Origin of the sequence: Paenibacillus taiwanensis DSM 18679 (genome assembly GCF_000425125.1) — a bacterium.
In the GTDB taxonomy this organism is placed as follows: Bacteria; Bacillota; Bacilli; order Paenibacillales; family Paenibacillaceae; genus Paenibacillus_B; species Paenibacillus_B taiwanensis.
On sequence record NZ_AULE01000028.1, the window covers coordinates 115,344 to 230,686 of the forward strand.

At 44.9% G+C, this 115,343-nt stretch carries 107 protein-coding genes and 1 tRNA gene (1 of these 108 only partly in view); 82 read left to right on the forward strand and 26 right to left on the reverse strand.

The genetic code is table 11. The annotated features are described in order from the left end of the window. The 3 genes in view from H509_RS0106935 to H509_RS0106945 are tightly spaced (at most 22 nt apart) and all read left to right on the forward strand, a layout consistent with a single transcriptional unit that may run on beyond the window. Positions 1–685, forward strand: the 3' portion of a protein-coding gene (locus H509_RS0106935) for a Gfo/Idh/MocA family protein (protein ID WP_028544449.1). 317 nt of this gene lie to the left of the window's left edge; only the last 685 of its 1,002 coding nucleotides appear in the window; its start codon lies off the left edge, out of view; its stop codon occupies positions 683–685. A gap of 22 nt (positions 686–707) precedes the next feature. Continuing rightward, the gene (locus H509_RS0106940) at positions 708–1,670 is read left to right on the forward strand and encodes an AraC family transcriptional regulator (protein WP_028544450.1); all 963 of its coding nucleotides are present in this window, start codon (positions 708–710) and stop codon (positions 1,668–1,670) included. Then, the gene (locus tag H509_RS0106945) at positions 1,663–2,751 is read left to right on the forward strand and encodes a Gfo/Idh/MocA family protein (protein ID WP_028544451.1); all 1,089 of its coding nucleotides are present in this window, start codon (positions 1,663–1,665) and stop codon (positions 2,749–2,751) included. Before H509_RS0106940 ends, H509_RS0106945 begins: the two co-directional genes overlap by 8 nt. A gap of 80 nt (positions 2,752–2,831) precedes the next feature. On the opposite strand, the gene H509_RS0106950 is transcribed toward H509_RS0106945, so the two are convergent. Further along, positions 2,832–4,886, reverse strand: a complete 2,055-nt coding sequence (locus tag H509_RS0106950; protein ID WP_028544452.1) for a methyl-accepting chemotaxis protein — start codon at positions 4,884–4,886, stop codon at positions 2,832–2,834. A 297-nt stretch (positions 4,887–5,183) separates the two neighbouring features. Here H509_RS0106950 and H509_RS0106955 point away from each other — a divergent pair, with 297 nt between their 5' ends. The 8 genes from H509_RS0106955 to H509_RS24515 all read left to right on the forward strand — a co-directional run bounded on the left by H509_RS0106955 (position 5,184) and on the right by H509_RS24515 (position 14,457). Then, positions 5,184–5,879, forward strand: coding sequence for a Crp/Fnr family transcriptional regulator (locus H509_RS0106955; RefSeq protein WP_028544453.1), 696 nt, complete (start codon positions 5,184–5,186; stop codon positions 5,877–5,879). Positions 5,880–6,066: 187 nt separating this feature from the next. Next, a complete protein-coding gene (gene pnuC, locus H509_RS0106960; RefSeq protein WP_028544454.1) occupies positions 6,067–6,729 on the forward strand; it encodes a nicotinamide riboside transporter PnuC in 663 nt (220 codons plus the stop codon). 89 nt (positions 6,730–6,818) lie between these two features. After that, positions 6,819–7,526, forward strand: a complete 708-nt coding sequence (deoD, locus tag H509_RS0106965; RefSeq protein ID WP_028544455.1) for a purine-nucleoside phosphorylase — start codon at positions 6,819–6,821, stop codon at positions 7,524–7,526. Positions 7,527–7,736: 210 nt separating this feature from the next. Continuing rightward, the gene (locus tag H509_RS0106970; protein ID WP_028544456.1) at positions 7,737–9,617 is read left to right on the forward strand and encodes a stalk domain-containing protein; all 1,881 of its coding nucleotides are present in this window, start codon (positions 7,737–7,739) and stop codon (positions 9,615–9,617) included. Between the two features lie 136 nt (positions 9,618–9,753). Continuing rightward, positions 9,754–10,455, forward strand: coding sequence for a response regulator transcription factor (locus tag H509_RS0106975; protein ID WP_028544457.1), 702 nt, complete (start codon positions 9,754–9,756; stop codon positions 10,453–10,455). 12 nt (positions 10,456–10,467) lie between these two features. After that, positions 10,468–11,733 (forward strand): sensor histidine kinase, encoded by a 1,266-nt coding sequence (locus tag H509_RS24510; protein ID WP_051286862.1) that lies wholly within the window; start codon positions 10,468–10,470, stop codon positions 11,731–11,733. 89 nt (positions 11,734–11,822) lie between these two features. Beyond that, a complete protein-coding gene (locus tag H509_RS0106985; RefSeq protein WP_028544458.1) occupies positions 11,823–12,980 on the forward strand; it encodes an acyltransferase in 1,158 nt (385 codons plus the stop codon). A gap of 193 nt (positions 12,981–13,173) precedes the next feature. Continuing rightward, complete coding sequence (locus H509_RS24515) at positions 13,174–14,457, forward strand: polysaccharide deacetylase family protein (RefSeq protein WP_084159101.1); 1,284 nt, start codon at positions 13,174–13,176, stop codon at positions 14,455–14,457. A gap of 171 nt (positions 14,458–14,628) precedes the next feature. Here the strand turns inward: H509_RS24515 and H509_RS0106995 are convergent, their stop codons facing one another. Next, the gene (locus tag H509_RS0106995; protein ID WP_028544459.1) at positions 14,629–15,519 is read right to left on the reverse strand and encodes a DMT family transporter; all 891 of its coding nucleotides are present in this window, start codon (positions 15,517–15,519) and stop codon (positions 14,629–14,631) included. Positions 15,520–15,616: 97 nt separating this feature from the next. Between H509_RS0106995 and H509_RS24520 the strand changes: the two genes are divergently transcribed. Then, positions 15,617–16,519 (forward strand): LysR family transcriptional regulator, encoded by a 903-nt coding sequence (locus tag H509_RS24520; protein WP_036696547.1) that lies wholly within the window; start codon positions 15,617–15,619, stop codon positions 16,517–16,519. 42 nt (positions 16,520–16,561) lie between these two features. Here H509_RS24520 and H509_RS0107005 read toward each other — a convergent pair whose 3' ends face one another. The 3 genes from H509_RS0107005 to H509_RS0107015 all read right to left on the reverse strand — a co-directional run bounded on the left by H509_RS0107005 (position 16,562) and on the right by H509_RS0107015 (position 19,096). After that, positions 16,562–16,984 (reverse strand): bactofilin family protein, encoded by a 423-nt coding sequence (locus tag H509_RS0107005; protein WP_028544460.1) that lies wholly within the window; start codon positions 16,982–16,984, stop codon positions 16,562–16,564. A gap of 14 nt (positions 16,985–16,998) precedes the next feature. After that, positions 16,999–18,066, reverse strand: coding sequence for a M23 family metallopeptidase (locus H509_RS26690; RefSeq protein ID WP_028544461.1), 1,068 nt, complete (start codon positions 18,064–18,066; stop codon positions 16,999–17,001). 307 nt (positions 18,067–18,373) lie between these two features. Beyond that, complete coding sequence (locus H509_RS0107015; protein ID WP_028544462.1) at positions 18,374–19,096, reverse strand: hypothetical protein; 723 nt, start codon at positions 19,094–19,096, stop codon at positions 18,374–18,376. Positions 19,097–19,299: 203 nt separating this feature from the next. Between H509_RS0107015 and H509_RS0107020 the strand changes: the two genes are divergently transcribed. The 5 genes from H509_RS0107020 to H509_RS24530 all read left to right on the forward strand — a co-directional run bounded on the left by H509_RS0107020 (position 19,300) and on the right by H509_RS24530 (position 22,275). After that, positions 19,300–19,929 (forward strand): hypothetical protein, encoded by a 630-nt coding sequence (locus H509_RS0107020; protein ID WP_028544463.1) that lies wholly within the window; start codon positions 19,300–19,302, stop codon positions 19,927–19,929. Positions 19,930–19,989: 60 nt separating this feature from the next. Then, complete coding sequence (locus tag H509_RS0107025) at positions 19,990–20,619, forward strand: HAD family hydrolase (protein ID WP_028544464.1); 630 nt, start codon at positions 19,990–19,992, stop codon at positions 20,617–20,619. A 411-nt stretch (positions 20,620–21,030) separates the two neighbouring features. Next, the gene (locus tag H509_RS0107035) at positions 21,031–21,432 is read left to right on the forward strand and encodes a RidA family protein (protein ID WP_028544465.1); all 402 of its coding nucleotides are present in this window, start codon (positions 21,031–21,033) and stop codon (positions 21,430–21,432) included. Positions 21,433–21,569: 137 nt separating this feature from the next. After that, positions 21,570–21,707, forward strand: coding sequence for a hypothetical protein (locus tag H509_RS28320; RefSeq protein WP_245595996.1), 138 nt, complete (start codon positions 21,570–21,572; stop codon positions 21,705–21,707). 253 nt (positions 21,708–21,960) lie between these two features. Then, complete coding sequence (locus H509_RS24530; RefSeq protein WP_281169719.1) at positions 21,961–22,275, forward strand: DUF5071 domain-containing protein; 315 nt, start codon at positions 21,961–21,963, stop codon at positions 22,273–22,275. A gap of 156 nt (positions 22,276–22,431) precedes the next feature. Here H509_RS24530 and H509_RS26695 read toward each other — a convergent pair whose 3' ends face one another. Then, positions 22,432–22,815 carry a helix-turn-helix domain-containing protein gene (locus tag H509_RS26695; protein ID WP_245595997.1) on the reverse strand — a complete coding sequence of 128 codons (384 nt, stop codon included), beginning with the start codon at positions 22,813–22,815 and terminating at the stop codon, positions 22,432–22,434. A gap of 201 nt (positions 22,816–23,016) precedes the next feature. On the opposite strand from H509_RS26695, the gene H509_RS24540 reads away from it, so the two are divergent. The 3 genes from H509_RS24540 to H509_RS0107065 all read left to right on the forward strand — a co-directional run bounded on the left by H509_RS24540 (position 23,017) and on the right by H509_RS0107065 (position 24,256). Beyond that, the gene (locus tag H509_RS24540; protein WP_051286864.1) at positions 23,017–23,259 is read left to right on the forward strand and encodes a helix-turn-helix transcriptional regulator; all 243 of its coding nucleotides are present in this window, start codon (positions 23,017–23,019) and stop codon (positions 23,257–23,259) included. Continuing rightward, positions 23,240–23,512 carry a hypothetical protein gene (locus H509_RS0107060; RefSeq protein WP_028544466.1) on the forward strand — a complete coding sequence of 91 codons (273 nt, stop codon included), beginning with the start codon at positions 23,240–23,242 and terminating at the stop codon, positions 23,510–23,512. Before H509_RS24540 ends, H509_RS0107060 begins: the two co-directional genes overlap by 20 nt. Positions 23,513–23,728: 216 nt before the next feature. After that, the gene (locus H509_RS0107065; RefSeq protein WP_028544467.1) at positions 23,729–24,256 is read left to right on the forward strand and encodes an NAD(P)H-dependent oxidoreductase; all 528 of its coding nucleotides are present in this window, start codon (positions 23,729–23,731) and stop codon (positions 24,254–24,256) included. Positions 24,257–24,522: 266 nt separating this feature from the next. Here the strand turns inward: H509_RS0107065 and H509_RS0107070 are convergent, their stop codons facing one another. Continuing rightward, positions 24,523–26,133, reverse strand: a complete 1,611-nt coding sequence (locus H509_RS0107070; RefSeq protein WP_028544468.1) for a discoidin domain-containing protein — start codon at positions 26,131–26,133, stop codon at positions 24,523–24,525. A gap of 581 nt (positions 26,134–26,714) precedes the next feature. On the opposite strand from H509_RS0107070, the gene H509_RS0107075 reads away from it, so the two are divergent. Next, positions 26,715–27,536, forward strand: a complete 822-nt coding sequence (locus tag H509_RS0107075; RefSeq protein WP_028544469.1) for an arylamine N-acetyltransferase family protein — start codon at positions 26,715–26,717, stop codon at positions 27,534–27,536. Positions 27,537–27,747: 211 nt separating this feature from the next. On the opposite strand, the gene H509_RS0107080 is transcribed toward H509_RS0107075, so the two are convergent. After that, positions 27,748–27,824 (reverse strand) — tRNA-Asp (locus H509_RS0107080). Positions 27,825–27,917: 93 nt separating this feature from the next. Next, positions 27,918–29,204: a glycosyl hydrolase family 18 protein gene (locus H509_RS0107085; protein ID WP_028544470.1), complete on the reverse strand. Its 1,287-nt coding sequence runs from the start codon at positions 29,202–29,204 to the stop codon at positions 27,918–27,920. 413 nt (positions 29,205–29,617) lie between these two features. On the opposite strand from H509_RS0107085, the gene H509_RS0107090 reads away from it, so the two are divergent. Together H509_RS0107090 and H509_RS0107095 are read left to right on the forward strand one after the other, a co-directional pair. After that, positions 29,618–30,505 carry an endonuclease/exonuclease/phosphatase family protein gene (locus H509_RS0107090; protein WP_028544471.1) on the forward strand — a complete coding sequence of 296 codons (888 nt, stop codon included), beginning with the start codon at positions 29,618–29,620 and terminating at the stop codon, positions 30,503–30,505. 117 nt (positions 30,506–30,622) lie between these two features. Further along, the gene (locus H509_RS0107095; RefSeq protein WP_028544472.1) at positions 30,623–31,369 is read left to right on the forward strand and encodes an acyl-[acyl-carrier-protein] thioesterase; all 747 of its coding nucleotides are present in this window, start codon (positions 30,623–30,625) and stop codon (positions 31,367–31,369) included. 190 nt (positions 31,370–31,559) lie between these two features. Here the strand turns inward: H509_RS0107095 and H509_RS0107100 are convergent, their stop codons facing one another. From H509_RS0107100 to H509_RS24545, 3 genes are all read right to left on the reverse strand, one after another. Then, complete coding sequence (locus tag H509_RS0107100) at positions 31,560–32,402, reverse strand: 1,4-dihydroxy-6-naphtoate synthase (RefSeq protein WP_028544473.1); 843 nt, start codon at positions 32,400–32,402, stop codon at positions 31,560–31,562. Next, a complete protein-coding gene (locus tag H509_RS0107105; protein ID WP_028544474.1) occupies positions 32,399–33,046 on the reverse strand; it encodes a futalosine hydrolase in 648 nt (215 codons plus the stop codon). The genes H509_RS0107100 and H509_RS0107105 overlap by 4 nt, the downstream gene beginning before the upstream one ends. 289 nt (positions 33,047–33,335) lie before the next feature. After that, the gene (locus tag H509_RS24545) at positions 33,336–33,548 is read right to left on the reverse strand and encodes a hypothetical protein (protein WP_036696553.1); all 213 of its coding nucleotides are present in this window, start codon (positions 33,546–33,548) and stop codon (positions 33,336–33,338) included. Between the two features lie 176 nt (positions 33,549–33,724). Between H509_RS24545 and H509_RS0107115 the strand changes: the two genes are divergently transcribed. The 17 genes from H509_RS0107115 to H509_RS0107195 all read left to right on the forward strand — a co-directional run bounded on the left by H509_RS0107115 (position 33,725) and on the right by H509_RS0107195 (position 50,257). Further along, positions 33,725–34,495, forward strand: coding sequence for an NUDIX domain-containing protein (locus H509_RS0107115; RefSeq protein WP_028544475.1), 771 nt, complete (start codon positions 33,725–33,727; stop codon positions 34,493–34,495). Between the two features lie 55 nt (positions 34,496–34,550). Continuing rightward, positions 34,551–35,222 (forward strand): nicotinamide riboside transporter PnuC, encoded by a 672-nt coding sequence (gene pnuC, locus H509_RS0107120; RefSeq protein WP_028544476.1) that lies wholly within the window; start codon positions 34,551–34,553, stop codon positions 35,220–35,222. A gap of 69 nt (positions 35,223–35,291) precedes the next feature. After that, positions 35,292–36,410 carry an AAA family ATPase gene (locus tag H509_RS0107125; RefSeq protein WP_084159109.1) on the forward strand — a complete coding sequence of 373 codons (1,119 nt, stop codon included), beginning with the start codon at positions 35,292–35,294 and terminating at the stop codon, positions 36,408–36,410. A 180-nt stretch (positions 36,411–36,590) separates the two neighbouring features. Then, on the forward strand, positions 36,591–37,505 hold the full coding sequence (locus H509_RS0107130) for a TIGR01777 family oxidoreductase (RefSeq protein ID WP_028544478.1): 915 nt from the start codon (positions 36,591–36,593) through the stop codon (positions 37,503–37,505). A gap of 432 nt (positions 37,506–37,937) precedes the next feature. Then, entirely contained in the window at positions 37,938–38,543 is a 606-nt protein-coding gene (locus H509_RS0107135; RefSeq protein ID WP_157277510.1) for a TerD family protein, read from the forward strand. 23 nt (positions 38,544–38,566) lie between these two features. Continuing rightward, on the forward strand, positions 38,567–39,148 hold the full coding sequence (locus H509_RS0107140; protein WP_028544480.1) for a TerD family protein: 582 nt from the start codon (positions 38,567–38,569) through the stop codon (positions 39,146–39,148). Positions 39,149–39,235: 87 nt separating this feature from the next. Further along, positions 39,236–39,814, forward strand: a complete 579-nt coding sequence (locus H509_RS0107145) for a TerD family protein (protein WP_028544481.1) — start codon at positions 39,236–39,238, stop codon at positions 39,812–39,814. A gap of 33 nt (positions 39,815–39,847) precedes the next feature. Beyond that, positions 39,848–40,429, forward strand: coding sequence for a TerD family protein (locus H509_RS0107150; RefSeq protein ID WP_028544482.1), 582 nt, complete (start codon positions 39,848–39,850; stop codon positions 40,427–40,429). Between the two features lie 35 nt (positions 40,430–40,464). Then, a complete protein-coding gene (locus H509_RS0107155) occupies positions 40,465–41,760 on the forward strand; it encodes a TerD family protein (RefSeq protein ID WP_028544483.1) in 1,296 nt (431 codons plus the stop codon). 38 nt (positions 41,761–41,798) lie between these two features. Continuing rightward, positions 41,799–42,593 (forward strand): TerC family protein, encoded by a 795-nt coding sequence (locus H509_RS0107160; protein WP_028544484.1) that lies wholly within the window; start codon positions 41,799–41,801, stop codon positions 42,591–42,593. 102 nt (positions 42,594–42,695) lie between these two features. Then, positions 42,696–43,904, forward strand: a complete 1,209-nt coding sequence (locus tag H509_RS0107165) for an HpcH/HpaI aldolase/citrate lyase family protein (protein ID WP_028544485.1) — start codon at positions 42,696–42,698, stop codon at positions 43,902–43,904. Continuing rightward, positions 43,840–45,231, forward strand: coding sequence for a phosphoribosyltransferase family protein (locus H509_RS0107170; RefSeq protein WP_028544486.1), 1,392 nt, complete (start codon positions 43,840–43,842; stop codon positions 45,229–45,231). Before H509_RS0107165 ends, H509_RS0107170 begins: the two co-directional genes overlap by 65 nt. Before the next feature lie 20 nt (positions 45,232–45,251). Beyond that, positions 45,252–46,391 (forward strand): cysteine protease StiP family protein, encoded by a 1,140-nt coding sequence (locus tag H509_RS0107175; protein WP_028544487.1) that lies wholly within the window; start codon positions 45,252–45,254, stop codon positions 46,389–46,391. A 3-nt stretch (positions 46,392–46,394) separates the two neighbouring features. After that, positions 46,395–47,243 carry an HAD family hydrolase gene (locus H509_RS24550; protein ID WP_051286867.1) on the forward strand — a complete coding sequence of 283 codons (849 nt, stop codon included), beginning with the start codon at positions 46,395–46,397 and terminating at the stop codon, positions 47,241–47,243. A gap of 12 nt (positions 47,244–47,255) precedes the next feature. Next, the gene (locus H509_RS0107185) at positions 47,256–48,284 is read left to right on the forward strand and encodes an ATP-grasp domain-containing protein (RefSeq protein ID WP_028544488.1); all 1,029 of its coding nucleotides are present in this window, start codon (positions 47,256–47,258) and stop codon (positions 48,282–48,284) included. A 119-nt stretch (positions 48,285–48,403) separates the two neighbouring features. Beyond that, positions 48,404–49,129: a hypothetical protein gene (locus tag H509_RS0107190; RefSeq protein WP_028544489.1), complete on the forward strand. Its 726-nt coding sequence runs from the start codon at positions 48,404–48,406 to the stop codon at positions 49,127–49,129. A gap of 21 nt (positions 49,130–49,150) precedes the next feature. After that, a complete protein-coding gene (locus H509_RS0107195) occupies positions 49,151–50,257 on the forward strand; it encodes a toxic anion resistance protein (RefSeq protein ID WP_028544490.1) in 1,107 nt (368 codons plus the stop codon). A gap of 429 nt (positions 50,258–50,686) precedes the next feature. Here H509_RS0107195 and H509_RS0107200 read toward each other — a convergent pair whose 3' ends face one another. Beyond that, the gene (locus tag H509_RS0107200) at positions 50,687–51,550 is read right to left on the reverse strand and encodes a helix-turn-helix transcriptional regulator (RefSeq protein ID WP_028544491.1); all 864 of its coding nucleotides are present in this window, start codon (positions 51,548–51,550) and stop codon (positions 50,687–50,689) included. A 213-nt stretch (positions 51,551–51,763) separates the two neighbouring features. Here H509_RS0107200 and fabF point away from each other — a divergent pair, with 213 nt between their 5' ends. After that, on the forward strand, positions 51,764–53,002 hold the full coding sequence (gene fabF, locus H509_RS0107205) for a beta-ketoacyl-ACP synthase II (RefSeq protein WP_028544492.1): 1,239 nt from the start codon (positions 51,764–51,766) through the stop codon (positions 53,000–53,002). A gap of 83 nt (positions 53,003–53,085) precedes the next feature. On the opposite strand, the gene rluF is transcribed toward fabF, so the two are convergent. Next, complete coding sequence (gene rluF / locus H509_RS24555; protein WP_051286868.1) at positions 53,086–53,808, reverse strand: 23S rRNA pseudouridine(2604) synthase RluF; 723 nt, start codon at positions 53,806–53,808, stop codon at positions 53,086–53,088. Positions 53,809–54,098: 290 nt separating this feature from the next. Between rluF and H509_RS0107220 the strand changes: the two genes are divergently transcribed. The 3 genes from H509_RS0107220 (at position 54,099) to H509_RS24565 (ending at position 59,529) form a co-directional block, all read left to right on the forward strand. After that, positions 54,099–55,301 (forward strand): hypothetical protein, encoded by a 1,203-nt coding sequence (locus H509_RS0107220; RefSeq protein WP_028544493.1) that lies wholly within the window; start codon positions 54,099–54,101, stop codon positions 55,299–55,301. Positions 55,302–55,498: 197 nt separating this feature from the next. Then, positions 55,499–57,436 (forward strand): sensor histidine kinase, encoded by a 1,938-nt coding sequence (locus tag H509_RS24560; RefSeq protein ID WP_051286869.1) that lies wholly within the window; start codon positions 55,499–55,501, stop codon positions 57,434–57,436. 188 nt (positions 57,437–57,624) lie between these two features. Further along, complete coding sequence (locus tag H509_RS24565) at positions 57,625–59,529, forward strand: sensor histidine kinase (RefSeq protein WP_036696560.1); 1,905 nt, start codon at positions 57,625–57,627, stop codon at positions 59,527–59,529. A 57-nt stretch (positions 59,530–59,586) separates the two neighbouring features. Here the strand turns inward: H509_RS24565 and H509_RS0107235 are convergent, their stop codons facing one another. From H509_RS0107235 to H509_RS0107260, 6 genes are all read right to left on the reverse strand, one after another. Next, positions 59,587–59,841 carry an NHLP leader peptide family RiPP precursor gene (locus H509_RS0107235; RefSeq protein ID WP_028544494.1) on the reverse strand — a complete coding sequence of 85 codons (255 nt, stop codon included), beginning with the start codon at positions 59,839–59,841 and terminating at the stop codon, positions 59,587–59,589. 150 nt (positions 59,842–59,991) lie between these two features. Further along, complete coding sequence (locus H509_RS0107240; RefSeq protein ID WP_028544495.1) at positions 59,992–60,234, reverse strand: NHLP leader peptide family RiPP precursor; 243 nt, start codon at positions 60,232–60,234, stop codon at positions 59,992–59,994. A gap of 233 nt (positions 60,235–60,467) precedes the next feature. Beyond that, positions 60,468–61,397 (reverse strand): hypothetical protein, encoded by a 930-nt coding sequence (locus tag H509_RS0107245; RefSeq protein ID WP_028544496.1) that lies wholly within the window; start codon positions 61,395–61,397, stop codon positions 60,468–60,470. A gap of 28 nt (positions 61,398–61,425) precedes the next feature. Next, complete coding sequence (locus tag H509_RS0107250) at positions 61,426–62,172, reverse strand: class I SAM-dependent methyltransferase (RefSeq protein ID WP_211234312.1); 747 nt, start codon at positions 62,170–62,172, stop codon at positions 61,426–61,428. 218 nt (positions 62,173–62,390) lie between these two features. Beyond that, on the reverse strand, positions 62,391–62,963 hold the full coding sequence (locus H509_RS0107255; RefSeq protein ID WP_028544498.1) for a TetR/AcrR family transcriptional regulator: 573 nt from the start codon (positions 62,961–62,963) through the stop codon (positions 62,391–62,393). Continuing rightward, the gene (locus H509_RS0107260; protein WP_028544499.1) at positions 62,947–63,681 is read right to left on the reverse strand and encodes an MBL fold metallo-hydrolase; all 735 of its coding nucleotides are present in this window, start codon (positions 63,679–63,681) and stop codon (positions 62,947–62,949) included. The genes H509_RS0107255 and H509_RS0107260 overlap by 17 nt, the downstream gene beginning before the upstream one ends. Positions 63,682–63,955: 274 nt before the next feature. Between H509_RS0107260 and H509_RS0107265 the strand changes: the two genes are divergently transcribed. The 6 genes from H509_RS0107265 (at position 63,956) to H509_RS27565 (ending at position 71,798) form a co-directional block, all read left to right on the forward strand. After that, positions 63,956–65,041: a DNA alkylation repair protein gene (locus tag H509_RS0107265; protein WP_028544500.1), complete on the forward strand. Its 1,086-nt coding sequence runs from the start codon at positions 63,956–63,958 to the stop codon at positions 65,039–65,041. 235 nt (positions 65,042–65,276) lie between these two features. After that, positions 65,277–67,307, forward strand: coding sequence for an S-layer homology domain-containing protein (locus tag H509_RS26700; RefSeq protein WP_028544501.1), 2,031 nt, complete (start codon positions 65,277–65,279; stop codon positions 67,305–67,307). Between the two features lie 289 nt (positions 67,308–67,596). Continuing rightward, positions 67,597–68,145: an RNA polymerase sigma factor gene (locus H509_RS0107275; RefSeq protein ID WP_028544502.1), complete on the forward strand. Its 549-nt coding sequence runs from the start codon at positions 67,597–67,599 to the stop codon at positions 68,143–68,145. Next, complete coding sequence (locus tag H509_RS0107280; protein ID WP_028544503.1) at positions 68,135–69,778, forward strand: DUF4179 domain-containing protein; 1,644 nt, start codon at positions 68,135–68,137, stop codon at positions 69,776–69,778. The genes H509_RS0107275 and H509_RS0107280 overlap by 11 nt, the downstream gene beginning before the upstream one ends. 796 nt (positions 69,779–70,574) lie before the next feature. Continuing rightward, positions 70,575–71,609 (forward strand): lantibiotic dehydratase C-terminal domain-containing protein, encoded by a 1,035-nt coding sequence (locus tag H509_RS0107285; RefSeq protein ID WP_028544504.1) that lies wholly within the window; start codon positions 70,575–70,577, stop codon positions 71,607–71,609. Between the two features lie 21 nt (positions 71,610–71,630). Further along, entirely contained in the window at positions 71,631–71,798 is a 168-nt protein-coding gene (locus H509_RS27565) for a hypothetical protein (RefSeq protein WP_157277513.1), read from the forward strand. Between the two features lie 401 nt (positions 71,799–72,199). Here the strand turns inward: H509_RS27565 and H509_RS0107295 are convergent, their stop codons facing one another. Further along, on the reverse strand, positions 72,200–72,769 hold the full coding sequence (locus H509_RS0107295) for a hypothetical protein (RefSeq protein WP_028544505.1): 570 nt from the start codon (positions 72,767–72,769) through the stop codon (positions 72,200–72,202). A 476-nt stretch (positions 72,770–73,245) separates the two neighbouring features. Here H509_RS0107295 and H509_RS27570 point away from each other — a divergent pair, with 476 nt between their 5' ends. The 7 genes from H509_RS27570 (at position 73,246) to H509_RS28155 (ending at position 79,194) form a co-directional block, all read left to right on the forward strand. Further along, positions 73,246–73,413, forward strand: a complete 168-nt coding sequence (locus tag H509_RS27570; RefSeq protein ID WP_157277516.1) for a hypothetical protein — start codon at positions 73,246–73,248, stop codon at positions 73,411–73,413. A gap of 674 nt (positions 73,414–74,087) precedes the next feature. Further along, on the forward strand, positions 74,088–75,014 hold the full coding sequence (locus H509_RS0107305) for a polyprenyl synthetase family protein (RefSeq protein WP_028544506.1): 927 nt from the start codon (positions 74,088–74,090) through the stop codon (positions 75,012–75,014). A 49-nt stretch (positions 75,015–75,063) separates the two neighbouring features. Next, a complete protein-coding gene (locus H509_RS27575) occupies positions 75,064–75,237 on the forward strand; it encodes a competence pheromone ComX (RefSeq protein ID WP_157277519.1) in 174 nt (57 codons plus the stop codon). 118 nt (positions 75,238–75,355) lie between these two features. Then, complete coding sequence (locus tag H509_RS0107315; protein ID WP_211234313.1) at positions 75,356–77,593, forward strand: ATP-binding protein; 2,238 nt, start codon at positions 75,356–75,358, stop codon at positions 77,591–77,593. Positions 77,594–77,615: 22 nt separating this feature from the next. Beyond that, complete coding sequence (locus H509_RS0107320) at positions 77,616–78,266, forward strand: response regulator transcription factor (protein ID WP_028544508.1); 651 nt, start codon at positions 77,616–77,618, stop codon at positions 78,264–78,266. Positions 78,267–78,426: 160 nt separating this feature from the next. Continuing rightward, a complete protein-coding gene (locus tag H509_RS0107325; protein WP_028544509.1) occupies positions 78,427–78,828 on the forward strand; it encodes a hypothetical protein in 402 nt (133 codons plus the stop codon). A 222-nt stretch (positions 78,829–79,050) separates the two neighbouring features. Further along, on the forward strand, positions 79,051–79,194 hold the full coding sequence (locus H509_RS28155; protein ID WP_211234314.1) for a hypothetical protein: 144 nt from the start codon (positions 79,051–79,053) through the stop codon (positions 79,192–79,194). Here H509_RS28155 and H509_RS0107330 read toward each other — a convergent pair. Beyond that, complete coding sequence (locus H509_RS0107330) at positions 79,187–79,507, reverse strand: MazG nucleotide pyrophosphohydrolase domain-containing protein (RefSeq protein WP_028544510.1); 321 nt, start codon at positions 79,505–79,507, stop codon at positions 79,187–79,189. The genes H509_RS28155 and H509_RS0107330 overlap by 8 nt on opposite strands. Before the next feature lie 120 nt (positions 79,508–79,627). Between H509_RS0107330 and H509_RS0107335 the strand changes: the two genes are divergently transcribed. From H509_RS0107335 to H509_RS0107410, 16 genes are all read left to right on the forward strand, one after another. Continuing rightward, a complete protein-coding gene (locus H509_RS0107335; RefSeq protein ID WP_028544511.1) occupies positions 79,628–80,212 on the forward strand; it encodes an LOG family protein in 585 nt (194 codons plus the stop codon). Between the two features lie 355 nt (positions 80,213–80,567). Next, positions 80,568–81,617, forward strand: a complete 1,050-nt coding sequence (locus tag H509_RS24575; RefSeq protein ID WP_051286870.1) for a glycosyltransferase family 2 protein — start codon at positions 80,568–80,570, stop codon at positions 81,615–81,617. Next, positions 81,614–82,075 (forward strand): GtrA family protein, encoded by a 462-nt coding sequence (locus H509_RS24580; protein ID WP_051286871.1) that lies wholly within the window; start codon positions 81,614–81,616, stop codon positions 82,073–82,075. The genes H509_RS24575 and H509_RS24580 overlap by 4 nt, the downstream gene beginning before the upstream one ends. A gap of 27 nt (positions 82,076–82,102) precedes the next feature. Beyond that, positions 82,103–83,515, forward strand: a complete 1,413-nt coding sequence (gene wsfD, locus H509_RS0107350) for a glycan biosynthesis hexose transferase WsfD (RefSeq protein WP_245595998.1) — start codon at positions 82,103–82,105, stop codon at positions 83,513–83,515. 141 nt (positions 83,516–83,656) lie between these two features. After that, positions 83,657–84,883, forward strand: a complete 1,227-nt coding sequence (locus H509_RS0107355) for an anaerobic sulfatase maturase (protein ID WP_245595999.1) — start codon at positions 83,657–83,659, stop codon at positions 84,881–84,883. A 57-nt stretch (positions 84,884–84,940) separates the two neighbouring features. Further along, positions 84,941–85,552, forward strand: coding sequence for an RNA 2',3'-cyclic phosphodiesterase (gene thpR, locus H509_RS24585; protein WP_051286872.1), 612 nt, complete (start codon positions 84,941–84,943; stop codon positions 85,550–85,552). A 430-nt stretch (positions 85,553–85,982) separates the two neighbouring features. After that, the gene (locus H509_RS0107365; protein WP_028544514.1) at positions 85,983–86,555 is read left to right on the forward strand and encodes a hypothetical protein; all 573 of its coding nucleotides are present in this window, start codon (positions 85,983–85,985) and stop codon (positions 86,553–86,555) included. A 34-nt stretch (positions 86,556–86,589) separates the two neighbouring features. Continuing rightward, positions 86,590–87,042: a MarR family winged helix-turn-helix transcriptional regulator gene (locus tag H509_RS0107370; protein WP_028544515.1), complete on the forward strand. Its 453-nt coding sequence runs from the start codon at positions 86,590–86,592 to the stop codon at positions 87,040–87,042. A gap of 376 nt (positions 87,043–87,418) precedes the next feature. Beyond that, positions 87,419–89,140 (forward strand): amylo-alpha-1,6-glucosidase, encoded by a 1,722-nt coding sequence (locus H509_RS0107375; protein ID WP_028544516.1) that lies wholly within the window; start codon positions 87,419–87,421, stop codon positions 89,138–89,140. Between the two features lie 151 nt (positions 89,141–89,291). After that, entirely contained in the window at positions 89,292–91,013 is a 1,722-nt protein-coding gene (locus tag H509_RS0107380) for a sensor histidine kinase (RefSeq protein ID WP_051286873.1), read from the forward strand. Then, complete coding sequence (locus H509_RS0107385) at positions 91,010–92,248, forward strand: response regulator transcription factor (RefSeq protein WP_028544518.1); 1,239 nt, start codon at positions 91,010–91,012, stop codon at positions 92,246–92,248. The genes H509_RS0107380 and H509_RS0107385 overlap by 4 nt, the downstream gene beginning before the upstream one ends. 153 nt (positions 92,249–92,401) lie before the next feature. Continuing rightward, positions 92,402–93,682 (forward strand): ABC transporter substrate-binding protein, encoded by a 1,281-nt coding sequence (locus tag H509_RS0107390; RefSeq protein WP_028544519.1) that lies wholly within the window; start codon positions 92,402–92,404, stop codon positions 93,680–93,682. Positions 93,683–94,054: 372 nt separating this feature from the next. Continuing rightward, positions 94,055–94,978 (forward strand): carbohydrate ABC transporter permease, encoded by a 924-nt coding sequence (locus H509_RS0107395; RefSeq protein ID WP_028544520.1) that lies wholly within the window; start codon positions 94,055–94,057, stop codon positions 94,976–94,978. Between the two features lie 60 nt (positions 94,979–95,038). Then, complete coding sequence (locus H509_RS0107400; RefSeq protein WP_028544521.1) at positions 95,039–95,851, forward strand: carbohydrate ABC transporter permease; 813 nt, start codon at positions 95,039–95,041, stop codon at positions 95,849–95,851. A 29-nt stretch (positions 95,852–95,880) separates the two neighbouring features. After that, positions 95,881–99,246 (forward strand): glycoside hydrolase family 2 TIM barrel-domain containing protein, encoded by a 3,366-nt coding sequence (locus H509_RS24590; protein WP_245596000.1) that lies wholly within the window; start codon positions 95,881–95,883, stop codon positions 99,244–99,246. Positions 99,247–99,264: 18 nt separating this feature from the next. After that, positions 99,265–100,176: a DMT family transporter gene (locus tag H509_RS0107410; RefSeq protein ID WP_028544522.1), complete on the forward strand. Its 912-nt coding sequence runs from the start codon at positions 99,265–99,267 to the stop codon at positions 100,174–100,176. 133 nt (positions 100,177–100,309) lie between these two features. Here H509_RS0107410 and H509_RS27140 read toward each other — a convergent pair whose 3' ends face one another. Further along, positions 100,310–100,471: a DUF1328 domain-containing protein gene (locus H509_RS27140; RefSeq protein ID WP_028544523.1), complete on the reverse strand. Its 162-nt coding sequence runs from the start codon at positions 100,469–100,471 to the stop codon at positions 100,310–100,312. A gap of 383 nt (positions 100,472–100,854) precedes the next feature. Between H509_RS27140 and H509_RS0107420 the strand changes: the two genes are divergently transcribed. From H509_RS0107420 to H509_RS0107460, 9 genes are all read left to right on the forward strand, one after another. Then, positions 100,855–101,529 carry a DUF948 domain-containing protein gene (locus H509_RS0107420; protein ID WP_028544524.1) on the forward strand — a complete coding sequence of 225 codons (675 nt, stop codon included), beginning with the start codon at positions 100,855–100,857 and terminating at the stop codon, positions 101,527–101,529. 190 nt (positions 101,530–101,719) lie between these two features. Continuing rightward, positions 101,720–102,886: a SpoIIE family protein phosphatase gene (locus tag H509_RS0107425; protein ID WP_028544525.1), complete on the forward strand. Its 1,167-nt coding sequence runs from the start codon at positions 101,720–101,722 to the stop codon at positions 102,884–102,886. After that, entirely contained in the window at positions 102,883–106,260 is a 3,378-nt protein-coding gene (locus H509_RS0107430; protein WP_028544526.1) for a response regulator, read from the forward strand. The genes H509_RS0107425 and H509_RS0107430 overlap by 4 nt, the downstream gene beginning before the upstream one ends. Positions 106,261–106,350: 90 nt before the next feature. Beyond that, a complete protein-coding gene (locus tag H509_RS0107435; RefSeq protein WP_157277534.1) occupies positions 106,351–107,187 on the forward strand; it encodes a CheR family methyltransferase in 837 nt (278 codons plus the stop codon). A gap of 17 nt (positions 107,188–107,204) precedes the next feature. After that, positions 107,205–108,407, forward strand: a complete 1,203-nt coding sequence (locus H509_RS0107440; RefSeq protein ID WP_028544528.1) for a response regulator — start codon at positions 107,205–107,207, stop codon at positions 108,405–108,407. 166 nt (positions 108,408–108,573) lie between these two features. After that, complete coding sequence (locus H509_RS0107445; RefSeq protein ID WP_028544529.1) at positions 108,574–108,894, forward strand: STAS domain-containing protein; 321 nt, start codon at positions 108,574–108,576, stop codon at positions 108,892–108,894. Positions 108,895–108,928: 34 nt separating this feature from the next. Further along, on the forward strand, positions 108,929–109,390 hold the full coding sequence (gene rsbW, locus H509_RS0107450) for an anti-sigma B factor RsbW (RefSeq protein WP_028544530.1): 462 nt from the start codon (positions 108,929–108,931) through the stop codon (positions 109,388–109,390). Continuing rightward, complete coding sequence (locus tag H509_RS0107455) at positions 109,387–110,145, forward strand: sigma-70 family RNA polymerase sigma factor (RefSeq protein ID WP_028544531.1); 759 nt, start codon at positions 109,387–109,389, stop codon at positions 110,143–110,145. The genes rsbW and H509_RS0107455 overlap by 4 nt, the downstream gene beginning before the upstream one ends. A gap of 293 nt (positions 110,146–110,438) precedes the next feature. Continuing rightward, entirely contained in the window at positions 110,439–111,854 is a 1,416-nt protein-coding gene (locus H509_RS0107460; RefSeq protein WP_028544532.1) for an amino acid permease, read from the forward strand. A gap of 800 nt (positions 111,855–112,654) precedes the next feature. Here H509_RS0107460 and ald read toward each other — a convergent pair. The 3 genes from ald to H509_RS24595 all read right to left on the reverse strand — a co-directional run bounded on the left by ald (position 112,655) and on the right by H509_RS24595 (position 115,263). Then, a complete protein-coding gene (gene ald / locus H509_RS0107465; RefSeq protein WP_028544533.1) occupies positions 112,655–113,785 on the reverse strand; it encodes an alanine dehydrogenase in 1,131 nt (376 codons plus the stop codon). Positions 113,786–114,085: 300 nt separating this feature from the next. Then, positions 114,086–114,478 (reverse strand): YtxH domain-containing protein, encoded by a 393-nt coding sequence (locus H509_RS0107470; RefSeq protein ID WP_036696568.1) that lies wholly within the window; start codon positions 114,476–114,478, stop codon positions 114,086–114,088. A gap of 113 nt (positions 114,479–114,591) precedes the next feature. After that, positions 114,592–115,263 (reverse strand): phosphatase PAP2 family protein, encoded by a 672-nt coding sequence (locus tag H509_RS24595; RefSeq protein ID WP_245596001.1) that lies wholly within the window; start codon positions 115,261–115,263, stop codon positions 114,592–114,594. Positions 115,264–115,343: the final 80 nt, after the last annotated feature.

Consider the following 115,343-nt stretch of genomic DNA (forward strand, 5'->3'; position numbering starts at 1 on the left):
TGTGAAGGCGGTGGAGGAGTATGGCGTTAAGCTGACTGTATCCTTGCCGCGATTAAATGATGGTTATACGTTGACGATTCAGCGTGTACTGAATCAAGGGCTGCTCGGTAAGGTCACGCAAGTTCGCGTGCGCTTATCTCATAATGGTGCGCTTGCAGGTTGGCTGCCGGAGCATTTTTACAGCTTGGAGGATTGCTTGGGCGGTGCGCTGATCGATCTTGGCTGCCACCCGATGTATCTGACACGTCTGTTTCTCGGAGAGGAACCGACAGATGTAACCGCACAGTATGGCTATGTGACGGGTAAAGCGGTGGAGGACAACGCTGTATCTATATTGTCAACTTGGTCTGGTGCAGTCGGCATCGTCGAAGCGGGATTTGTTAATGCATGTTCTCCATTTACGATCGAAGTTCATGGAACTGAAGGATCGTTATTGTACGGCACCCCAGAAGCAAAGCTGCTGCTGTGCACGACACGGCAGGAAGAGGGCCAGGCTTGGGAGGAACTTCCGCTGCTGCCGGACCGTGAAAGTGCGTTTGAGCAATGGGTAAGCCATATTCAGCATAATACAACGGCTGACGAAAATATAGGGATCGCTCTCGAGCTGACCAAACTGATGGAGGCATCTAACCGTTCCGTCACAGAGCAGCGTTTAATTCGGTTAGATGAACTAGCACGTGAGTAGAGGATAAGAGGAGGCTGACCGCTTGCATCCATTTCCATTTGATGTCATGCGTGAACGGAAAGAGGCGCTGGAACGGCTTGATTTGCACATCCGTTGGGGGCATTACGAGATCAGAGTGCTGCGATTTCATTTGACGACATTTGGTCCAGGCAAGACGGTTGGCTTCCATCAGCATTCAGAATTTGAATTTCATTTCATCCCGCGTGGGCGGGGCAAGGTCGCGATGGGGGGAAGGGAGTACGATTTGAGTGCAGGGATGTTCTACCTGACGGGGCCTGGTGTTATGCACTATCAGGAGGCTCATCCCGAAGAGGCGATGGATGAGCTGTGTCTGCACATCGATATTGTGGACAGAACGACAGGAATGAAGCCAGAAGATAGTCTTGCTGTTGACCGCTGGGAGGCTGCGGATTCCAGCTTATGTGTAGAGAAGCTGCACAAGCTGCCGCTTGTGCCAACGATGGATACTTATGGCGCTATGTCTTGTTTTCTGGAGGCGTATCATGCTTGCATAGCCAACACAGTCGGCTCCTACACGACAATCAAGCAGAACGTCTTGCAAATTGTACTGCGAGCCGTCCGCGCTTTTGAGATGGACGACGAACCAGTAATGCTGCCCTCGCATGACTTGCAAGCTATTCGCTATCGGTTGGCGCTACAGTATATTCGTGCCAATTATGCGGGTGTGATCACGCTGGAGGATTTGTCAGACAAGCTAAACATTAGCTCGCGGCAGCTTCAACGTATTCTAAAAACGTATCATGACAAAGGTTCATTTTCGAGTATTGTGGAAGACGTTCGGTTGGAAGCTGTATGCCGACAGCTCAAGGAGACCGCGAATTCAATCGAGAAGATCGCAGTCAGCGAAGGGTTTTCGAATGGGAATTACTTACACGCTGTTTTCCGCAAACGCTTTGGCATGACACCATCTGAATACCGCAAACAGGAGCGGCTCGACAATGGGGAGGATACAACACATGAGTAAACGGCTACGGATCGGCATTATTGGAAGCGGGGGTATCGCTGGTTCCCACACCCGCTGCTATCAAGCAATTGAGGGTGTTGAGATTGTGGCAGTCGCAGATATAGCACCAGGACGGGCACAGCAGTTCATTGAGCAATGGGGACTTACGCAAGCTCAAGCATATGAGAATCACCGTCAATTGCTGGAGCAGGAACTGGATGGTGTAAGTATATGCACACCTAATGCTTCACATTATGCAACAACAATAGACAGCTTGCAGGCTGGAGCACACGTCATGCTGGAAAAGCCAATGTCGGTGACGCTGGATGAAGCCGTGGAGATGGTGCAGATTGCGAAGCAAACAGGGCGAATGCTGAATGTAGGATTTCAGCCTCGGTATGATCCGAACATGGCTACGATCCGTCAGTTGGTGCAGTCCGGCCAGCTTGGCAACGTATATTACGTTGAGACTGGTGGTGGCCGCCGCAGGGGGATGCCAGGCGGTACCTTTGTAACGAAGTCGCTTGCCGGAGCGGGTGCGATCGCGGATATTGGCTGCTATTCACTGGACATGGCGTTAAGTGCGCTCGGTAATCCGAAGCCGATTACGGTGTCAGCCTTTGCGTCTAATCACTTTGGGACAAATCCGAAATATCATCCACAGGCGCATGCATTTGAAGTAGAGGACTTTGGCTCGGCGCTCATTCGGTTCGAGAACGATCTGACGTTACACTTTAAAATCGCATGGGCAATGCATATGGATTCTTTGGGGGCTACGATGTTTCTTGGCACAGATGCAGGATTAAAGGTGACCCCAGCAAGTAAGGGCCCTTGGGGCGGAGTATTTGACGGCAGCGTAGGCTCGATTACGATGTATCACGACATTCAAGGACACCATACAGAGAGTCCGATTCCAATCATTGCACACAATAAAGACTTGTTTATGGAGAAGGTGCGCGACTTCGTTGAGGCCATACAGGAAGGCAGGCAGGCGCCGATACCAGGCGAGGAAATTTTGTACAATCAGGCGATTGTGGATGGATTCCTCCGCTCAGCTGCATTAAAGCGGGAAGTTGAAATCAAAGTACCAGTTATATTGTGATCGATATCATAAATAAAAAGAAGGTGGAGCGCCTCATCTAGCAGCTCCACCTTCTTTAGTTAATACAAAACAGGATTTGATTATACTTTGTATCTTTCAATCAACTGGGTCAGCTCTTGTGACATCTGATGAAGCTCTTCAGCGGCATCCGTTAACGAGCCCATTCCAGCTTGTTGCTCACGCGCTGCGGCAGCAATCTGTTTGGCATGACCAGTCGATAATTTCGCAATTTTAGCGATATCCTCAACGGAAGCAGCGACTTCCTCAGAACCGGCAGACATTTCTTCCGAGACTGCGGAAGCTTCTTGAATCTCGTTGGTGATACTGCCAATCTGGCGCAGGATTTGCATAAATGCCTCACCAGATTCCTTTACTTTATCCGCACCGGAATGCACATTATAGCTTACAGCAGCCATCGCTTCGATTGCTTGTTCCGTCTCTGTGCGTACGTGTTCAATGACACGTGCTATTTCGTTAGCTGACTCAGCAGATTGCTCCGCCAGCTTACGGACCTCGCCTGCTACAACCGCAAAGCCTCTGCCATGTTCGCCTGCTCTTGCTGCTTCTATGCTCGCATTAAGCGCTAATAAATTAGTTTGCGCAGCAATGTTTTTAATAATTCCAGCAAATTGCTGCACTTCTTGTGAGCGCTCACCCAACTGGTTTACGATAGAGGCGGACTGATGAACAGAGCTTTCGATGTCTGTCATCTGCGTCACCGCCTGCTGTACGAGCTGATTGCCCTGCTCCGCTTGCAAAGTTGTATCTATAGACGATTCCGCAATCATCGAAGTGGTCTCGGCAATGCGTTGGATGCCAATCGCCATTTCTTCCATTGCACGTGAGCTCTCTTCTGTAGCCCGCAGTTGATTCTCTGCTCCTGCTGAAGCATCCTCAGAACGAGAAGAGATAGAATTCACCGTCTTAGACGTATCCTCGACGTGGGTGGTTAATTGCTCTGACGAAGTGCTCAACTTCGCTGCTGCACTTTTAATTTCTAAAATTACAGTATGAACGGACGATTGCATCATTTGCAACGAACGGCCCAACACACCAATTTCATCTTTTTGTGTTAATAATCGTTCCGGCACTTCCTCGGTAAAGTCGCCTTCGCTAATGCGTTTTAAGCTGCCTACAACTAAGTTGAGCGGCTTTGTAATGCGAAGTGACAACATTACACTAACTGCTACCGCTAACACCGCGAATATGGTACTAGTCAGGAAAATAATAAAGCCGATCTTTTCAGCGCCTTCATCTAGCTCTTGCTGCTCCACCACAGCGATATATTTCCAACCAGTTGTTTTGGAAGTGAACAGATTGGCGACATAGTCGGTATGATCCAACTGCACGTTAAACTTTCCGGCCTCCATATTTTTGACGGCAGCAAACTCCAACGTGTCCAGATCTGCTACATTTTTGGAAATATTGTCTTTATGTTTCGGGTCCGCCAAAATGGTACCATCTTTAAATAAAAGCATGACGTAACCGGTTGTTCCTATTTTAATATCACTTAGTTCTTTCGTTAATTCTTCCAAACTCGTATCTACACCTGCTACTCCAATCGGGGCTCCTTGCTTATCCTTTACGGCAGTTACGGTGCTGATCGCAAAAGTATCAGTTCCAGATAAGACGTAAGGATCCGTCGTCATAACCTCTTTAGGGTGCTCAAGTGCTTGCTTGTACCACGGACGAAGGCGCGGGTCATAATTAGCGACCATATCCTTGTCTGGTAAGACTACAAAGCCTCCATCCTCTGTACCCATAAATGCGGAAGAAGTCTTTGGATGTGCTTGTATGTATCGCTTAAAATCTGCTGCGATAGCGGCTTCTACAGGGCCAGCCGTTAACGAATGGCTTTTGGATTTATTTGCATTGTTAACGTAAGTGGTAATGCTGCCCTTGGCTTGGCTCATGACGGGATCATTAGCCAAAAGAAGTACATTTTCTTTTAGGGTTGTAAAGTAAAGGGCGATGCGGCTATCTACTTGTGTGAGCTCGCGATTCGTCGTCTCGACAAAGTCGTCCGACAGCTGGGACTGCGTCGTGACATATACGATTGTGCCGATCGTTGAAATGGGGATCAAAATGGTGAGAAGAAAGGCTGCGATTAATTTGGTTCGTATGCTGTGCAGCATGGTGTATTCCCCCTGACGAATGGTAAAATATCATCAATATATGATGAAATATAATTCATCATACGACATTATTTGATTTATTTCGACACATTTTTTATAAACCATAATCATATTGATGTTGACGATAATGAGGGGACAGAGTAATAGCTGTCCAGAGTTACAGCGTCTAGGAGCAAAGGACAGTTGTCCCAAACAAACACCGAAAAGTGAATCATTTACGTTAACTTTTAGTTGTGTAGCGGACGCGGGTCCTGTACGGTAATGAGGCTTGAACTATATACTTGAGGTGAGTCCAAAATGGGGATGCAGCAAATGATTAAATATATGGAGCAAAGTGACCACATTTATGCGATGTTAAAGCAGTGCCCCTACGAAATATTGCGAGAATGGAAACTTACTACGCATGCTGCGGGCACTGTATTGTTTTCACAGGGGGACGTACAAGACAGTTTCTATATCCTTGTTGATGGGATAGCTGACATCAGTGTGGTGGGGGAGAATGGCAAGAAATACGTCCAATCTACTTATGCTGCTGGAAATATGATCGGTGAATTAGAAATTGTAGACCGCCTTCCTTTTATGAGTAATGTGGAAGCGGTTACGAATGTGGTATTGATGGGGCTGAAGCGCGACTATTTTCTGAAATGGCTGCAATTGGACCGTAACTTTAACGAGTATTTTATTCGCAGCATTTTAAAGCTGCAATATGACATTTTAAAGAAGGAGGGCGACAATAATCTGTATCCGCTGCATCAGCGGGTATGTAGTTATCTGCTTAGTTGCGTACCGGAGGGGAAGAAAAATACGGACGGGACAATCATCATTCAAATCGATAAGCAGCAGCTTAGCAGACAGTTTGCTGTAACCCCTCGAAGCATCAACCGTATTTTATCGAAATTAAAGGAACATCATATCATTAGCTTACACAAGCATGAGATCAGTATTCAGAATATGGATCAATTGCGGTTAGAGGAACAAATGAGCCGTTCTTAAATCAAACGAGAACAGGCTGTGGCTACAAGAAGTAGATAGTTCCTCGTTAGAAACAACATGTCGTTTCTAACTTGATAGTACAGTTCGTTTGGCGTAATGTGAAAGCCTTGTCATTTCATGGCCAATGGGCAGATATAAAGAAATGGTAAGCAAACAGCAGGTTAAACTCATGCAGGAGGTAAAGCACATGGTAAAGCATCCTTTGTTCGTCATAATCGCATGCGCGATCAGTATAGGGGCGGGCATTTATTTAAATTCTTCCTATATCGAAATATTTGCTTCCGTAGTAGGTGTCGTAAATGTATGGTTGCTGGCAAGACAAAAAGTAATTAATTTCCTATTCGGTGCAATTGCAGTCGTGAGCTTTATGTATATTTACTTTGACAATGGCTTATATGCGATGGTTGTTTTAGCGGCTTTGCAGCTTATATTTAACCTATACGGCTGGTATTACTGGGTAAAGAACAAAGGGGAAGAGGACGTCGCACCGACGATTCGCTTGTCGATACAGGGGTACGTCATCTGGACGTCGATTATTTTAATTTCGTGGGGACTATGGTCGTACATTCAAGTTAAATTTACGGATGCAAGCAATCCGTATCTGGATGCATTAATCGCCGTTATTGGCTTAGTTGCGCAGTATTTGCTCAGTAAAAAGATATTGGAAAATTGGCACTTGTGGATTTTGATGAACGCCATTTCTATTGTGGTGTACTTCTCAACAGGACTATACGTCATGATTTTGCTAGCGGTTATCAATCTGTTCTTGTGTATTGATGGTTTGCTGGAATGGCGACAAAATTATGAAGTCAATCGTCACCGTAAAGGGGCGACAGGTACCGGTTTTTAAGGTCTATGTTCTATTAGCGACTCGTTGTTCTATAAGACATGATTGACCAGCTCAGAGTGACAACATAGGCTAAAGAGGAGGAATAGAGGATGAGCTTTCATATTGAAGCAAGCGTCGGCGATATTGCCGAGACGATATTACTGCCAGGAGACCCGATGCGTGCGAAGTATATTGCGGAAAACTATTTGGAGGGTGCGGTTTGCTACAATCGTATTCGTGGCATTTTAGGGTATACGGGTACGTACAAAGGCAAGCGTATATCGGTTCAAGGAACAGGGATGGGCATGCCGTCAATGTCCATTTATGCAACTGAACTGGCACATGACTACGGTGTCCGCAATTTGATTCGTATCGGCTCAAGTGGTTCTTATCATGCGGATATTAAGCATATGGATTTGGTGCTAGGCACAGGAGCATGCACCAGCTCAGCGATGTTTAAGCATGAGTTTGAAAATTTTAATTATGCGCCGACAGCACATTTTGACTTGTTAAGAGCCGCATATGACACCGGAATCAAGCTGAACCTGCCCGTTCGAGCGGGGCTCGTTATGACGGAGGATCATTTCTATGATGGCAATGCGCATATGTATGAGAAGCTGGCCGCCTATCAGGTGCTGGCAAGCGACAACGAGACGGCTGCTTTGTACATGGTTGCGGCCAAGTACAATGCGCGTGCGTTATCGATTTTGACGGTGACGGATCATATGCTGACCAACCAGACTGTAACGGCTCAACAACGTGAGACAGCACTTCATGATATGATCTGTCTAGGTTTGGAGACCGCTATTACGTTGTAACTGGTGAGCACTCATTAATATAGCGATGTGTAAAGGCAATTCTTTCGTCGGTGGACAGAAGAATTGCCTTTCTTTTTATTATAAATCTTATTAATTTCTTAACATCTTATCATTCTCTTAAGTCCAGAAACCTTTTCCATTAAGAGACGTCATATCCTATATTCACCGTCCATAGGAATGGACTTAGACGAGAAGGAGTGGACGTAATCAATGAACAATTATGTGTCGAATGGATTCAAGGGAGTATTAGCCTGCTCCTTGGTAGCCTTGCAGCTAGCGACTTTCAGCACTGCGGTGTATGCAGAAGAAGGAGAGGTGGTAGAAATTCCGGCTGTCACTAGCGTAAACGGTGATCAAAGCCTCCTTACAGGCGATCAGGATCAGCCGGTTGAGGGGAGTCAGCGTGTTCAGGCAAGCATCATGGACAACAGTGAGATTAGCCGTAATGTACTTGTAATGACTGACAAAAGCAGTCAAATGGTACATAATGGGGAGAGGGTGCAGGCAGCACAAGCGATCACAATCCGAGGGGGAGTCGCTTATGCTCCGCTGAAAAGCTTGGCAGCTCAGTATAACTATACGCTTACTTATGACGCAGTGGCTAAACAATCAACTGCAAAGAGCGGCAGTCAAACCTTTCAATTCAAACCGAACTCGAAAAGCATCGTTGTAAATGGCAAGTCTGTTACGGCTGCGGGAACTATTTTTAACTATAAAGGCAGTTTGATGGTTCCGCTGAAGAACTGGGCCCAATTGACTAACAGTACACTTAAGGGGGTAGGCAAAAGTTATACGCTTGAGTGGGCAGTGAGCGAAGTGGTCAAGTATAAGGCGCCTGTAGCGCAGTTTCAAACTGACAAGGAAGAGTATCGCAAGGGAGAGCATATTCGATACGAGGATATGAGCTACGATGAGCAAAGTGAGATTGTGAAGCGAACGTGGAAAGGGAAGCAGCCCGCGTTTTTTGAGGCAGGCATACATGAAGTTTCGCTAGAAGTGCAGAACAAGCATGGGCTTAAGCATACGGTAACCAAGTTTGTACGTATTACAGATGATTTGCTGTACAATCAGGCCGATTATGCGATGTTGTACGCTCCACAAGGCGGCAAAATTCCCGTCGCTGGCGGTGAGGTGTTGAACTATACGCCAGTCCCCTATCATGTCGTGACTAGCCCCATGACATTTGTACGCAGCAACAGTCCAGAGCACCTGCTAGGGGATGAGGGTATTGCCTATCGCGATGTCCTGTCAGGGAAATTCCGCATTAATATTCATAACCAGAATCGCTCTCAGCAGGACTTGACGGTGTATTTGTTGGCGACAAATCGCAATCAGACGGATGCCAACTTAACTTTGGACGCCTTTGGTATGGGGGGGCCAACACAGTATGTCTCAACTAGCGGCAAGGTAGCGGTATCTCGTTACTTAGGGTCTTACGCGAAAGGCGAGCAGGTGAACGCGATGAAGGTGCCCGCAGGAAAAACGGTCGTGGTGCTGCCGGACATCAGCAAAGCGCCAATTAAACCAGGGCTGACGATGACCTCTTACTCGGACATTAGTACCGATGCGGAGCTGGAATTTTCGGTTGTCATTTTGGACCCGACCAAGGATCCTTTAAAAGCGCTGCCACAGCTAAGTATGATGGATCGTGACGGCAAGCACGTCCGCGGAACATTCAGTGAGGGGAACCGGACGGTTGAAGTACAAGGACTGCACGGCGAGAAGCCGGAACGGCTAATAATCGGTGATAACGCCAGTGATATTTTTGTAGATGGCGTGGATCGGGTTACAGGGATAGACGAGATTAATATTGGTAACACAGGTGTACTCTATAATATGGAGGTGGAGGTGGCCCCGCGTACGATCGTAGCGTTAAATGCCCGTGGCGGCCACTATGCAGGAGCTTTTCTAGTGAATGGACAGGTCATTAATATGACCGAGGACAGCATTTTGCTGAATCCTGACGAGGCTGGTGTATTATATCGGACCGGTAACCAGTCAGAGAAAGTGAAGTTTACTTTTGTGTTAGCTTCCGGCAGCAACCTGCCGCTTCACATGCTGTTCCTGCCTATGCCAGAAATGAAGCAATAGTCTGAAGAACAGCTGAATACTGATGTGATCAAGGCGCTTCTTTTTTACAAGGGGCGTCTTGATGGTGTGTTAGCAGCATCTGCTCGGAATTATCTCTTCAGATAAGGAATGAACATGCGAAAAAGGGGATAAACAGATGGCTAGAGAAACGATTTTATTGGTCGATGATGAAAAAGAAATTATAGAGCTGATTCAAATCTATTTGAAAAATGAAGGTTATCATTTGCTGCAAGCTTCTAACGGTGAAGAGGCGCTTAGTCTGCTGCAAAACAACCGTGTGGACTTAATTATATTGGATGTCATGATGCCTAAAATGGACGGCATTCAAGCCTGTATGAAGATTAGAGAAGAGAACAATACTCCCATTATTATGTTGTCCGCGAAGAGCCAGGATATGGACAAGATTACAGGTTTAAGCATCGGTGCGGATGATTATGTGACGAAACCGTTTAATCCACTCGTCCTGCTTGCAAGAGTGAAGTCCCATTTACGCAGATACAAGCAGTTTAATCAGGCGACGCGGAATCAAGACGATAACGAAATTCAAATCGACGATTTGATCATTAACATAGCGACACACTCCGTTACTGTGGATGATACCCCTGTGAAGCTGACACCGCGTGAATTTGCTATTCTAAAAATGCTTGCCATGAATCGAGGGATCGTGTTGAGCATGGAAAAGATTTATCAGGAAGTGTGGAACGAGCCTTTTATGGAGTCTAAAAATACAGTAATGGTTCATATTCGCAAAATTCGCGAAAAAATTGAAAAGGACAGTCAAAATCCACAGTACATTAAAACGGTGTGGGGAATTGGTTATAAAATGGAATCATCGTAGGAGGACGAAAGCATGTCAACTAACAAGCTGGTGCACACCGTACGTTGGAGGTTCCTATTAGTCTTAATCGCGAGCGCCGCTGTTACGGGATTGTTTATTCTGCTCGGTAATTTGCTGGCCACTTACTTACTGCCGATCAAGCCGTATAATATTCCGTTAATTTATACGATTAACAACATCGGTTCGAAGCCTACGGCGGTTGTACTGGGTGTCCTTATTTTTATGTTCAGTTATTATCAGTTCAGTCGCGGTGTAATTGCTTACTTGGAGGAGATCCGTACGGCTGCGCAACATATTGCTAAAGGCCAATACGATACGAAGCTGCCAATCAAGGGCTCAGATGAGCTTGGTGGTATTGCATTTGAAATTAATCAGGTAGCATCTGAACTAAACCTTTATTTACAGGAAATAACATATGGGTTAGGGGAAATTGCAAAGGGACAGTTCCAGCATACGATACCAGTAAAGCCGGAGCATGAATTGGGGCGAGTTGCCGAGAGTATTAACGAGATGAGCTCGCAATTGAGTCAATCTATTCAGGAAGAACGGAATGCGGAGAAGACGAAAAATGATCTGATTACAGGGGTATCACACGACCTGCGTACACCGCTTACATCTATTCTGGGCTTTTTGGAGCTGATCGATAAGGATCGTTATCAAGATGAGATAGAACTGCGTTATTATGTGAACATTGCCTATGAGAAGGCAAACAGTCTTAAAAAGCTGATCGATGACCTGTTTGAATATACGAGAATTAACAATGGATTGCCGCTTGAACTAAAGGAACTGCACATCGTGGGCTTCATCCGTCAGTTAGCTGAAGAATTTGTACCGAGCCTAGAGCAAGCGGGGATGACGTACCGTATCCATACGGAGCATGAAACTCTTAAAGTGTTGGCCGATGGTGATCGACTTGTTCGCGCATATGAGAATTTGATGTCAAACGCGATACAATATGGCCGTAAAGGTCAGTATGTGGATATTGATATTGGTGTTTCGCGTGAGGGAGCTGTTGTAAGTATTACGAATTATGGCGATCCGATCTCGGAACGCGATTTGCCGTTTATTTTTGACCGTTTCTATCGTGTGGAGCAGTCCCGTTCTAAGGCCACCGGTGGAACGGGACTTGGGTTAGCCATCACCAAAAGTATCATTGAAGTGCATGGGGGACGCATATCGGTAATGAGTGATCGACGCCAAACTACATTTGAAACCAGATTGCCGCTTGTAAATGAACATGTTAAATCTGAAAATGCTAAACCTTTATTAATAAATTGATAAGTAATCGATAAGATCTGCCGTACATAATCATTAAGAACCCTCCTTTATACTCCGTTTTAGGAGATTCATGAAGGAGGGACACGATTATGTCAACTAGAGAGAAGTTGCCCGAAGTGCAGCTCGTCAGGGCAATGGCGATTATCGGAGTATTGTCTGTACACTCTACTTCTTTTGCCACACTTGCCATGAAGGATTCAAACTATTATTTGCTGTATAACTTTTTTAATGTATTTATGAAAATAGGCACGCCTACGTTTTTGTTTCTCAGCAGTTTTGTGCTGTTTTATAGCTATAGTCAGCGTACGTTGGACAAAAAGCTGATCAAAAGCTTTTATGCGAGGCGGTTAAAATACATTATCGTGCCGTATGCCTTGTTTTCTGTATTTTACTTTGTGCTGATGCACGTGTTGCATTACCGTGACCGCTCGTTGGAAGAGACGTTTAGTAAGTTTATCGTCAGTCTTGCTACTGGAAAAGCTTATACACATCTTTATTTTATTTTTATAAGCATTCAGTTTTATGTGCTTTTTCCGATATTTTTAGGTTTGTTTAAACGCAAGCCGGTTGTGGCAAAATGGGCCATACCTATCGGGCTTGCTTTACAATGGGGCTTTATTCTCTTGAATAAGTACGCGCTTCAAGTGCCGAATAAAGGGAGCTGGTCCTTGTCCTACATGTCTTACTTTATGCTGGGCGCTTGTCTTGGCATCTATTATCCGCAATTAAAGGCGTGGATTGTAATTAGCCGTGAACAGGCAACTGCGACAAAAATAGCAGTTTGGGGCCTGTTATGGTTAACCGGCATCGGGGCAGGAGCATATCATATGCTGTTGTGGTACAATACTCGACTTTATGGTGTCGCATATAATACACTTGCATATGAACTTGCATGGAACGTACATACGTATGCGGCTGCTTTGATGGCATTCCAACTGGCGCATCTACTATGCAGGCATGCCAAGCCGTGGCTGGTCCACTCCATGCATCGCTTGGGTGAATTGTCCTTTGGCATTTATTTGATCCATCCTTTCTTTCTACTGTTATATCGCTCGTTCCCGCCAGAGCATGCGTCTAGCAGACTGCTTCATTTCTGGTACGCGGGTGGATTCTTGTTTGCGTTAATTTGCTCATGGGCAACGGTCTCACTCGTGGTTCGCTTGCTGCCGCATGCTTGGGTGGTGTTCGGACAAGTGCCTGCTGTACCAAGGAGTCGACAAACAGTACGAGTAGCCAGCAGTAATTAGGCATAGGTTTTAGCTCGCAGCGATGCGAGCTTTTTTGATTAGGTGGTGTGTTCTTGGTGGTTATTAACGATTTCTTAACGGGTCTATGGCAGATTAGGAAAATGATAAGGATTCGTTAAGGATTGCCATATGCATTCATTAAGTTCTTCCTTCTACACTTGCAATATACAGAACGCAAGGGGAGGAAATCATAATGAAAGCAAACCACTTTATACACATAAATAGTAGAATTCGGAGATCGGAAAGGAAACGTATTCACCTTCGAACAAAGATTGTGCTAACAGCTATGCTTGTCCTGTCTATGTTGGCAGGATGCGCGTCAAGCACAGAGGCCAAGTCGATAACAGCCACCGTAAACGGACAGAATGTACAAGTCCAGTCTGGAATTCAGCTCATTGGTGGGCAGCTTATGGTGTCTCCGGCTTTTATTAAGTCGGTGTTCGGGATGCAGGTGGATGTGAGCAAGCAGCGCGCGGAAGCCGTAAACGCTGCTTCTCCAGCATCTAAAGTCTATTACTCGAATCAAGTTGCTGTGCTAATGTATCACGATATTGAAGACAAGCCGAAAGTACCTCACATTTTGCCGGTTTCACAATTCGAGCGTCATATGGAGCTGTTAAAGACGTATGGTTTTCATGTGATCAGTATGGATGAATATATGGACTTTATGCTATTAGGTAAAAAGGTGCCGAACAACGCGGTGCTGCTAACTTTTGATGATGGATATGAGAGCTTTTATACGAAGGTGTATCCTATCTTGCGTCAATACAATTACACCGCTACAAACTTTGTCATCGTATCTGCGATTGATAACCAAACAGGACGCAAGAAGCTGACATGGGATCAAATGCGTGAGATGAAGCAAGCAGGAATGAGCTTCTATAGCCATACATATGACTCTCATAAATACGGAGCCATTAATGCTGCGGGAAAAGAGAAGCCGATATTAACACGCCAGTTGTACTTAAAGGATAAGAAGCGGATTGAAAGCGAACAGGAGTATATCGCACGGATCACAAAGGACCTGTCCACAGCGGAGCAGCGACTTAAGCAAGAACTCGGCAACAAACGCAGCGTGATTGCCTTTCCTTACGGTGCTCATAACAAGGACGTGCTGAAGGTGCTGAATAAACTGGGTACGCAGCTTTCCTTTACGGTGAAGAAAGGGATGACATCAAAGGCCGACCACAATGCGTTTCGGTTTGATGCGGGGAATAGCAAGCAGTCGCCAGAGACGTTGATTAACCTGATAGCGGGAACAGCGCATGTCAAAGCTATAGACGTTCCGATTACCGTTACGATAGATGGTAAAACCGTTTCGTTCAGTAAGAAGCTCTACCAGCGAGAGGGAAGCGACGTGATGCTGCCGCTGCGTGAATTTTGTGCGATCCACGACATTCAGGTGGAGTGGGATCATAAGCAGAAGCGGGTACATCTGAAGGCGGAGACATTACCTCAGCATAAGGAACGGGCTTAAATGCTAGATAGCGGATAAGGGGGGAAGGAAACCAACGTAAGCCGTTAGCGTGAATAAACGTAATACCTGATTAGTACCTGACTAGTAGACACATATAAAGGCGCTTATAACTGGTCTAGTAGACGCATACAGAAGCTGGAAGACCCGCCCTAAAGGCGGGTTTTCTACTGGCTAGGATTGTAATCGGTAACGCTTCGGCTTTACATTTACAAATAAAATACTGAATGCAATCAGCACGAGCCCGGTCAGCAAGCTAACGGTCACCTTTTCATGAAAAAATATGACGCTGATTAAAATGGATACAACCGGTATCAGGAACGTAAAGGAACCTACTTTACTGGCTTCACCCGTTCCAATGAGCGTAAAATAAACGAGCCATCCGAGTGCAATAACAAATACCGATATAAATAAGGTTACTCCAACAAAAGAACCGCTCCATATAATATCAGCCCAGTTCTCCACAAAGGAACCCGATACAAGCATGACGATACCGCCAATCAACATCTGCATCGTCGTCATCCAGACGGAATCCACCTGTGCGGCCTGCTTTTTCATATACATGGAGCCCGTTGCCCATGAGATCGCACTGGCAATCGCCAGCACAATTCCCCAACCTGATATATTTCCGGTGAATCCACCGATACTCATGACAGACACGCCGGCAAAACCGAGCAGTAAGCCGACCATCTTGAGCCCATACATCAGTTCACCAAACCATAACCAAGAGAAAATACCGAGCAGTACGGGCTGGAAAAAGACGATTGCAGAGAACAGGCCCGCAGGCATGTACTGTAGGCCGACTGTTTGAAAGCCATAGTACAGCACGATGTTTAATATAGAAGCCAGCACATATATAGGCCAAGTTTCCTTAAAACGGAGCTGTTTGAACCTGGTCAGGGCGAAGGCAAGCAAAATAATGCCTGCAATAAAAGTTCGCAAACCTGCAAATAAAATAGGGGGAGCATAGGCTAGCGCAAATTTGGACAGCGGCCAGTTAATGCCCCAGATCAAAATTAAAAATGTGAGGTAAGCGGCTACCTTCACACGTGAGAGTTGAGGCATGTGGGATCACTCCTTGTTTGTTGTCTGTTCCCATGATACAATGCAATCTTACATTAATAAAATGAATGTTTATTATAGGAGGCATAACGATTTTGTTATGACAAATCAACAACTACAGCTATTTGTTAAAATAGCGGATACAGGGAGTTTTACGAGGGCGGGGCAGGAACTCAATCTGACGCAGCCTGCCGTGAGCCGTGCCATATCCAGTCTGGAAACCGAAATGGGCGTCAAATTGCTCATTCGAGATCGGCGCAACGGCATTTCGGTAACGGATGTAGGGAAACGAATATTAGTGTTGTTTCGAGATATATTACAGTCATTTGAAAAAGTGGATCAAGAAATTGCCTGTGAAAAAGGATTAGAAGTAGGAACAATACGGGTAGGTGCCTTTCCCGTCGCCTCTTCTTATTTCCTGCCTAAGATTATGAGTGTAATTACCGAGAAATATCCGCAGTTGGAGTTTGAGCTTCACGAAGGCACGATAGACGAAATTAAAGATTGGCTGGACAAACGAATAGTGGATGTGGGACTTATTATTCCGCCGGATGGCGATCTGGATACGATTCCGTTGTTCAGGGAGAAGATGTATGCTGTCATAAGAGAGGGCCATCCCCTGCAAGATTACCCTGTCATTTCAGTAAAAGATTTGGATCACGACTCTATGATCATGTGCAGGTCCGGTTACGAATCCCCGATCGTTGATTTATTTCGCAGAGCAGATACAAAGCTTCGGGCTAGATTTGTCGTGCGGAACGTTAATACTGCCTTAAATATGGTTCAAGAAGGTCTGGGGACTGCTATATTGTCACAGTTGTCACTATGGGCGCTGCCGCCGAATGTACTTGTTCGTGAATTGGAACCGGAGGCATTCAGGGACATTGTTTTAGCGGTTCCTTCGCGATCAGATACCTCCATTGCTGTTAATCTGTTTATGGAGACGGCGCTGAAGCTGTTTGGTGGTGACCATGAGGCAGTCCTAAATAAGCCAACGAACTGATACCAGAAAGAGCAAGAACCCGCTTGGGCACAATTCGTCAGCTTAATTCTCTTGTTCAGATGCAGCGGCTGCTTGGCGCTTGTTGTTGTCCACTTGAAGCGAGATGACAGGGCTGTCCTCGTCCTTGGACATAATACTTGCGCCTACAAATGTGGCTCCTTCATGAATAATAAGATTGCCGCTCGTAATATTACCATAGAGTCGACCTGTTGGCGTAATCGTCAGCTTGCCGCTAACACGCATGTCGCCGTGCACTTGACCGGCGATTACAATGTCTGCTGCTTGGATAGACGAATGGGCGATCCCGCTTTCACCGATAACAACATCGCGGGAGCATTCGATTTCTCCCCGGAAGTTGCCCTCAATGCGTAGGCTTGTCTCACATATAAGTTTGCCTTCTACCTGAGTGCCATAGCCGATCAGTGTGTTGGTTGGCTGCACAGAGGCTTTATTGCTCTTAAACATCCTCGAACTCCCCTTTATTCATGATTATTTTGCAGCGAGGTCGGTATCGTCACTTCAGCAAATTGCTGCAAATACGGCAGTGGATCAACAGGAATATCATTTTCGACTACTTCAAAATGGAGATGTGTCCCCGTACTGCGGCCGGTGCTGCCCATGCCGCCAATAGGGTCTCCCTTGGCTACTTTGGCTCCGCTTTCTACTTTGACGCTGGAGAGATGATAGTATCGGGTCGTAAGACCCGACTCGGGGTGTCTAATAATAATATAGTTGCCCCGTGATTCGCTCAGCCCTGTATCTATTACTCTGCCTTCTGCGGCGGCATAGACGGTGTCTCCGTGGCTGCCGCCAATATCAAGCCCTGAATGAAGCGCCGCCTTGGAATTAAAAGGATCTTCCCGATACCCGAACAAGGAAGTAATACGAGTGGATTCGGTCGGCCAGAGGGTCGGGGTTCCGTGTAAAATATGCTCCGTCGCTTTGACTTCCTGCAACGTTCCATTTACGTTGGACAGCAGCGACGTAAAGGTGTCGGGCATCTTTTTTAGCTTATCGCCCGTTGCCTTGGCTAGCGCAATCATCTCCTCGCTAGACGCTTCACGATACTCCCCGCCCATCGGATGAATAGCTTGAAGGGAGCGAGTAGGTGAAGAGACAGGCTGAACGAGCGCAGCTGTCTTCCTGCTGGATGTTTTCGTCTTGGTTAATTCCTTCGGGTTGCTGTATGTGCTCACGAACTGCTGAAGCTGCGTTTCCATCTTCGTAATTTGCTGTATGCGACCTTCAACATCGCTGGCAAGAGCTGTAAGCTGGAGAACCTGATCTTTTAACTGATCAATCTCTTTTTCTTTTTGCTGCATATGACTCGTATATTGTGAAGATTCAGCCGTCAACGTCGTGACGGTAAAGGATTGGTAATAGAGATAAGCGGCCATCCCCAGCAGCAGCGCTGAGAGGGCTATTGGTAACATCGTAAGCATCAACTTGGGCAGTTGGATCTGCTTCACGGATTGATGAGCATCACGCATGATGACGATGGTGAGCTTGGAAGAAATCCATTCTTTCTTCATTATTTGTTTCTTCATGAAGGGTCAACCTTTCATTAAACGTGTCGTTATATGGCGAATTATATACATTAATAGGGATCATTGTCGTAAAGCACATTGCTATAAACATATCATGAACATTGCGTTTTTTCTATTAAAAATGTCAGTATGTTCATATGAATGATTCCAATGTCCTATGTATGCTGTAATCGATTAGAAGGAGTGGGACTTCACGCCTCTTTATGGTACAACAGATAGGCTTAGAAACAGCAGTACCGTTCGTTATATTCGGATGGCAGAAGCAAAAGACGACTGATCGCAAACAGTCGTCTTGATTTAATCCTATTCACTTGCGCTCTATTTGCTCTTGTTTCTGTGCGGCGGACAGGACGAGTTGCCTTAGTTCTTCGTAGTTGGCTTGGTTTGCAGCAAGCCATTCCATCGAAAATGTTGAGGGGTCCGTTTCCAGCTTGCTTGAGGATATCAGCTGTTGGATCGCAGGTAAGACCTCCTTATGGCCTAGCTTCAGTTGATCGAGTATAAATGGAACGGTGGGTAAGCCTAACTGAATGAGCTGTGTGGTTTGCTGCTCTTGGTGTGCTTTCGAGTTTACTACAGCAGCGACATGCTGGGGGATATGCTGCAGATGCTGCCGCCATTCCTTCAGAAATTGTTTTCCAGTGTCCCAGTTGGCTGATGAAGTCGGCTTTAATTTAACCTGAGCGATATTCTCGATCGCAATCGCAATAATGTACTGTTTCAGTCCGTTCTCTTCGCTGGCAGACAATTTGTCTTGCAGGATAGGAAGTGCAGCATGGCCGAGTTTAAGTATATGTGAAAAGGGGGCGCTGTTTTGGGTGTAGTCATATGGATTGGAATAGAAGGCAGTAGGGGGTGCGTTAGTGCTTCCGTTGTTGTCATGACTAGTGTCCATGATCTGCTCTAGTTTCTGGTCAATGAGTCGTTCGATAGAGGCATCTGCTTGCCGATAAAGAACAAAAAAAGCCGTTAATAGTAGGCTAGCTGCACAAGCGACGCTCATTATAATGAGCCGATAGCGTTTCTTCACAATGAAACTCCCCCTCTAATCATGGTTGTTTGTTTGGTTATCAAAAAATTCCATATTTACGTTTATACGATAGTTCGAAACAAATGTTGCGGATATAATCATCACTTGAGTCAGTGGCATGAAATCATTTATTTTGCTGCAAGGGAGGTTCAAGGTGAAGATGTAGATGTTTTGTTGTAAAATATGTAAATAGGAGGTGTGTTGTGCGATTAATCATGTGCGTGTTGATATTTGTGCTAACTTTAACAGGATGCGCAGTAGAATCAGGAAAGCCAGTCTCTGATAGCAAGGATGATCCTACCAGAATAACACTGACACCCGTTGACCTGTTCGAAGGTGACCGTGTAAAGTTTCGACCTTTCCTAGGTGTCATGTCAGGAGCATTTAAATTACGCTATGAAGGAAAGAAACCAAATGCAATTCTGGATATAGATATATGGAAAAGTGGAAAAAAGATAGCTTCATCCGGCTCTATGGGCGATTTGTTCTTCAATGTGGACGAACAAGCAAGTCATGAAATCGAAATTATAATTTCTGTTGATATCGCTTCCTTTCATGAGGAAAAGGACGATAATATCAAGATTAAAGTCAATACCGTGCAGGATTCTGGACATAGTCTTGTTACCTTTACTACGCCTTGGAACAAAAAGCTGACTGCCCAAGGTTTGATGGAGCACGATGAAGCACGTACCTTTCCTGCAACTGAACCTGTTTATTTATGGGGGATGCATGCTACGAGCAGCAATGAGATTCGTACGGCTGATTTCTCCAAGGAGTCTTTAAGTAGACTTGAGCAGGCTATCTTATTGACGTTACGGTTTGAGGAGTCCTAGTAGGCTTAAATATATTTAATCATTTACGACGTTTTAATAGGCAAAAAAGGAGCGGCATTCATGTACGATACAATTATTTATGATGTAGATGGAACCTTGATTGATACGGAGCAGGCCGTACTTGGCTCTCTGCAGAAGATGCTGCTAACGGATTATAGTCAATCGTATGAGCGAGAAGATCTCTTATTTGTACTGGGTATTCCAGGGGCTTCCGCTTTACCGCAATTAGGAATTAAAGATATCGATAAGGCAAATAACCGATGGAATGATCATATGAAGGATTTTTATTCTTCAATTAAAGTATTTGATGGCATGTTGGATGTACTAGCAAAGCTGCACAATCGACGTATCCCCCAAGGGATTGTTACCTCTAAGACAAAGCAGGAATTGCAAGATGATTTTGTACCATTTGGCCTGATGGAATACTTATCCTACGCAGTATGCGCAGATGATACGAGTAAACATAAGCCCCATCCAGAGCCATTGTTAAAGTTCATTCAAGTATCTGGGGCTGACCCGAAACGTGCCCTATATATCGGAGATACGATTTATGATTATGAATGCGCACGCGATGCGGGCATTGATTTTGGGCTTGCATTATGGGGATGCAAAAATCAGGGGGGCATTGACGCAGCTCATAGATTAGAGCATCCTCAAAATATTTTGGATCTGCTGCATAAGACCCGCTAGTTATGAATCATCAGATGAGCTGCCTTTTCAGAAATGGAGTTAAAAGTCAAATAGGAGGGCAAAATGAAACATGGACCTGATTTCATGAAGACGACTGCATTTTATGAAAAAATAGGTTTTAGAGCGGTGACTTATTCCGAACATTATGAATAAATTGCTTGTAATGGTATAATAGTCGTGTTCTACTGTAACGTTATTTTACTTTTAAATATGAAGGAGGGAATACCTAATGAAAAAGAGATCGATTCAATATTTATCCTTTGGTATTGGGTATTCTACTGCTGTTTTTTTCTAGAATTGATAGAGACGGGACAAGTCTGTCTAAATCCTAGAGAAATTAAAAAACAGTGAGCAAATATAATCATCTGTAGATTATATTTGTGTCCTATTTAAAAGGAGAATTTACAAACCATGAACTTAAATAATCATGTCATTCATAGATCCAATCCAGAGCGTATAGCAAAGCCTGTTGGAAACTACAGTCATGTAACCAAAATAAGTAGAAATGCTGAAATATATGTATTTTCTGGTCAAATTGGTATCGATCAAAACGATAATATACCTACAGATTTTAATCAACAAGTAACGAATACAATGAGCAATATTGTTGAGGTGCTAGCTTCTCAACAGCTGACGCCTGATCATGTAACTAAAGTTAACATCTGGGCCACAGAAGAAATAGATTGGAATCATTTCGATGAAATTTGGAATAAAGTATTCGGTAACACCCCGCCTTCCATGACGATTGCTTATATTAAAGGGTTGGGTCTTCCTGAGTTAAAAATTGAATTAGATGTTTGGGCAGCTGGCTGAGGATAAGCCCAAATGTGATGGTGTAATATAAATAAGATCCCCTCTTGTTATACGGTAACATTGCTCATGTTCTTAATGAGAATAGAAACTGTTTAGCGGAGGGGATTTATTTGTGCACAAAAAGGATGGATTTCATTGTGAGTAAATCAATCAGCATTGGGGTTGAACCTGTCGGTGCCCGCATAGTTAAGTGTAACAGCATTGGCGTGTACGAGCATGCATTAACAAGAGGCAACTCCTACGAAGTAGTTAATGAAGACGAAGAGAAACTTTGACCCGCTAGGAATAAATATGAAGCATTTAATAATTATGAAATTTATAGACAAAGAAGCCGTAGAAAAGACTTTAAGACATATAGATAATCAGGGTGAACTGCAAGCGATGACTTTATGTTTAAATAAAAGTTAATCTTCTACTGAAATCATCGACAAAGAGGTATGTATGGAGTGCAATACGATATTTTTGCCTAGAGATAAGCACGACTTTGAGCGCGTAAATAAATGATTTCATTTAGATTCGTCAATCATCATCCCACTAATTCCTTACCTAGTAGAATGGCTGCAAGATATCAATTGGCCTATAGCTTCGGATGTATCCAAACTGTTGCTGAAATACCCCAAAGAAACAATACCTCATATCAAAGCAGTTTTGGGCTCAAAGGATGAGATGTGGAAAGACGGGTGCTTGCTCTATTTTGTTCAAAAGCTCCCAGCATTATATATGATCCAATTTAAGACTGATGTTAGAAGGATATATGAAGACCCCACTCCAGGAGAGCTACTTGAAGAAGTAAACGAGACAGCAAAGCGGACATTAGATTTTTTTGATAAAAATAGAATGTAAGCGCAACAATATATTTACACATAAGAGTAACAGAAAGCGAGGGTGCAATTCTGCCTGTACCTTCAGCATACAGACACAAAAAGACCCACAGTCTGTCCAAATACGCGATGACTTCAGCGCTATCCTAAGGACAATTATGCTGTGGGTGTATTCGTATTATGAAGTTGATGTTGTGCTGCTCTTGTCGCCATGCTTCAACTTCACCTCGCGATATACCTTTAAGGTCCCTTTCAGAAAGTCAGCTTCATCGTCCGATAGTTCCTCCTTATGGATGCCGAAAAACGCGGAGTTACGCAGCCTTGGATCAAGCTGAATATAGGTGCCAGGCGAAGGTGGGAACTTGCGGCCTAACATGTCGTCCACACTCACTTCAAAGAAATCGGCAAACAAGACCAAGGTTGCAAAGTCGGGTTCACGCGAGCCCTGCTCGTAATTCGAAACTTGAGCACGGGATAAGTGGAGCCGATCGGCTAATTCCTGTTGGGTGATGCCTTTCATACCTCTTAATTCCGCAAGCCGTCGTCCAAACAAAGGAATCACCTCTACTAGGATTGTAATGTCATTCCAGTAACAGTTACGTAACCGGAGAGATGACTTCATTATAGGAAACTAAGAGTTTCCTTACCAATTATTTTGACTAAAAGTCTCACATTTAATTGACTGACACATAATGTGTCTAATATAGTAGGAGAAGGAGAGTTACAAAGACTTGCTACTGCTTCCATATATGAGGTGACAGGTATGAGAAGGATAAGGCTGATCCAGCTTAGAGGGAAACAGACTTTGGACCAAGTCGCAACTCAGATTGGAATTACGCGGCAGATGCTGGGAGCGATCGAGCGAGGAACCCGAACACCATCACTCGCTGTTGCAAAGCGGATTGCTAATCATTACGGCATGTCTGTTGATGCATTGTTCTATGAGGATGAGAATCGGGACAATTCGGAGCAAAGGGGCTGCAAGAATGACGGATTGGATGGGTAAGGTCTGGACAGAACGTATGGATCAATTAATGGACCAAGCAGAGCAGCTAAGTGATATCCAACGTATGAAAGTACAGTCAGCACAGTGGGAGCGACGCATAATGGCGGCACTCGAATCGGAACATGAGCAGTTGATGAAGGACTTTATCCATTTACAGCTCCTGATGGCACAGATTCAAAAAGAGTGGCTGTATGCACGCGGTCTACAAGATGGCGCGAAGATGCTTGCCTTTGCTATGAAGTCAGAGATGTAATGGGCGCAGCACGTACCTAATAGGACTGTTGATTCGTGTGTAAATGTCGGTGGGATAGTCGAGCCTAGATGTCAAAGTGGTCATTATACACGTCGTAAAAAGGACCTTTCTTCAAAATAGTTGTGACATATCGTCTCCTAATCTTACATACTATTAAATTGTGCTATACTATAGAATAAATAGGAATTTAATAAGCTTATAGGGAGGACACTACAAATGAAAGTGTTAGTCATAGTCGCACATCCTGATCTGGAGAGCTCCGTCATAAACCGGGCCTGGATCGAAGAACTGCGCGGTCATGCCGATGTAACGGTGCATGATCTATATACAAATTATCCTGATGAGCAAATTGACGTAGAGCGGGAACAACGTCTATGTGAGCAGCATGACCGAATCGTCATGCAATTCCCATTCTATTGGTACAGCTCACCGCCCCTCTTGAAGAAGTGGCAGGACAAAGTGCTGACATACGGTTGGGCATATGGTTCAGGGGGAGACAAACTGCATCATAAAGAGCTTATGCTAGCTGTATCAACAGGAGGCGTGGAGGAGAAATACCGTGCTGGTGGTACAAATCAATTTACCACGAGTGAACTATTAAGACCGTTCCAAGCAACAAGCAATCTGATTGGGATGACTTATTTACCTGCGTATCTGTTTTATGGGACATTTGAGGCGTCTGCACAGGATGTGCGATTAAGTGCAGAACAGTATGCGAAGCATATTTTGACCCCTGTCGTATAAATACAAGGGGCATAGTTGAAGTCAGCGTAAGCACTGAAGCTGATGGAGACTGGTTTCTGCTGCGGTCTGTGATTATAGAAAAATGCAAGCAAGCAGGCAGGGCGTCTGAAACCTACCCGACCTGCCTGCTTATCAATTGCTGCCCCATCTCCGATATAACGTTACGATTTCGTCCGCTTAGAAATATTGAAATAGGCAGCGATCTTGCCCAAACTCATCGTGAAACGCTCCCAAGCTAAAGGTAAACAAAGTGAAATGGTTTAAATTTAATACACGTTAAATGCCCATAACGAATACCCCCATATGCTTGCACGCTCGACTCCTTGCATCCGAATATATCGCCCTTGTACGTTTAATCCGTCAATGATTTCAATACCACCTAGACTGGATGATGTTTCATAAATAACGGTCCAGTGTGTTGCATCATCCGATATTTGCAGCTTGTAGGCTTTGGCATGAGCCGATTCCCAGTGAAGTCGGACTTTAGAGATGAGCGTCCGCTCTTCTAAATCAATGCAAATCCATTCCTGATCCGTTCGCTCGCTGCTCCAGCGTGTATAAGGATTGCCGTCTACCACATGTTGTCGCACATTTTCATGTGTTTCTTCTGAGGAGGCGGTAACCGTCTTATACAATGCTTTGTCGAGCAGCAAAGCTTTGGATTCAGTCAATGTAATCGGATGATAAGTATCCTTAACTGGCCGGCCAAAAGCATCAACAACTTTTAAAGTAATGCCATAAGGCGAACGGGAATCGAAGTTGGACAATTGAATTTGCGGTGATGTCGTCTTTCCTAAAAATTTCGTGTGCTGATAGCAGTGATAGGAGGCGACCCACAGGTTTTGCTGCGGCTCATCCCAGAACAAATTCAACTTGTTGTCGGTCAAACTGTACTCGACATGGGGAATACTTGCCGGTAGGATAAACGCATCGAATACATTTGCGTTGGTCTCCTTGCGCATAACCTCTTTTGTTACAGCAAGCACATGTTGCTCAATCGTTAGAAGTTTCTTGATTTCTAAACCTAGTTGCGGATTAATTTGACGTGACATAATGGAAGTCAAAATCATATATTTACACAGCTCGATCCGATCGGACACATAAGAGTATGCGTCAGCCAACGGCTCAGGGTAATTCATAATTTTAATGTATTTGGAAAATAAAATTCTGGACCCAGAAAGAATCGCTAACGCCTCAACTACATGAGTACAGGCTTCTTGCATATCAGCAAAATGCATCAAATTCCCCTGTAACAGCTGCTGAATAGCTGGATAGAGAGGGAAATCGCTATCAATTTGTGCCATATGTTGCTTCATCGCTTCATGGAACAGTGTGATCTTTGCATCATCAAATACGATTTGGTCCAGATCCAGATAAGCAACGCTTCGAATTTGGGGCAGAGCGCCTTCATAGGCCGTCGCAATAATCGCACGCTTATAATCAGCCTCGTATTCTTCATCATGAATATGAAACGTATCTTCCTGTTCATTGTAGGAAGTAATGGTGAAGGAATGGGTGCCCTCAGGTGGGATAGTTGTAAGCTCAACATGGGGCAAATATTTGCCTTTTGTCCATACAAATACGTCTTTTTGTTCAGACAATAACCGACGAATATGGTCAAAGGCCTCGTCAAAAGTATCAAACGCATCATACACGTACACCTTGCCAAAATGTTCTGTCTCACTCATTAGCAGGCTGGGATACTCAGGTCTCATTGTTTTTTTGAGTACAGCTTCTTTGTATACTGTAGCCGAATCCTCGTAGACGTTATAAAACATGTAGTCAACTTGAATTCCTTTATGGAGCATGGTGTACATGAGCTGGAGCTTCCTGCAATTTAAGTAGTGCCGATTAAAATAATTATCGTACCGATACATGTGTCATACCCCCTTATTGGTAATAGATCCATAGAGTCTAGGTGCGCTTGTTCGTTTCTGTAGTGGCGTTAGCTTATTAGTTCAAGTGTAATAAACTGTTAAGCCTACTCATCAGCAGTACCAGATGATAGTGATAGCGTGAAGATCAGATGTAAGACTGGATTGGAGTGAAGCCTCTGGAGTAAATCGTACGTATGTGGCGAAATCTGTCAGGTGTAGTCGGGTAGAACTTTAAGTTAAGCACATTAAAAATAAAGCTGATCGAACTTATGCGTGTTAGCTGAATTGTACAAAGTCAAGCCGTGATGAGCAAAGTGGATTGTAATGCGTAAGCGCATACATATGTAGAAAGTATAGTAACTAAACGTTGTGTGGTTGATAGCTAAATCGTTTATATCATTTGTCGAAGTTAATTGTCAACTAATGTAAATTTATGGGATGGTCAGGGGCAGTGCACTGCCATGCATAATGATTGTACTATCGCTTTAGTCTAGCTTGTTGGCAACATGTAGAACTGTTATGATGATGGTGAAATTGTGCACCATTTATTAGGATATAAAAGAGAGTAGAGGGGGAGCGGTATGGACAATCAGAGCCATAGGCTGCAAGCGGATGCGCATGCCTATTTGAGGCGCATCGGCTATGATGGAGAACTGCATCCAAGTGTGGAGACATTAGCTAGATTACAAGAGTGTCACCTCCATACTGTACCTTTTGAAAATCTGGATATTATGGAGGGCATCCCGCTATCGCTAGAGATCCCTGATCTTATAGATAAGGTTGTGCACAGGCGCAGGGGTGGTTATTGCTTTGAATTAAATGCGTTATTTGGTTGGCTGCTGCGGGAGCTTGGTTTCTCAGTGACGAATTTAATATCTCGTTTTTGGCGTGGGGATTTATATTTACCCCCTATGCGTAGTCATCATGTGTTACAGGTGACGATTGGGGCCGTATCTTATTTGTGTGATGTTGGGGGCGGAGGAGGCACACCATGCAGACCCATCCTGCTGCAAGAAGGGCTAGTGCAAGAGCAGGGGCAGGAGTGCTATTGTGTGCTGAATGATCCCCAGTTTGGTTTGGTGCTGTGTGAGTGGAAGCAGGAGGAGTGGAAATGGATTTATTCATTCACAAAAGAGCCGCAGTTGCCGATCGATTATATAATGGCTACCTATTGGTGTGAACATGCACCCGAATCAAAGTTTACCCAGAACTTGATATTGGCATTACGGACTCGTGAAGGACGACATACCGTGTCGGGAGATGAATTTCGTATCTACATAGGGGATGAGGTTACGAGCTTTGTTCCGCAGTCACAGAAGGCGTATGAAGAGGCGCTGCTTACCTATTTCGGAATTGAACAGGCACAGAACCGAATGATCCACTTAAATACGCAACGCCGATAGCGGGGCAAGGTTACGTTTATCGCGTAAGCCGAACATAAATGTGAGGGCTGTAAGGCGTGGGGATTAGGCAGACTAATTATGTACAGCATACAGGTAGTGAGTCTAACAGCAGCATGTAGATCCGCTTGCCCAAGCATAACAAAAAGCAGAGGATGATCTCCTCTGCTTGTACGTGCATCTAATAGAATAATAGTATGATGATCAGGTATAATGGCGGAGCTGACGGGATTCGAACCCGCGGTCTCCTGCGTGACAGGCAGGCATGTTAGGCCTCTACACCACAGCTCCACAACAATTTAACGACATTTAGTATCTTATCATATAGGAGATAGGTGTTACAAGCATCTTTTTATATGATCGGGACATCGCTATCCACAACCTTTATCGCTTCACCACCTCGAAATTTTCATCGATAAGCAGCCAATTTTGTGGGAAATCCAGGCCCAGCTTCCAGTAGCTAATGCCTCGAATACCTAACTCCTTTACCAGATCAAATTTAGCCTGAATCGAGCGAGCATCTTCGAACCATACGATATGTTCCTTCCGATTGTCATCCCAGTAGCGGAAATAGGGGGCTTGTGCCTCCGTGTCATATTGGATAGCAGCGTGGCGTCGTCTAGCCAAGTCAGTAGCGGCTATCGGACTTAAAGCACGTGCATAAGGGCCGCCTTGCACAAACGGAAGCGTCCAATCGTAGCCGTACAGGTTCTGTCCCATCATAATTTTGGAGGCTGGTATTTCGGTTTTGGCGTATTCCAGCACGGTCCGTACGGGGCCAATCGGTGAGACAGGCATCGGCGGGCCGCCGCTGTAGCCCCATTCGTATGTCATAATGACGACAAAATCGGCTACTTCACCATGTACTTTGTAATCATGAGCCGTGTACCATGCGCCACTCTGCGAAGCACTGGTCTTAGGTGCGAGCGCCGTAGACATAAGAAAGCCCTCATCGTGAACGCGCTTAGAAGCTTTGCGCAAAAAGCGATTGTATGCCTCTCGGTCCTTTGGACGCAAATGCTCGATATCAAAATGAATGTCGTTAAACTTTAATTCCTTTGCCATCCGTATAATGTTGTCGAGCAGCTTATTTTGCAGCTGATCACTGTTCAGAATCGTTTCACCGAGTTCGGCACTGAACTGATCCTTCTCCAGATTAGTTACAACCATCATAAGTGTGACCTTGTTACGTTCAGCAATGGAGGGCAACTGATCAAGCGGTGGAGCTAGCAAGGTCGCATCCCGCTGAATGCGAAAGCTGAACGGGGCAAGATAGGTGAGATGTGGAGCTGCATTTTTCGCGGCATCCGTTAAATTTTTTGAGACGACACGGCCTCGTGGTTCAAGGTAGGCGTTTATCTCAGCCTGTGTGCGCTTGGCAGGAGGGATGTATAGGCGCTGGCCTGCGATAAGGGGCTTATTAGGTTTAATGTTGTTGACGGAAGCCAGTTGTTGTGCCGTAATGTTAAATTTTTGCGCCACATCGTCTAATGAATCGCCCTGCTGCACCCAGTAGTACTGACCAACAATCGGGATTAATAGAGCTTGGCCGACGATGAGCGGTTGATTTACGGTCATGCCGTTAGCGTCAGCGATGTCCTCTAGCGGGATGCTATACGTTTTTGACAATACATAAAGTGACTGACCTTGCTGTACAACGTGAATTTGCATGTTTGATCTCCTTTCCTTTTTGAAGCCATATTGGATGCTATTTACGGATACGTGCAGCGGTGCTCTTTTCATTTGAATTAGGCTATGCACCTAGTTGATGTGGGGTGAATCGCTTTAGAAGGCAAGAGAAAAGCAGGTGCTGGACGAAAGCAAAATGTGTAGACTGCATGTGGTCGCATCAGAGAAAGAGGCAAGGGGGTTGCTACATAACCACTATACAAATTGGCTTGATTTGAAGCAGAAACTGTTCTAATGTTGCCTTAGATTAAAAATGAGAGATTCATCGATCATAGAGTGGGCAACAAGCGGCTGTTTGAGCCTCTTTTTTGCAGCATGATCATCCCGATGTAACTCTTCTAAAGCAAGGTAAGAGTAGATTTCGGAGTACAACTGACTGAAATGGAGTGAACGTTATGAAGCAGCAGGAAACACGGGTTGAAATGGATCATGAACTGAGAGTAATGTCTTTTAATATTCGTAATGGACAATCCGGGGACTGTCAGGAGAACGGTTGGGGATTACGGGCGCAGATGGTTGCAGGTATGATTCGATTCCATCGTCCTGATCTGGTAGGCTTGCAGGAAGTGCTGGTTAATCAAGTAGAGGACTTACAGAAACTGCTGCCAGCGTATACATTTGTAGGAGTTGGCAGGGACGATGGCGTACGACAAGGGGAATTTGTTAGCATCTTGTATCTTAAAGAGCGCTTTGACGCACTGGAGAGCGGCTCATTCTGGCTGTCGGAACAACCAGATGAAGCTGGCTCGATGGGATGGGATGCGGCCTGTACGCGGGTGACGACCTGGGTAAAACTGCGAGATCGTCGATCCGGCACGGTATTTGTCCATTTAAATACCCATTTCGATCATGTGGGGGCATTGGCGGTGGAGAAGAGCGCCTATTTACTGCGTGAGCGAGCTGCACATCTGGCTGGTTCGTATCCTGTTCTCGTGACTGGAGATTTTAATTTTACGTCCTCCTCGTCAGCTTATCCTGTCTTATGCGGTATAACTGATAAGGACGGTTTACGTCTAAAAGATGCTGCTGAAGCAGCTGACTACAAACATTTCGGCCCGACTTTTACGTTTCACGGGTTCGAAACCGGCGAAGTGGCTGCACAGTTATTTCCGGATCATTGCAAAAACGAGCAAATGCAAGGTCTGGAGTTTGACGCGCCAATTGATTTTATATTTGTTGATGAGCAAGTTCAAGTGCGGTGTTATGGCATCATTTCGGATCATCACGTTGGTCGGTTTCCTTCCGATCATTTTCCAATTGTAGCGGACATAACATGGGGGTAGGGCAACGTTTCGGATGGCGCGTTTTGCGTTGGGATGATCGATGATACATAATATGTAGGACGTGCCTCCCGCTTTAAGGAGTAGGCAATTAACGACTTGGAGGAGAACGAAAAGTTTATGGCCCAATGTTGGAGCGAGAAGCATTATATACATGCAGATAATAGTGACTATAAGAAAGATTGCAAATTGTCGACCTTATTGGAATGGATGCAGCGTGCAGGTGATGCCGATATTGCTCAATCGGGAATTATATTAGATCAACTGATGCAGCAAGGGATGGCATGGATGCTTACAACTGTGGATCTGGAAGTAAGCCGTATGCCGCGTTACGGGGAAACCATTCAGTTGGATACTTGGCACAAAGGCTCTAAAGGTGTGCAGTGGCTGCGGGATTTTCGTATTTATGGCCCAGATCAAGAGCAGATCGCGCAAGCGAGAACGGTATGGGTATTGGTCGATTTGAACAAGCGACGTATATTACGTGCGTCTGCACTGCCGTATGACGTTCAGCCCTACACGTCAGACTCCGTTGGTGACGTGCCGGATAAGGTTGACATACCTCCGACTATTTTGCTGGACCATGCTTATCATTTTGAGGTTCGTCAGAGCAGTATGGATATGAATGGTCATATGAATAATGCGCGGTTTGCCGACGTCTGTTTGGATGCTCTTACCATGAAACGGTTGGATGCTGGCATTACGCGTTTTCGAATTACGTATCATCAGGAGGCGAGGCTGGGTGAGGAGATTACGGTGTTTCGCTCATGCGGCGTAGACAGTGGCAGCTGCTTTATTAGTGGCAGGTCGGGTGAAGGTAAAAAATATTTTGATGCAGAGGTATCGATAAAGCCAACAATGTGTTAGCGGTAAATCTAAGATAAGGATATGCTGAGCAATAGCAATAGCAATAGCAATAGCAATAGCAATAGCAATAGCAATAGAACCTTTAACCCTCCATTTAACTAGGTTGAAGGTTCTTTTGCTGTTCAGCGGCATCGATGCTTCTGCTTCTTGTCAAACCGTTATGAAAGGAATCAGCTAACGTGCCATTTGCTTATGCTCGCAGCTTGGCGAAGTCGAAGGCGGGTACAAGACCTTCGTTCGCGGCTCGACCAAGCAGTGAAGTGATGGCATCATAACCTTCCTCTCCAAGGTTAGCGGTGAAGTGATTAACGTAAAGCTGGATGTGCTGCTTCGCCACATCAGCATCCATCTCTTGGGCATGCTGCAAAATATAATGCTGGGATGCCTCAGGATGAGCCCAAGCGTAATCTACGGATGCGCGCGTCCATTTGGTGAGCGCATCTAGGTCCATTGAGCGGTGGGCAATTATAGCGCCAAGCGGTATGGGCAGCCCTGTATCTGCTTCCCACCAATTCCCCATATCAGCCAGCAACGTCAGGCCATATGCCGGGTAAGTGAAACGGGCTTCGTGGATCACTAACCCAGCATCAATCAAACCGTCACGTACGGCAGGCATAATCTCGTGAAAAGGCATGACAACAATTTCGCCTACACCACCAGGAACGTTTTGGGCGGCCCATAGCCGAAACAGCATATAAGCGGTTGAACGGTCGCTTGGCACGGCGATACGGCGTCCGGCCAACACGCTCGGATCACGGGTATCCGTTATACTGCTGCGTGTGAGGACGAGCGGCCCGCACCCTCTGCCAAGCGCACCACCGCAAGGCAGCAGAGCATAATCTGACAGCACCCACGGCAGGGCGGCGTACGATATTTTTAATACTTCTGGTCCTTGACCACTAGCAGCCAGACGATTGGTAATGTCGATATCCGCATATTGAACATCCAGCTCAGGGGCACCCGCAATGAGCCCGTGTACCCACGCGTGAAAAACAAACGTATCATTTGGACAAGGAGAGAATGCAATCTTCATCTTAACACCTCCGAACATACGGTACTTGCGGCTTCGAGCGCTTGCAAGGCTTGTGGAATGCGCCATGCTGAGCGATCGCGCGGTCCGATCACGTTAGAGATCGAGCGCAGTTCGAGAAACGGGATGCCGCGCTGTTGAGCGGCTATGGCTACACCGTAGCCCTCCATCGCTTCGGCGGCTGCGCCTGGCACACGTTTGGCGAGAACGGCAGCGGAGCTAGCCGTACCTGTAACGGTGGATAACGTAAGCACAGGTCCCACACTTACGACAAACTGTGCGGCCTCTAATGCGGCTGCCAGTCGAGCAGCAAGCGAGGCATCGACGGCAGCTCTTGCTGACCCGAAGCCAAGCTCATCTATGCTGATGAAGTCATTCTCTCCGTTCTCGGCTCCCAAGTCGGCTGCAACGACCTCACTAGCTACAACGAGTGAGCCGACTTCAGCAACGTCTGCAAATCCGCCTGCAATTCCGGCGCAAATTACAAGGTCATATTCGCCAACAGCGAGAGCAGCTGCGGTACTGGCCGCCGCCGCTGCTGCACCAACACCACCTATAACAACGCTGAATCGGGCATGGTCATTTAACCCCCGCAGCACGGCGTCACGCTCTGCTGCAACCGAGGTCACAACAAGTATCCGCTGCATTTCTTTATGCTCTGGTAATAAGCTCTCACCAGAAGAGGATTCAGAAGCTAGTTTGCTCATATCTATAGTACTCCTTCATGTATGTGATTAAACGAAAAAAGCGCCACTACTAAGCTTGTCCTACTTGTGTACACATCCGGAGTACGGACGTGTTCGAAAAAGGATTAGCTCTTTCAGTTGGTCAATTCGTTCTCGGCGGCAATAAGGTCAGCCGTTCGTCGCTTCCCTTATTTCAAGTTATCGTGAATGGAGTCGTATGTAAAGGTAGGGATCATCATTTATTAGGAGGTTAGGCCAAGTGCTTCTGATCCGTCTGTTTGAATAGAACAACAGCGCCATCGTCATGCCACTTGCTGCGGCACATCGATCGGCGCTGTTCGGCTTTCTTATTCGGTACAACTTGGGTCATCGGCTTGCGCTGCCACGCTTGTCTGGACAGTTCAGGGTTCAGCTTGTTCTCGCGCTCTAGCTTCTGGCGGTTGCGCTTGGTCTTGCTGCTCATTACATACACCTCCAATAGAATTGATCTTATCATATGCGATGATGACGCAGCGTGCAAGTGGATAGACAACCCTGTGACATCGATTGGCGCAGAGGAGCACAAAAATAAAGTTGACAACATCTTTTAATAATGTCATACTGATAATATCAAATAGATATCTAAGGATGGTGGCACAAATGGAGCCAGAAACCGAACAAAATTACAATTCCCGCAAATACCGCACCCCAGATGGTGCCCCAGCTGATATTGTTATTTTTACGATTACGTCTGAGCCGCAGCACCGTGGCACAAAATCGCTCCCGAAGCGAGAGTTAAAAGTGCTGCTCATTCAACGCAAAGTATGGCCGTATGAAGGGATGTGGGCTCTCCCTGGCGGTTTCTCACGCGAGACAGAAACGATGGCGGAGACTGCAAGACGCGAACTGTTTGAGGAGACAGGGGTAGATGGGCTTCATATGGAATACTTAAACGTGTATTCTACGCCTGGGCGTGATCCTCGTGGCTGGATCATTTCTCACGCTTATGTGGCGCTGGTGCACGAAAATTATTTGAGCGAGCGACAAGCAGCGGACGACGCGGCAAATGTGGGACTGTTTACGGTGGAGGAGGCGCTTCATTCCATGCAGTTGGCTTTTGATCATAAGCAAATTATGGAGGAGGCATTAAACCGTGTGCGGGAGCAAATTTTGCGAACAGATATAGCAAAACAATTTTTGCCCCAAGCTTTTACTCTTGCGGAGCTGTACCAAGTGATCAAGACGGTTGAGCCTATGTTTGAGGAGTCCAATTTTATTCGTAAAATGAAATCAACACAAAGCCGCAGCGGCGTGCTGGAGGAAGTTCGTGATTCACAAGGGGGGCTGCTAAAATCAAATCAATATTCCCAACGAGCAGCACAATTGTATCGATTCACAGGGGAGATACCAAAATTATCTCTATACGGCTAATTTTTTTTGGAGAATGATATTGTCATTATGAAAGTATTGAAATGAGGGATTAAACATGAATCGAGGAATTACCTTGGTAGGGTTCATGGTGGGGATGCTACTAGTTGCGTATTGGACATCTTCATCTACTTTAGAAATAGTAGCGACTACTACAGGGCTGCTAAGCGTCTGGTTTACGGCGCGGGAAAATATATGGTGTTGGCCGATAGGTCTGGTGAATGTAGCATGCTTCTTCGTGATGTTTTATGATGCGAAGCTGTATGCGGATATGACTTTGCAAATCTTTTTCTTTGCTTTCAGTGTTCAGGGCTGGATAGTATGGTTGACGCGCAGAGGCACAAATAAGGTGCGACCGACGGTTCGGATGCCGGCCACATGGTGGATTTGGCTGGTAGTTGCCATTGGAGCGATTACAGGGGGATGGGGTTATTTACTTGCGGCTTACACAGATGCGTCCATTCCGTATTTGGATGCGCTCGTTGCCACGTTAAGTCTAACAGCTCAATTTTTACTGTCACAAAAAATATGGGAGAGCTGGTACTTCTGGATCACTGTTGATGTGTTATCGATTGGGATGTACATGTACAAAGGGTTGTTTACGGTTGGTTTCCTGTATGTATTGTTTTTGGCTATTGCCGTCGCGGGGTTGCTGCAATGGCAGCGGGGAATGGAAAAGCACAAGCGCGGACTGGCAGTCGGCTTGAAGCAGGAGGTTATTTCTCCATAGAAAAGCATGTTTAAGGTGGAAGGGAAGCATTATTTTGGGCTAATGACTAGTTTCGAAAGGAAAATTTATATGAATAATGCAGTTGGAACAGGAACAGGAACAGGAACAGGAACAGAAGTAGGAGTAGGAGCTAGAGCTGGAATAGGCAGCAATCAACGTGGACCTACTTCGGTAGGGTTAACTCTTGGCAAATTTGCGCCCCTTCATAAAGGCCATCAATATATGCTCGAAACGGCCTTACGTGAAATGGATCATGTAATAGTTGTTATTTATGACTGCCCAGATACCATTGATGTGCCTCTGCCTGTAAGGGCAGGCTGGATTCGCCAGCTATACCCCAGCATTGAAGTGATAGAAGCGTGGGATGGTCCTCAGCAAATGGGGGATACCCCTGAAATTAAGCAGCTGCAAGAACAATACATACTTCGTTTATTGGCGGGGCGTATAGTGACACATTTTTATTCAAGTGAGTTCTATGGGGAGCATATGAGTGCGGCGCTTGGTGCTGTAGACCGAAGAGTAGATGAGGAACGAGCAGCGTATCCTATATCCGGTACGGCTGTAAGATTGGATCCCTACACATGTAAAGCCTATCTTGAACCTTGCGTGTATCGTGATCTGATAACTAAGGTTGTATTTCTTGGCGCTCCGTCAACAGGCAAGACCACAATAAGCTCATTTATGTCTAAAGCGACGGGAAGCATCTGGATGCCAGAATACGGTCGAGAATATTGGGAAAATAATCAGATCGAACGGAGGCTGACGCTGGAGCAGCTGGTCGAGATCGCCGAAGGTCATCTGGAGCGAGAGGAAGCACAGATTCAAGAGGCGCGTAACTTCCTTTGGGTGGATACGAATGCCATTACGACGTATATGTTCTCCCTCTATTATCATGGCAAGGCTCTGCCTAGGCTGGAGCAACTGGCGCAGCAGGCTGCGACTCGATACGATCTCGTATTTGTGTGTGAGGACGATATTCCCTACGACGATACGTGGGATCGTTCAGGCGACGTTCAGCGCCATGTTTTTCAGAAGCAAATAAAGACCGATCTTATTTTGCGTAATATTCCTTTTATTCCGTTGAAAGGGACTTTAGAGCAGCGAGCGAGCACAGTAAGCAAGACGCTGGCCGGATACAAGCGCTATTCAAATCTCCCCGAATGGATCGGCAAGGGATACGAAGTTTAGCATGGCTGTAATATAGAACTTCTTTGGCTGCTTTGGAAGCCCTCTTTGGCAAATAAAAAGGTGGATTTTCATATTTAACAATATTATCCTATTCTTAAAAGCAACTTGGGAAGCTGATTTAAATCCCAGCTGTTGCTGGAGTAGTGGCGTAAACCAGAGTGCACGCCAAGGGGGGATAACATGGCAGCGAATATCGTGCTTGCAGGTGGAAGTGGGTTTTTGGGTCAGGCACTAGGTACCTATTTAAGTGAGCTTGGTTACACCTGTTGCATTTTGACGCGCGGAGAAGCGGGAACTAGAGGCGGCATTCGTTATGTAAAATGGGATGGCAGGACACAATCTGGCTGGGAACACGAGTTGGAAGGCGCACACGGTGTCGTGAATTTTACAGGGAAAAGTGTAAACTGCCTTTATACGAAAGCAAACCGTAATGAGATTATGCGCTCGCGGTTGGACGCTGTACGGGTTATCGATGAGGCTGTATGCGGTCTGCAAGTAAAGCCGAAAGTGATTGTGCAAGCAGGATCACTTGCGATTTTTGGCAACACAGAACGGGAATGTGATGAAGACGCTGCACACGGAAATGGGTTTTCAGTTGAGGTATGTCAGCAGTGGGAGAAGGCGTTCTTTCAGCAAGATATCCCAGACGTACGCAAAGTTATGTTGCGGATCGGCTTCGCTTTAGGCTCAGGAGGTGGGGCGCTAGCACCGTTGATGCGGCTAGCGCGCTTTGGTCTTGGCGGTACGATTGGTTCAGGCCGGCAGTACATAAGCTGGCTGCATCTCCATGACCTGAACGCGATGTTTCGTTATGTGCTTGAGGCAGAGCAAACAGAGGGCATATATAACGCTACAGGTGTTCAGCCGGTATCGAACCGTGAATTTATGAAGACGCTGCGTAAAGTTATGGGCAAAGGATGGCAACCGCCAGCTCCAACACCTTTTGTGCGGCTTGGCGCTTATCTGATCATGCGGGCTGACCCCGAGCTTGCGTTATCTGGGCGCAATTGTGTGCCGAAACGTTTGCTTCGTGAAGGCTTCACGTTCCAGTACACCAAGCTGGATGAAGCGTTAAAGCAAATTATAGCTCCATAGTTATATAAAAAGGTGCAATCTAGCAAATAGCAACGGTTAGTTCCACAAATCCAATTGTGATTTTGATAGTTTTTGAGTAAGCAAAAAATAGAAGTAGAAGGAAGGACCTCGCCTCCACGTGAAGTGGATTTGAGGTCCTTTTGTGTGCGCATGAGGGGTGTTTTCATGCGCGTCTCTTTAGGTAGACTTCTGCTTATTTTGTAGAAACATGTTATAAAAATGATCGCTATTAGTCGTATTTTGTCATATTTTGATTTTATATGTTTACAAAGTATTAATTTTCTTTACGTGGCAAAAACATGAAACTATAATTAAGGTTGCCTCGTATTAAAACTAGAAAAATATCACAAAATAATCCGTCGAATCCTTACTAGAATTGTAGAATGCTAGCGAGATGAAGGTGGATCATAATTCTATTATGGGAGGTGAAATATTTTGGCGATTTCATTAGTTAAAGGTCAGAAAGTTGACCTGACGAAAGGTAACGCAGGTTTGTCCCGCATCGTTGTAGGTCTTGGGTGGGATCCAGCCGAAGTTGAGCAGAAAGGATTGTTTGGAATAAAGAAGAAACAAGTCCTGAACGTCGATTGTGACGCTTCTGCCCTCCTGCTAAATGCGAATGGGAAGCTTGCGAAGGAAGGCAATCTCGTATGTTTCTACAACCTGAACAGTCCTTGTGGTTCTGTTCAGCATTCTGGCGATAACCTGACAGGCGATGGTGACGGTGACGATGAGCAGATTCAGATCGACTTGTCTCAAGTGCCTGCAGACGTAGAAAAGATTCTCATGTGTGTCAACATTTACGACTGTGAGGCACGTCGTCAAGATTTTGGGATGATCCGCTCTGCGTTTATTCGTGTAGTCAACCCAAGCAACAATCAAGAACTTATTCGATTTAATTTGACGGATAGTTATGTGGGAATGACAGCGCTGCTAGTTGGTGAAATCTATCGCCATGATGGCGAATGGAAGTTTAATGCACTAGGCGAAGGCGCACATGCTGCTCATATTAATGTATTGGCAACGCGATATACCTAAAACAACGAAGCGAGGGATACGACATGGCGATTAGTTTGCAGAAGGGCCAGAAAATTGATTTGACAAAAGGAAACCCTGGATTAACTAAAGTTGTAGTCGGACTTGGATGGGATACAAACAAGTATGATGGCGGTAAAGATTTTGACTTGGATGCAACTGTGTTCCTGTTGAATAATGGCGGTAAAGTAGCTTCGGAGAAGGATTTTGTATTTTACGGCAATACACAGAACAGCAATCAATCGGTCGTACATACGGGTGATAACCGTACTGGTGAAGGCGAGGGAGACGATGAGCAGATCAAAGTTGATCTGGCCAATATCCCAGCTGAGGTTGACAAGGTGTCATTTTGTATCACCATTCACGAGGCGGATACGCGCAGTCAGAACTTTGGACAAGTGTCCAACGCATTTGTGCGGATCGTAAACGAGCAGTCTGGCGAAGAATTGATCCGCTATGATCTGGGCGAGGACTTTTCTGTTGAGACAGCTATCGTTGTGGCTGAACTGTATCGTCATAGTGGAGAATGGAAATTCAGCGCTGTAGGCAGCGGTTATCGTGACGGACTTGCAGGCCTATGCCGAGATTTTGGCCTTGACGTAGGCTAATAGCGGTCATTACGTGCTATGCAATGTTGAGAGCCGTCCGAACAACAGGCGGCTCCTTCTAATACATGGAGAAGGGTGCTGGAGTAGATGCCTGTAAATTTATCGAAAGGCCAGAAAGTAGACTTAACGAAGTCTAACCCCGGATTAACCAAAGTAATTATCGGATTAGGATGGGACACAAACAAGTACGATGGCGGCAACGATTTTGATCTGGATGCGAGTTCATTTTGTTTGAACGCTTCCGGCAAAGTAAGCTCTGATGCTGACTTTATTTTCTACAACAACCCAGTTAACACCAACGGCTCCATTCGCAGCACCGGCGACAACCGTACGGGAGAAGGATCTGGAGATGACGAGAGCGTTCATATCCAACTGGCAGACGTTCCAACTGCGGTGGAGAAGGTGGCGTTCTGCATTACGATCCATGAAGCACAAGCCCGCAACCAGAACTTTGGTCAAGTCGCTAACGCTTATGTTCGGGTAGTTAACGAGCAAACAGGCGAGGAGCTTATTCGGTATGACCTGGGCGAGGATTTTTCCATTGAAACGGCTGTAGTTGTCGGAGAATTATACCGACATGGAGCCGAATGGAAGTTCAGCGCCGTGGGCAGCGGCTACAAAGATGGATTGGTCGGTCTATGCCGTGACTACGGTGTTACTGTCTAAGACGTTAACGAACAGGTGATAAGGAGTGATGACATGACAATCAGCTTGTCTAAAGGACAGCGAATTGATCTGACCAAAACGAATCCTGGATTGGAGAAAGTCATCATCGGTCTGGGTTGGGATACGAATAAGTACAGCAATGGCGTTGATTTTGATCTGGATGCATCTGCTTTCCTGTTGCATGAGGATGGCAAAGCTAAGGGTGTGGAAGGTTTCGTATTCTACGGCAATACGAAGACACCTAACGGCTCCGTGCTTCATACAGGCGATAATCGCACGGGAGAAGGCGATGGAGATGATGAACAGATTAAGATTAACTTCGCTTTAATTCCGGCGGAAGTCCAGCGTATTGGCATCACGGTTACGATCTATGAGGCGCAGGCGAGAAGTCAGAATTTTGGCCAGGTAGCCAATGCATTCGTACGTGTAGTGGATGAATTGAGCGGCAGAGAAGTGCTGCGCTATGATTTGGGCGAGGATTTCTCCATCGAGACGGCAGTCGTTATATGTGAACTGTACCGTCATGGATCTGAATGGAAATTCCAAGCGGTGGGGTCTGGCTTCACGGGCGGACTTGCCGCATTATGCCGCAATTATGGGCTGGATGCCCAATAACGGGCTAATCGTTTGCAGCGGAGAGGCGGAGACAGATGTCATTAGCATTGATAAAAGGGCAGAAGGCAGATCTGACAAAAGGTAATCCGGGTCTGGATCAGATTGTGGTAGGGATGGGCTGGGTCAACCCGAAGCAGGTAGATATTGATTTGTCTGCGTTTCTATTAAGCAAGGATTCAAAGGTTACAAAGGATGAGGACCTCGTATTCTATGGGAACTTAACTGGCGGTGCTGGCTCTGTTTGCGTTCAGTCCGCAGCGGATAAGCGTTCATATGCAGGTATCACGGATAACGAGCAAATTAGTATTCAATTACAGCAGGTACCTGCTGTGTATGAGCGAATTGCCTTTACACTTACGATTCATTCGGATGCGCAAGCGTCACAACAGTTTTCAGATATTCAAGAGCTGTACATTCGTATTCTCCATCCGGTAACGGGTAATGAGCTTATCCGTTTTAATCTGGGACAGATCTTTACAGTCGAAACGGCTATCGTTGTCGGTGAACTGTACCGTCATAACGGGGAATGGAAGTTTAATGGCACAGGAGCAGGCTACGCGGGCGGACTTGCTGCACTGTGCGGGAGCTTCGGCATTGACGTGCAGGAGGAGGCCACGGCAGCAGAAGACGTATCCTCGCAGCAACGCAACGATATGAACACGCAAGCGTCGGTGAAGTCCGTACCTCCAGTTCCTTTGGTACAGACACCACCAGTTCAACCAGCGCCAACGCCTGTTAATTTGACGAAGATTGAACTCAAGAAGCGTGGCGAAGTCGTTAATTTGACGAAAACAAAGGGATCGAATGGCGAGATCGTCGTTAATCTCAACTGGAACCGAAAGAAGTCATCTGGATTTTTCGGGGCGAAGGGTGTCGATTTGGACGTAGGCTGTCTTTACGAGTTAACTGACGGCGAAAAGTCAACGGTGCAAGCTTTAGGCAATTCATTTGGTTCTTTCCAGTATGAACCGTTTGTCGCTCTTGACGGAGATGATCGTACAGGTATGGTCAAGACGGGGGAGAACTTGCGGATCAACGGACAGCATCTGTCCAAGATTAAGCGAATTCTGGTGTATGCCTTTATTTATGAAGGGGTAGCCAACTGGGCGCAAGCAGATGGCGTCGTTACGATTAAACAGCCAGAAGGGCCAGACATCATTATTAAACTTGATCAGCCAGAGAATCGTAAGGGCATGTGTGCGATTGCTATGATTCGGAACGTCAACAATGAAACATTCAGTATTGAAAAGCTGGTTGAGTATTTCCCGGGCCATCGAGATATGGACCATGCGTACGACTGGGGATTGCAGTGGAGAGCTGGTTCTAAATAATAAAGCAACCTCTTTTATAGAAGGAGCCAATATACGATATGTCTGATTTTATAAACAGCTTTATTAGCAATTTCTCCAGCTTCTTTGAATGGTCCAACATTGTAGCTACACTTAGTGATCCTGTTAACTGGGGCATTATAGGCACGCTTGTTATTTTGGAAGGTTTGTTATCCGCAGATAATGCACTGGTCTTGGCCGTTATGGTTAAACATCTGCCCAAAGAACAGCAGAAGAAGGCGCTGTTTTATGGAATTTTGGGGGCTTACATCTTCCGTTTCATCGCTATTGGTGTAGGTACGTTTTTAGTGAAGATCACCTGGGTAAAAGTGGCCGGTGGTGTATACCTGTTATGGATCGCGCTTAGTCATCTGTTCGGTCTGCAATTTAAGTTGGCTAAAGTCGGCGGCATCCCGTTAATTCCTTATATCGGCAAAAAAGCGGAAGAAGAGGCAGGGGAAGTCGAGAACAAAGGTTACGGCTTCTGGCGTACTGTACTAGCTGTTGAAGTTATGGATATCGCATTTAGTATTGATAGTGTGTTGGCTGCATTTGGCGTGAGCGAGAAAGTGTGGGTGCTGTTCCTCGGCGGTATTCTCGGCGTACTAATGATGCGTGGCGTAGCACAAGTGTTTCTGCGACTTATTGAGAAGTTTCCGGAACTGGAGAAGGCCGCATTTATTCTTATTATTATTATCGGTGCCAAAATGATTGCCGCAGCATACGGAATCCATGTGTCGCATCTCTTGTTCTTCTCGGTCATTATCGGAGTTTTTGTAGGTACGATGGTCGTCAGCGCCATCAAGAAAAAAACAGAGCACACCACTTCTGCTTAATGTGCATTCTCCTTCGCAGTACAATCCCCCTTCTGAATCGTAGATCAGGGGGATTATTTTTTACCTAACAATCAGTCCCCGCATACGGAGGAGGTCATTTGCATGCGTTACTTCAGCAATCTCTCTGAAGAGGAAGAAACGCTAATCTTTCATAAAGCGCCGGTTCCATTTGACAATAGGGCGGATAGAGAACTGCTGTCACATGCTCTTGGCGCGGCTTTGTACATGCCGGCTACCCGGCAAACGATAAGTGAGGATATTTTGACAGGCAAGTACGAAGGTTTGGTTACCGTTGTGCTTGATCTGGAAGATGCAGTAGGGGATCAACACCTTCAAGTAGCCGAGGAGTCGATCAAGGATCATCTGAGAAGGTTGTCAACGCTGCTGCACCACGGGGTAATGAACCGCGATCAGTTGCCGCTAATGTTTATTCGTGTTCGCACGCCAGAGCAGCTGACGCGAATGATCGCGATGCTCGAAGATACGATCGAACTGGTTGCAGGCTTTGTATTACCTAAGTTCTCGGTACAAAATGGGCGGTCTTATTTGTCCATTTTACGGAATTACCATTTGGCTAATCCTGACTTGCCATTACTGTACGCGATGCCCATTTTGGAGTCTTCGGCTGTCATTTATTGTGAGTCGAGAAGACAGACGCTGATCGAGATTAAGCAGCTGCTGGACGAATACAGGCCCTATATTTTAAATGTACGGATTGGAGCTACCGATTTCTCCAGCTTATTTGGACTAAGACGGAGTCCTGATATGACGATCTACGATATTGGTGTCATTCGAGATTGCATTACGGACATTATTAATTTGTTTGGACGGATGGAAGATAACTATGTCGTTTCGGGTCCTGTCTGGGAGTACTTCAAGAGTGAACGTGTACTGAAGCCGCAACTTCGCCAAACACCTTTTGAAGAAAGTGCTGGTCGGATGGGACGTAGACTGCGTATGCAGTATATTAACGTCTATGTAGATGGACTCATACGCGAGGTCGCTATGGATAAGGAAAATGGCATTATTGGCAAAACGATTATTCATCCGTCCCACATTCGACCGGTTCAGGCGCTCTATGCGGTTACACACGAAGAGTATGTCGATGCAATTCATATTATTTCGAACAACAATGGACTGCTCGGTGTAATGAAAAGCCAATATTCCAACAAAATGAACGAAATCAAGCCGCACATGAACTGGGCGCGCCGCATTATGATTCGTTCCGAAATATACGGGGTGCTGCATGAAAACCAAAACTTTACCGCGCTGCTTATCGGGAAAAATGAATACGAGCAAGCATTCATTTAACATACTTGGGGATTTGAAGGTAGAGATCGAAGTGACGGACAATCCGTTTGGGCTTCCGCTTGAGGTGCTGTTTGAGATGGCAGCACGAATCAATAAAAAGCGAAGCTTTCTCTTCGTTAGCAAAATATTGGGCAAGCACATTCCCGTTCATCCGCATGTCTCTTTGTTGGGAGGGGCGGCACTAGCCTTGTTGCTTCATAACAGATTGCAAAAGTTGCCCGCAACAGAGCTTGATGCTATGATTCAAGCTTTTGTTGAGCCGGATACAGCGAAGGGGATATATGAGGCGCTGCGGGTGAGTCCCCTTGAAGCAGAAGAGCCCTTGCTGTTTATTGCATTTGCGGAAACGGCAACAGCGCTGGGGCACAGCATGTACAGTTTTTTTAACGGGCAGACTCGATTTTTGCATACAACTAGAGAAGTAGTTGCTGGTATGACACCCGTTTTGGAATTCGAAGAGGAGCACTCTCATGCGACAGCGCATCGCTGTTATGCGAGGCAGGCCACTTTTTTTGATGGAACGGAACGTGTGGTGCTCGTAGACGATGAGATCACAACAGGCAACACGTCATTAAATATTATTCGTGATCTGCATAGCAAGCACCCACGAAGCCACTACGTGATCGCTAGTCTGTTGGATTGGAGATCAGCTTCGGACAAGACGAAATTTGTGCAGCTGGAGAGAGAGCTTGGAATTACAATTGAATGTTTGTCACTGCTGCAAGGGCAAATTCGAGTAAGCGGCGGCCCGATTGAACTGGAGCGACCTAAGCTTGATGTATCGCTTGGGTATCATGACATTCCCATAAGCCGCCACTACATAGGTCAATATTTTACGCCTGTTCATGACCAGACGATAATTGCGGAGCGGCCGCTGCATACAGAGTGCTATATGAGGGATACGGGCAGATTTGGTTTGGATACTCTGCGGCAACGGGGATTAGAGGAACAGTTAGTTTGTGCGGGGCAGTACATCGGTTCGCTGCGGACGGGGAATAGGACGTTATGTATGGGAACGGGTGAATTTATGTACATCCCGATGCGACTAGCTAGCGAGATGGGGGAAGGTGTGTCCTATCAATCCAGTACACGCAGCCCCATATACCCGCACCGTCAGCAAGGGTACGGAATCCAGAATGCGTTCTCATTTGATGCAATGGATTGCGTGGGAACGCTTAACTATTTCTATAACGTGCCTGCAGATACGTATGATGAGTTGTTTGTTTTTATAGAACGGGCAATAGGAGACGAGCAGGAAGCATCATTTGTTCATGCCTGTCGTCTAACGGGTATTCCGGTTATACATTTCGTGTATGGTAATCAATGAATGAATGAGGGGATGATCGGATGCTAACCAATCTCATGTCCAGGCGTTTACCGGAGCCGCCGCATATGGGCAGCTACCGCGCGGAAGATGTACGATTTGTGCTGAAGGATCTGAGCGGTCTAATGATGGAACAAGGAACGGAAGATCGGGAGGAAGCGATCCAAGCTGGCGTTCATTATTCGGAAATGCTGCCACTGGAGTATAGACCGTCTGACGCTTATATCCAACTGTTTCATCAAGCGTTGACAGATAATGCTGAGCGGGTGGCATTAGCTGTAGGGATTGTAGCAGAGTTGATCCGGCTGAAGCGCGGGGATAACGTCGTGCTTGCCTCATTAGCAAGAGCGGGAACGCCTGTAGGAATATTGATCAAGCGGTACTGGCGCGAAATATGTCAGCTTGAAGCGCCGCATTACAGCATTTCCATTATTCGAGGCAAAGGGATCGACGAGAATGCTGTTTGTTATATGCTGCAACAGCATCCAGATCGGCAAATTCAATTTGTTGACGGCTGGACAGGCAAGGGGGCGATCAGAACTGTACTCATGCAGGCCAGTGACCATATGTTCAGCAAGTATGGCGTACAAGTAGATGACGATTTGGCTGTATTAGCCGATCCTGGCCGCTGCTCGGACACCTACGGGACAAGGGAAGATTATTTGATTCCGAGCGCTTGTTTGAATTCTACTGTATCCGGTCTGATCAGCCGAACCGTGCATCGGGCAGACCTGATCGGCGCAGACGATTATCACGGCGCTAAATTTTATCGCGAATGGCAGCAAGAGGACTTGTCCAACTTATTCGTGGACACCGTATCCGGCTGCTTCGCTCGAATAGCTGCTGAGGCAAAGGTAAAAGCAGCATATGCCTATGCGCATCCACGGGAGCATCGTGCAACTTGGCGGGGACTTGAGGATGTAGTCGGCATTCAAGATCGTTTTGGCATTCATAATGTAAATCTGATTAAGCCTGGTGTTGGAGAGACGACAAGGGTGCTGCTTCGTCGTGTGCCTTGGAAGATTATTGTGGATCGCCTCGACAATCCGAGCTTAAAGCATATCCTCTTGCTAGCCGAGCAGCGAAATGTACCTGTTGAAGTATACAAAGGATTATCGTATTCCTGCTGCGGGCTTATAAAGTCAATGAAGGAGGATGCGTAACGAATGTTATTTGCAAGTGATCTGGATCAGACCTTGATTTTTTCCCATCGTTCAATGGGACAGGTACGTCTTGATGAGCTTGTGCCTGTTGAGCGATATGAGGGTCGCATCATCTCTTACATGTCACATACCTCAATCGAAAGGTTAAGGAAGTTAACAAATGAGGTGGAGTTTGTACCCGTCACCACGCGGACAGTTGAACAATATCGCCGCATCTTTTACTTGGCTGATCTATGTAGACCTAAATATGCAATCACGAGTAATGGCGGTCAGTTGCTCGTGGACGGCAAGCCTGATGAGGATTGGGCGCAGCAGATTCGTTTGACGCTGCGCGACTGTAGCGAAGCAGCTGAGGTGAAAGCGCGGTTTGATGAGCTGGCCCATCCAGAATGGGTTGTCGATACGGCATTTGCCGACGAGTTGTTCTATGCGATACGTATTCATCGAGATAAGCTGCCGTTGACGGAGTTGGAGTCTTTCCGCGTGCTGCTTAATAGTCTGGGGTGGAAAATGTCCATTCAGGGGAGGAAGCTTTATTTGGTTCCTGATGGCATATGCAAGGGGCGGGCTTTGTCTCACGTCGCACAACTGTTGGGTTGCTCCCACTTGGCTGCGGCAGGTGATTCCTTGCTAGATGAGAGCTTGCTACAGGCTGCACACTTTGCTATTGCACCGAGGCATGGTGAATTGTTCAGACATTATGGGGCAGCAGATCCCTCTTCATTTACGTTTACCGACCAGTCCGGCTTGGCGGCGTCAGAGGAACTGTTAGTTCGTGTACAGTCATGGTTCGCCTCCATAAGGAACTCCATAACTAACGATGCAGATACAACCCCATTAGGGATACAGTGAGGAAGATGTGACATGACAAAAATTTGGTTTAATCGTTGGTTTTCCGTAGCTTATCATTATATTCATATGATTCGCAGTAACCCGGACCAGCAGCCGTTTGTATTTTATGGGACTCATCCTGACCCGAATCATATGCATTTGCAAGCTTGCGATTATGCCTTTGTGGAACCTACAGTCAAGGGTGCGGAATACGTGCAGTTCTGTCTCGATTTTTGTAAGCAGCATAGCATTGATATTTTTATTCCCCGACTGCACATGTATGACATTGCCGAGCAGATTGAGCGTTTTGAGGCCATTGGGACTAAGGTGATGGTATGCAAGGACTTGACACTGCTCCACCAGTTAATGAACAAGCACTTGTTTTACGAAGCGCTTCAGCATACAGATATCGTTACATTGCCTGCCTATCGGGTCGTAAATACGGCTGCACAGTTCAAGCAAGCATATGAAGAGCTAACATCTGAGGGGAATAAAGTGTGTTTTAAGCCAACAAGCTCTGAAGGTGGAATGGGATTTCGTATCATTGCAGAACGCAGCAACCGATTAGAGGAAATGTATGGTTGGGTGACACTCAAAACCTCGTTTGAAGATGCGTATCAAGCATTTGCAAGCAAAGACTGGTTTGACGACATTATGGTGATGGAATTGCTGGAAGGAGATGAGTACAGCATTGACTGCTTGTCTTCAGCAGAAGGAGAACTTTTGACTGCCATACCGCGCAGAAAGTCGACCGGTCGGGTATATGAGCTTGAAAAAGTCCCAGCGCTGCTGGACATTGCTGAACGTGTAGCTGCGCGTTATCGGATTCCATATGTGTTTAATATTCAGGTGAAGTACAACAAGGGAATTCCGAAGCTGCTGGAAATAAACCCGCGTATGTCGGGGGGCTTGTACATATCCTGCTTGTCAGGTATTAACATTCCGTATTTGGCTGTAAAGGAGATTCAAGGACAGCCTTTTGATGTGCCAAAGCCAAAGTTTGATCTTCAAATCAGTTATATTGAACAACCCATCGTCTTAAAGAGCCGTAGCGGGTACTGAATGGGCTTCATTGACAAGCCTAAAAACCACCCTTAGAATGAATCCTGATACCAAATATTTACTTGGAATAACAGGGGGGAGTATCCTGTTCATCCGGGATCATATGGAGGTGTAGAGGGATGAATCGTAAATATAAATGGGCAGTAGGTCTAGCTGTTGCAGGTTATGCAGCAGCACTAGTGACCCAGATCTGGCTGCCGTTATACGTCAGCATGCTTATACCCGCTGCTATTATATTTGTGGCGATAGCAGCAGGACATGGACGGCACAGGCAGGCGACGGCACAGACTTTGCCTGATCAAGGGGCGGTTAACGTCCAGTCTTTGTCGTCGAACGTTCATACAGGGCAAGGACAATCAACACAGCCGTCGTCTCCAGAGCATACAGCACTTATTACATCTTCAAATAGCACACCGAATTCGCAGACTGCTGCGGTGCAAGAGGAAGATCCTGTATGGGCCTCTGTGTATGAATATATCGGTGTGATCGAAGAGATGGTAATTTCCGAAGGCCAGAAAAATGCGCTTGATAATGAGATTGTAGAGAAGACATTAACGCTGCTTACACGTATTACGCGGCTTATCCCGCAGCTCAAAGAAATGAACGATGGGAATATGAATCACAATATTCAACGGCTCGTATTCCGCGATTTAAACGGTGCTATTAATCCCTTTTTAAAGTTGAGCGGAGAGGCCAAACGTCAAAATCGAAGATTGCTCTTAACGGGTGTAAAAGATATTAATTCCAAGTTGTCATTTTATGTGGAATCTATTGAACATAAAGATCTGGTTGAGCTGCAAGCCAAGGTCGAACTGATCCAGCAGCGCTACCGAACGAAGGACTAAATGAATGAAGGAGGCGAGCAGATGGCTACAACGCAAACGACTGTGCTAAAGCAAGAAGATATGCTCAAGGTGGAGCAGGAGGCTGCGCAATTTATTAACAAAGTATCAAACACCAATCCGATGGAATTGGAAATGCTTATGGACGACATCGGCATGATGGGGCAAAAAACGATGGAGAAGGCGGGACAATCGCTTGCAATGCTTGAACGTCCTGTCAATGAACTGGCATCTGGTAAACGTGCGGAAGTAAGCAACCATATTTTAAAGCTGCGCTCTGAGATTGATTCATTAAGCAAGAGCAAACAGCTAAGTTTGCTGGACAAAATATTACGCAAAACACCAATCAAAAATTATATTTATAAATACCAATCTGTTCGAACTAACGTCAACGCTATCGTTTCAAATTTGCGAAATGGGCGTGATACGCTGCAAGAAAATATTGTGTATATGAAAAGCTTAAAGCGGTCCTCCTTGGAGGAAGTGTATCACTTGCAGACACGAATTGCGATGGGGAAGAAGCTGCAAGAATTATTCGAACAAGAAATTGCCAAGCCAGAAAATGAGAGTCGTAAAGTTTTGCTCGAAAAAGGACTTCGTAAGGTGGTTACACGAATCCAGTCGTTTACGGAAATGGTGATGCTGTACCAGCAGGCGATAGCGGGCACAGACATTATTAATGATAACAACGACAAGCTGATTGATTCAGTCAACGCGACTATTGATAAGACGCAGCATCTTGTGACGGTTTCTGCCATGATTGCGATGGCGCTGCAGGACCAGTTGGATACGATCGATGCTGTTAATACCGCAAATAAGACACTGCAAAATATGTTTGAGGAAAATTCGAAATTGTTAAAGGAAACGACGGAGAAGACAAATGACTTGCTTGGCAAGCCAGGACTAGAACTGGATTCGATCAATCGTGCCATGTCCGATTTATTTGCGGCGATGGATGCTTACGAGCAGTCTAACCGTACCATCATTCAAACTGCGACTGAGCATACGGCACGTATGTCAGAATCTAACCATAAGTTGTCTGAACGGCTAGGATTAACAGTCGGCAAGCCAGGCTCGGAAACGAGAAGCGGGCTGCATGCAGAAGTCAAAGCGTCCAGTTTCCTGGACTAAGCAAGCATTGGAACGCTCCGTCATATCAAGGTTCCGTTTGTCGTGTAAACGATTAATGTGACGTGATTTAAGGGAAAGCGAGTAGCCTTGCCTGTTCATATTCGTAGCCTCTCATTCATATAGATGTACGACTATGAACGTGGAGGAGCTGATATGTGATGGGGGTTATTTGCGCAGTTCTATTGCTGGGATTTCTAATCGTTATCGCAAGCATTGAGAAGACAAAGTCCATAATATCACATCTACCGCAGTAAACCTAAAGCCGACCCAGCCCTTTTTTAAATGATAATAATTGAAAGAAGCCGATCCTGCGTTACATATAACGTCAAGATCGGCTTCTTGACATACAGCGAGTAACATGCAGTATTCTCCAGGATGTTGTAAGCCGTATAAGTGCTATCAACGGTGTGGGATATGACTTGTCGTTGCTTAAAGGGGGATTTCTTTGCCCATCAGCTTCTGAAGTTTGTATTCCGTCGAAGATTCTGGTGCGGGTGTGTAAATGCTCACCCGTAGATCCGTATCCCCATGAACTTGCAACGAGGTTAAATGGAATAGCATTTTACCTGCTTTCGCATGTCGGAATTCTATGACGACCTCAGGCGCAGAGCTGACTTGGCTCTGGTTCCAGAGTTGTTGAAATTCGGGATGTACTTCCCTCATTTCCTCCAAAAACGACTCATACCATTGATCTTCAACGTGTTGACCATAATAGGCACGGAAAATGGACAGGAAGCCCTTCACGAAGTGCTCCCAATTAACAGCAAGCGACTGGAACTCCTTACGCGTAAAGAGCAGCCGGATCATGTTACGATCCTCGTGTGGAATTAGATTAAAGTCGAGAAAGACATGTGCAGCAGCCTCATTCCAGCCTACAATATCGCATTTTCTATCTGAGATGATGGTGGGACAATGTTTTAATTCACTAAGGATACGCTGAAGCGACGGGCTGATTCGTGGCTGCTCCTCGTGTATGACGTAGGTTCCACTACCGCTTTCCGTTGCTAATGCGTATAAATATTTGCGTTCGTCAACCGTAAGCTGTAAAGCAGAAGCGATACTATCAAGCACGGAAGAAGATACATGAATGTCTCGCCCCTGCTCAAGCCATGTATACCAGGTGGTGCTGACACCGGCGAGCTGAGCAACTTCCTCACGTCGAAGACCTGGCGTTCGCCTGCGCGTACCCGAAGGTAGACCTACGGCTTGAGGCATAATTTTGGCACGTTGTGTTTTCAAAAATTCGGATAATACTTGTAGCTTGGTCGGATGGTTAGAGTTAGATTGCGTCATCGGACATCCCTCCGGATGGTTAAAGGTTAAGTTATATTCCGTGTGTACTCCCTGTAAATGTATAATTATCCGAAGACATTTCGAGGGACATCGGGTAATTATAGGCGTCAAATTTATTCTAGTAGTTATTATACTAGGATAAACAACAACTTGTAATATGATAACGACTGTGTGAAGATAATTCCATGATTAGGAAAGCAGGAGGGAATCTTCATGAATAGAGTTGTAGTTACAGGAATGGGTGTTATCTCCCCTGTAGGACATGATGTGGATACATTTTGGAACCGTTTAGTGGAAGGACAATCGGGCATTTCAAGCATAGATGCATTTGACACCAGCCACCATAAAGTGAAGATTGCAGGTGTTGTACGCGAATTTGATGCCGATGGTCGCTTTGGCCGCAAGGAAGCAAGACGGATGGACCGCTTTGCTCAATTTGCGGTAGCTGCGGCTGAGGAAGCATACGCAGATGCCGGATTGGATCGAGACAAAGTCGATCCTGAGCGTGTTGGGGTGTATGTCGGCTCTGGCATAGGCGGCATTCAATCGATGGTGGAACAGGAAACGGTGCTGCGCAATCGCGGTCCAGAGCGGGTAAGTCCGCTGCTAGTGCCGATGATGATTGCCAATAGTGCAGCAGCCCAGATCAGCATACGATTGGGGACATGGGGACCAACACTGTCCCCGGTGACGGCATGCTCGATTGGTAACACCGGAATCGGCGAAGCTTTCCGACTTATTCGCTACGGAGGAGCGGATGTGGTGTTGGCTGGCGGCGCAGAGGCAGCGATTACGGAGCTGTCGCTCGCTAGCTTCAGCAATGCGACCGCGCTGTCCACTCGTAATGACGAGCCGACTCGTGCAAGCCGACCGTTCGATCAGGCACGTGATGGCTTTGTAATGGCGGAGGGGGCCGGAGTGCTAGTGTTGGAATCACTCGAACATGCACTGCGCCGAGACGCACGTATTTATGCGGAAGTGATTGGTTATGGAGCAAGCTCTGATGCGTACCATATGGTAGCGACACACCCAGAAGGACGTGGTGCGTACCAGGCGATGAAGCTGGCGCTGCAGGAAGCCGGTCTTCAGCCTGAACAGGTGGATGTTATAAGTGCACATGCCACTAGCACAGAGCTAGGCGATCGTGTGGAGACGATGGCAATCAAGCGATTACTTGGTGAGCACGCAGGTAAAGTTCCAGTAACATCAAACAAGTCGATGCTAGGTCATATGCTTGGTGCATCAGGCGGAGCGGAAGCGGTTGCGTTGGTAAAAATGCTGCAAGAAGGGATCGTGCTGCCAACGATCAACCTAGATCAGCAGGATGTTAATTGTGACCTTGATTATGTTCCACATACAGCTCGCCAGGCGACATTAACAGTAGGTATGTCCAATTCCTTTGGATTCGGCGGTCATAATGCGGTTATTGTGTTGAAAAAGTATAATCAGTAATAGTGGTCAACTACAGGTGAATATCAGAGTACAAGCTGTGGAAGTAGGAGCGGCCTAATGAGGAGTAAGAAGGAAGGGCCTGATTAGGTCCTTCCTTCTTTGTGATCACGGCTGACATGATTGGTCAGCCTCATCAATTCTGTAAGCTCCTTTTCGCTCAGATCACGCCACTGGCCCTTTTTTAAAGTGCCGATTTCGATGTTCATAATTCGAATACGGCGCAGCTTGACGACGGTATAACCAAACGCTTGGCACATACGACGGATCTGGCGATTAAGTCCTTGCGTAAGCACAATTTTAAATACCTGTTCCCCGATCTTGGTGACATGGCAAGGCTTAGTAGTCGTTCCGAGAATGCGGACCCCTTTTGACATCCCTTGGACGAACTCAGACGTTATGGGCCTATTCACGGTCACAATATATTCTTTATCATGGTTATGTTCCGCACGAAGAATCTTGTTAACGATATCCCCATCATTGGTAAGTAAAATGAGCCCCTCTGAGTCTTTATCCAGTCGTCCGATCGGGAAAATACGCTCTTTGTGATTTACGAAATCAACAATATTGCCTCGAATGTGAGGCTCAGATGTACAGGTAATACCGACAGGCTTGTTTAGTGCGATATAAACATGACGTTTCTTCTCGCCAATTGACTTGCCGTTTACACGAACATCATCACCTGCTTCCACTGTGCTGCCTAGTTCGGCACGCTGACCGTTAATCGTCACACGTCCTGCCTCAATCCATTTATCTGCTTCACGTCTGGAGCAGACGCCAGTTTCACTAATGAATTTATTAATTCTCATATGGATTCCTTTCTCGTATCAGATCAAAGTACATCGCCTTACTATTATACTACATATGCATAAAAATAATGGAATGGTGAGGGGAGAAGTGACTTGCACAATTTGACAAAAAAGTGTAAAGATGAAGTGAATTTTCTCAATTAAAGGAGGAAATTTACAATGTGTGCAGAATATTTGTAAATGAACATATTTTCAGCAAAGAGAGGTAGACATATGTGGAAAAAAGCAATTAATAAGTATATGTTCTCCAATAAAATGATGAACTTAGTTCCTTGGAGGTGCATTTTAAAATGAAAGGGTTACGTAAATGTTCTATTCTTGGGATGTTGTTGTTTATACTAGCGTGCATATTTACTCCATTTCAAACAAGTGCGGCCAGTGCGGCTATACCGTCAGAGCAGATTACTATTACGAAGTGGGAAGTATTGTGGGAAACAAATGCAAAAGAATGGGAGGAAGTAGCAACGGGCAATCACCAGTGGCAGACGATCAATTTTGAACAAGGACTGCCGCCCATTCCTGAAGGCATCCATTCAGCTTGGTATCGTATTGACCTTCCTAAAGTGTCCTGGGGACAGCCTGGCTTAAACATCAATAAGCTGCATGGATATGATGTGGAGGTTGTCTCTTCTGAAGGAAGGACGCTGTACCATTCTATGCGGACGTATGGATTGGACCAGTATCGACTATTGCTACCTGTACCTTTTCAGGAAGGTGCCCAGTCACTCTACATTCATATTAAGACGCCCAGTGATCGAATAGGCATTCAAAGTGCGATGGTTTTTGGAGACTATCAGTCACTATTTCCGCAGCATATCTGGGGAGGCCTGACAGATTTACTATTGATCAGCTTCTTCATTTCAGTGGCCATCATCATGATCATTTGCTCGCTTTTTTTAAAAAGAAATCATTTTTCTTCCATGCTGACTTTAGCCATACTTATTATTTCCTTTGGCGTACTTATACTCGGGTATAGTGAATCTATTACGATGCTTTTACCCGGTTATCAGACGGCGCTTGATACGGCCTTTGGCATCGCCCTCATTACTATTATGCTAACTTTAAGTCTTTACTTTGAGAAATTGGTAGGAGCAGGACCTTGGGGTATTATTCGCTGGTATAGATATGTTTTAATAGTTTACTCTGTACTGTTTTGTGCTTATCAGTTAAGCGGCGATCTTGTAAGTAACGATTTTGTTAGTTTGTATATATTTAGTTTGAATATTTATGGTGTATTTCTAGTCATTCAACTTGCCTTGCTGCTCATAATTTCGATTGTATATTGTGTAAGAAAAAATAGTGATGCGATCTTGTTTACCTTGGGGTATGCCATTTTTAGTGTGCCTTTGGCTGGCGAGTTGATGTGGTTTATTGCATCAAAAGGACAATATGATCTTATATATTGGAAATGGGGAATTCTTGGTTTTGTACTTATTCTCATTGTAATGATGGGGAGAAGATTAGCTAACGGAAATAATCAGATGCTTCGATAGACCATATCGAATCATGAATCATTTTCGACTGAACAAGTAAGAGGGAGTGAAGTGAGCTCCCTCTTACTTGCTGTGAAAAAGAAATGAGTTTAATATGTGTTGACTTCAATAAGTTTTATATTTCAAAAAGGAGTACATCGTATTTTGTCGAACTAAAACGAATGCATGCTAATTTGAATTAGGACGAGGTTAATGCGATGTCGATTGAGATCAGTTTTTTTAGACTAAAACGAATATTTTTTATGACCGTATTTCTAGTCCTTTGTATCGTATTAAGTTGTGGTGCGGCAATTGCAGCACCTAATGATGAGAGGATTACACTTAGCAAGTGGGAGATGTTGTGGGAAAAGGAGCCACAGGAATGGAGTCAAATTGCACATCAGCATCAAGACTGGAAGAGTGTAGATATATCACAAGATATTCCCCAAAAACCAGCAGGAATAGAATATGCTTGGTATCGTATTTCTGTTCCCAAGCTATCGTGGGGACAGTCTGGGATACTGATGCAGAAGGTATACGGATTTGATTTGCAAGTTTATTCGGAGGATGGTCGTAGTCTATACAATTCCGTACGAAATTATGAATTAGACTCCTATCAAGTACTACTTCCTATACCTATTGCTGATCAGGAGCAGGAGGTATACTTGCATGTCCGTGCCCCGGGAGAAAGAATTGGTATACAAGAAGCTTTAATATTAGGTGAATATCAGTCCTTGCTTCCTGAAATTGCACGTGGTGGCGTTGGAGATATTGCATTAGGCGCATTTATGATTATTGCGGCGTTAATTATGCTCATATGCGCGTGGCTAGTTCGTAATGTGTACTTTACGAATTGGTTAATATTATCTGTAATATTATTTTGTTTTGGAATTTTAATTGTGCTATATTCTGATTTTACTAACAAGTTTTATTCCGAATATGGGGAAATTTATTCGTATGTATTTGACTTTACCTTATTCACCCTAATGCCTGCATTGAGTATGTATTTCGAGAAAATGGTTGGCCCTGGCCCCTTCTTAATCATCCCTAGATACCGGAAGTTTTTGATAGGCTACACTATTCTTACGATTATTTTACTTCTCTTTTTCACGGTATTCCAAAATGAAAAGTACTACGACTTATATTTTTTGTTTAAATTCCAAATTTATAGTCTGCTTATGGTGGTCCAGTTGTTGCTGCTATTTGTATTTACAATTATTTTTACAATTAAAAGAAACAAAGAAGCGATGTTATTTGCTATAGGCTTGGGACTGTTTAGTATAACTTTTGGAGGCGAGTTAGTCTGGTTTGCAGTTAAGCAAGGAAAATATGATTTTGTTTTTTGGAAATGGGGAATTTTAGGTTTTGTCATTATGCTCCTGCTTATTTTAGCTAGACGTATTGCCCAAAATCATGAACGGGTTATTCGTTACTCTCAGGAGCTTGAGATGTATAATAATGAACTACAGCAATCTGATAAGATGGGTATTATAAGTGAGTTGGCGGCTTCCATTGCGCATGAGGTTCGTAATCCGCTGCAAGTTACGAGAGGTTTTATCCAACTTCTGAACCAGCGTTCTGGGGACAAGGAGAAAGAGTATATAAGTATGGCGGTCATCGAACTCGATCGGGCTGCAGGTATAATTACCGACTTCCTGTCGTTTGCTAAGCCGCAATTACATGAAGTGGTACTGCTAAATGTAGGCGAAGAACTAGGCCATATTGTAGCGGTTCTCTTGCCGCTTGCCAATATGCAAGGTGCTCAGATTACACTGGAAATATCTGACGATATTTATATTTACGGCAATTCATCGAAATTTAAGCAAGCCTTTATTAATATGGTAAAAAACAGTGTGGAATCATTAACGGAAGCGGGTAAAGTTCACATTTGCACTTACAAAAAAGGTAACAAAGTGTTTGTCCATATTAAAGATAATGGTTGTGGAATGACAGAGCAAGAACTGGCCCGATTAGGTGAACCCTATTTTACAAGTAAGGCTAAAGGGACTGGTCTTGGATTAATGGTTACCTTCCGTATTATTGAAGTGATGAATGGCAACATTCAATTTAATAGTAAAAAAGGTCTTGGTACCGAGGTAATTGTAGAATTTTCGCATAGTAATAGTAACACACCGCCCATACCCTTAAAGCAGTGAATACACCTGACTCAACGAGAGGGGATTTAGTATATGTTGTAATGACTTCTATTTACAATATGAAAACATGATCATTTGTATATATAATGATTAAGGAGGTAATCGAGTCCGATTGTCGAATAGTTACGAATTATGAAGAAGTATGAAGAAATTTTGAGTCCTATAAGTTTGCCGAGGTGCATATCATAATGAGATTATTTCAAAAAAGCGCTGTACTTGTCTTTATATTATTGATTTTATTGGGGATCGTAGTGCCTTTTAAATCGATCGCGGCGCCGCAATCCGAAGAAATCAGGATAAATACCTGGAAAGTACTCTGGGAAAATAAAGAGTGGGAGGAACTATTACAGGGCAATCATTCATGGCAGAATATTAATATAGAGCAAGGATTGCCTGATATTCCTGCTGGTGTCCATTCGGCGTGGTATCGGATTGATCTCCCTGGAAATGACTGGGGGCAACCTGGTCTTAAAATCGATAAGTTGTATGGGTATGAGGTTAAAATTATGACGGCAGAGGGAAGAGAAGTTTATCATTCCACTCGAACCTATGCTATGGATCAGTATCGTTTATTAGTTCCAATTCCGTATCATACAGAGGCACAGTCACTTTACATTCAGATTAAGACACCGGATGCACGAATGGGCATACAAAGTGGCATGGTTCTTGGAAGTTATCCTGATCTGTTTTCCATTTATGTAAGTGAGGGATTGACGGATATTCTATTAGCTAGTTCGTTGATATTAATGGCATTTGTGATGTTATTCTCGTCGGTTTTATTAAGAAATGCCTACTTCTCATCCTGGATAACATTAGCGGTGATCGTGCTTTCATTTGGTGTTCTTATAGTCGGGTACAGTGATTTCTTCTTAATGGTGTTCCCAGACTTAGGTACGATTACAAATATTGGTTTTTCAATTGCTCTGATCGCTCTTATGCTTGCTCTCAGCTTATACTTTGAAAAGTTAGTTGGACCAGGCCCGTTTTTAATTATCCGCCGATACCGCCATTTTTTAATAATCTACTCGGTATTGTTTGTAGCCAGCCAGTTGCTTAGCGTATTTGTGAGCAGCAAGTATTTTAGCTGGTATATATTTAGTTTGGATGTTTACGGGGTGTTATTAGTAACACAGCTAGTGCTTCTCTTAGTCTTCTCCATAGTTTATTCAATCAAAAAGAATTTTGATGCTATTATGTTTATTATTGGATACGCTATTTTCAGTTTACCTTTAATAGGAGAACTTATTTGGTTTATCCTCAAAGAAGGTCAGTACGATCTTATTTACTGGAAGTGGGGGATATTAGGGTTCGTATTTATCCTTATCATTATGTTAGGTCGAAGAATTGCGATTAATCATGAACGGGTTATTCGTTATTCCAAAGAGCTTGAAATGTATAACAATGAGCTTCAGCACTCTGAGAAGATGGAGATCATTAGCGAACTAGCAGCTTCAGTTGCACATGAAGTGCGTAATCCATTACAAGTAACGAGAGGATTTATGCAGCTATTAAATCATCGTTCAGGCCCCAAGGAGAAAGAATATTTGGATATGGCGCTGATTGAGTTGGATCGTGCGGCAAATATTATTACGGACTTTTTGACATTTGCCAAACCAGAACTGCATGAAGTCATTTTACTTGATTTGGGAGCTGAACTTAGACATATTGAAAGTATTCTTGTACCGCTTGCCAATATGCAGGGCGGACAGCTTCAACTTCATATTGAAGATGATGTGTTCATCTATGGCAATTCTTCTAAGTTTAAGCAAGCATTTATTAATATGGTTAAAAATAGTATCGAGTCCATAACCGTAAAGGGCCTAGTTGTTATTTCTGCATACAAGAAAGGAAACAAAGTCATCGTCAATATTAAAGATGATGGATGCGGTATGACGGAAAAAGAACTGGCTCGTTTAGGGGAACCTTACTATTCGAACAAAAGTAAGGGGACAGGACTTGGGCTTATGGTTACTTTCCGAATTATTGAAGTTATGCAGGGAAAAATTAAATTTACTAGTAAAAAAGGTGTTGGTACAGAAGTTATGGTGGAGTTCCCCTACGGGGAATTAACTAACCCGCCATTGCCTATTTAGCAGAACAGGAGAAGCTGAGTGTCAGCTTCTCCTGTATTTATAGTTGGGGATAAGTAATTACCATATTCCTCCGGCTTGAGGTAATAGTGACTCTGTGTCACTTATTCGCGAATCCGCGGGATTGGGGGGGATAACAAGTACAAACCGTGAAGGAGTCTCAACTTCAACATCGAGTTGAATATGTTCAGGAATGACGATGCCAAAAGCTTCCTGAATTGCTTTTTTGGGGTTCTCAATGAGTTGTGCTTTGAACTCAGAATCATTCCACGCTTTTTGAATAATTTCATTCTTTAGCTGCTGATCAGCGGACACAGAAAAATCATCCTTCCAGATTAATAATGTACGTATGTATAAGTCTAGTGTATCATGCGAGATGAATAGGTGCTATTTCTTTTTTCCTATTATTCGACAGTATAAGTCTTATTTTCCTACAAATTTTGTTGTGACTTCTTCTATATTGTCTTACCATGTCCCATTTTCACGAGCAATGCCTTCTTGACTCAGATCTGAAGGGGGTGGGGGCAAAATAACAAAATGATGCCTATCAGACTCTTCGAGAACAGTCATTTGAATATGATCAGGTAAGACGATGCCAAAAGCTTCTTGAATGGCTAGTTTGGCATTTGTTAATAATTTTGATCTGAAGAGAGGATCATCCCACGCCTTTTGAATGATGTGTTGTTTAAGTATAATGTCCCCAGTCATGTTATCCATCCCTTTCAGCTTAATAATGTGTTTTAAGCAGCCTGTTAATAGGACTGTGATTAGTATTTGACATAATGAAGGGCTGTTCAACAGTGGTATTGTCCACATGTCGAACAGCCCTTCTCAAATAACAGTTAGTGATTAAATGCAATCTCGCATATACTTTTCTACCTGACAGTAACTAATCCTTTCAACAATAATATAAATATATTAGCATGTCGAGAAAATCTTATTTATACCTTCCTATTTTGACAAAACAAAAAATGTGAGAATCCACCCTCTAGTAACGCTTCTTTCTGCTTGCGAATATGATCAGCTTCATGAAGTAATATTTGTATGAGATACTGCTGGAAAAGATGCATTTCAGGTGCGATGTTGGTAGTCTGTTGAATTTGAGATGCAAATTGAGCATAGCTGTCGAGATGGCCTAGTGTGTAAATAGCTTGCTTTACCATTTCTTCAGACAACGCTAGCGTGGGGTCCAACTGTAATTTCCATCTAATCCATGCCAGCAATCCGTTGTAATTTCCCTCAATCATATCTTCTTTCCAATCGAAATAATCATCTACCATTTGCAAAGCAATTAAAGTAACGTCTACTGCATTAGAAAGTGTGTCCAGAATACCCGCACGTTTACTTAAGTAAACGGCACCACTTGATGCCAATTTGACAGGTGCTGCCTTTAGTGTAATGCGGAAGGGATCAGTTAAAAAGTAATTCGCATAGCCTTCTTGTGTAACTCCTTCCGCCCATTCTGCCGTATATTGATCAAATGCATTCCAAAAAGGCGATGCAGAAGGAAACAGTTGTCGGTATAAAGATAAGGCAGTGCTATAAAATAAGCCACTAAGCGCAAGTGGTTCCTTAATTTGAACAGGACGAGTGTCCATTACATCATCCTGAAGGAACAGGTATAACATAATAAACACCTCGGCTAGAGACAATTGGCGGCATTGCTCGGTACTAATCCCGGTTGCGTCTTGTGTCCAATAAGGAAGCAGGTAGCAAATATAGTTTTTTGTGCTGGATTCATTCAGCGGATTGTAAGCTTCTATATAATGTAAGCCGTGTTCCTTTAGAGCAGGAGGGTATTGCTGTATGTATATTTTGGCTTGAGCGAAAATCAACTCTAATTCAGGTTTATATTTTTCGAACCAGTGCACGTATAGTACCCCATTTCATTAGATGCAGTTAAATTCGTTTTGCATGTAGACAAAACATACCTATTTCCATCGTATTATTCTCTTCGTCTAGCCAATTTTCCAGTTCCTCGTATATGGCGCTGCGATTATGTTGACAAGGAGCACTTTCGTGTGATGGTTGAATAGTCATGAGCTCAGTTACTGATCTTAGGTAATGATAAAATTGTACTTGCAACTCTTTCGAATGGATTACTAGCTGGTACTTGGTTGTAGACACATGCTTTAAGCCAAATGTCTCCATTTCCAACCGTAATGCATCGTGAAACGGCAGAAAAGACGGTCGACGAATCCGATCTCGTAATTCCTTGTACATGCTAGTGAACAGCGGGAGTTTGGCACAATCTGAAATACCATAGCCATCTATATCGATAATGATAACGGAACCGTTCATGGCTGCACGTTGTTGCAGCCAGTTCCAGAAAGGAGTCCGATCTGGGATGTGGTCAATAACTAAGCGGGCCAAAATCGTATCAAATGGATCGCTGGCAGGCAAATTTTCATAGCTACAATTATAAAAAGCGATCTCATCTCCATGTTTATCTTTTGCTTGTTGAATAATAGAAGCGTTCAAATCCAGCCCAATAGCGCGTGATTGAGGGAAATGGTTGATATAGCGGGATAGGTAATCTCCGTTACCACAGCCTACATCCAGTACATGTCGAGCAGAGGAGCAGACCTGATCTAATAGGACTGATGACTCAAGCTCAAAAAATGCGGATGAGGTGAATGTTAACATTTTGTCGAATAATATAGTGCTCCGGTCCATGATATCCTCCGATGATGTTATATCTACCTCGTTAAGTATAAGGAAGGTGTCGAAAAACAGCAATAAGTCCCAGCCGCACTTTCGTACGGCGGAGACTTCGTATTTTATGGTTATAAGCGACTTGCTGTGTCCGGTATTCTCAAGTAGACGTTTGCGGAGCAGGGTGCGGCATACAAAATTCCTCCTATTTAGTCGGAATTTTGATTTGTGGGCTGGATGCCTTTTAGATAGGCTGTTATGGCATAACGTAAAGAATCATTTTTGCTCAGTTCGATGTTAAACTGTTTTCGTAGTTCCAAAGAAGCAAAGCCATGCACGATGCTGCGCATGCCGCGTACCGCATGAATTACTGCTGCTGGTTCTAAACGATAAGGTTCCATAAGGCGTACAATCAATTGAACGACTTCAGTCCCAGCGGTTTGGAAATCTGGGTCCAACGGATCAGGCGCGCCCATTGATGCCTCATATAAGCCGGGATGTCGGCGTACGAAGTCTACATAGGCAAATGCTAATGCATGAAGCGCTTCATCGCCGCTTTTGCCGATAATAGCTTCGACAAGCGCTTCCTTTAGCTTGCGTACAGCATACGAAGCGAGCGCCTGCTTTAGCCCAGCCATTCCCTGTACGTGATTGTACAATGAGGGAGTCCGGATCTGAAGCTGCTTAGCTAGCGAGGCTAAGGAAAGCTGCTCATAACCGTGTGCGTCGGCAAGCTCAGCGGCTGCCTGTAGCACGGTATGCTGATCAAGACCTTGCCGCATACTGAACACTCCTTTCGATAGCGGTTTTCGCTTCCGCAATGGCTTGCTGCATAGCAGGCAGCGGATTAGCTAGCAATCCCCCGTGGCCAACGGCCAGGGTAGTGGGCTGTAGCGCAGCTAGCCGCTTGGCACTGCTTAGTGCAGATTGTTTGTGCCAAGTAGCCATTGCGGGGAACGGAAACCACGGCTTCATCGTACCAGATACAGCGATACCGCCTCGAATCTGGAAGGCGTCTCCTGCGATTAGTGTCTTGCTTCTTGGATCAAAGAAAGACATGGAACCTGGCGTATGACCTGGCGTGGATAGCGCGAGTAGTGAGCCGATAAGATCGCCCTCTTGGAGATGAAAGTCAGGTGATGTCTTGACCTTTTTTGGGACGCTGCCACGTATGGGGGCGGTGGGTTCTTCTGCCTCCAAGGATGTATCACCATGCAATAGCTTGGCATCCCGTGCTGAGATGTATACTTTTGCTTTCGGTAATCGTGCTTTTAATTTGTCTAGAGCGCCGACATGATCGTCGTGAGCATGGGTCAGCACGATGCGGGTAATGGGTTTTCCGATTCTCTCCGCTGCTTGTAGAATCCCTTTGTCGCTGTAGGGCAGCGCGGCATCAATTAAGGTAAGTTCGGTTGCTTCTTCAACGAGATAACAATTTACAGGGAATAGACGGGGCATAAAGGACAATTGAAAGATCTGGTGTATGTTGCTCACTCGCATTGTATATGACCTCCAAGTAGGGTGGTTTTAATTATTTTTAACTAATGATGTTAGTATAAAACTAATTACATTAGTTTTGCAACTGTTTTTATATTTTAATTGTTTACATTCAAAATGGATTAGCTAAATAGCGAAAAAAAGTATACGATAGAGGGAACGTATGTGCGTAAATTTCTTTTTGTGCTGTACTTTAGAACATGTCTAATGCCACAACAGGAAATAACGACTCCCTATCAAACGGGGCAGAGATTACATCTAATAGGAGGACTTTTTCATGTCTGAGCTGCGCAAACAAATTTTTGGCGATTCTTTTTTTCGTCCACTGATTACTCATTTAACGAATGCATATCCGAAGTTTGATGGAGAGCGTTTTTTGACTCTCGTTCATGATGCAGCTTGGGAAGAACGTGAACTTAAACAGCGTGTACGTCACGTATCAGCTGTATTAAGAAAGACGCTTCCGGATTCGTATGAGGAAGCAATCGAAGTATTGATGGAAATTGCGCCCTTAGGGTCAGGACTTGCTTATATTACGTTTCCGGATTTCGTGGAAGTATACGGGCAGGAACATTGGGAGGTGTCCATTCGTGCGTTAGAACGTTTTACCCCTTATTCTACGTCGGAATTTGCAGTTAGACCGTTTATTGAGCGAGACCAGCCGCGAATGATGGCGCAAATGCTTAAGTGGGCCGCACATTCCAACGAGCATGTTCGCAGACTGGCTAGCGAGGGCTGTAGGCCGCGATTGCCTTGGGCAATGGCACTACGAGAGCTCAAACGAAATCCAGAGCCGATCCTGCCTATCTTGGAACTGCTAAAAGAGGATGACTCCTTGTACGTACGTAAGAGTGTGGCAAATAATATCAATGATATTACAAAGGATCATCCTACACTCGTAAAACGATTGTCCGCTGCATGGATCGGCAAGCATCCGCATACCGACTGGATTATTCGACATGGGGCGAGAACGCTGCTGAAGCGTGGAGATGAAGACATGCTGCAATTGTTTGGATATAAGGGCTATTTGCCAGTGCATGTGGAAGAGCTGGAACTGTCCGCAGACAAGCTGCTATTGGGAGAGAAACTACGTTTCCAGTTTAAACTTGTTAATGAATCGCTAGTGCCCGAGAAGCTGCGCATTGAATACGGAGTGGAATATGTGAAGGCAAATGGGAGTCGATCCCTGAAAAAGTTCCAGTTGTCGGACAAGCTCTACCCGCCTGGTAAGACTAAGGTAACCCGTGAACAGGAATTCCGCGACTTGTCGACACGCAAGCATTATGCTGGCGAGCATATCCTATCAGTATGGGTAAATGGAGAACGGAAGCAGAAAGCTTCTTTTATGCTTGAGCTTATGTGAATAGAAGCCGCTGTCTCGTATTGAGATAGCGGCTATTGGAGTTGTTTTGGTGTACGTGAAGGCTAAGCGAAATGGAGGGAAAAGATTTAAAATTAGGATAGTTTCATAGTATATGAATATAACAAAAATTCAACAATATAGCATTATGGAATAATATAGTAGTGGTATAGGCGTGGATGTGCTATCTTTATAAAGGTAAATACTAGAGAGAACAAGAGAGAGGCGGATTCGATTAATGAACAGCAGGTTTAGTAAGGTTGCATTAAGCAGCATATTAGCAGCTAGTTTAGTCATGCCATCTGTAATGGCGGCACCTTCATCTTTTAAAGATATTGAACATTCGTTTGCTAAGCAGGCGATACAAGAGTTGGCAAGTCAAGGTATCATTAGTGGAGTCGGGGAAGGGAAATTTAATCCTAAAGGTAAGATCAATCGACAGGATTTTGCGATTATAATGGCCAAAGCGTTAAAGCTGGAAGTGAACGTGAACAGTAAAGGCACCATGCAATTTAAGGATGTACCCGTGGATCATTATGCGTACTCCTACATAGAAGCTGTCATAAAGGCAGGACTGTTTAAAGGTGTTAGCGAGCATACATTTGGACTTAACGAGTCGCTGACCCGTGAGCAATTGGCTTCCATTTTTATAAGAGCGCTTGGAGTTGATGTTGCGGGTAAAGGACAGACACTTAAGTTTGCGGACCAGAAGGATATCTCCTCTTGGGCTAAGGATGCTGTTGCTTACGCGATTGAGCTGAAGTTGATGGGGGGCACAACTCCAGATCGATTTGATCCGAAAGGGACGGCTACTCGTGAACAAGTAGCTGCTGTTACTAGCAACTTTCAGCTTAGTTCTGTTGGACAAGCCGCCATTCAGAAGATGAATGAACAGCGTCAGCAAGAATCTCAACGTCAGAAAGAAGAGACAGAGAAGCAACGTCAGGAAGCGTTAAAGCGGGAAGAAGAGCGCAAGAAACTAGAAGATCAGAAGTCGGTTCCACCCGTTAGCGGCGGATTTTCTGGCGGCGGGGGTGGATCTGGAACAGGAACGGTTACACCGTCGGATGAGCAATTAGTTACGGCAGATTCGGATGCCTTGACCGTCTTGCTGGATGCTCGCGATAAATCGGTGACAGCAGTTACTTATGATGTATATCTACCCAAAATTGGGAAAAATGGTTCGACTATTACATGGAAGTCTAGCGACGATAGCATCATTAATGCCATGACGGGTAAGGTTAATAGGCCTTGGTACTTAAATGGAGATGGTCAACTTACATTAACAGCCGAAATCATAAAGGGCTCGGCCAAAATATCCAAGTCCTTTCATGTGACGGTATTAAAGTATCCTCCAACTGCAGGGGATATAATATCGGAAAAGAGTATGCTTTACCGAGATGAAGGAATGCTCCAATTAGAATTTCATCCTGGTGATGCATCAAATGACGTGACGGAGCGGATCAGGCTATACTCTAGTATAAATGAAATGATTCCAAACATTGGGATCAGTTCTACTATCACATGGTCATCTTCCGATGAAACTGTTATTTCTTCTAAAGGGGAAGTGTTCCGCGCGATCGGGACAGAGCATAAGGATGTAACATTAACGGCCAAATTAACTTTGATTAATCAATCTGTTGAAAAGCAGTTTCATTTAAAAGTAAAGCCTTTGCGTGCGCACAATCAAGTGCCAACTATTGTTAAGCAGTTGCCGGACATTACAATTGGAGAAGGTAATAGCTGGATCCCGAATATACAACAATATTTTAGCGATCCAGACGGTGACCGATTAACTTACGATCTGAAAGTAGAAAATACAGATATTTTTGAGCCTAATCTCGTAAAGCATAATGAAGGATTTTTTGTCCTCTCTACATATAATAAAAAACCGGGTACCACAAAGGTGACAATTATCGCAAAGGATCGACAGGGCGGGGCGAGCGAACAATCATTTAAGGCCACCCTTATCGCAGGCATAAAGCCTGTGCCTGGAAAGGAATTATCTACACTTACGATGAGTGTGGGACAAGCCGTATATATGGACGTACGAGATTATTTTACAGATCCGAATCAGGAAATTACTAATTTACAGGTGACAATCATTGCATTTGATAATCGGATCGTGGAGTGGTCGTATAAAGACTTCTTAGTTGGGATCAAGCTGATGGAAGAACCAGTTATCGGAAGACATCAAATTATTTTAAGTGTATATGGGCCCGTTAGCCGCTGTACACAAATTATTAACCTTGAATTACCTAAACCTTAACTTTTGTCAACGGCCTCTTGACGCCTTCCTTCATCCTACAAGTGTAGTATAGATGGAAGGCCCAAGAGGTATTTTTATGTCCAGTAATATGAAATCGCTTTATTATTGAAAGATATGTGATGCTCCCTACGTATTAAGAATGAAGCTTCAATAAGGTACATGGGAGGCCTGGGAATGCATCAACTATGGAGACCAAGCTGATCGATCTGAAAGAAGTACATACAGCACTTTAAGAACTGACTAGATAATAGATAACAGAGGACAGAGGACAGACGGAGGAACAATGACCATGATGGAAGATCAGGAGTGGGTAGCTCAGGTGTTGGCCGGCGACACGGAGAGTTACGCTCACCTTGTGAATAAATATAAACATAGGCTTGTTGCTATGCTTGTAGGGATGGGAAACTCAGCTGCGGATGCGGAGGATATCGCACAAGCTGCTTTTGTGAGAGCATACAAACATTTAAGCAAATATAATCCGGAAAGTAGATTTCAGGCTTGGTTGAACCGAATCGCAGTCAACTTGAGCATTTCCAATTGGCGCAAAAATCAAACACGTCAATGGACGGAACTTCAGGACTCGCTAGTGTCAAGCGAGCCTACTCCGGAAGTGCAGCTTCTTAAAAAGGAGCGAAGAGAGGAAGTTACGGCAGCAATGAAACAGTTGTCTTTACCGTACCGGACCGTCTTATGTATGCGATATGCACAGGACATGAGCTACAAAGAAATTGCAGCAGTGCTGGAAGTACCGGTGACAACCGTACAAGTCCATCTCCATCGAGCGAAGAAAAAGTTAGGGGAATTGATGGCTGAAAGGAGGGATTTGCTTGAAGTGTAGCCACTTTATAGCGCTGCTGGATGAAGAGCGTCCATTAACAAATGAAGAAATAACCGCACTGGAAAAACATGCCGCAGCGTGCGAATCCTGTACTGTACTATTGGAGCCGGAAGAAGAACGAGATGAGTGGGAATGGATGACGCAAATACCCGATGTAATCGTATCAGAATCGTTTACGAGTGACGTTATGGAACAGATCCATACGATAAATAAGGCGGCAACCAAACGAAAACGGATGCGCCGAAACACGGGACTCATTGCAGCAGGCATTGCATGTGCCCTCGTTGTAGGTGCGTCATCATCACCTGCATTTGCCCAGATGATCAAATCTTTTATTTCCTATGGATTTGGCCATTTGGACCGTGCCGCTGAGATGGGTTTTGCAGATCAGGTGCAAGCTACATCTACAGATAAGGGGGTCACCTTGTCCGTGCATCAGGTGCTGCCGGATGCTCCGATGGTATATGTCACCTATCAAGTCAGTAAGGATGGGAAGGTGTATGACCCTTTCTTAAGCTTTGATGGGATGAGCGGAAAGCAGAATAGATTGTATTTTACAGACGAGCAAGGAACGGTATATGAGGCAAAAGCCAATGGAGGATCAGGTGGCAGAATGGGCAGTAGCGATTATTCTACAGTTCGAGTGGATATGCCGCATGGTCTGGAAGGCAAGCCATTGACGCTTCATATGGAAATACAAGTTGTAGGTGGGCAGGATGAGCATACACCTGAATCTTTACATTTACCTTCTAACGATAAGGTGGAGGGCCATTGGAAGGTTAGTGTTCCTTTCTCATTCGAAAAGAGTGAGCATGCCAAAATTCACATTCCGTTGCATCAGTCAACTACGTCACCGCAAGGAGTAAATTTAAACGTAAACAAGCTCGTATTAACGCCTACCGACACGAGGTTGGGATTGTCCCATCAAATGACAACGGAGGCGAAGCAGCGCCAAGTAGAGCATAAGCCGCCATTTTGGAGCCAATTAAGCCAAAATGAATATATTCAGAATGAGTTGAATGCCCACCGCTTTCTGTGGCAGTTGTTAGACGAAGCGGGCCATGTAATTAGTGATACGAACAACTCTGAATTGTTGCTGGGGCGTTGGCCCGAAGGAAAGAAGTTGACGTTCAGACTGGATTATGAAGAGTACAACGAACTGTCCGATCTTACTTTGACGTTCCGTCCTGTTGATGTTCGGAATGGAGTCGTACTATTAAAAGCAAATGGTCATGAATTTAAGCTAAACGCATTTAAAACGGAGATTGACCCCGCAGATCCCGATAAGCTGAATGCTATGCTTGACATGGAACTTACATTGAAGGCTCCACACTATAGATACGGGGCGTGGGTGTTGGCGAATGAGTCCGCTTTATTAAGGGAGCATTTAAGGGTTGAGTCTGATCGTCATGAAATAGAGACTCGCCAATCGCCTCAGTTTACGGGTACTGCTCACATAAAGTATACGATTCAGATTCCTGCATATGATCCATCTTGGGAGAATAAGGAGTTAAAGCTAATAGCCCCTATCGTTACCAAACGGTATTACTATGGTGACGAGGCTTGGACATTCCCGATAGAGATTCCGCCGACAGCAGCACAGGCTCTTGTAAAAGAGGCTAGTAAATCATAACGGTTATGAAGAGTTTGCAGTGCAGTCTGCTTTCATACGATATAATAGAATTGAAGGTTCGGTATTATGAATGCTCATAGCAGACTACTTCTCTATTTAATAAACTGACAAATGCCGGGGGGAACCTCGGCATTTATGAATCTCTTGTCTAATAGTGGAAAAGGTCTGCGTGGTACCCCCGCAATAACGCTAACGAATAAGTTGCGGTGTTCGTAAATTACACGTAAAACTTGTAGAATTAAAGCTTGCCTAATGTGACAAAATGGATCTGGAGATGGTGTTGGAAGTGAGCTTAACCCGCGCCAGTAAAGGGTTTGTGATCATAGTCGACAAAGTGATAATGCTTGATTTTGGAAGTTCGACATGTTCCGATAGCCCGCAAAATTATTGTGGGAATTACGGGGCATGAAGTCGGTGAACAAATCTGAAATATAGTATATGATACAGACAAGACAAAGGTTGCAGTTACGTCAGTCATTCCTCAGTCAACAACTCATGAGGTGCAACTTCTCCTCTTGCACGATTAGTTGTTGGTACTGCCTCCTCTGCTAGGTTAACGATGCTGCGAGCAGCCTCCCCCTTGCGCTTGCAGCATCGTTTATTGTTATCAACAATAAATATAGTGAGATATCGATAACATATCCTTTTCATTCGCTGCTGAAGGTAGAACCTTACCCGCTATAAGTATCGATTCGAATTCAGCCCATTGCATGCGATAGCGACTTAGATTTACTGGATGTATAGATACGAGTCGCAACAGCAGCGCAATTAGGACAGGCGAAGGAGGTTTATCTTAGTGTGGAAAGCAGTGCGCGTATACTACTATGAGGATATGCAGGAATCACTGCTCCTTGATGGCATACGACCGGTATTGCAACGCATTCAAGCAGAGGGACAAGTGATTAGAGCCTATGTGCAGAGGCGATGGAATTTAGGGCCGCACATTGCCATCCATGTAGAAGTAGACCATGAGGCTTCTTTTGACCGCGCGCTACACGTACTCCGACGTCGAATTGGCTCCTATTTAAAGAAGTACCCTTCTACTAAGCAATTGGATCAACGAAGTTATAAGGATCTATTCAGCAAATGGTCAACGCCTGAGCGTGATCCGAAATCAATTGAGCTTATTGCACCTAACAACAGCATTGTAGCAAGTGAGCTTCATATTGCAAATGAGTGGTATGACAATGAAGCCATAGTGGAACTGCTGCACAGTTTTTATGCCTATACACATGAGTTAATTCTGAGCGAGATTGAACGAAGCCGTTCAAACAGCCGATTTCGCTTACTCCAAATGCTTCGGATGATGGCCGTTAATGGCGGCTACGACCTGCAGGAAGCTTTACTGCGCGGTCACCTTTCTCCCCGTGCTAAAGTGAACCAATATATTTCCAACTTACCGGAGCGTGACTTCGTTCAGGAGCAGTATGAAGCAGCCGATGCCCAGTTAGGCAGAACTGTCGATGAGGTTGTACAGGAGCTTATTTTGCATACGACCAAGGATGGCCTGTATGTGGGGGAGGATGTTATCCTGCGTCGGTGGTCAGCTGCACGTAAGGAGCTGTACAACGCAATCTGCAAGCTTTCTGAAGTAGGCGTGATCCCTAATCAATTGGCTTCCTATGAGCGATACGGTCATAAGTTCTCCGCTCTTCAGGTGCTAAACGATAGCGTAGTGGCATTAATGCCACTGTTTCATATTAATCGGCATGAACAATTTATGTTGAAATTTTTGCTAGCTCGAAGTATGGAACGTGTGGAGAATCAAGGCATACATGCGGGGTGCAGGATGCCTGTGACGATCCGTACAACAGCAAGTTTTGCCCAATAACAAGCAAAGGAGGGCTACCCTATGGACGTGAACCCGCATCGAAGCGGTCCTCCAAGAACGGTAGAGAGTATTATTCAGATGAGAATGCAGGCGTTGTCTTCTCTGTTTCAGCGCATGAACGATCCGATGGCAGGGTTGAGTCGTGAAGCTGTTAAGGGACATATCGTGGAAAAAGATAAGTTTAAATAATACGTTCCAAAATGATTCACACATGTCCGCGTTTTTTTACTTCTATAGATGCCTCTAGTCATTTTTTGTCCGCCTGTATTTTACTCAACTCGTCTTAGCCAGTGGGCTCACATCCATTATGCATCTATCTATTGCATCATGACACTTCATTATACGTAATTACACTACATCTAAGTTTATACTGTCTCAATAAATTTAACCATTTAGCAAGCAGGTAGCAGAGCGGGAATACACTTCAGTTTCCCATCGTCTGCTGCCTTTTTTGTGCTATTGCTGTACTTGAATGATACATAAAAGTGAACATGCTGCTACAGATCTTTCTCTGAAACAGCATGACGGGTCAAACCTACGTAAGCCGTATGAAGCAAGGAACTGACTTTTATCAGAACGGTTGATGTATGTTATTTGACCATGGATTGTAAATCAACAACAGTTAGCTTGTCTGTGTGCTGGATGTTTACGTTTAGATCAAATACCATTGCTATTTCGCGAAGGGGGACGTACAAGGTTCCTTTATTTACAAACGGGCTGTAACATTTGGATTGAGCCCATCTGCAATTGTCCGATTTTGGCTTACTTATAAATGTTGGTTCGGACATCTCCGTATTATAAGGACGACCCTTTTGAACGAGCGGACGAGTTTGAAGCTGGTAACCGTGCTCATCGTTGCCCCACACTCTTACGGTTTTGTTATTATGTTGTGTCTCATAGTTGTGATAGACATGCTCTTCTTGGATTAGAGAGATATTTACGTTCAAACCAAGCGCATGAGTCAGAAACTTAAAGGATACGTAAATTCTGCCGTCTTTTAAATAAACTTCATCATCTCTAGCCACTTTTCCCTCGAACTGGATGACGTAATTGGACGGGTCGTCTTCAGCTGTTGCCATCTGCCCTTTTACACTCATAACTATAACCAAAAAACATACTAGAGCTATCCAAACGAGCGAGGATATGTTTCTAACCCTCACGGTTTTACCCCCTAACAATACTGGTGAAAATTAAGTTCATACTATATAGACTCTTGCTACCTCTAAAATATTTCAATTTTCGCTATAATTATTAGGAAAAATGAAATTTGAGATGATTTTAGGATCAGATGGAATAGCTGGATGTTGATTTCCATGCGCAAGTTTTTGTTTAGAAGATTGTAAAAACACCATTTTTTAGTGCTTTATAGGTGATTAATATTTGCTCGCTTGTCGTTAACAGCTCTAAATTTTTAATTTTAATTTGTGCAAACGGAATTCCGGCTTCTACCTCCTGTTGTGAAAGTGCTTTAGTCTCGGAAAATAGCTGTTCCTGTTGTACAGGGAATGTGCATAGGTTTTGCTTTACCAATATTAGTATAGAGAATTTCTTTTATCAATTGGTCATGATGCAGGATTGCTTTTTCGAGGAACGGATATATTATTTCGTAATGTAGAGGACCTCTTGGAGCTTAGAAATGAAGCAGAAGACTTATTTGGAAGAAAATGAAGAGAATTTCAACTTGCCAACTGATGATTTGTTTTTTCAATGCACCAAGGATATGAATTTAATTTCCTTGTTCTATCAGAAGGTAATGACCCTCAAGTTTATCAGTAAGTTGGGGGAGATGGCCCTGCTGTTTTAGTGTGGGACAGTTTCAGTACAATTCTTAGACAATCAATAAGTTCATGCGCTCAAGCTATAAAGAATGGGATTATTCCTTTTTAATGGTCGGGGAGTGCTTAATGAAACCATCATTTAACCTATAACACATATAATACCCTTATAAAGATTTCTACGCTTCGATTGTACGCACATCAAATGCTTTAATTTTATAACCTAATTTACGCTATTCTGTTACATTGAACGGGTTGATTATGGTCAGATTCTACCATGATTGGCCTGTTTTTTGTTATGTTCGCTTTCTCGCAGATTTTTTGAATATGACACCCACAATATAAACACATATAACGATGTATAGGGGGAGAAGAATATGTCCCCAGCTTTCAGCGAGTGAGATTATAACTACTCCATAAAAGAGCAAATTTATTAGTATATAAACGCTTTAAAAGATAATGGTTCTGTAGAGCTAAATATTTTAGAGCTGAATCAGAAAAAGCATGAATAGGGATAAATGGTACTAAATAGAACGGAACTCGTGACAATAACGGACAAAATTCGACATTTTTATATCAAATTAAAAACAGAGACAGTATAATTTAGGATTTCTTTTCATTATGAACTCCTACATGGTTGCCTGTTTTTTCTTTTATAGTTATTATTATCAGTAGTAGTAAAGTATCAATTTGGAGGTGGGACATGGAAGTTGAGTTAGTGCGAATAAAAGAGGAATTGCTCGCATCAATCGACGAATATTTTCAAGATTCGCTACGGACGTATGCGCGTACTTTCTTGGAAGACAAGCTGGAGGAAGGTACTCATTTTGGCTTGTTAACCGTATTCCACTATCGCATGTTCGGAGGAGAAGGAGAACGAATCTATCAGGCAGCGGCCGCTATCGAACTGTTTGTGTTGAGCTGTGACATGTTTGATGATATTCAGGATCAGGATGCGCCGTCTAAGCCGTGGATGCAGGTTCCTCAACCTCTTGCTATTAATGTAGCACTAGGCTTTATGGTATTAGGGCATCAGTGTATGGGAAATAGTTCATTAGACCATGAACGGATACAGCTTTTATCTGATCAAGTAGATCGATTACTTCTGAAATCCATAAATGGTCAGATGATGGATTTGCAAAATGATGTGGCTGATCCAGATGGGTATACGAACATGATTACCATGAAATCTGCATCCATATTGGTCATGGCCTGTATGGCAGGTGTTATTCTTGCTACTGGGGCCTGGAATGAGACGGTTGCTAATTATGCGACCGAAATGGGTCTTGGGGCACAGCTGTACAATGACTACCGCAATATGCTTCGTTGGCACGAGTCAAGCGATATCCTATCGGATAGACGAACGTTGCCGATCTTATTAATGTCGGAAGAGCTTGAGAAGGCACAGCTTGTGTCAAGTGAAGGATCTAATCCGTTAGCCCTATATTTAAGCGAACATGAGAATACGGAAGAGATTGTTACGCTGCTGGACCAAACAGGTGTGAGGACATACATAGAGGTATTATTGAAGGGCCATTACTATCAATGTTTAGAACTCTTTGATTCTCTGTCGCCACCCATTCCCATACGTGAACACTTTATTAAGTATTTTGTGCAACCCAAAAGTTAGCAAGAACTAGAAGTTTCATATACTACTATTTATTTGGAGGAGATTTATAATGATTAAGAACTTTATTCAAGAACTATTAGCGGATAATTCGAAAAGAGAAATGTTTTTGCAAGGGAAACTTAATTTGGCTGGAGTATCGTCCATTCAACAACGAGCAATAATGGAAACTTTACAGCCTGAACAGCGTTCCGCAAAGGACAATGTATTTCGTTATTGGCAATAAGAGAGGTGGATAAATAATCCGAGCAATTAGGTGGAAAGATTTAATTTTTACAACTGTTATTATATTGATAATTATTTATCTGATTACAGCTTCGTTGAGTCATGCCATGATAGGACTGATGGTGTACAAAGATGAAAGTAATCAGTATGTAGTATCGGAAGTAACACCTTTTGATAAGGCAGACGAGTATGGAATTAAGCGTGGAGAAGTTGTACTGGAAGTAGATGGGATGCCGCCATCTAATAACTTGTTCGTAACGAAGTTTGGTAATATAGAGCAGGTTGACTCGTTATTAGTCAGGAAATTAGATGGTACAGTTGAGGCGATACAAATTGATCATGACTGGCTAGCAAACATGCGATCAGGAACTTTATTTTTTCATATTCTTGTTCCTAGTCTGGTACTGGTTGTGTTTCTCTTAATGTCTTGTGTAGTCTATGCAAAGAGAAAGGACGACAAAGCTGCAAGATTGTTAATTCTTTTCTTTGTATGCATTGGCATCATCTACTTTAGCTCACCTGTTTCGGGAAAGCTTGATCTTGTTGCAAGAGTATTAATTTCTTTATTGCCGCTAGGTTTTTGCTTATTTATGTATTTTATGAATGCGTATTTGTCCAGGTATAGAATTAAATTTGTTAATAATTATATCCTGCACTTACTTAGCATAATTGTGTTGTTGCAGTGCGTTGCTAAGATGTTGTTTCATATTGATATCATCAAAGCTGATATATCGGGAACAATAAGTGCTATGTATTATAGTACAATTGTCTTTGCAAATGTAGTATGTTTGTATAGACTCATTGCTCTATTTATTCAGTATCGTTTTACGAAGTTAAATCCATTATTTAAGTTTATGCTTGCCGCGCATTCATTAGCATTTGTACCATTTGTGACGATGAACGTGATTTCATTGTCTCTTTTTAGAGTACAATTACTTCCTGCTTATTTTACTACTTTATTTGTTTTAGTTCTTCCAATAAGCTACATGTACTTAATTACATCTAACAGGTTGTTTGATATTGATTTTATTTTGACAAGGTTTAAATATTACACATCACTCGCATTGGTTCCATCCCTTCTGGTGTTATTCTTTTTGGCGATTATTTATAATGCTAATTATGATCATACCTGGGTTCAATGGTTCCAGATTTTTGTTGTAATTCATATTGGATTTACGCTCTTTCTTTATCTAAAGGAGCAAGTAGATTATAAATTTAGACCTAAGCTCTTTAAGCAGATGTATAGCTATCAAGATAGTCTGGATCGTTTTTCCCGATCAATGGCTCGTGTTATGAAGAAGGAAGATCTTATCCGTGCGATTGAACAGGAAGTCACTTCTATGCTGCCACTGAGTCGGTTCCAATTTCTTACGGTTAATAGCTCTCATGCGAGAGTGAATCCATCTCCTACTAATGATGTAGATCATGACATTGCGAAGTATCTACTAGCAAATGTAGAATCTCTTCAAGTAGCAGAGGTCATTACGATGCCACAGGGTGTCGCTTTAATTGTAGGGCAACGCAAAGAAGAGATTCATGTCATCTGGATTGGCAACAAGAGTAATCGCACCCTATTTAATGTGGACGAACTGCGTTGGCTCAAAACAATTGCTAATTACACTAGCATTGTGTATGAGAATTTGCATTTTCTGGACAACTTTATGGAGCAGTTGGAAGATGAAATGCGTCAAACGCAATCTTCTACCTCGCCTTGGTTGCTGCGGCTGTTGTTTTTGCTATCAGAGAATGAGCGTCGTCGCCTAGGCTCGGATTTGCACGATTCCGCGCTTCAAGACCAGTTGATCTGGTACCGGAGGCTGGAAACCTTTATGGCCGACAACAAAATACCTAAGCACATGCAAAATGAGCTTTATCAAATTAAGGAAGGGCTGCTTGACGTTATCCATCAGATTCGCGAGACGTGTAACGAACTCAGACCGCCTTTGTTGACTGAGCTTGGTGTAGTAGAGGCTGTTGAGTTTCTAACCGATCATTTGCAGCTTCAGGTGAACTTTGCGGTTGTGCTTCAGGCCAAGCCTGTTACGGCCACTTTAAGCGAAGAACAGATTACTGCGGTCTATCGAATTATGCAAGAGCTGCTGCGTAATACGGAGAAGCATGCAAAGGCCAATAAAGTTGTGATCGACATTGAAGAGGATGACACTCACATTTACCTAGCCTATAAAGATGATGGAGTTGGTATGAATTTGGACAACCTACAATCATCATTTAGCCATATGGGACTGTCAGGAATACGTGAGCGTGTGATTAGCTTGGAAGGTGAGATTGAGTTTCATGCGGAAGAGGGCCGTGGGTTCGCAGTAAGCATGAAGATTCCAATTAAATTGTCAAAATGACGTGAAGAAAGGGACGATATACGTGATTCGTATCTTGTTGGTTGATGATCATCCTTCTGTAGGAGAAGGTACGAAGACCATGTTAGAGCAGGACCCGAACTTAAACGTAACATTTGTGCTGTCTGCAGTTGAAGCGCTAGAAGCGGTAAAGCACGAGGAATTTGACATTTTTCTGTGTGATCTGAATATGCCTACCATAAGTGGGATGGAATTAACGAAGCGGTTAATACAAGAGGACCCGGATCGTCGGGTCCTTATTTATACGGGCTATGAGATCAATACGCATTTCAACCTGCTAGTGGAAACGGGCGTTTCCGGATTTATTTCGAAGACGGCGCCACGGGATCAACTTCATCATGCCATTTATTGTGCAATGCACGGCGAGGCGATGATTCCTGTCACACTCTTGCGACAGCTGCGCAGAAGTGAGGTTAAGATTCAGAAGGGCGAGAAATCAATCGAAGAAGCCTCTATTACCGAACGTGAACAACAAATTTTGCAGGGCGTAGCAGACGGCATGAGCAACAAGAACATCGCGCTTATGCTGATGATGAGTCAACGTACAGTGGAGTACAATCTAACCCGTATTTTTGAAAAGTTAGGTGTCAGTTCAAGATCTGAAGCCATTGTAGAAGCAAAACGATTGGGTCTAGTTCGAATGGAGTCCTTTTAAACAGAAGCATCAAGGTAGGCCCTTGAAGTCGAACTCTTTCTTATACCAAAGCACTAATTAATATATGAATATATGTTGATTAATAGGATATATCGCCTTATAATGGGCATGTAGAACTATGCTGTTGCATAAATATGGGTATTTTGAGAGGAGGAATTAGATGTCAAGGGCTTATGAGATGAGCTTGGCGAGGCAGCTAAGTTATGTATTTGAGGAGTTGGAACCGGAACTGCTAGGTTTGACCGGGGGGACCTTGGTCGTTTGTATCCGTAATGATTCCATAGGTAAGTTTGGTGTTAGACATGATGCTATGGAAAGCCAAGACGGTGTTATTGTCCCGCTCCGCAAAGGTCTGCAAAAAAATCACGTGACTTCATTCCGCCTAATGGCGATGGAAGCACTAAAGCGCAAGAAGAATTGGACACACGGTGAGATTGTATTTGACTTTACAATGAAGCAGGATACGCTGCTCGTGAGTACATGGTTTGAATCCAATTATAACATGTCCAATTTGTTAGAGAAATTCCCTTATTCAGAGCCACATCAAGCATCCCGTCGTTAATCCTCTTACATCACGCTTCCCTAACATCCTTTAATCGGATCGTCCCATAACTTATATTGTTATCCGTACCTTGAATGATGCTGGAGCCGCAGCACAAAGGATGTCCAAGGGAAAGAACTGTCCTAATTGCTACAATTCGTCACATTTGTAGATGTACATACCGTTTGAAAATAAGAGCGTTGGGCCGATGAGGTTCAGCGCTTTATTTAATTGTGTTGGAAAGTGAACAAGCAATCTGTTCATCCGACCTCAACCCACACAGGATCTAAGAAGTACGAAGTGTGGGTTGTATCGTTTGATAACGTGAATATTTTAGAACGCTCTGGCAAACCCGCATTCCGTAAGCTTATAAGTGCTGTTACATAGGACCGAATCGGTTTATTAACTTGTCCTTATGGGCTTGCATAATACGATCCATAGAAATATCATATCGCTTCGCCAACACAAGTAAATTGGCCAGTACGTCACCAAGTTCTTCGACCAGCTCTTGATGTAATACGCTGTCGCTCGGAACAGGCTCATCGGGCCGATCACGACCGATTTCCATCGCACGCACGGCTCTGGCAACTTCGCCTACTTCCTCCATCAGAAATCCGACACGGATAAAGGAGTCATACCCTGACCATTGGCGCGAGGCGTAAAATTGATGTACCCATTGTTCAAAAGACGGAATGTCCATTTTTGGTTGTTTTGTATGTTCTGTCAACTGTAAGCTTCCTTTCTATGCCATTAAGGCTTATACTTCTTATAGCTTATATGGAGCTGTTATAAAGAACAAGTAATAGGAGTGTAAACAGAGATGAAAAGTATTTGTGTGTACGCAGGTTCTAACTTGGGCAATCAGCCTGAGTATGCGGAGCAGGCGCGCCAATTAGGTGTGGAGCTGGCTACACGAGGCATCCGACTCATTTACGGAGGTTCCAAGGTGGGTTTGATGGGGGAAGTCGCGAACAGCGTATTGGCACATGGCGGTACAGTGACAGGTGTAATGCCGACGGGTTTATTTAAGGGCGAAATGATGCATACCGGTCTTACTGAGCTGATCGAGGTTAAAGATATGCATGAGCGTAAAGCAACGATGATTCGATTGGCAGATGGCTTTATTGCGATGCCAGGCGGTTTTGGTACGCTTGAAGAATGGTTTGAGGTGATGAGCTGGTCCCAGCTTGGCATTCATGAAAGCCCAGTAGGGTTATTAAATATCGCAGACTTTTATACGCCATTGCTAGGAATGATTAATCATTCCATTGAAGCTGGTTTCGCTCTCCAAACACATCGCAGTTTGGTTATTGCTGCACCTACAGCGATACAACTGCTAGAACAGATGGAAACTTTTAAACGCCCTGTATTCGGGAACAAGTGGAAACAACTAGATGAAGCTTAATGGCTACTTAAATGTATACAGATGGAGGACTGTATCGCGATGAATGCAGTCCTCTTTAGTGATGTAGAGGTAGTGACATAGTGTAACTTATTTCCTTATATCAGCAGATTATAGCGCTATTCATCTCCTAAATGATTGTTCATTTAGGCGTACAAGGCTTCGAAAGAGATAAATCTATTACGTTTAAACAGGACAAGCAGGGTGATGAAAGGTCAGCGTTAGCTAAAAAAATGTTAAAAAAAAGACGTATCGCTTTTACTTTTTTTAGAAACGTGTTGTTATAGAATAGAGAAGGTTAGGAGTATAAAGGGAATAGGTACATAAGTAATTAACGGATTGTGGAAAGGAGTCTTATATGGTTCAGTCAGAAAAGTCATTTTACAACAGCAGTCAGTCCTCTTCCTACAAACAACAGCCTATCTTGTATATTGTAGTGCCTTGCTATAACGAAGAAGAGGTATTTACCATAACCGTCGAGCATCTAACTGAAGTTATGACATCGATGGTACAGGAGGAGCTAATATCAAGGGAGAGCCGTTTAATGTTTGTGGACGACGGCAGTCGGGATACGACGTGGTTACAGATTGCGGCAGCACGTAACGATAACCCTTGGGTGACTGGATTAAAGCTTGCTCGAAATGCAGGGCACCAGAAAGCGTTGTTAGCGGGCTTGATGTACGCAAAGCAGTTTGCCGATTGTGTAGTATCGATGGATGCAGACCTTCAGGATGACACTGGAGTTGTTCGCGACTTTGTACTCCAATACCGTGAAGGCTATGATATCGTGTATGGGGTAAGAAGAAGCCGCGATACGGATACATGGTTTAAACGTTGGAGCGCAGAGAAATTTTATAAGTTAATGCAACGGATGGGGGTTAACACGGTCTATAACCATGCCGATTACCGTCTGATGAGCAAACGTGCATTGGAACATTTGGCTGATTATAAAGAAGTAAACGTGTTTTTGAGAGGGATCGTTCCATTGATCGGCTTCCGTACGACAATTGTGGAATATGATCGACATGAAAGGGCTGCGGGAGAATCCAAATATCCTTTGAAGAAAATGCTCTCATTTGCTTGGGAAGGCATTACTTCATTTAGTGTGAAGCCGATGCGGATCGTTACGATGATCGGATTTTTAAGCTTAGGGACCAGTGTGCTTGCGGCAATATATGCGCTTATGTCCAAAATTATGGGCATGACCGTTACTGGCTGGACATCGATTATGGTATCTGTCTGGTTTATTGGAAGCATTCAACTGTTGGCTCTGGGGGTAATTGGTGAATACATAGGCAAGATATATAACGAGGTTAAGCATCGTCCGCTCTACGTTATAGATGAAGTACTCCATGAACAACCGAGCGCCGCGGCCGCACCTTGGAAGGAAGCAGGTTGGAAGGAATGATTCAATTTATCAAATACGGTCTGGTTGGTGTAGCCAATACGGTGATCGGGCTGGGGACGATTGCTTTGCTGCTGCATGCACTGCATTGGCCGCATTTATGGGCGACCTTTGTTGGCAACGGCGTAGGCGTCATGTTTAGCTATGTGATGAACCGAAACTATACGTTTCAGCACCGAGGAAAAACATCAACAAGTATGCTATTGTTTTTTGGTGTAAGCTTGCTTAGCTATGTATTAGCCTACTTGGTGATGCACAATTGGATTACACAAGCTGTTAACGCTGTACAGCCACATTTAAGCATGGCTGCCAAGGTGAATGTCGTTATCTTAATTGAAGCCTGTATCTATACGGGGGTTTCCTTTCTGCTGCATCGCTACATCACGTTTTCCCCGGCTCGCTCCAATAGTGTGGATAGCATGCTGCCGGCAGGAGTCAATGAGGAATCCAAAGGGGATTAATCAGAGTAATATATAGGAGAGATCATGTTGAACAAAGATCGTGTAATGACCGCCGTTATTGTAATTATCGGGGCGGCGATTTTAATTGGTTTGTTGTTTGTGCCACCCTTTATCGGCATTGCAGACAATGGCGATTATCCGAGAATTATGTCTAGCGGGGGCATATCTGTATTAAATGATACGTTTACCTATGAGGATAAATACTTTGGATACGCACATAGTCAATATGAATATGCGCCTTTTGGAATCGGCTATGCCTCTTCTCAAGTGTTATTTGTATTTATTGCGGGTTTGCTAGGGAGATTGTGGGACAGCAACCTATTTACAATGCATGCGATGGGAGTCGTATACAGTGTGTTGATGCTGCTTACCCTTGGCTTTATGATCTACGTGTTAGGCAAAGGACGTCTATGGCTGCAAATGACACTGGGTGTGCTGATGCTGTTTATCTTTTTTGATATTGGTTATGTGGCTTATTTTCAGTCGTTATTTGGAGAGCCAGTATCTTTGATCTTTCTTTTGTTGTCGGCATCATTAGCAATCGCGCTTGCCACACAAGAAAAGCCATCCTCTTTGCTTGCCGTGCTGCTTTTTGTATGTGCTTGGATATTGGCGATGTCGAAGATTCAAAATGCACCTGTAGGACTTGCTTTTGCAGCATATGGGTTTCGCCTTTATCGCCGGAGAAGTGACGTTCAGTGGAAGAGGATTCTCGTTGCAGGTTCATCCATCATGGTGCTGTCTACTGTGCTGATGTATGTATTTGCACCTGGGGAATTAAAGCAGATTAATTTGTACCAAACGATATTTTTTGGCATTCTGAAAGATTCACCACATGTAAAGGAAGATTTGCAATCACTTGGTATACCTGAGAAATACGAGGTGTTAGCAGGTACGAACTATTTCCAAACAGATGTTGCAATCAAGCAGGATGCACCTGAATTAACGGAGGATGTTTATTCCAAGCTAGGGCATTTTGATGTTGTCCGCTATTATGCCACGCATCCTGCGCGTATTATCGACAAGCTAGAGGCAGCCGCAGCTAATGCCACGTTTATTAGACCTTATTATTTAGGAAATTACGTGAAAGAAGAGGGGAAATCTCGCGGCGAAGTCACATATACGTATAGTACGTGGAGTGAAGGAAAGAAACGTCTGGTTCCAGAGTCGCTGCTGTTCTTTGTAGCTTTTTATGTATTATATATCGGCGTTATTGTGTGGGAATGGATAAGGAAGCGCTATTCTCGCGGGGTATTAGAAGTGCTGCTGCTTGTAGCGGGTATAGGAATCTTGGCAGTCGCAATTCCGCTAGTCGGAGATGGGGAAGCGGATATTGGCAAGCACTTATTTTTGTTTAATGTTGTGTTTGACATGATGGTTGCTGTGTCGGTCGTTTGGGTAGTAGCTAGTATCCGCAATGTATGGCATCGTATTCGGTAGATAAGCTCTAGTTCCTGAATCTATTTTAGTGTTCATTGTGAAAATGCTCCTAGTCTTGGTTGTTGTCCCGCTATATGCTGATACATAGCAGCATGGCTTTCAACATGGCCTTCAGCATGGCGGGAAAAAGGAGTGATGGTGATGGACACGAGGACTACCAACCGACTTATAACACCAACAAGTATCATGTGGAAAACGGTCGCAGAGGACTGCAACTTGGCGTGTGATTATTGCTATTACAGCACTTGCGGGGGAAAACCGCAAAACGAGATTAGACGTATAGATGACAAACTGCTGGAGCGTGTCGTTCGGCAGATGATGCACCATTGTGAAGGACAGGTTTCATTTGCTTGGCAGGGCGGCGAGCCGTTGTTGGCTGGGCTGGCGTTCTTTCAGCGTGTCGTTCAACTCCAAGCGTTATATGCGCTGCCCAATACGACGATTAGTAATGCTGTGCAAACGAACGGCACCCTGATCGATGAGCATTGGGCGGCCTTTTTTCGTCGTTATTCTATGTTGATCGGTGTAAGTGTGGACGGCCCGGAGGAGATCCATAATAAACGAAGACGAACGGGTTCAGGTAAGGGATCTTATAGACGTGTAATGGCAGGGATTGATGCATTAAAGCAGGCTGGAGTGGACTTCAACATCTTAACGGTCATCCACGAAGACAACGTGGGTCAAGCAGCGATACTGATGGATTGGCTCGCGGACAATCAGTTTCAACATGTACAGTTTATTCCTTGTATGCATTTTAGTGCACAGGATGTAGATGCCAAGGGGCAGTATCGCATAAGCCCGCAGCAATACGGGCAATTTCTGTGTACAGCTTTTGATCGCTGGTACAACGATGGACAACCTGCCATATCCGTGCGATTGTTCGATAATTGGTTGCAGAAGCTGATGGGGAGCGAACCGGAGCTATGCGTTCATCAGCAGGAGTGTCCTTCTGTTCTCGTTTTGGAGCAGAACGGGGATGCCTATCCGTGTGATTTTTTTATAGATGAACGCTTCCGACTGGGCAATGCCAATGAAGATACGCTTGCGCAACTATTGGAAGAGCAGCGATGGTCTATGTTCCGCTCGCTACAACTAAGGAAGTCTTCATCGTGTGAGACATGCAAGTACTTGCATTATTGTGGAGGTGGATGTCCTCGCAATCGTACTGATTTGTTGAAGGGGAATGACAGGGCGCATGTTGACTATTTCTGTGAGAGTTATCGTATGCTGTATGCATATGGAGAAGAACGGATGCGTAAGCTAGCCCATGAATGGATGGCTCAACAAGGCATAGAATTACCTGGCCGCAATGAGCGCTGTATATGTGGCAGTGGACGTAAAACAAAGAAATGTTGCACCGCCAGATGATATAGATAAACATTTTCCGGGAAATAATGTCGAACCTATTGATAAGGAGCAAACCAAATGGAGCAACAATGGCGTGTATTTATCGCCATCCCTCTTCCAGAAGCTGTGCAAAAGTGGTTACAGGTTAGCATGAACAGCGCGATCCTTCCGACAAGCCAGCTTTTTAAACGGCTAACAGATTCGCGTGACTATCATATTACGATACAGTTTCTCGGAGATGTGGCTACATCACGCATCGCAGAAATTGAAACACGGATGCAACTGGCTGTGCAAAAATGGTCACCCTTTTGGTTGCAGTTGTCCAATTGGGATACGTTTGGGCGCAGAGAGGCGCCTAAGGTGCTATGGTATGGTGTTCAGGGCAACTTACAAGCCTTAACAGCGCTTCATCATCAGGTGACGACACAGATGAAGGGGATTGGCTTTTTAGTTGAGGACAGAGCCTATCATCCTCATATTACAACAGCCCGTCAGTATAAGGGTGAAGATGAATTTGACATGGCCGGTATGGAGCGAGAAGTTACGGGCGGGAGGCGTGATGAAGATCAAATACAGGCCCTGGTGCGTCCGGAGTGGCTAGTTGACCGGATTGTATTGTACCGCACTCATATGGGACAGCGCCCGATGTATGAGGAGGTTGCAGAAGCTCTACTGGTGCCGGAAGCATGAGTATAATGGAAAAGATCCATACAGATTGCAGGCTTCGCCCCTAATGGGCGGAGCTTTTTTAGTTAACTTGTTTAGTTAGCTTGCAATGGGGAAGTGTAGATGACATTCAAATGGATAGTATAATATAAATAGTTCACATGACATGGCTTTGCTGACCATCCTCCCTGTTAATAGCAAGGCGGCTGAAAGCGTAGCGGAAAAGACTGTAGTAATCTTTACATTGGCGTCTCGGGTTAACAAAATTTTACTTCGGGTTGTTATATCTCCTTTACTGGTTATACAATTGATAGGTTCAACAACTTATCCGCATAGTCAAACGGTGCGGGTCACCGAGAAGTAATGCAAGATGTCACACGGACTGATTCGTTACGCTTTGATCCTGTCAAAAACGTATTTATAGCTGAACGCTAACGGAAAGGATGGATGGAAAATGAAATCTTTCATGAAATGGTTGAAACGTATCTTCTTTGGCATCGTTATACTTATTGTAATCATTGCAGCAGCACTGTACTTTTATATAAAGCCCAATGAACATTTGGGCTGGGCACCACCTGTACAGGTAACTTTGACAGAGCGCATCGATCAGATGATTCGTCAGCATGCGCCAGAGATTGCAATCAGTGAAGCAGAACTGAACGGATATGCAGCGGAATGGGTGAGAAAAGAGCTCCATACGAGCCCAATTCTGACAAAATGGAAGCCTTACGGGATGCACATTGAATTGCAGCAAGATCAATTGCTCGTGAAAGCAGAAATAGAGCCTTGGCAAGGTATTCGAGCATCAGTCCAGATACCGATGGATTTATCCTGGAATGTATCCGAGCAGATCATCCAAGCTGTGCCAACGGGGGTATATGTGAAGGATCTTCAAATTCCGCAAGGGTGGATAGAAGTAAAACCGATTCAGATACAGGCCGGAGCTTGGCTGCATGAGTTCGTAAAAGTGAAGCAAATGCATTTTGAGGAAGGAAAGTGGCGGATACGTCTAGGGTTGAAGCTGTAATAACGTCCAACAGGATGAAATGGAGTGAATCAAATTGCCGAATAAGAAAGAGCTGCATCAGTTACAAATGAATTTCCGTACGATGGTTCGGGGGATGTATAAAGTATGGAATGAACAAATGGATCATGGAATTAATCCAACCCAGTTCAGCGTGCTGGAGCAATTGGATCGCCATGAATCCATGAAAGTAACGGATCTGGCGAAGTCGTTGCGGCTTACACCAGGAGCAGTGACGGGCATAACGGACAAATTGATAGAGCTTCAGTTGGTGACACGCCGTCGCGATGAGTTGGACCGCCGTACGGTGTATGTGGAGTTGACTGAGGACGGGCGAAAGACGATTACAGAAACGATCGTTCACCGTGGGGAAATGTTTGAGCGTTTCTTCCAGAATGTACAAGATGAACAGTTGCACGCCTTTCTTGGTGTGTGTAAGCAGGTCATTCATAACTTAGAGGATATTACAAAGGAAGAGGACGGAAAATAGGCAGCGTTTACGTAAGCTGTACTGTATTCTACTCACCGCGCAACCGTTGTAGGCTGGCAACACAGCTGCAACGGTTGTTTTTGTTAGGATCATACTGAGAAGAAGTGAATTAGATACGTAATAGGCAAGTGAACGAACATATGGACGAATGCGATCAAACAGATGATCCACTTGTCGTTTTTTTAAATGAAAACGCTTACGAAATGTTCTAACACGCAGGCGCCCTTTTCCCTACAGCTGTACAACTGCACACGGATCAACACAACCTATAATGAGAGTAATGAGGAAAACATACAATGACTACGTTTGCATCACACATGTTCGGGCAGTGTGAACATTTGTTTTCTATTGGGATGAAGCAAGGGGGAGAATAAGTATGCCTTTATCGTTTGATATCGCTACGGTTCCATTTAGCCGGTATGGCTCGTTTCTGACGATTTCGTATTTGAAAGCAGCGGGTTCACGTCCCGCAGGTATATATTTACGTACGGTTAGAGGTGGAGACCTGACGGCAGGAGCAGCTTTTCGAATTGAACTGCTAGAGAAGCAAATTCCTGTTGCTTATCAGGTTCAGGCAACGCCAACACACCTGCGATTAGAAAGTGCAGGGGGCTCTGTAGATCTGTGCATATGTAACGCGACTACGGTGAGATGGAAGACAGATGGAGTCGGCCTACGATTGACGCTAGAAGGTGGCGACTATGATTATGCGATGCAGTTGGCTGATGATCGTTGGGAAGTTAACAGCTTTTTAAATGAAGTGCGGTTCATGGCAAAATGTTTGCAAGGCGCTTTATCGGTTGATGCACCTTGGAATCGTACGCGCTGCACACATGTGGCGCTTCAATTTGAGCCAGATGAGAGCGGGTGTGCCGAATTTACGATTGAGGAATATCGCACAGTGTGGCAGGAGTTTCCCCTTTCCACAACCTTTGAGCAGGACGTTGAGCAGGTTGCTGCTGAGTTTCAGCACTGGCTGGCAGGAACTTTGCAGGCAGGGAATTGTGCGTCAAGCAAGGGACGTGAGTTGGCTGCTTATATCACTTGGTCGTGTATCGTGCCTAAAGGAGGATATTTGACACGCCCAGCGATGTATATGTCCAAAAATTGGATGACAAATATATGGAGCTGGGATCATTGCTTTAATGCGATGGCACTTATTCAATCCAATCCAGAATTAGCATGGGATCAGTTTATGATTTTCTTTGATCGACAAGATGAGAGCGGACTGCTGCCTGACTTTATGAACGATAAATATGCGTTGTGGAACTGTAATAAGCCGCCAATTCACGGCTGGACGCTGCTCTGGATGATGGAGCGCAGCAATTGGATCGGTGAGCGTCAACTTCTTGAGGTGTATGAGCCGCTAGCACGTTGGACAAGGTGGTGGTTCAATTACCGCGATGATGATCGTGATGGTGTGCCACAATACAATCACGGCAATGATAGCGGTTGGGACAACAGTACGATTTTTCAGGAGCGAGGCGCGGTAGAAAGCCCTGATTTGTGTGCGTATTTAGTGCTGCAATGTGAGGCGCTTATGCGGATTGCCGAGCGAATTGGCAGACCACATGACGGAACGGCATGGCGTAATCTGGGAGAGCGCACCTTAGCGCTTATGCTGGAGCATTTTTGGCATAACGGCGAAATGCGGGCGCTGCGTTCTGGCAGTCATGAGCCGCTTGGCGGAGACAGTCTGATCGTCTATTTGCCGATTATAGTAGCAGACAGACTGCCAGCGGATGTAAAGGAGTGGCTCGTTACAGGCTTGGCTGATAGCTGTAAGTTTCTCGCTCCGCACGGGTTTGCGACAGAAAGCCTCAGCAGTGCGGCCTATGAGCCGGACGGTTATTGGCGCGGTCCGATATGGGCGCCTGTGATGATGCTGCTCGTGGATGGTTTAGTTCGCGCTGGGGAACGCGATTTGGCACAGACTGCTGCCGAGCGCTTCTGTCGTATGGCGGAGCAGAGCGGCATGGCGGAAAACTTTAATGCGAGGACTGGAGAGGGGCTGCGCGACCGTGCATTTACGTGGACGTCGAGCGTATATTTAATGCTTGTGCATGAATATGTTACGTCCGCATCGAGTGCAAGCTGACCTCGTGAGACGATCTTAATGAAGGCTCATTAGCGTGTTCCTGCTGCCCGGGAGCGCGCTTTTTTGTTACAATTTTATATAGATTGCTGATAACGATTATGATAAACTTCATTTACTTCCGTTCGTGCAAGCCTCAAAGGAGAGGATAACGATGTTTCGCTTGAATAGAACTTCGTTTGTCAGCCGACTGCCTGCGCCGCGCCGAAGCCTTCGTTTTAAGCTCGTTTTGTCGTTCCTTGCGGCCGCACTTGTGCCGCTAATATCGCTTGGCCTGTTATCATACGTAAAGTCGACGGAATTGCTTGACGAACAGCTTGGCAAATACGGGCATAACGCAGTGACTCAGCTTCAGTACCAACTGGATGCCGAATTAAGTCAATTGGAGATGACTGCGGGGTATGTGCACACCTTTTTACTGGACCCAACACGAGTCGTAATTGGACAGCAGGTGCCGAGTACCTACGCGGAGCTGCAAGAGCAGCGCAACTTAGAGGATTTTTTGAAAGCGCTTAAAACATTGAAGTATCAAGGTATTTATATTGTGCTTCCCTCTGGTTATTACTTTGGAGAAAGCCTAATAAATACGAGTGAACTAGCAGAACAGAAATGGTGGCGTACTTTGCCGGAGAACTATGCAGGCAAGTATTGGGCAGGCTTCTATACGTCAAGCCATTACGTAAGCAGTACGGATCAGCATACGCGGCTGCTTGGCCTGGTCATCCCGATTCGCAACCAGCAAGGATTGCTGCAAAATAGTCGGATTTTGATTGAAATGAAAGCAGATAAGCTCTTTGAGCTGTTCCACCTGTTTGAAAAAGATACACAGGCCGCCCTAACGATTCGAAATCAAGCGGGACAGGTAATGTATCAATCTGAACGTCAATATGAACCCAATCCGACGGATGTTGTATGGACGAGAGGACTTACGATGAATGATTGGCAAATCGAATCGAGGCTGCCATACGAACAATTTTATCAATCGTCAAATGTCATTCGTTCCTTCACCATAATCGGTTTGGTGGTCGCAGGGCTGGTGGCGCTGCTTTTGGGCTATTTCTTTTCCTCCCTCGTAACGAGGAGAATCAAGCGTCTTAAAGAGTCGATGCACCTCGCGGGTGCCGGTAGACTGCATACGCGAGTGCCTGAGCAGGAGCAAGATGAGCTTGGAGTGCTGGCACACAGCTTTAACCGTATGGTCGCCCAGATTCAGACGCTTGTAGAGGAGATTGGAAAGACGGAGCAGCAGAAGAAAGAGGCAGAGCTGCGAGCGTTTCACTATCAGATTAATCCGCACTTATTGTTTAATACGTTGAATACGATTCAATGGAAGGCGCGCCTGCAAGGGAATGAGGAGATTCGCAGCATGCTTTTTCATTTAACAAGGCTGCTGGAGGGTAATCTGGATATTTCGCAAGAGCTGGTCACGCTGGAGCAGGAACTTGCGATTATTGATCATTTTCTTCACATCCAACGTGCTCGTTACGAGCATGAGTTTGGGTATGAGGAGCAGGTTGATCAGCAACTGCTGCATTACATGCTGCCAAGGATGAGCTTGCAGCCGCTGTTCGAAAATATATTTTTTCACGGATTTGAGGATGGGCAAGGTCGAATTACACTTGTGCTGAAAGAAGAAGGGAAAGAATTGATGCTGATCTTGCAGGATGATGGCAAAGGGATCGCTGAATCTACACTTTCGCGCTTAAAGGAAGGAGCTCCGCAACAAGCAGATGGCAGAGGGCTTGGGGTTGTTAACGTGGATCAAAGATTTAAGCTGCATTTTGGTCCTGCGTATGGCTTGACGATTGAATCTGTAGCAGGTGCAGGAACGACCATTATAATAAGGTGGCCAAAGAGAGTGGGGGGAGAAGCATGACAGTAAATGATCCGATTAAAGTGCTGTTAGTTGACGATGAAAGCATTGTGCGGCGAGGCTTGAAGGCTACGGTAGATTGGACGCGTTACAATATGCAGGTCGTCGCTGACGCCCCAAACGGACAGAAGGGCTGGGAAGCTTTTCTGGAATTCAAGCCTGAAGTTATTATTACGGATATTGTCATGCCTGAGATGGATGGGATCGAGCTGGCCAAACGAGTGAAGCAGCAATGTCCAACGGCTAAAGTGCTGCTGCTTAGCTGTCATCGCGACTTCGAATATGCGCAGCAAGGAATTGCAATCGGGGCGTCAGGGTACTTGTTAAAGACCGCTTTTGAGGATGAGGAGCTTGATTTCTTTTTAAGCAAATTTAAAGAAGAATTGTCGGTGGGGCTTAAAGCGGTTGAAGTCGTACCAAACGATGACCGTGATCGTTGGAATGCCTCCTTTTATGCCTGGTTGTGCGGGTTTCGCAACGAATTCCGCAGTGAATTGGGGTTGCGCTGGAATGAACATTGGTCATGGATGAACGAGCCCCATGAAGTCTATTTGGCTAAGCTTTTTCCCTCTGGCGCCAATGCTGAGCGTGAATGTGATCAGGCGAGTAGTGACTCAGCCAGTCAGGCGCATTTGCTGTGGGAGGAAATTGCGGGTCAATTCAAACAGGAATATAAACAGGACGGTTTTTTGGACATGGTGCCATGCGGAGCCGACCGCTGCTTTTATATGGTCAGCCAACAGGAAGGGCAGCAGTTGGAGCATATTCTAAAGGAATGGAAACACCGCAACGTGGACTTCTATTGGAGTCGAAGCGCTCCGTTACAAGGGATGGACGCATGGCTTCAAACTGTAACGATGCTGCATCAGGAAGCAGAGTTGGAGAAGCGATTCGAACTGCGTACGTATTCTTGGCCGGACACCATTACGTTGGCAGTCCGACTGACGGCTGACAATCTCCGTGAACCGTGGAGTGTGAGCGATCTCGCACACCGTGTGGGCTTGAGCAGAAGTCATTTCAGCACCTTATTTAAGAAAGTGACGGGGGAGAATTACGTTTCCTTTTTATATCGTATGCGATTAAAGACTGCAAAAAATTTGCTTGCTAACACCTCGATGACGTTACAGGAGGTAGCCGAGCAGATCGGTATGGTAGACGGCAAATATTTAAGCAAGTGGTTCAAGCGCTGTTGTGGCATGACGCCTACACAATTTAGAAACGGACAAAAAGCAGAATAACATCTATCAAAGTAGAAGTGACGGCATCTAAGAGGGGGCATAGGGGCGGACAAAATAACCCCAAAAAAGAAACAAATGACTGTTTTGAAAACGCTTTATTTCTCTTAAATTGAGGGTACGTCAACAACAACAATCAATTAGGGGGACGTACGGATGAGCGCAAAGTTAAAATGGATAACCGTTCTAATGGTCATGTGTACAGCGATCTTGAGCGGATGCGGCGGCAGTCAGGGCAGCACGGGCAGTTCTTCAGATCAGCAAGGCAGCAAGTCGGAAAAGACGGTGCTGCGGTTTGCAACTTGGGATACAGGTGAGAGCCTCAAGGTGATGGAAAACATCGCAAAAGCGTTTGAAAAAGCGAATGCGAACGTAAAAGTACAGATTGAGCCTTATGCAGATGGATTTGATCAGAAGCTAGCAGCTTCCTTTGGGGCTAGCAACCCACCGGATGTCATGCTGATGTGGGATTTCCCAACTTATTATACGAATTTGGAGCCGCTTGATGACTATATCGCCAAGGATGCGGGCTTAAAGCTGGATGACATCTATGAAAGTTTGTTTAATTATGTAAAGGTGGACGGGAAGAGTTATGGTATTCCGGCTGGCTTTTCCTCCCGTGCCGTCTACTATAACAAGAAACTTTTTGATGCAGCGGGTGTTCCACATCCTAAAGACGGCTGGTCATGGGATGATTTTAAGGCTGCGGCTGCCAAGCTGACGGATAAGTCCAAAAAGCAGTACGGCTTTGGTGTTCGTGCCGAGAATGATCCGTATGATATGCAAGGTTTTGTCTGGAGTAACGGCAGCAGCTTTATAAGTGATGACGGTAAGGCGATTGAGGGGTACATGAATAGTCCGGAAACGGCACAAGCGTTGCAGTTGTTCGGGGACATGGTTAAGGAGGGTTCTGCTGTACTCGTTGGTGGTAAAAACCAACTAAACGGCAACGATATTTTTAAAGCAGGCAAGTTGGCGATGTGGGAAAGTGGTGTCTGGCCGCTGGAAAGCTTTAAAGAAGCGAAAGTAGACTTTGGCACGGTTGAAATGCCTGCATTTAGCGGCAAGCCAGTGAAGGGTGTCATTGCGATGAGTGCAATCTCAGTAGCAAAGCAATCTAAGCAGAAGGAGCTGGCTTGGGAGTTCGTGAAGTTTTTTATTTCTGAAGAGGCAGTCAAAATGAAGAGTGATGCCGATCTGCCGATCCGCAAAAGTATTGTACAGGAAAAGAAGTTTGATCAGGACCCGCTATATAAGCCATTTTATACGATGCTGGAGCGTTCCGATAAGACACCTTCCTTTTTGTTGAACAAAAACTGGAAATTGGTGAATCGTCACCTGTCAACAGCCGTTGATGCAGTAATGTTAGGTCAAGAAGCACAGAAGGTATTGGATGCGGCTGTAAAGGATGCAAGCAAGTATATGGGGGAGAAGTAAGTCGTCCTCTTTTCAAAAAGGTGCTGTACCTGAAGTCATCACAAATGACATGGGGCAGTACCTTTTTTTGATGTGGAAACTTTTGAAGTGTACTGAACAGCCAAGGGTCAGTTTAACAGGCAAATTTGCATCGCAACACAGTTTTAGGTCTGTACAGCTCACGCTAGTGTACAACGGTTAGATCGTACCTAACAATAGGGTGATATGAAGCGAACAATACGGCACCTATGCTAAAATTAAAGGCCGAGATTTACTAACAAAGTGCCCCCTCCAGCCAGACAGCCGTGTGTGTAAAAACGCTTACAATCCAAATACAATAATACACAACGGGGGACGCCCCACATCGAATTAGGATGGAAAGGAACGAAGTCTATGGAGACCAAAGTAAAAAGATCGACAAGCCTGCGTTTACAAAAGACGATTCCTTATTTGTTCATTATGCCGTGGATTATCGGGTTTATCGCTTTTACTCTCGGGCCCCTCATTTTCTCACTAATCATTAGCTTTTATGACTGGCCCATTGTAGGAGAGAAAACATTTGTTGGCCTTGCCAACTTTAAAGAAATGTTTACAGATGATCCTTTGTTTTATACCTCATTGGAAGTAACTGTGAAGTTTGCCATATTATTTGTGCCACTGAATATCATTATTGCACTGCTGCTAGCTATGCTGTTGAACAAAAATGTTAAGGGAAGCGGACTGTTTCGAACGGCGTTTTATTTGCCTTCCGTCATTTCCGGTGTTGCACTGGCCATGATATGGGCTTGGGTTTACGACGGAGAGTATGGCATCTTGAACTACTTCCTGTCGTTAGTAGGTATCGAAGGCCCGAATTGGTTAAACGATCCGACATGGGCCCCGATTGCGATGGTTATCGCGAGCTTGTGGGGGCAAGGCACGATGATGCTTATTTTTTTGGCAGGTCTCAAAAATATTCCAAAAGACTTGTACGAAGCCTCTGCCATTGACGGTGCGGGCAAAGTGGCACAGTTTTTCAAAATTACGGTCCCTATGTTGTCACCGACCATCCTGTTTAACTTGATTACAACGATTATATCGGCTTTCCAGCAGCTAACGCTGGCGTTAGTGTTGACAGGCGGCGGGCCGCTTCATTCCACTTATTTTTATGCCATGTATATGTATGAGAACGCTTTTAAATTTTCGAAAATGGGATACGCCTCTGCTAACGCCTGGTTTATGTTCATTGTAGTTCTGCTGTTGACGATGATGGTGTTTAAATCATCTTCTGCCTGGGTGTACTATGAGGGAGAAATGAAAGCGGGACAGAAAGGATAAGCTTGGGCGGGTCTCTTTCGTTCAATGTTTGGTTCCGCACTTAATAGATGGGGTGATCTTATGAAAAAAGTGCTCGTATACGCGGTGCTCGCTCTGTTTTCCTTGATGTTTCTTGCACCGTTTTATTGGATGATCACGACGGCGATCAAGTCACCTGAAGAATTGTACGTCTTTCCGCCGAAGTGGCTGCCTACCGTTTTTAATTTCGATAATTTTGCTAAAGCGTGGACGATTCAACCATTTAATACGTTCTTGGCCAATTCATTAATTGTAACCCTGCTATCCCTTATCGGGCAGTTAGCATCGTCGGCGCTTGTAGCCTATGGTTTTGCTCGTTTTCGATTTAAAGGGCGGGATACGTTATTTGTGATTTTGCTTGCATCGATGATGATTCCGTGGGAAGTGACGATGATTCCACTGTATATGGAATTTAACGCGTTAGGATGGATTAACACACTAAAGCCGTTAATTGTACCCGCATTTTTCGGTGCACCTTTCTTTATTTTCCTGCTGCGTCAATTTATTATGACGATTCCGATCGAGTTGGAGGAGGCTGCCCGTATCGACGGTGCAAATCCGCTGCAATCTTTTGTACGTCTTATTATTCCGCTTATGGGTCCTGCGCTCATTTTGGTCGGGGTGTTCCACTTCCTGAGCAGTTGGAACGATTACTTGGGGCCGCTTATTTTCTTAAACGATCAAAGTAAGTATACCCTTACGCTTGGTCTGTCACAGTTCCGTGGCATGTATGGTGTGGAAATGGAATCTATAATGGCTGTTACGTTTCTGATTTGCTTGCCGCCGCTCATTCTGTTCTTTATTGCGCAGCGCTATATTGTCGGAGGGATTGCAACTACAGGAATTAAGAGCTAGACACAGAAGCCGCAAGGAGGAATATACAAATGAACGTCAGACATTCGATACAGGATACAGACAACACATTAAAAGTGACATCTATTGATAACATGCAGAAGGATTGGAGTAATCTGGACGTGCTGCAACTGAATCGCGAGCCAAGCCGTGCGTACTTTATTCCACATGCGCGCAAGCAAACGGCTTGGCAGTATGAGCGTGGTGGATCGCCGTGGTTTCGTCTGTTGAACGGAAGCTGGCAGTTTCGTTACGACGAGCGGCCGGAACTAGCCCCTCCTCATTTCTACATGGAGGATTATGATACGGAAGGCTGGGCCGCCATTGAAGTGCCAGGACACTGGCAGTTACAAGGATATGGGAGTCCTCATTATACCGACCTGTACTATCCATTTCCGTTGGACCCCCCTCATGCGCCAGCCCAAAACCCGACAGGCTCGTATCGAAGGGAGTTTACGATTTCACCGGCTTGGGCAGGTATGCGCAAAACGTTAAGATTTGAAGGTGTTGACAGTGCTTTTCATGTTTGGGTCAACGGTCAGCCTGTCGGTTATAGCCAAGGCAGTCGCTTACCGTCGGAGTTCGACATTACAACGTATGTGCGCGAGGGGAGCAATACATTAGCTGTTCGTGTATATCAATGGTCGGATGGCAGCTATTTGGAAGATCAAGATATGTGGTGGTTAAGCGGTATATTTCGGGACGTATCTATTATAGCAGAGCCACAAGTCCATATTCGTGATTTTAGCATCAGGACAGACATGGACAGTGCTTATCAACATGCGACGCTATTCGTAGAGTGTGAGCTTCAGTGCATAAAAGAAGAGCGTGTAGGTATAGATAGCGGTTATTACGTTACCTATGAACTGTTTGATGTGAATGGATGTCTCGTTCGTTCAGGAGCAAGTGAAGCCGTTATGCACATCAAGTCGGAGAGAACGCAGGAATTAGAGGAATCGCAGGAATCGAAGCGATTGGCTACTGAACAAACATCGTCATCCTATACGTTACGGATGAATACGGTAGTGACGAATCCGAACAAGTGGACGGCAGAGACCCCTTATCTCTATACACTGCTATTATCATTGTACGATGTTCATCACCGACTGATTGAAGTTATTCCTAGTCGGGTCGGCTTTCGCAAAGTAGAAGTCCGCGGCGGTCAGATGCTAGTAAATGGTGTGGCAATACAGCTTAAAGGTGTAAATCGTCATGACCATCATCCAGAGCTTGGCCGGTATGTACCATACGCCGTTATGCGGCAGGACGTACTAATGATGAAGCAGCACAATATTAATGCTGTGCGTACAGCCCACTACCCAAACGATCCACGCTTCTATGATATATGTGACGAGTTAGGTCTATATGTAATGGACGAAGCGGATCTGGAAACACACGGTACCGAATTGGTGGGCAAACCTGACTGGTTAAGCGATGATCCGAACTGGGAGGCCGCTTACGTTGATCGCATCGAGCGAATGGTACAGCGTGACAAGAACCATCCGTCTATCATTATGTGGTCACTTGGCAATGAATCAGGTTTTGGCTGCAATCATAAAGCGATGAGCCAATGGGTGCATCAAGCAGACCCGACACGTCTCGTTCATTATGAGGGCGATCGGGAAGCTGCTGTAAGTGATGTATTTAGTACGATGTATTCCTCAGTTGAAAAGCTAGAGGGCTTCGGGCAGCTAGAAGAGTTGGATAAGCCTCATATCGTTTGTGAGTATGCTCATGCGATGGGCAATGGACCAGGTGGATTAAAAGAATATGATGAAGTGTATCGCAAGTATCGTCGCCTCCAAGGTGGCTTTGTATGGGAGTGGATAGATCACGGCTTGCTGGCATACAGCCCGGAGGGCGAAGCCTATTTCACTTATGGCGGGGACTATGGCGACGAACCGAACAACGGCAACTTTGTCATCGATGGTCTTGTACGACCAGATCGCGTGCCTTCGCCGGGATTGCTGGAATATAAAAAGGTCCTTGAACCTTTGCAAGTGGAAGCTATAGATTTAAATGCAGGCGTCATCCAAATCATGAATTTGTATGATTTTATTACTTTGGATCATTTGTTATTGGGGTGGTCTATCGTCAAATATGGTCAAGTGCTTGCAAGCGGAACCAGTGCCTTACCGTCTATTTCGGCGGGGGCTTCCGAGCAAATAGAGCTGCCGTTCCCACAGCTTGCTCATCCATTAATCAGCGGCAGCACTGTGGACGCAGATGCATCGTCAGAGTCTGAATGCTGGCTGAACTTAAAGCTGACGCTTGCCCAAGATGAGCCGTGGGCTGCCCGCGGGCATGAAGTAGCTTCCGTACAGCTGCGGCTGCCAAGCAAGCTGAAGCAGGCTACAGCGCAGGAAGCTTTGGCAGTGGCTGCACGTGGGGCAACAACCCATAGCACGGCATCCGCCGCTTCAACGGTTAGCCTATTGGCCGTCGAACGATCGGCACAGGAGGATCAATGGGCTCCTCTTCGCTGCCGAATTGACGAACATTTGCTGCGGGTGGAAAGTGAAAGGTGTAAAATGGTATTTAATTTGCTCGAAGGGACGCTCGATAGCTGGACATTGGAGGGCAAAGCGCTATTACACACTGGGCCAAGGCTGAATTTCTGGCGCGCTCCGATTGACAACGATATGTATGTTTTGCAAAATTGGAAGAAGGCTTGCCTGGACCGGCTAACGCAAAAGGTTGACGCGTACGCAGTGGAGGAGAATGCTGACGGTGTAGTAATTACATTTGATATTCGGATCGCTCCGCCTGTATACGATTGGGGCTTCCGCTGTCAGATCAAATATGTAGTTTCTCGGAATGGAGCTATACGTTTGGAAGCGAATGGTGAACCAATAGGCTCGCCACCTGAACTGCTGCCGCGTATTGGCTGGTCAATCTCCTTGCCAAGAACGATGAATCAGGTGACGTGGTATGGGCGCGGCCCAGGTGAAAATTATGCAGATAGTAAGCTGGCGAGTGAGGTTGGTGTTTATACCACTACGGTGCGTGAATTGGCTTTCCCGTACGTGTATCCGCAAGAGAGCGGCAATCGTACAGATGTTCGTTGGGTGGGACTGCATGATCTGCGTGGCACAGGATTGATGGCGTGTGGAGACCCAGTGCTAGAGTTCAGCGCGCACCCTTATACAGATGCTGATGTGGAACGAGCCAAGCATTTGCACGAACTGAAGGAGCGGGATACGATCACGCTGCATCTGGACTATCGCCAAAACGGCCTTGGCAGCAACAGCTGTGGTCCAGCGCAATTACCGGCATACGCATTAAAGCCAGAGCCATTCGCGTTTGTAATCTCACTTCAGGCTTTTCATACTGAGGAGACATCGGTAGTGGCGCTTGGCAGCGCCTGCTTCACGGGTAATAAGCCTGCAATTGATTAAATGAGGTGAGCCGACGGAATGACACGTGCTTGGATCGCAAATTTATGTTTGCTGTTGGTTGCCTTTGTTTGGGGCTCCACTTTTATTATTGTGCAAAAGGCAGTACAAACACTGCCGCCGCTGGCATTTAACGCGGTTCGCTTTTTAGGGGCAACGTTCCTATTTGTAATTATCATGATGTTGATGTACCGTCGTCGCAAATACAATTGGTCGCGCAAGCTGCTGCTACATGGCAGCTTGCTAGGCTGCTGGTTGTTTGGTGCCTATGCTTTGCAGACTATTGGACTTTTGCATACAACGACTACAAACACAGGCTTTATTACTGGCATTTCGGTTGTGCTTGTTCCCTTTGCGATGCTGCTGTTTATGCGGCAGCGGCTTGCTTGGTCCACTTGGGCGGCGGCGATGATTGCCTTTGTAGGATTGTATTTGCTTACGTTTAATGGAGGCGTATTAACCTTTAATAAGGGGGATTTGCTCGTGTTTTTCTGTGCGATCTGCTTTGCATTGCAAATTGCTCTGACGGGTAAATATGCCCCTGTGTACGATACGCTGCCGCTTGTAATTGTACAATTAGGTACAGTGGGAGTGCTGTCGGCTGTCTTTTCTTTATTCACAGAGTCGCTTGGTTCGCCTGCTGCCCTATGGACTTCGCTTACCAATTCCGATGTGCTGGTTGCACTTGCGGTATCTATTGGTCTCTCGACTGCGTTTGCTTTTTGGGCGCAGACATGGAGTCAGCGGTATACGTCAGCGACAAGAGTGGCCATCATTTATGCCACAGAGCCCGTATTTGCGGCCATTACAGGTGTCACATTTGCCAATGAGACGTTGGGGGGATGGGCAATTGTCGGCTGTGCACTTATTTTCGGTGGAATGGTATTGGCGGAAATTCGTTGGAAGCCAAAAAAATCGACGATCTCCGCTTAACTATGCGTTTTAATGCGGCTAGCAGAGGCGGAGAAGTAGGGCGTATGATTAAAAATTAAAAGGCTGCACCGTTGTAGATCATTCTACACCGGTACAGCCTTTGTTCGTTCTGTTGCAGACCGTTCGTGTAAAATCATGGTGTCCTTCTACCAGTAAGTAACGATATGACAAACAAAATTAGGAAAATAAAGAAGAGTACTTTTGCAATCGAGGCTGCCGCCTCTACAATACCAAAAAATCCGAATATACCTGCGACAATTGCGATGATAAAAAAGAGCAAGGCCCATCTTAACATCATATTCACTCCTTTGTCCTCGTTAGTAAACAACTGTTGGATTGCTGTAGTTTGTTGCAGATTGTATAACCAAATCAAAATCGGTTTGAAACATTTCTTATGTTATTTCATTTTTGTGATTCAATCGTCTTGTCTAGGGGTATACATGGTTAGTTCTATTCTTCTCTGTACCTGCAAATATGCATGCTCATATACATGCTAACATCCATGCATATTCGTAAATACACGCATCGTGACGGGCGAGCACGGTATGGCTAATATCGGAACATTTCGATCTATGTGCAGCAAATATGTACATATTCATATACAATAAGAGTAAAGTTCTACTAGGATAGACTTATTAGCAGACATATCTATTCGTTGTGGGGAAGAGAGGGTGCAAAATGATACTGGAAATCAGTGCTTTAATCGCATCATTGGCTTTTGTAGTTCTCGTTATATTTTTAATTCAGACATTGGTAACAGCCAAGCGTTCATTAGACCGTGCATCGGCAACGTTGGAGGAAGTACAGCGCACGGTTGAGGCATTAAGCGGAGATTTGCAGGCGGTTGCCCGCAATGCCAATGAGATGACAGCAGGCATCCAGCAGCAGGTGAAGAAGATAGAGCCACTTGTTGATTCCATTGAAAATATCGGCGAAGCACTGAATGAAGTAACGGCAGTAGCTAGACAAGTTTCTGTTGGTCTCGTAAACGGTGTGCGCAAGGCGGCAACACGCTTTGACACCGATAAGCTGAAACGTAAATCACGCGCACAGGCCGCGGTACCTACAGACGCAGCGCCAGATACAGGCACGAGTGGAGTATCTGGCCCGGCAGCGGCTGTCGATTTTGCGTTAGCATCCGCAGCCGTACAAGCCGGTGCCGCGGAATCGGTGCATGCTGCTCCCGAGACGGAAGCAAAGATGATGATGCCACTGGCGATCGCCGAGGCAGCGGCTACGAATGCTGCTAATAAGCCGGCTCCTAAGGGTGCAGCAGCTTCTTCGGAAGCATGGAAGTCGTGGGTAGATATCGGAGTGCAGGCGTGGCAATTGTTCCGCAACAGCTCGAAATAGAAATAGCCGGTTATCATTAGATAGCCGGCTATGTTTTTATGAGGGATAGCGCCTACTAGTGGGGGGCGCCATGAGCAGTTAGTTGCTTAGCTTGTGTGGTTATATAGTACAATTTTTTATATGGTGTGCAATTACTTGACTCATTTAGACATAGTTGAGATGACGCTGCAAAGATAGGGGAGAACCGCAATTGAACGTACTCGTTGTCGACGATAACCCGACGAATGTAATGCTTATACGAGAGATATTACGTAAAGCCGATTATACCGGTATTACGACCGTTTCTTCCGCTAGAGAGATGTACGAGGTACTGGGACTGAAGAAGTCAGGCGTCAGTACAGATACTTTAAAAGAACCGGACATCGATCTCATCTTGCTAGATATGATGATGCCTGAAATTGATGGATTAGAAGCGTGCAGACATGTTCAAACCTTTCCCATGCTGCGTGATATTCCGATCATTATGGTTACGGCGATTGGAGACTCCAATACATTGGCGGAGGCGTTGGATGCAGGTGCGGTTGATTATGTGACGAAGCCTATTAACCGTATTGAACTGCTGGCGCGGATTCGACTAGCTTTACGCCTGAAAAAAGAGAAGGACTGGCACAAGGAAAGAGATCGTCATATCCGCGAGGAGCTTCGTTTGGCGGCTAGTGTGCAAGCCTCAGTTCTAACGGAGCCCTATTCAGATGAAAAAATAGAGATACAGGCCATTTACAAACCTTCTGAAGAGTTGGCAGGGGATTTATATGCCTGGTTTCCATTAGGAAATGGAAAATACGGGGTGCTCATTTTAGATATGATGGGCCACGGGGTGTCTTCTGCACTGCTGTGCATGTTCATTGCGTCGGCACTTCGTAATACGGTCATGGATGAAAAGACACCAGATGGTGTGCTGCGCAGCTTGAACAACAAGTTTCATTATTTACATATGAGCGACAGCTTAACGATGTATTATTTGACGGCAATATACGTCATTGTGGATACGGTGCAGCACCAGATTCAGTATGCCAATGCGGGTCATCCGCCAGGTATCGTCGTAATGAGTGACGGAACGGTCGTCCATCTGAAGTCTACAGGCCATCCTGTCGGGATGTTTCCTGAGCTTGAGGTAGAGTCAAAGATGATTAGATGTACGAATGTGTATCGGTTGGCTCTTTATACGGATGGTCTTGTGGAGGCTGCCGGAGATACTCTCGATGAGGCCATTGCGCACTTGACGCAATTAATGAAGCAAGAGGAATCGATAAATGCGGAGACGTGGTCCACCTTGTTTGGCAATCCTTGCGCACGAGAGGATGATAAATGTATGGTATGGGTTTCTGTGCGGAGTGTAGAGGAGGAACCAGCGTGAAGCTGAAGACAAAGTTAATCATAGGTTTTGCATCTGTTATGATTATTTTGGCAGGACTCGGTTGGATTTCGTATGTACGGATGAGCGGCATGCAAACGGAGATTGAACGGTTCTATAATGAACGTTTTGTAAAAGTAAAAGCGGCTTCGGGTGCCAGAGATGATTCCAACAATATGGCACGCGAGCTTGTTAATGAGCTGCTAAATGGGGGTACAAGTACACAAGAGGCGGCATTAGAAATTCAGCGTTATAAGAAAAGAGTTATCCAAGCGCTTCAATTGCTGGAGAACACCGTCCTCACCGTTCAGGAAAAGGAAAACATTTCGCAAGTGAACCGGTCGTGGGCGAATTATATGGTGTTTGTGGAAGAAGCGGAGCGGTTGAGTGCATCTAACCAAGTGGCACAAGCCAACGAGCTGAGGAATAGTGTTGGGCTGCCCTATTTGAAGAAACTCCAGGAGGATTTAAACAGTCTGGCCAGCTATCATGAAATGATGATGGATGACCAGCTTCGTAAATCTCAACAGCTGTATGAGCAGTCTATCGCTTGGACGATAGGAATGATGGGATTAGGCATCATTTTAAGCGTTGGTGTTATGTTATGGGTTATTCCAGGAGTAACTCGTAATTTGAACACGATGGCGTTGATGATCCGCAGTCTTTCTCGTGGCCGCACAGCTATTATCCGTAAGATGAAGGCATATACCAATGATGAGATTGGTGAAGTCATTGAGGTATTTAAGTCTATGGTTTCTGATCTGGAGCAACGTAAAAAGATCGAAGAGCAGTTTCAATTAGAGCAAGAACAGCAAGCCTGGATCGATAGCAACATGGCAAAAGTAACGGACTTGTTACACGGAGTGACAACTTTACAGCAAGTTGGACAGACGTTTATAAACGAATTCACCCCCATTCTAGGCGCTCAGTACGGTGCACTTTATATTCGTGATGATGCCAAAGAATCCAATAAGCTGCGCCTGTATGGGTCTTATGCGTCTGTGCATCAATTGGAAGCTGAGCACAGCTTTGCCATTGGGGAAGGTCTAGTCGGACAGTGCGCCGCTGATGAACGCCCGATTGTTATTCATGATATGGTAGATTGCTCTTTGCGGATTCAATCTGGTGTATGTGAAGCAGCACCAATGGAGTTAGTTTTTTACCCGATCACATTTGAGCAGCGGGTGCTTGGTGTTGTCGAATTGGCGTCGTTGAAGCCGCTAACAGATATACAGTATAAGCTGCTCGAACAACTGATGATCAATTTAGGAGTCATTATCCATACGATATCAGGTAAGATGCGTGTAGAAGAGCTTTTGCGAGATTCTCAAGCTCTGACAGAGGAACTCCAGTGCCAATCAGAGGAATTAATGACGCAGCAAGAAGAACTGCGTCGTTCGAATGAGCACTTAGAAGCGCAGACGGAGGCGCTCAAGCGTTCGGAAGAGCTTCTACAGCGGCAGCAGGAGGAACTGGAGCATTACAATACAGAGTTGATTGCTAAGACTAGAGCGCTGGAAGAGACTATGCTGAGCACGCAAGAGAAGAACGAGGAGTTGGAACGCGCGCGTACGACATTGGAGCGCCAGACGCTGCAATTGGCGCTTGCGTCCAAGTACAAGTCAGAGTTTCTAGCCAATATGTCTCACGAATTGCGGACGCCTCTGAATAGTTTGCTCGTTCTCTCGCAGTTGTTAGGCGAGAACAAGGAAGGCAATTTGCTAGAGAAACAAGTTGAATATGCGCGGACGATTCATATGTCTGGGGCGGATCTGTTAAAGATGATTGATGAAATTTTAGATTTAAGCAAAATAGACGCGGGAAAAATGCAGCTTGATTACGAACAAATGCATATTCAAGAAATAACTAGCTTTATGTATGATAGCTTTGAGCCGATTGCCTCACAGAAAGGAATTACATTCCACCTGCACGTTGCAGAGGGGCTGCCGGCATCTATTTACACAGATTCCGTTCGATTAAAGCAAATTGTCCGAAACTTATTGTCGAATGCTTTTAAGTTTACGAATTCGGGTAGTGTTGAGCTATTGATAGCACCTTCCTTGGATATGGATGCCAATGAGGGTGAAGAATCGCCCGCATTTTTGGCTATTCAGGTGAAAGATACCGGTATCGGCATTCCGCAGGAGAAGCTTCGACTTATATTTGAAGCGTTTCAGCAGTTGGACGGTACGACAAGCCGCAAATACGGTGGTGCTGGCTTAGGATTATCGATTAGCAGAGAGCTGGCCCGTCTTTTGGGTGGCAGCTTGACAGTTAGCAGCACAGTAGGGGAAGGTAGCCTGTTTACGTTGCTGCTGCCGATGTATACGGAGGTAGAGCAATTAGCCCATCTGCCAACTATGGCGGACAACAGCCACTTGTCCGAGATCGAGCAGTTGGTTCGAGAGGTGGCAAAGCAGATCGAGGACGGCGTGTCGGGTGAAAAGGAGAGTGTAAGGCTTCCACAGATACAGATGCTGTCCGAGGTGGCGGCCAGCTATGCAAAGAAGCAGGAGAATTTTGCTGGCAACCCCCAACTTGCTCAGGTACGGCCGTGGATGTTCGAACGCAGGCGGCTTCTGATTGTGGAAGATGATGGTCCGCAGCGGCAATCGATGATTGCTCTTATTGAAGGAGCCAATGTGACTGTGACCGCTGTATCTACGGGATCAGAGGCGTTACAATACCTTGCACAAGAGAAGATAGACGGCATGGTGCTTGATCTGATGCTGCCCGATATGACGGGCTTTCAACTGATCGAGCATATGGCACAGACGCTGCCGGAGCTTGCGCATCTGCCTATTATCATTTATACAGGCAAGTCGTTAGATCACAAAGAAGAGCTTGAACTGCGCAAGCGCGTACAAAGTATTATTATCAAAAACGTGAAGTCGCCGGAGCGTCTGCTGCAAGAGACGATGCTGCTCTTGAATCGCGTCGAATTAGAAGAGGATAAGTTTTATCAGCCTGAACAGGCGATAGAGCCAAAGGATCAGTTGTTATCTGGTAAAAGCGTATTGCTAGTAGATGATGATGTACGGAATGTATTTGCATTGTCGAGCGTACTTGAGCAATTTGATATGGTGATTGAGTATGCAGAAAATGGAGTGGAGGCTTTGGCAGCTTTGCAACGAAACCCTACCTTTGATATCGTCCTGATGGACATGATGATGCCGGAGATGGACGGTTACGAAGCGATGCGGCAAATTCGCCAAATGCCTGCATTTGAAAAGCTGCCGATTATTGCACTTACAGCCAAAGCGATGAAGGAAGATCGTAATAAATGCATTGAGGCGGGGGCATCTGATTATGTCAGCAAGCCGTTCCAAACCGAGCAACTGCTGTCTCTAATGAGAGTATGGCTGTACAACACCTAGCATTAATCAAAAGGCCATACAGACGTAGAGGAATCGGAAAGGAAGTCGAGCATGGACGAGCATGAATCTGATCAAGTATCCGCGCAGGACATGCGTAGACACGGCGATGCTGATCGCGAACGTATTGAGATTGAATTGTTGTTAGAGGGAATGTACAAAGTTTATGGCTACGACTTTCGAGATTATGCGTATCCCTCTTTGAAGCGTCGAATTTGGCATCAGGTATACGCTGAACAGTTGGCCTCAATATCAGAACTTCAAGGGAAAGTGCTGTACAATCGCGATTATGTGCAGCGCTTGGTTCATACGCTTTCGATCCCTGTTACGGAGATGTTTCGTGATCCTAAAATGTATGCGGCTTTCCGTGATAAAGTGGTACCTCTGTTACGGACTTATCCTTACATTCGCATATGGCATGCGGGCTGCTCAACAGGGGAGGAAGTCTATTCGATGGCCATTCTGTTGCAGGAGGAAGGACTGTACGAGAAAGCCAGATTGTATGCGACTGATATGAACCCTGTTGTGCTGCAAAAAGCGAAGGAAGGCCGTTGTTCCTTAGATAAGATGCGCCTGTATACGACTAATTATTTGGAGGCTGGTGGAAAGCGATCCTTTTCCGAATATTACAACGCAGCGGAGGACGGCAGCGTAATCTTTCATCCATCTTTACGCAAAAATATTATATTTTCAGATCACAATTTAGCTACAGATATGTCGTTTAATGAATTTAACGTTATTCTTTGCCGGAATGTCATGATTTATTTTAATGATGCGCTGCGGGACCGGGTCCATCGGTTGTTTTGCGAGAGTCTAGCTCCATTAGGAGTGTTGGTGCTAGGGTCCAAAGAATCGATCCATTTTACAGACTGTGAGTCGCATTATGAGGAAGTAGACCGTGTAGAGAAAATATATCGAAAAATTCGCTAACCGATCGAGGAGGCAACATGCCTACGTTAGAACCTATTAACATTCTATTGGTCGATGATCGTCCGGAGAACTTGCTCGCCTTGGAGGCGGTGCTCTCGGAAGAGAACTATCGGCTCATTAAGGCGACCTCAGGAGAAGAAGCATTGAGGCATCTCATGAAAGAGGAGTTCGCCGTCATTGTGCTTGATGTGCAGATGCCAGGCATGGATGGCATTGAGACAGCCAAGTGGATTAAAGCGAGGGAGAAGACACAGCATATTCCGATTATTTTTATTTCGGCTAACTACAAGGAGTCTGAGCATCTGTTTGCAGGCTATTCAGCAGGCGGCGTTGATTATATGGTCAAGCCTTTTGTACCGCACATTTTACGGTCCAAAATTCAGAGCTTTGTGGGTATTTTCCTTGCGCAGAAGCGTTTGAAGTCCCAGAAAATGCTGCTGCATCAAAAAACACTGGAATTGGAACGAATAAATCGCGAGTTAGCACTGGCAAAGGAAGAAGCAGAACGAGCAGCGCTGGCCAGAACGCAATTTCTGGCCGTGATGAGCCATGAGATTCGGACTCCGCTAAATGGTGTGATTGGAATGGCTGATCTGCTGCAAGATACAGAGATGAGTCTGGAACAGCGCAATTATGCGGAGATGATTCGAAAAAGTGCGGATTCGTTAATGAAGACAATCAACAACATTTTGGATTTTACTAAAATGGAGTCCGGCAAGCTAGAACTCGAAGAGTATCCGTTCGACCTTAAGGCTTTGATTCAGGAAGTGCTGGAATTGTTTACAGCGGAGATGAGCAAGCGACATTTAACATGCACTGTGGATATAAAGCAGGACGTTCCGGCTTGTTTGCTTGGTGATATGATTCGGCTGCGTCAGGTGCTCATTAATCTAGTGGGTAACGCGATCAAATTTACGGATGACGGTGAGATTTGTATTCGCATCGAAGTGGTTCCAGATCACAAAGACGATCACACTTGTCGGTTGAGAATTGAAGTTCAGGACACCGGCATTGGAATACCGGTTGATAAGATGAATGCATTATTTCAGCCGTTCTCACAGCTTGATTCCTCTATGAATCGTCGTTATGGTGGCAGTGGTTTAGGCCTTGCCATTAGCAAATCTATAGTGCAGATGATGCAAGGTGATATTGCTGCGTATGCGCTTGATCGTGGCGCGATGTTTCAATTTACAGTTGTTTTGGGTAAATTGGAGCAATGAGAGAGAATAGCATCCATATTTGCGGATGACAATCATTTTGAATTTTAATGTTTCAGCGTTTCAACAACAGGGTAATAGGGAACGAAGCGTAGAATCAACATACTTTACTAGCTAAGCAGGTATATCATTTCTTCATAAAATGAGTGGAATAATGGGAGAGGACTATATGAGCACAAACCATTTTGCAGTCGTAACACATCAAGATGGGCAGCAAATTACGATTCAACTCCAAGGTGATTTGGATTTGGCTGCTTCTGGCGAGTTTCGTTCGTTTATGGAGCCGCTAGTAACTGATTCAACAAATCAGCTTACACTAGATTTATCCAAGCTTACGTACATTGATAGCACAGGCATTGGCATTCTCATTTCCATTGTCAAAGTACGCAAAGCCGCAGAAGCACCATTTTTCGTGGAGCATATTCCGTCTCAGGTTCAAAAGCTGTTTGATATGACAGGCATTTCGAAGTTTTTAACGTCTAGCCAGTAAGGACTTGAAAATGATAATTGAAAGGACATGAATCATGACTGATAGCAAAATACAGCAGCAGGTCAGATTAACGCTGCCTGCGCAAGCTGACTATGTCGATTTGGTTCGTTTAACGTTATATGGGATTGCCAGCAAAATTGGATTTTGTTACGAAGAGATCGAGGATATGAAAGTGGCAGTGTCGGAAGCTTGTAATAACGCTGTGTTATATGCATACAACCAGGATGGCGGTATGGTGGATATCGTATTTGACATTGGGAGCAACGAGCTTGGTTTGACGATTCGTGATGAGGGCAGCAGCTTTCGTGCGGAGCAAGAGACGCAGGAACTGTTGGGGTGGCACGATAAGTCAATTGATGAAGTGGAAGCAGGAGGACTTGGTTTCTACTTAATGCAGGCACTCATGGATGAAGTGGAGGTTGTCAGCATAGAGGGGCGCGGTACGGAAGTACGCATGAAGAAACGTATCCAGCAGTTTAGCGAGGAACTGCGATGAGCCTACTTCCCCAGTCCCATTCCGCTAATGATCTCATCCGCCAATATCAAGCCACCAAAGATAACGATACAGCTACTATTTTAATTCAGAAGTACGAGCCTATGGTGAAGATGGCTGCTGGAAAAATATCGCGTAATCGTCCAGACCTCTATGAAGATTTGATGCAGGTTGGCAATATGGCGCTTATCCGTCTGCTAAACCAGTTTGATCACGTATTGGGTGTCCCTTTTGAGGCTTATGCCATGAAAAGTATGATTGGTCATATGAAAAATTATTTAAGGGATAAGTCTTGGTACATCCAAGTGCCAAGGCGAATTAAAGAAAAGGGTGCTTTGGTGCAGCAAACGATTGATTTGCTCACCGTAAAGCTTGAACGCTCACCTAGCATAGAGGAAATTGCGGAGCAATTGGAGCTGACGGTAGAAGAAACGTTGGAAGTATTGGCAGGTCGAGAGTGCTATCATTATGTCTCACTCGACACCCCACTGTCTCAAGAGGAGAGTGCAGCCACGCTGGGCGAACTAATCAGTTCAGACGTAAATGATTACGACGCTGTAGAACGTAAGATGGATCTGCTCGAAGCGATGAAGGAGTTGCAGCAGGAGGAAATGCAAGTACTGCAGCTTGTATTTGAGCAAGGCTTATCGCAGCGAACGGCAGCAGAGCAGCTTGGTATTTCGCAGATGAGTGTCTCTCGTATTCAGAGAAGGGCAACGGAGAAGCTGAAGCAGATAATGATGGCTAGGGATTTATAATGAAATGGACATGTAAAGATTAAGGGCAAATGTGTACCGTATAGTTGGTGCAGGTTTGTCCTATTTGAATTGGACTAAATTGGACTAGAAGAGATGCTTAGCTAACGATCAAGCTAGTGAACGACAGGGTAACCCAAGAAAAAGACACGTGGTAATCGTAAAAAAACGTAAGGTGTCACAGAAATGTAATCGTTTCCAATAATTGCGTGCTGCGCATATAAACCGTGACATGGTAAAATAATAATGTGGAACCGTAAAGTTGACGTTTTGGCGTCTAGTGAGGAGTGACCTAGATGGCAGAACTATTTAGGAAGAAAAATGTAGAGCAGATGCTGTTGCAAAGCAAGAGCAAAAGCGTCACGAAGTCATTAGGTGCAATGGATTTAACGCTTCTTGGTATTGGAGCAGTTATTGGGACAGGCGTACTTGTATTAACAGGGCTTGTAGCTGCCCGTGACGCTGGTCCAGCCGTCATCTTTTCGTTTATTATGGCGGCGATTGTGTGTGGATTCGCAGCACTATGTTATGCGGAAATATCATCTGCAATTCCGGTTAGTGGAAGCGTTTACACTTATTCGTACGCCACAATCGGTGAATTTGTCGCTCATCTGATGGGTTGGACACTATTGTCCGTCTATGTGGTAACCACCTCGGCAGTGGCCAGTGGTTGGACCGGATATCTGAATAACTTTTTATCTGGCTTTGGGCTTGATTTGCCAAAAGAGTTAATTACGATTCCGAGTCAAGGCGGACTGGTTAACCTGCCATCCATGATGATCATTATGTTTATTACTTGGCTGCTTTCACGTGGTACAAAAGAGAGCAAGAAGGTAAATAACATTATGGTCGCCATTAAGCTTGGTGTTATTCTCCTGTTTATCGTAGTTGGCGTGTTTTACGTTAAGCCTTCTAACTGGACTCCATTTATGCCTTACGGCTTTGAAGGTGTAATGTCTGGTGCGGCAGCCGTGTTCTTTGCCTTTTTAGGATTCGATGCGTTATCGACATCAGCCGAAGAAGTGAAAAATCCGCAGCGGGATCTGCCTATCGGTATTATTACCTCGCTCGGCGTTTGTACCTTGATTTACGTTGTTGTATGTTTAGTAATGACAGGTATGGTGCCTTATACGGAATTAAACGTGCCTGAAGCTATGGCACACGTGCTGCACGTTGTTGGACAAGATGCAGTAGCAGGTGTAATCGCTGCTGGTGCCATCATCGGGATTATGGCCGTTGTGTTCGCGTACATTTACGCAACTACCCGTGTATTTTACTCTATGAGTCGTGATGGGCTTATTCCAAAAATGTTCGCGAAAATGAATAAGAAGGAAGCTCCGACTACAGCTGTATGGCTGACCGGACTCGTGAGTGCCTTCGTTTCAGGCTTTATCGATCTGAAAGAATTGTCCAACTTGGCTAACATTGGAGCTTTGCTCACCTTTGCGATGGTTGGTGTCACCGTTATGATTTTGCGTAAGACACATCCAAACATGCAGCGTGGCTTCAAAGTACCATTAGTACCATTGCTTCCGATCATTTCGGTAGGTTGCTGTCTGTTCTTAATGGTGAATTTGCCACTTCAAACTTGGTTGTACTTTGGCATTTGGCTGCTGCTAGGTGTAATTGTATACTTTGGTTACTCCAGACGCCACAGCCACTTACAGAAAGGCGACAGCGTGGAGGATTCACTAAGAGCATCAAACGAATAGCAGGGAAGCGAACGATTAGGTTACACGGTTGCATGATTAAGTACTGCTCTTCTGGTCTGCATAGACTGGTCGAGCAGTTTTTTTGTTTTGACAGCTCTTATTTTTGTTTTAGAAGTTCATATGATCTGCAATCGTTCATCCTCCCTTATTGTGCAGTGCTGGTGAGGGGAATGAAGGCACCTGTTGTTAAAGTTGTTGTATTGTATTGTATTGTAGGAACGCCCTGTACGTGCTTGGGATGTGTAGAAGGTTTCGAGAGGATGATCAGGTGAGCTAAAGCGTCCGTGTGACGTATGTGCAGCCTGTGTCGTAACCGCGGTTACGACTATTACGTTAATCATCCTAAGTTAATTATCTGACGTGGTTCTTATTAGGGTGACTGTGCGGTGGTATACGTTAATGATAAAGGAATAGATCCGTGCTGAGCTGTACATTAAATATATGTAACGTTCTGCACTTACTGGTTAAAAGTACGGGTTCATCTGTCCTGACTATACTTTGTGTTAAGCGCACCATCCACTAATAGTATGAAGACCATTTAAAAATAAACACATAAAGCAGCCCCGCTGCGCAATTAAATATACGCAACGGGGCTGCTATTATAATCCGATCGAGAACGTTTGATTTGTGGAACCATACGTTCAACCATTTTGGACATCCTTATGGAATATAGATTGTTTTAGTGCAGTTTATGTCTCTTTATCTATTTATCTGCATTGTTGTCGCAAAACTTTGCGCATCCATTTTCTTTGCACGTATTAAAATGACGTGTTTTCTATATATCTGTATACTCTTTAAGCTTAAGCGTGTGCAGGTGCTTTCTTGAGGGCATCCTGTGCTGGCACGTAGTCATAACCAAGATCACGAGCTACTGCTTCATAAGTTACAGAGCCAGAAGCTGTATTAAGGCCAAGCATAAGTGCTTGGTTTTCCTCAAGCGCTTTGTGAACTCCTTTGTTTGCCAATTGAAGCGCGTAAGGAATCGTTACGTTTGTGAGTGCAATCGTAGATGTACGAGGCACTGCACCAGGCATGTTAGCTACGGCATAGTGTACAACACCATGCTTCACATAAGTTGGGTTGTCATGTGTTGTAATCCGATCTACTGTTTCGATGATGCCGCCTTGGTCGATGGCTACGTCAACGACTACAGAACCTGGTTTCATCGACTTAATCATGTCTTCCGTCACAAGCTTAGGTGCTTTAGCTCCCGGGATTAGCACCGCGCCGATAACAAGATCAGATTCCTGCACCGCTTCTGCGATGTTAAGCGGGTTGGACATCAATGTATGAACGCTCTTATCGAAAATATCGTCCAATTGACGAAGGCGATCTGGATTCATATCCATAATCGTGACGTCTGCTCCTAGACCGGCTGCAATTTTAGCAGCGTTTGTGCCTACGACGCCACCACCGATTACCGTTACTTTACCACGTTTTACCCCTGGTACGCCTCCAAGCAGAATACCCATTCCGCCGTGCGGCTTTTCTAAAAATTGTGCTCCGATTTGAGCGGACATGCGTCCTGCAACTTCACTCATCGGTGTTAATAGTGGCAGTGTGCGACCTACTTGTACAGTTTCATAAGCTATGGCAGTTACGCCTTTATCGACAAGAGCTTTCGTTAATTCAGGCTCTGCTGCTAAGTGTAAATAAGTGAATAAAATAAGTCCTTCTCTGAAGTACCCATACTCGGAAGACAATGGTTCTTTAACCTTTATTACCATTTCGGCTGCCCACGCGTCTTTAGCTTCTGCGACAATTTCAGCGCCTACACGGATATAATCTTCGTTTGTAAAGCCGCTGCCAAGACCTGCTTCGTGCTCGACAAGAACAGTGTGTCCAGCTTTTTTAAAAGCCATAACACCAGCAGGAGTGATTGCTACGCGATTTTCATTGTTCTTGATTTCTTTAGGTACGCCAATAATCATTGAGGTAAGCCCCCTTGTTCAAGTTAGGTTCATCAGTTGATGTACCCTCAGTATAACAATGTAAGCGCTTTATATCTTCGTTTAGAATTCTAAAATGTGAACCTCGTTTTTGTTCAAATTAACAAACTGCTTGTTCAATTCTACAAATGAAACCGCACCGTTCTTAAGGTGCCATCATTACCCCTTAAACATACATCAACCCAAGAGAGCACTTTATGAGCGCTCAGCTTGGGTTGAGGATCGCGTTACTATTTGCAGCAAGCACTAACGTGCTTACGCTTACGTATTCCCTAAATAAGCCTAGTCTTTCTTTAATTGCTCAACTACTTCTTCTGCGATGTCAACAGAAGCTTCCTTGACTTGATTTGCAGCATCAATCGTTACATCTTTTACTTGTGTAACAATGTTAGCGGATGCTTCTTTGACGCCAGTGACAACAGCTTCTGCTTTAGCGCCTACAGTTTTGACCGCCGTTGCTGCTTTTGAGCTTAGATCAATTGCTACTTCCTTCGTCTTATCAGATACATCGTGTGCCTTATCACTAATGTCAGAACGTAATTCACGTCCTGATTTCGGCGCCAACAATAGGGCTGCTGCCGCACCAATAAGGCCGCCAATGAGAACCCCTTTGGCAAAAGTGGAACATCCTCTTGTATCGCATGTTTCATTTACGGAAGAATGTTGTGTTGTCATCGTAATGATCTCCTTTGTATAACAGTAGTTAATGAACATATAAACTTATTAGCGAGCTTTGAATCACTCTTATGATAACAAATGTGTTATCGAATGACTATGAAGGAGAACACTTATTTTTCTCGAGTCATCCATCCAAGTGCGTACATGCAAGCAATTAGCCAGATGCCACCCGCCACAAATCCTGCTGACACATCTGTAATATAATGAACACCCAAATAGACGCGGCTTAATCCGATAGCAACGATGAGTAATGCTCCTGCTACTCCTATATAGGCAGACGGTTTGCCTGCTGCCCGACAAATACGCACGATAATGTATGTCAGCATCCCATAAAAAGCAGTCGAAACCATAGCATGCCCGCTTGGAAAGCTGTACCCGGTAGCAGCTACCCAATGCTCCCATTCAGGGCGTGCACGTTGCAGCCACGCTTTCATTCCTTCATTTAGGAGATAGCTTCCCGTAAGGGCAATAAGCAGCGTAATGGCATGCATGTACAGCTTTTTACTAAACGCAAACCATAACGCAAGCAAAATCGCGAGTGGAATAATGATGTGGCTCGAAGCAAAATGCGTAAAAAAGACAACGACTTTGGTTAATAGAGGGCTTGACCCTTGTCGTAGGAAATCAGTAACCGCAGTATCGACGCGGTGAAAGTCGTTACTCATTACGCCTTTAGTTATCCAGCCTAATATCAGCAAGAGCGGCGGAACGAGAACAAAGCCCCATATGAGGCTGACGGTATAATTAACTGCTCGGCTGTTCGTAGATGTTGAGTTGGACATGGTCAAACGTACACTCCTTTAATTTGTTTCTTCGCCTTTTTGATTAAAATACCATTGGTTAATTAGACAGGTATTTTTAA

What these genes read in the sequence shown, in the direction of transcription:
- H509_RS0106945 (WP_028544451.1), top strand. Translation starts at nt 1,663, where the DNA reads ATGAGTAAACGGCTACGGATCGGCATTATTGGAAGCGGGGGTATCGCT.
- H509_RS0106950 (WP_028544452.1), bottom strand. Translation starts at nt 4,886, where the DNA reads ATGCTGCACAGCATACGAACCAAATTAATCGCAGCCTTTCTTCTCACC.
- H509_RS0106955 (WP_028544453.1), top strand. Translation starts at nt 5,184, where the DNA reads ATGGGGATGCAGCAAATGATTAAATATATGGAGCAAAGTGACCACATT.
- pnuC (WP_028544454.1), top strand. Translation starts at nt 6,067, where the DNA reads ATGGTAAAGCATCCTTTGTTCGTCATAATCGCATGCGCGATCAGTATA.
- deoD (WP_028544455.1), top strand. Translation starts at nt 6,819, where the DNA reads ATGAGCTTTCATATTGAAGCAAGCGTCGGCGATATTGCCGAGACGATA.
- H509_RS0106970 (WP_028544456.1), top strand. Translation starts at nt 7,737, where the DNA reads ATGAACAATTATGTGTCGAATGGATTCAAGGGAGTATTAGCCTGCTCC.
- H509_RS0106975 (WP_028544457.1), top strand. Translation starts at nt 9,754, where the DNA reads ATGGCTAGAGAAACGATTTTATTGGTCGATGATGAAAAAGAAATTATA.
- H509_RS24510 (WP_051286862.1), top strand. Translation starts at nt 10,468, where the DNA reads ATGTCAACTAACAAGCTGGTGCACACCGTACGTTGGAGGTTCCTATTA.
- H509_RS0106985 (WP_028544458.1), top strand. Translation starts at nt 11,823, where the DNA reads ATGTCAACTAGAGAGAAGTTGCCCGAAGTGCAGCTCGTCAGGGCAATG.
- H509_RS24515 (WP_084159101.1), top strand. Translation starts at nt 13,174, where the DNA reads ATGAAAGCAAACCACTTTATACACATAAATAGTAGAATTCGGAGATCG.
- H509_RS0106995 (WP_028544459.1), bottom strand. Translation starts at nt 15,519, where the DNA reads ATGCCTCAACTCTCACGTGTGAAGGTAGCCGCTTACCTCACATTTTTA.
- H509_RS24520 (WP_036696547.1), top strand. Translation starts at nt 15,617, where the DNA reads ATGACAAATCAACAACTACAGCTATTTGTTAAAATAGCGGATACAGGG.
- H509_RS0107005 (WP_028544460.1), bottom strand. Translation starts at nt 16,984, where the DNA reads ATGTTTAAGAGCAATAAAGCCTCTGTGCAGCCAACCAACACACTGATC.
- H509_RS26690 (WP_028544461.1), bottom strand. Translation starts at nt 18,066, where the DNA reads ATGAAGAAACAAATAATGAAGAAAGAATGGATTTCTTCCAAGCTCACC.
- H509_RS0107025 (WP_028544464.1), top strand. Translation starts at nt 19,990, where the DNA reads ATGTACGATACAATTATTTATGATGTAGATGGAACCTTGATTGATACG.
- H509_RS0107035 (WP_028544465.1), top strand. Translation starts at nt 21,031, where the DNA reads ATGAACTTAAATAATCATGTCATTCATAGATCCAATCCAGAGCGTATA.
- H509_RS24540 (WP_051286864.1), top strand. Translation starts at nt 23,017, where the DNA reads ATGAGAAGGATAAGGCTGATCCAGCTTAGAGGGAAACAGACTTTGGAC.
- H509_RS0107060 (WP_028544466.1), top strand. Translation starts at nt 23,240, where the DNA reads ATGACGGATTGGATGGGTAAGGTCTGGACAGAACGTATGGATCAATTA.
- H509_RS0107065 (WP_028544467.1), top strand. Translation starts at nt 23,729, where the DNA reads ATGAAAGTGTTAGTCATAGTCGCACATCCTGATCTGGAGAGCTCCGTC.
- H509_RS0107070 (WP_028544468.1), bottom strand. Translation starts at nt 26,133, where the DNA reads ATGTATCGGTACGATAATTATTTTAATCGGCACTACTTAAATTGCAGG.
- H509_RS0107075 (WP_028544469.1), top strand. Translation starts at nt 26,715, where the DNA reads ATGGACAATCAGAGCCATAGGCTGCAAGCGGATGCGCATGCCTATTTG.
- H509_RS0107085 (WP_028544470.1), bottom strand. Translation starts at nt 29,204, where the DNA reads ATGCAAATTCACGTTGTACAGCAAGGTCAGTCACTTTATGTATTGTCA.
- H509_RS0107090 (WP_028544471.1), top strand. Translation starts at nt 29,618, where the DNA reads ATGAAGCAGCAGGAAACACGGGTTGAAATGGATCATGAACTGAGAGTA.
- H509_RS0107095 (WP_028544472.1), top strand. Translation starts at nt 30,623, where the DNA reads ATGGCCCAATGTTGGAGCGAGAAGCATTATATACATGCAGATAATAGT.
- H509_RS0107100 (WP_028544473.1), bottom strand. Translation starts at nt 32,402, where the DNA reads ATGAAGATTGCATTCTCTCCTTGTCCAAATGATACGTTTGTTTTTCAC.
- H509_RS0107105 (WP_028544474.1), bottom strand. Translation starts at nt 33,046, where the DNA reads ATGCAGCGGATACTTGTTGTGACCTCGGTTGCAGCAGAGCGTGACGCC.
- H509_RS24545 (WP_036696553.1), bottom strand. Translation starts at nt 33,548, where the DNA reads ATGAGCAGCAAGACCAAGCGCAACCGCCAGAAGCTAGAGCGCGAGAAC.
- H509_RS0107115 (WP_028544475.1), top strand. Translation starts at nt 33,725, where the DNA reads ATGGAGCCAGAAACCGAACAAAATTACAATTCCCGCAAATACCGCACC.
- pnuC (WP_028544476.1), top strand. Translation starts at nt 34,551, where the DNA reads ATGAATCGAGGAATTACCTTGGTAGGGTTCATGGTGGGGATGCTACTA.
- H509_RS0107125 (WP_084159109.1), top strand. Translation starts at nt 35,292, where the DNA reads ATGAATAATGCAGTTGGAACAGGAACAGGAACAGGAACAGGAACAGAA.
- H509_RS0107130 (WP_028544478.1), top strand. Translation starts at nt 36,591, where the DNA reads ATGGCAGCGAATATCGTGCTTGCAGGTGGAAGTGGGTTTTTGGGTCAG.
- H509_RS0107140 (WP_028544480.1), top strand. Translation starts at nt 38,567, where the DNA reads ATGGCGATTAGTTTGCAGAAGGGCCAGAAAATTGATTTGACAAAAGGA.
- H509_RS0107145 (WP_028544481.1), top strand. Translation starts at nt 39,236, where the DNA reads ATGCCTGTAAATTTATCGAAAGGCCAGAAAGTAGACTTAACGAAGTCT.
- H509_RS0107150 (WP_028544482.1), top strand. Translation starts at nt 39,848, where the DNA reads ATGACAATCAGCTTGTCTAAAGGACAGCGAATTGATCTGACCAAAACG.
- H509_RS0107155 (WP_028544483.1), top strand. Translation starts at nt 40,465, where the DNA reads ATGTCATTAGCATTGATAAAAGGGCAGAAGGCAGATCTGACAAAAGGT.
- H509_RS0107160 (WP_028544484.1), top strand. Translation starts at nt 41,799, where the DNA reads ATGTCTGATTTTATAAACAGCTTTATTAGCAATTTCTCCAGCTTCTTT.
- H509_RS0107165 (WP_028544485.1), top strand. Translation starts at nt 42,696, where the DNA reads ATGCGTTACTTCAGCAATCTCTCTGAAGAGGAAGAAACGCTAATCTTT.
- H509_RS0107170 (WP_028544486.1), top strand. Translation starts at nt 43,840, where the DNA reads ATGAAAACCAAAACTTTACCGCGCTGCTTATCGGGAAAAATGAATACG.
- H509_RS0107175 (WP_028544487.1), top strand. Translation starts at nt 45,252, where the DNA reads ATGCTAACCAATCTCATGTCCAGGCGTTTACCGGAGCCGCCGCATATG.
- H509_RS24550 (WP_051286867.1), top strand. Translation starts at nt 46,395, where the DNA reads ATGTTATTTGCAAGTGATCTGGATCAGACCTTGATTTTTTCCCATCGT.
- H509_RS0107185 (WP_028544488.1), top strand. Translation starts at nt 47,256, where the DNA reads ATGACAAAAATTTGGTTTAATCGTTGGTTTTCCGTAGCTTATCATTAT.
- H509_RS0107190 (WP_028544489.1), top strand. Translation starts at nt 48,404, where the DNA reads ATGAATCGTAAATATAAATGGGCAGTAGGTCTAGCTGTTGCAGGTTAT.
- H509_RS0107195 (WP_028544490.1), top strand. Translation starts at nt 49,151, where the DNA reads ATGGCTACAACGCAAACGACTGTGCTAAAGCAAGAAGATATGCTCAAG.
- H509_RS0107200 (WP_028544491.1), bottom strand. Translation starts at nt 51,550, where the DNA reads ATGACGCAATCTAACTCTAACCATCCGACCAAGCTACAAGTATTATCC.
- fabF (WP_028544492.1), top strand. Translation starts at nt 51,764, where the DNA reads ATGAATAGAGTTGTAGTTACAGGAATGGGTGTTATCTCCCCTGTAGGA.
- rluF (WP_051286868.1), bottom strand. Translation starts at nt 53,808, where the DNA reads ATGAGAATTAATAAATTCATTAGTGAAACTGGCGTCTGCTCCAGACGT.
- H509_RS0107220 (WP_028544493.1), top strand. Translation starts at nt 54,099, where the DNA reads ATGAAAGGGTTACGTAAATGTTCTATTCTTGGGATGTTGTTGTTTATA.
- H509_RS24560 (WP_051286869.1), top strand. Translation starts at nt 55,499, where the DNA reads ATGTCGATTGAGATCAGTTTTTTTAGACTAAAACGAATATTTTTTATG.
- H509_RS24565 (WP_036696560.1), top strand. Translation starts at nt 57,625, where the DNA reads ATGAGATTATTTCAAAAAAGCGCTGTACTTGTCTTTATATTATTGATT.
- H509_RS0107240 (WP_028544495.1), bottom strand. Translation starts at nt 60,234, where the DNA reads ATGACTGGGGACATTATACTTAAACAACACATCATTCAAAAGGCGTGG.
- H509_RS0107250 (WP_211234312.1), bottom strand. Translation starts at nt 62,172, where the DNA reads ATGTTAACATTCACCTCATCCGCATTTTTTGAGCTTGAGTCATCAGTC.
- H509_RS0107255 (WP_028544498.1), bottom strand. Translation starts at nt 62,963, where the DNA reads ATGCGGCAAGGTCTTGATCAGCATACCGTGCTACAGGCAGCCGCTGAG.
- H509_RS0107260 (WP_028544499.1), bottom strand. Translation starts at nt 63,681, where the DNA reads ATGCGAGTGAGCAACATACACCAGATCTTTCAATTGTCCTTTATGCCC.
- H509_RS0107265 (WP_028544500.1), top strand. Translation starts at nt 63,956, where the DNA reads ATGTCTGAGCTGCGCAAACAAATTTTTGGCGATTCTTTTTTTCGTCCA.
- H509_RS26700 (WP_028544501.1), top strand. Translation starts at nt 65,277, where the DNA reads ATGAACAGCAGGTTTAGTAAGGTTGCATTAAGCAGCATATTAGCAGCT.
- H509_RS0107275 (WP_028544502.1), top strand. Translation starts at nt 67,597, where the DNA reads ATGATGGAAGATCAGGAGTGGGTAGCTCAGGTGTTGGCCGGCGACACG.
- H509_RS27565 (WP_157277513.1), top strand. Translation starts at nt 71,631, where the DNA reads ATGGACGTGAACCCGCATCGAAGCGGTCCTCCAAGAACGGTAGAGAGT.
- H509_RS27570 (WP_157277516.1), top strand. Translation starts at nt 73,246, where the DNA reads ATGAAGCAGAAGACTTATTTGGAAGAAAATGAAGAGAATTTCAACTTG.
- H509_RS0107305 (WP_028544506.1), top strand. Translation starts at nt 74,088, where the DNA reads ATGGAAGTTGAGTTAGTGCGAATAAAAGAGGAATTGCTCGCATCAATC.
- H509_RS27575 (WP_157277519.1), top strand. Translation starts at nt 75,064, where the DNA reads ATGATTAAGAACTTTATTCAAGAACTATTAGCGGATAATTCGAAAAGA.
- H509_RS0107315 (WP_211234313.1), top strand. Translation starts at nt 75,356, where the DNA reads ATGGTGTACAAAGATGAAAGTAATCAGTATGTAGTATCGGAAGTAACA.
- H509_RS0107325 (WP_028544509.1), top strand. Translation starts at nt 78,427, where the DNA reads ATGTCAAGGGCTTATGAGATGAGCTTGGCGAGGCAGCTAAGTTATGTA.
- H509_RS0107330 (WP_028544510.1), bottom strand. Translation starts at nt 79,507, where the DNA reads ATGGACATTCCGTCTTTTGAACAATGGGTACATCAATTTTACGCCTCG.
- H509_RS0107335 (WP_028544511.1), top strand. Translation starts at nt 79,628, where the DNA reads ATGAAAAGTATTTGTGTGTACGCAGGTTCTAACTTGGGCAATCAGCCT.
- H509_RS24575 (WP_051286870.1), top strand. Translation starts at nt 80,568, where the DNA reads ATGGTTCAGTCAGAAAAGTCATTTTACAACAGCAGTCAGTCCTCTTCC.
- H509_RS24580 (WP_051286871.1), top strand. Translation starts at nt 81,614, where the DNA reads ATGATTCAATTTATCAAATACGGTCTGGTTGGTGTAGCCAATACGGTG.
- H509_RS0107355 (WP_245595999.1), top strand. Translation starts at nt 83,657, where the DNA reads ATGGACACGAGGACTACCAACCGACTTATAACACCAACAAGTATCATG.
- thpR (WP_051286872.1), top strand. Translation starts at nt 84,941, where the DNA reads ATGGAGCAACAATGGCGTGTATTTATCGCCATCCCTCTTCCAGAAGCT.
- H509_RS0107365 (WP_028544514.1), top strand. Translation starts at nt 85,983, where the DNA reads ATGAAATCTTTCATGAAATGGTTGAAACGTATCTTCTTTGGCATCGTT.
- H509_RS0107375 (WP_028544516.1), top strand. Translation starts at nt 87,419, where the DNA reads ATGCCTTTATCGTTTGATATCGCTACGGTTCCATTTAGCCGGTATGGC.
- H509_RS0107380 (WP_051286873.1), top strand. Translation starts at nt 89,292, where the DNA reads ATGTTTCGCTTGAATAGAACTTCGTTTGTCAGCCGACTGCCTGCGCCG.
- H509_RS0107385 (WP_028544518.1), top strand. Translation starts at nt 91,010, where the DNA reads ATGACAGTAAATGATCCGATTAAAGTGCTGTTAGTTGACGATGAAAGC.
- H509_RS0107390 (WP_028544519.1), top strand. Translation starts at nt 92,402, where the DNA reads ATGAGCGCAAAGTTAAAATGGATAACCGTTCTAATGGTCATGTGTACA.
- H509_RS0107395 (WP_028544520.1), top strand. Translation starts at nt 94,055, where the DNA reads ATGGAGACCAAAGTAAAAAGATCGACAAGCCTGCGTTTACAAAAGACG.
- H509_RS0107400 (WP_028544521.1), top strand. Translation starts at nt 95,039, where the DNA reads ATGAAAAAAGTGCTCGTATACGCGGTGCTCGCTCTGTTTTCCTTGATG.
- H509_RS24590 (WP_245596000.1), top strand. Translation starts at nt 95,881, where the DNA reads ATGAACGTCAGACATTCGATACAGGATACAGACAACACATTAAAAGTG.
- H509_RS0107410 (WP_028544522.1), top strand. Translation starts at nt 99,265, where the DNA reads ATGACACGTGCTTGGATCGCAAATTTATGTTTGCTGTTGGTTGCCTTT.
- H509_RS27140 (WP_028544523.1), bottom strand. Translation starts at nt 100,471, where the DNA reads ATGTTAAGATGGGCCTTGCTCTTTTTTATCATCGCAATTGTCGCAGGT.
- H509_RS0107420 (WP_028544524.1), top strand. Translation starts at nt 100,855, where the DNA reads ATGATACTGGAAATCAGTGCTTTAATCGCATCATTGGCTTTTGTAGTT.
- H509_RS0107435 (WP_157277534.1), top strand. Translation starts at nt 106,351, where the DNA reads ATGCGTAGACACGGCGATGCTGATCGCGAACGTATTGAGATTGAATTG.
- H509_RS0107440 (WP_028544528.1), top strand. Translation starts at nt 107,205, where the DNA reads ATGCCTACGTTAGAACCTATTAACATTCTATTGGTCGATGATCGTCCG.
- H509_RS0107445 (WP_028544529.1), top strand. Translation starts at nt 108,574, where the DNA reads ATGAGCACAAACCATTTTGCAGTCGTAACACATCAAGATGGGCAGCAA.
- rsbW (WP_028544530.1), top strand. Translation starts at nt 108,929, where the DNA reads ATGACTGATAGCAAAATACAGCAGCAGGTCAGATTAACGCTGCCTGCG.
- H509_RS0107455 (WP_028544531.1), top strand. Translation starts at nt 109,387, where the DNA reads ATGAGCCTACTTCCCCAGTCCCATTCCGCTAATGATCTCATCCGCCAA.
- H509_RS0107460 (WP_028544532.1), top strand. Translation starts at nt 110,439, where the DNA reads ATGGCAGAACTATTTAGGAAGAAAAATGTAGAGCAGATGCTGTTGCAA.
- ald (WP_028544533.1), bottom strand. Translation starts at nt 113,785, where the DNA reads ATGATTATTGGCGTACCTAAAGAAATCAAGAACAATGAAAATCGCGTA.
- H509_RS0107470 (WP_036696568.1), bottom strand. Translation starts at nt 114,478, where the DNA reads ATGACAACACAACATTCTTCCGTAAATGAAACATGCGATACAAGAGGA.
- H509_RS24595 (WP_245596001.1), bottom strand. Translation starts at nt 115,263, where the DNA reads ATGTCCAACTCAACATCTACGAACAGCCGAGCAGTTAATTATACCGTC.